General features: G+C 50.0%; 109 protein-coding genes, 2 tRNA genes, 1 other RNA gene and 3 pseudogenes (1 of these 115 running past the window's edge). 63 read left to right on the top strand and 52 right to left on the bottom strand.

The window, feature by feature from the left end; genetic code table 11:
- Together degQ and zapG are read right to left on the bottom strand one after the other, a co-directional pair.
- Positions 1–1,065 carry the 5' portion of a serine endoprotease DegQ gene (gene degQ, locus RYZ59_RS15905; protein WP_137382450.1) on the bottom strand. Its footprint begins 303 nt before the window's first position, so only the first 1,065 of its 1,368 coding nucleotides appear in the window; its start codon is at positions 1,063–1,065; the stop codon falls past the left edge of the window.
- A 168-nt stretch (positions 1,066–1,233) separates the two neighbouring features.
- Positions 1,234–1,632, bottom strand: a complete 399-nt coding sequence (zapG, locus tag RYZ59_RS15900) for a Z-ring associated protein ZapG (protein WP_005121352.1) — start codon at positions 1,630–1,632, stop codon at positions 1,234–1,236.
- A 192-nt stretch (positions 1,633–1,824) separates the two neighbouring features.
- Here zapG and zapE point away from each other — a divergent pair, with 192 nt between their 5' ends.
- The 5 genes from zapE to sspB all read left to right on the top strand — a co-directional run bounded on the left by zapE (position 1,825) and on the right by sspB (position 5,463).
- A complete protein-coding gene (zapE, locus tag RYZ59_RS15895; protein WP_318049267.1) occupies positions 1,825–2,952 on the top strand; it encodes a cell division protein ZapE in 1,128 nt (375 codons plus the stop codon).
- Between the two features lie 217 nt (positions 2,953–3,169).
- A complete protein-coding gene (rplM, locus tag RYZ59_RS15890) occupies positions 3,170–3,598 on the top strand; it encodes a 50S ribosomal protein L13 (RefSeq protein ID WP_003025141.1) in 429 nt (142 codons plus the stop codon).
- 15 nt (positions 3,599–3,613) lie between these two features.
- The gene (gene rpsI / locus RYZ59_RS15885; protein WP_003025138.1) at positions 3,614–4,006 is read left to right on the top strand and encodes a 30S ribosomal protein S9; all 393 of its coding nucleotides are present in this window, start codon (positions 3,614–3,616) and stop codon (positions 4,004–4,006) included.
- 315 nt (positions 4,007–4,321) lie between these two features.
- A complete protein-coding gene (sspA, locus tag RYZ59_RS15880; RefSeq protein WP_048213444.1) occupies positions 4,322–4,960 on the top strand; it encodes a stringent starvation protein SspA in 639 nt (212 codons plus the stop codon).
- Between the two features lie 5 nt (positions 4,961–4,965).
- Positions 4,966–5,463 (top strand): ClpXP protease specificity-enhancing factor, encoded by a 498-nt coding sequence (gene sspB / locus RYZ59_RS15875; RefSeq protein ID WP_048213443.1) that lies wholly within the window; start codon positions 4,966–4,968, stop codon positions 5,461–5,463.
- A 44-nt stretch (positions 5,464–5,507) separates the two neighbouring features.
- Here the strand turns inward: sspB and dcuC (RYZ59_RS15870) are convergent, their stop codons facing one another.
- Positions 5,508–6,875 carry an anaerobic C4-dicarboxylate transporter DcuC gene (gene dcuC, locus RYZ59_RS15870; protein WP_318049268.1) on the bottom strand — a complete coding sequence of 456 codons (1,368 nt, stop codon included), beginning with the start codon at positions 6,873–6,875 and terminating at the stop codon, positions 5,508–5,510.
- Between the two features lie 281 nt (positions 6,876–7,156).
- Here dcuC (RYZ59_RS15870) and RYZ59_RS15865 point away from each other — a divergent pair.
- Positions 7,157–7,231, top strand: a pseudogene (locus RYZ59_RS15865) (hypothetical protein); the annotation flags it as partial.
- A gap of 79 nt (positions 7,232–7,310) precedes the next feature.
- Here the strand turns inward: RYZ59_RS15865 and RYZ59_RS15860 are convergent.
- The 4 genes from RYZ59_RS15860 to gltB form a co-directional block, all read right to left on the bottom strand.
- A complete protein-coding gene (locus RYZ59_RS15860; RefSeq protein WP_318049269.1) occupies positions 7,311–8,591 on the bottom strand; it encodes a cytosine deaminase in 1,281 nt (426 codons plus the stop codon).
- Positions 8,581–9,831, bottom strand: a complete 1,251-nt coding sequence (gene codB, locus RYZ59_RS15855) for a cytosine permease (RefSeq protein WP_318049271.1) — start codon at positions 9,829–9,831, stop codon at positions 8,581–8,583. Before codB ends, RYZ59_RS15860 begins: the two co-directional genes overlap by 11 nt.
- Positions 9,832–10,078: 247 nt before the next feature.
- Positions 10,079–11,497 (bottom strand): glutamate synthase subunit GltD, encoded by a 1,419-nt coding sequence (gltD, locus tag RYZ59_RS15850; RefSeq protein WP_202037625.1) that lies wholly within the window; start codon positions 11,495–11,497, stop codon positions 10,079–10,081.
- Positions 11,498–11,509: 12 nt separating this feature from the next.
- The gene (gltB, locus tag RYZ59_RS15845; protein ID WP_318049273.1) at positions 11,510–15,970 is read right to left on the bottom strand and encodes a glutamate synthase large subunit; all 4,461 of its coding nucleotides are present in this window, start codon (positions 15,968–15,970) and stop codon (positions 11,510–11,512) included.
- A gap of 686 nt (positions 15,971–16,656) precedes the next feature.
- On the opposite strand from gltB, the gene RYZ59_RS15840 reads away from it, so the two are divergent.
- The 4 genes from RYZ59_RS15840 to mtgA all read left to right on the top strand — a co-directional run bounded on the left by RYZ59_RS15840 (position 16,657) and on the right by mtgA (position 21,722).
- Positions 16,657–17,586 carry a TIGR01212 family radical SAM protein gene (locus tag RYZ59_RS15840; RefSeq protein WP_137382440.1) on the top strand — a complete coding sequence of 310 codons (930 nt, stop codon included), beginning with the start codon at positions 16,657–16,659 and terminating at the stop codon, positions 17,584–17,586.
- Between the two features lie 200 nt (positions 17,587–17,786).
- Positions 17,787–20,123 carry an aerobic respiration two-component sensor histidine kinase ArcB gene (gene arcB / locus RYZ59_RS15835; RefSeq protein ID WP_137382439.1) on the top strand — a complete coding sequence of 779 codons (2,337 nt, stop codon included), beginning with the start codon at positions 17,787–17,789 and terminating at the stop codon, positions 20,121–20,123.
- Positions 20,124–20,352: 229 nt separating this feature from the next.
- A complete protein-coding gene (gene elbB, locus RYZ59_RS15830) occupies positions 20,353–21,006 on the top strand; it encodes an isoprenoid biosynthesis glyoxalase ElbB (RefSeq protein ID WP_318049275.1) in 654 nt (217 codons plus the stop codon).
- Positions 21,003–21,722, top strand: a complete 720-nt coding sequence (mtgA, locus tag RYZ59_RS15825) for a monofunctional biosynthetic peptidoglycan transglycosylase (protein ID WP_318049276.1) — start codon at positions 21,003–21,005, stop codon at positions 21,720–21,722. The genes elbB and mtgA overlap by 4 nt, the downstream gene beginning before the upstream one ends.
- Before the next feature lie 66 nt (positions 21,723–21,788).
- On the opposite strand, the gene npr is transcribed toward mtgA, so the two are convergent.
- The 11 genes from npr to RYZ59_RS15770 all read right to left on the bottom strand — a co-directional run bounded on the left by npr (position 21,789) and on the right by RYZ59_RS15770 (position 29,714).
- On the bottom strand, positions 21,789–22,061 hold the full coding sequence (npr, locus tag RYZ59_RS15820; RefSeq protein ID WP_003828770.1) for a PTS phosphocarrier protein NPr: 273 nt from the start codon (positions 22,059–22,061) through the stop codon (positions 21,789–21,791).
- On the bottom strand, positions 22,058–22,912 hold the full coding sequence (gene rapZ / locus RYZ59_RS15815) for an RNase adapter RapZ (RefSeq protein WP_048213428.1): 855 nt from the start codon (positions 22,910–22,912) through the stop codon (positions 22,058–22,060). The genes npr and rapZ overlap by 4 nt, the downstream gene beginning before the upstream one ends.
- 45 nt (positions 22,913–22,957) lie before the next feature.
- Positions 22,958–23,449, bottom strand: a complete 492-nt coding sequence (ptsN, locus tag RYZ59_RS15810; protein ID WP_048213427.1) for a PTS IIA-like nitrogen regulatory protein PtsN — start codon at positions 23,447–23,449, stop codon at positions 22,958–22,960.
- 83 nt (positions 23,450–23,532) lie between these two features.
- The gene (gene hpf / locus RYZ59_RS15805; protein WP_318049280.1) at positions 23,533–23,820 is read right to left on the bottom strand and encodes a ribosome hibernation promoting factor; all 288 of its coding nucleotides are present in this window, start codon (positions 23,818–23,820) and stop codon (positions 23,533–23,535) included.
- 22 nt (positions 23,821–23,842) lie between these two features.
- Entirely contained in the window at positions 23,843–25,276 is a 1,434-nt protein-coding gene (gene rpoN, locus RYZ59_RS15800; RefSeq protein WP_137382436.1) for an RNA polymerase factor sigma-54, read from the bottom strand.
- Positions 25,277–25,322: 46 nt separating this feature from the next.
- Positions 25,323–26,048: an LPS export ABC transporter ATP-binding protein gene (gene lptB, locus RYZ59_RS15795; RefSeq protein ID WP_048213425.1), complete on the bottom strand. Its 726-nt coding sequence runs from the start codon at positions 26,046–26,048 to the stop codon at positions 25,323–25,325.
- Positions 26,049–26,054: 6 nt separating this feature from the next.
- On the bottom strand, positions 26,055–26,609 hold the full coding sequence (lptA, locus tag RYZ59_RS15790) for a lipopolysaccharide ABC transporter substrate-binding protein LptA (protein WP_040234136.1): 555 nt from the start codon (positions 26,607–26,609) through the stop codon (positions 26,055–26,057).
- Positions 26,578–27,153 (bottom strand): LPS export ABC transporter periplasmic protein LptC, encoded by a 576-nt coding sequence (gene lptC, locus RYZ59_RS15785; RefSeq protein WP_202037630.1) that lies wholly within the window; start codon positions 27,151–27,153, stop codon positions 26,578–26,580. The genes lptA and lptC overlap by 32 nt, the downstream gene beginning before the upstream one ends.
- Entirely contained in the window at positions 27,150–27,716 is a 567-nt protein-coding gene (gene kdsC / locus RYZ59_RS15780; protein WP_005121322.1) for a 3-deoxy-manno-octulosonate-8-phosphatase KdsC, read from the bottom strand. The genes lptC and kdsC overlap by 4 nt, the downstream gene beginning before the upstream one ends.
- A gap of 20 nt (positions 27,717–27,736) precedes the next feature.
- Entirely contained in the window at positions 27,737–28,723 is a 987-nt protein-coding gene (gene kdsD, locus RYZ59_RS15775; protein ID WP_043017798.1) for an arabinose-5-phosphate isomerase KdsD, read from the bottom strand.
- Positions 28,724–28,736: 13 nt separating this feature from the next.
- The gene (locus RYZ59_RS15770) at positions 28,737–29,714 is read right to left on the bottom strand and encodes a calcium/sodium antiporter (protein ID WP_318049283.1); all 978 of its coding nucleotides are present in this window, start codon (positions 29,712–29,714) and stop codon (positions 28,737–28,739) included.
- Positions 29,715–29,928: 214 nt separating this feature from the next.
- Between RYZ59_RS15770 and mlaF the strand changes: the two genes are divergently transcribed.
- The 7 genes from mlaF to murA all read left to right on the top strand — a co-directional run bounded on the left by mlaF (position 29,929) and on the right by murA (position 34,777).
- Positions 29,929–30,741, top strand: a complete 813-nt coding sequence (gene mlaF, locus RYZ59_RS15765; protein ID WP_048213420.1) for a phospholipid ABC transporter ATP-binding protein MlaF — start codon at positions 29,929–29,931, stop codon at positions 30,739–30,741.
- A gap of 7 nt (positions 30,742–30,748) precedes the next feature.
- Positions 30,749–31,531, top strand: a complete 783-nt coding sequence (gene mlaE, locus RYZ59_RS15760) for a lipid asymmetry maintenance ABC transporter permease subunit MlaE (RefSeq protein ID WP_048213419.1) — start codon at positions 30,749–30,751, stop codon at positions 31,529–31,531.
- 4 nt (positions 31,532–31,535) lie between these two features.
- Positions 31,536–32,093, top strand: a complete 558-nt coding sequence (mlaD, locus tag RYZ59_RS15755) for an outer membrane lipid asymmetry maintenance protein MlaD (RefSeq protein WP_048213507.1) — start codon at positions 31,536–31,538, stop codon at positions 32,091–32,093.
- An 18-nt stretch (positions 32,094–32,111) separates the two neighbouring features.
- Entirely contained in the window at positions 32,112–32,747 is a 636-nt protein-coding gene (mlaC, locus tag RYZ59_RS15750) for a phospholipid-binding protein MlaC (protein WP_040234134.1), read from the top strand.
- Positions 32,747–33,040 (top strand): lipid asymmetry maintenance protein MlaB, encoded by a 294-nt coding sequence (gene mlaB, locus RYZ59_RS15745; RefSeq protein WP_318049287.1) that lies wholly within the window; start codon positions 32,747–32,749, stop codon positions 33,038–33,040. The genes mlaC and mlaB overlap by 1 nt, the downstream gene beginning before the upstream one ends.
- 169 nt (positions 33,041–33,209) lie before the next feature.
- Positions 33,210–33,464 carry a BolA family iron metabolism protein IbaG gene (gene ibaG, locus RYZ59_RS15740; protein WP_005121314.1) on the top strand — a complete coding sequence of 85 codons (255 nt, stop codon included), beginning with the start codon at positions 33,210–33,212 and terminating at the stop codon, positions 33,462–33,464.
- Positions 33,465–33,517: 53 nt separating this feature from the next.
- Positions 33,518–34,777: a UDP-N-acetylglucosamine 1-carboxyvinyltransferase gene (gene murA / locus RYZ59_RS15735; protein WP_040234132.1), complete on the top strand. Its 1,260-nt coding sequence runs from the start codon at positions 33,518–33,520 to the stop codon at positions 34,775–34,777.
- A gap of 57 nt (positions 34,778–34,834) precedes the next feature.
- On the opposite strand, the gene sfsB is transcribed toward murA, so the two are convergent.
- Together sfsB and ispB are read right to left on the bottom strand one after the other, a co-directional pair.
- On the bottom strand, positions 34,835–35,119 hold the full coding sequence (sfsB, locus tag RYZ59_RS15730; protein WP_271440745.1) for a DNA-binding transcriptional regulator SfsB: 285 nt from the start codon (positions 35,117–35,119) through the stop codon (positions 34,835–34,837).
- A 222-nt stretch (positions 35,120–35,341) separates the two neighbouring features.
- Positions 35,342–36,313: an octaprenyl diphosphate synthase gene (gene ispB, locus RYZ59_RS15725; protein ID WP_048213414.1), complete on the bottom strand. Its 972-nt coding sequence runs from the start codon at positions 36,311–36,313 to the stop codon at positions 35,342–35,344.
- Between the two features lie 258 nt (positions 36,314–36,571).
- Here ispB and rplU point away from each other — a divergent pair, with 258 nt between their 5' ends.
- The 4 genes from rplU (at position 36,572) to cgtA (ending at position 39,441) form a co-directional block, all read left to right on the top strand.
- The gene (rplU, locus tag RYZ59_RS15720) at positions 36,572–36,883 is read left to right on the top strand and encodes a 50S ribosomal protein L21 (protein WP_042325074.1); all 312 of its coding nucleotides are present in this window, start codon (positions 36,572–36,574) and stop codon (positions 36,881–36,883) included.
- Between the two features lie 19 nt (positions 36,884–36,902).
- Complete coding sequence (rpmA, locus tag RYZ59_RS15715; protein ID WP_003025030.1) at positions 36,903–37,160, top strand: 50S ribosomal protein L27; 258 nt, start codon at positions 36,903–36,905, stop codon at positions 37,158–37,160.
- Between the two features lie 127 nt (positions 37,161–37,287).
- A complete protein-coding gene (locus tag RYZ59_RS15710) occupies positions 37,288–38,253 on the top strand; it encodes a DMT family transporter (RefSeq protein WP_318049291.1) in 966 nt (321 codons plus the stop codon).
- Between the two features lie 15 nt (positions 38,254–38,268).
- Positions 38,269–39,441 carry an Obg family GTPase CgtA gene (gene cgtA, locus RYZ59_RS15705; RefSeq protein ID WP_003828732.1) on the top strand — a complete coding sequence of 391 codons (1,173 nt, stop codon included), beginning with the start codon at positions 38,269–38,271 and terminating at the stop codon, positions 39,439–39,441.
- A 130-nt stretch (positions 39,442–39,571) separates the two neighbouring features.
- Here cgtA and dacB read toward each other — a convergent pair whose 3' ends face one another.
- Entirely contained in the window at positions 39,572–41,005 is a 1,434-nt protein-coding gene (gene dacB, locus RYZ59_RS15700; protein WP_318049292.1) for a serine-type D-Ala-D-Ala carboxypeptidase, read from the bottom strand.
- Between the two features lie 248 nt (positions 41,006–41,253).
- Here dacB and greA point away from each other — a divergent pair, with 248 nt between their 5' ends.
- Positions 41,254–41,730 carry a transcription elongation factor GreA gene (gene greA / locus RYZ59_RS15695; protein WP_003025019.1) on the top strand — a complete coding sequence of 159 codons (477 nt, stop codon included), beginning with the start codon at positions 41,254–41,256 and terminating at the stop codon, positions 41,728–41,730.
- A 213-nt stretch (positions 41,731–41,943) separates the two neighbouring features.
- Here the strand turns inward: greA and yhbY are convergent, their stop codons facing one another.
- Positions 41,944–42,237 carry a ribosome assembly RNA-binding protein YhbY gene (gene yhbY, locus RYZ59_RS15690; protein ID WP_003025016.1) on the bottom strand — a complete coding sequence of 98 codons (294 nt, stop codon included), beginning with the start codon at positions 42,235–42,237 and terminating at the stop codon, positions 41,944–41,946.
- Positions 42,238–42,362: 125 nt separating this feature from the next.
- Here yhbY and rlmE point away from each other — a divergent pair, with 125 nt between their 5' ends.
- The 4 genes from rlmE (at position 42,363) to glmM (ending at position 47,301) form a co-directional block, all read left to right on the top strand.
- A complete protein-coding gene (rlmE, locus tag RYZ59_RS15685) occupies positions 42,363–42,992 on the top strand; it encodes a 23S rRNA (uridine(2552)-2'-O)-methyltransferase RlmE (protein WP_137382431.1) in 630 nt (209 codons plus the stop codon).
- Between the two features lie 99 nt (positions 42,993–43,091).
- The gene (gene ftsH / locus RYZ59_RS15680; RefSeq protein WP_318049294.1) at positions 43,092–45,023 is read left to right on the top strand and encodes an ATP-dependent zinc metalloprotease FtsH; all 1,932 of its coding nucleotides are present in this window, start codon (positions 43,092–43,094) and stop codon (positions 45,021–45,023) included.
- A gap of 99 nt (positions 45,024–45,122) precedes the next feature.
- Complete coding sequence (gene folP, locus RYZ59_RS15675; protein ID WP_048213410.1) at positions 45,123–45,971, top strand: dihydropteroate synthase; 849 nt, start codon at positions 45,123–45,125, stop codon at positions 45,969–45,971.
- A complete protein-coding gene (gene glmM, locus RYZ59_RS15670; protein WP_318049295.1) occupies positions 45,964–47,301 on the top strand; it encodes a phosphoglucosamine mutase in 1,338 nt (445 codons plus the stop codon). Before folP ends, glmM begins: the two co-directional genes overlap by 8 nt.
- Before the next feature lie 50 nt (positions 47,302–47,351).
- On the opposite strand, the gene dcuC (RYZ59_RS15665) is transcribed toward glmM, so the two are convergent.
- Both dcuC (RYZ59_RS15665) and iadA read right to left on the bottom strand, forming a co-directional pair.
- Positions 47,352–48,818: a C4-dicarboxylate transporter DcuC gene (gene dcuC / locus RYZ59_RS15665; protein WP_318049297.1), complete on the bottom strand. Its 1,467-nt coding sequence runs from the start codon at positions 48,816–48,818 to the stop codon at positions 47,352–47,354.
- 10 nt (positions 48,819–48,828) lie between these two features.
- Complete coding sequence (iadA, locus tag RYZ59_RS15660) at positions 48,829–49,962, bottom strand: beta-aspartyl-peptidase (protein WP_318049298.1); 1,134 nt, start codon at positions 49,960–49,962, stop codon at positions 48,829–48,831.
- Between the two features lie 148 nt (positions 49,963–50,110).
- Here iadA and RYZ59_RS15655 point away from each other — a divergent pair, with 148 nt between their 5' ends.
- The 5 genes and pseudogenes from RYZ59_RS15655 to RYZ59_RS15630 form a co-directional block, all read left to right on the top strand.
- Positions 50,111–51,004 carry a LysR family transcriptional regulator gene (locus tag RYZ59_RS15655; RefSeq protein WP_318049299.1) on the top strand — a complete coding sequence of 298 codons (894 nt, stop codon included), beginning with the start codon at positions 50,111–50,113 and terminating at the stop codon, positions 51,002–51,004.
- 168 nt (positions 51,005–51,172) lie between these two features.
- Positions 51,173–51,505, top strand: a complete 333-nt coding sequence (secG, locus tag RYZ59_RS15650; RefSeq protein ID WP_003025000.1) for a preprotein translocase subunit SecG — start codon at positions 51,173–51,175, stop codon at positions 51,503–51,505.
- Between the two features lie 9 nt (positions 51,506–51,514).
- Positions 51,515–51,601: transfer RNA gene (locus RYZ59_RS15645), tRNA-Leu, on the top strand.
- A 96-nt stretch (positions 51,602–51,697) separates the two neighbouring features.
- Positions 51,698–52,475, top strand: a pseudogene (locus RYZ59_RS15640) (helix-turn-helix domain-containing protein); the annotation flags it as partial.
- Between the two features lie 390 nt (positions 52,476–52,865).
- Positions 52,866–53,093: pseudogene (locus tag RYZ59_RS15630) on the top strand (transposase); the annotation flags it as partial.
- 123 nt (positions 53,094–53,216) lie between these two features.
- Here RYZ59_RS15630 and RYZ59_RS15625 read toward each other — a convergent pair.
- From RYZ59_RS15625 to argG, 12 genes are all read right to left on the bottom strand, one after another.
- Positions 53,217–55,376: a hypothetical protein gene (locus RYZ59_RS15625; RefSeq protein ID WP_318049301.1), complete on the bottom strand. Its 2,160-nt coding sequence runs from the start codon at positions 55,374–55,376 to the stop codon at positions 53,217–53,219.
- Entirely contained in the window at positions 55,369–56,535 is a 1,167-nt protein-coding gene (locus tag RYZ59_RS15620; protein WP_318049302.1) for a hypothetical protein, read from the bottom strand. The genes RYZ59_RS15625 and RYZ59_RS15620 overlap by 8 nt, the downstream gene beginning before the upstream one ends.
- A gap of 3 nt (positions 56,536–56,538) precedes the next feature.
- Entirely contained in the window at positions 56,539–56,904 is a 366-nt protein-coding gene (locus RYZ59_RS15615; protein ID WP_318049303.1) for an EamA family transporter, read from the bottom strand.
- Positions 56,898–57,725 carry a sugar phosphate isomerase/epimerase family protein gene (locus tag RYZ59_RS15610; protein WP_318049304.1) on the bottom strand — a complete coding sequence of 276 codons (828 nt, stop codon included), beginning with the start codon at positions 57,723–57,725 and terminating at the stop codon, positions 56,898–56,900. Before RYZ59_RS15610 ends, RYZ59_RS15615 begins: the two co-directional genes overlap by 7 nt.
- Entirely contained in the window at positions 57,715–58,482 is a 768-nt protein-coding gene (locus RYZ59_RS15605; RefSeq protein WP_318049305.1) for an NAD-dependent epimerase/dehydratase family protein, read from the bottom strand. Before RYZ59_RS15605 ends, RYZ59_RS15610 begins: the two co-directional genes overlap by 11 nt.
- 82 nt (positions 58,483–58,564) lie before the next feature.
- Entirely contained in the window at positions 58,565–59,353 is a 789-nt protein-coding gene (locus RYZ59_RS15600) for a glycosyltransferase family 2 protein (RefSeq protein ID WP_202037643.1), read from the bottom strand.
- Entirely contained in the window at positions 59,353–60,372 is a 1,020-nt protein-coding gene (locus tag RYZ59_RS15595) for a glycosyltransferase (protein ID WP_318049306.1), read from the bottom strand. The genes RYZ59_RS15600 and RYZ59_RS15595 overlap by 1 nt, the downstream gene beginning before the upstream one ends.
- Entirely contained in the window at positions 60,369–61,499 is a 1,131-nt protein-coding gene (locus tag RYZ59_RS15590) for an FAD-dependent oxidoreductase (RefSeq protein WP_318049307.1), read from the bottom strand. The genes RYZ59_RS15595 and RYZ59_RS15590 overlap by 4 nt, the downstream gene beginning before the upstream one ends.
- Positions 61,483–62,412 carry a glycosyltransferase gene (locus RYZ59_RS15585; RefSeq protein WP_318049308.1) on the bottom strand — a complete coding sequence of 310 codons (930 nt, stop codon included), beginning with the start codon at positions 62,410–62,412 and terminating at the stop codon, positions 61,483–61,485. The genes RYZ59_RS15590 and RYZ59_RS15585 overlap by 17 nt, the downstream gene beginning before the upstream one ends.
- Positions 62,384–63,568, bottom strand: coding sequence for a polysaccharide biosynthesis protein (locus RYZ59_RS15580; protein WP_318049310.1), 1,185 nt, complete (start codon positions 63,566–63,568; stop codon positions 62,384–62,386). Before RYZ59_RS15580 ends, RYZ59_RS15585 begins: the two co-directional genes overlap by 29 nt.
- The gene (locus RYZ59_RS15575; RefSeq protein ID WP_318049311.1) at positions 63,565–65,025 is read right to left on the bottom strand and encodes a hypothetical protein; all 1,461 of its coding nucleotides are present in this window, start codon (positions 65,023–65,025) and stop codon (positions 63,565–63,567) included. Before RYZ59_RS15575 ends, RYZ59_RS15580 begins: the two co-directional genes overlap by 4 nt.
- Before the next feature lie 1,153 nt (positions 65,026–66,178).
- The gene (gene argG, locus RYZ59_RS15570; RefSeq protein ID WP_318049314.1) at positions 66,179–67,522 is read right to left on the bottom strand and encodes an argininosuccinate synthase; all 1,344 of its coding nucleotides are present in this window, start codon (positions 67,520–67,522) and stop codon (positions 66,179–66,181) included.
- A 334-nt stretch (positions 67,523–67,856) separates the two neighbouring features.
- Between argG and RYZ59_RS15565 the strand changes: the two genes are divergently transcribed.
- The 12 genes from RYZ59_RS15565 to mtr all read left to right on the top strand — a co-directional run bounded on the left by RYZ59_RS15565 (position 67,857) and on the right by mtr (position 81,631).
- Positions 67,857–67,933 (top strand) — tRNA-Met (locus RYZ59_RS15565).
- A 207-nt stretch (positions 67,934–68,140) separates the two neighbouring features.
- Complete coding sequence (gene rimP / locus RYZ59_RS15560) at positions 68,141–68,593, top strand: ribosome maturation factor RimP (RefSeq protein WP_003024996.1); 453 nt, start codon at positions 68,141–68,143, stop codon at positions 68,591–68,593.
- A gap of 28 nt (positions 68,594–68,621) precedes the next feature.
- On the top strand, positions 68,622–70,109 hold the full coding sequence (nusA, locus tag RYZ59_RS15555) for a transcription termination factor NusA (RefSeq protein WP_318049316.1): 1,488 nt from the start codon (positions 68,622–68,624) through the stop codon (positions 70,107–70,109).
- A gap of 24 nt (positions 70,110–70,133) precedes the next feature.
- Complete coding sequence (gene infB / locus RYZ59_RS15550; RefSeq protein WP_003828710.1) at positions 70,134–72,824, top strand: translation initiation factor IF-2; 2,691 nt, start codon at positions 70,134–70,136, stop codon at positions 72,822–72,824.
- Positions 72,825–72,991: 167 nt separating this feature from the next.
- Complete coding sequence (gene rbfA, locus RYZ59_RS15545) at positions 72,992–73,396, top strand: 30S ribosome-binding factor RbfA (RefSeq protein ID WP_003024988.1); 405 nt, start codon at positions 72,992–72,994, stop codon at positions 73,394–73,396.
- Entirely contained in the window at positions 73,396–74,340 is a 945-nt protein-coding gene (gene truB, locus RYZ59_RS15540) for a tRNA pseudouridine(55) synthase TruB (protein ID WP_318049317.1), read from the top strand. Before rbfA ends, truB begins: the two co-directional genes overlap by 1 nt.
- 148 nt (positions 74,341–74,488) lie before the next feature.
- Positions 74,489–74,758 (top strand): 30S ribosomal protein S15, encoded by a 270-nt coding sequence (gene rpsO / locus RYZ59_RS15535; RefSeq protein WP_000059465.1) that lies wholly within the window; start codon positions 74,489–74,491, stop codon positions 74,756–74,758.
- 248 nt (positions 74,759–75,006) lie between these two features.
- Positions 75,007–77,139, top strand: a complete 2,133-nt coding sequence (gene pnp / locus RYZ59_RS15530; protein ID WP_137382415.1) for a polyribonucleotide nucleotidyltransferase — start codon at positions 75,007–75,009, stop codon at positions 77,137–77,139.
- Between the two features lie 109 nt (positions 77,140–77,248).
- Positions 77,249–78,133 carry a lipoprotein NlpI gene (gene nlpI, locus RYZ59_RS15525; protein WP_003024982.1) on the top strand — a complete coding sequence of 295 codons (885 nt, stop codon included), beginning with the start codon at positions 77,249–77,251 and terminating at the stop codon, positions 78,131–78,133.
- 106 nt (positions 78,134–78,239) lie between these two features.
- Positions 78,240–78,320 (top strand): protein YrbN, encoded by an 81-nt coding sequence (gene yrbN, locus RYZ59_RS15520; RefSeq protein ID WP_010723222.1) that lies wholly within the window; start codon positions 78,240–78,242, stop codon positions 78,318–78,320.
- Positions 78,313–80,241, top strand: coding sequence for a DEAD/DEAH family ATP-dependent RNA helicase (locus tag RYZ59_RS15515; protein WP_318049318.1), 1,929 nt, complete (start codon positions 78,313–78,315; stop codon positions 80,239–80,241). The genes yrbN and RYZ59_RS15515 overlap by 8 nt, the downstream gene beginning before the upstream one ends.
- A gap of 145 nt (positions 80,242–80,386) precedes the next feature.
- Positions 80,387–81,631 (top strand): tryptophan permease, encoded by a 1,245-nt coding sequence (gene mtr, locus RYZ59_RS15510; RefSeq protein ID WP_003828642.1) that lies wholly within the window; start codon positions 80,387–80,389, stop codon positions 81,629–81,631.
- Between the two features lie 87 nt (positions 81,632–81,718).
- On the opposite strand, the gene RYZ59_RS15505 is transcribed toward mtr, so the two are convergent.
- From RYZ59_RS15505 to RYZ59_RS15495, 3 genes are all read right to left on the bottom strand, one after another.
- Positions 81,719–82,726: a luciferase-like monooxygenase gene (locus RYZ59_RS15505; RefSeq protein ID WP_318049320.1), complete on the bottom strand. Its 1,008-nt coding sequence runs from the start codon at positions 82,724–82,726 to the stop codon at positions 81,719–81,721.
- 179 nt (positions 82,727–82,905) lie between these two features.
- Complete coding sequence (locus tag RYZ59_RS15500) at positions 82,906–83,802, bottom strand: U32 family peptidase (RefSeq protein ID WP_202037651.1); 897 nt, start codon at positions 83,800–83,802, stop codon at positions 82,906–82,908.
- On the bottom strand, positions 83,793–84,788 hold the full coding sequence (locus tag RYZ59_RS15495) for a peptidase U32 family protein (protein ID WP_137382410.1): 996 nt from the start codon (positions 84,786–84,788) through the stop codon (positions 83,793–83,795). The genes RYZ59_RS15500 and RYZ59_RS15495 overlap by 10 nt, the downstream gene beginning before the upstream one ends.
- A gap of 218 nt (positions 84,789–85,006) precedes the next feature.
- Here RYZ59_RS15495 and RYZ59_RS15490 point away from each other — a divergent pair, with 218 nt between their 5' ends.
- Positions 85,007–85,531 (top strand): SCP2 domain-containing protein, encoded by a 525-nt coding sequence (locus tag RYZ59_RS15490; protein ID WP_137382409.1) that lies wholly within the window; start codon positions 85,007–85,009, stop codon positions 85,529–85,531.
- Positions 85,525–86,028: a GNAT family N-acetyltransferase gene (locus tag RYZ59_RS15485; protein ID WP_048213385.1), complete on the top strand. Its 504-nt coding sequence runs from the start codon at positions 85,525–85,527 to the stop codon at positions 86,026–86,028. Before RYZ59_RS15490 ends, RYZ59_RS15485 begins: the two co-directional genes overlap by 7 nt.
- Here the strand turns inward: RYZ59_RS15485 and RYZ59_RS15480 are convergent.
- Positions 86,015–86,314, bottom strand: coding sequence for a GIY-YIG nuclease family protein (locus tag RYZ59_RS15480; protein WP_181510125.1), 300 nt, complete (start codon positions 86,312–86,314; stop codon positions 86,015–86,017). The two genes, RYZ59_RS15485 and RYZ59_RS15480, sit on opposite strands and share 14 nt — an antisense overlap.
- A gap of 52 nt (positions 86,315–86,366) precedes the next feature.
- Here RYZ59_RS15480 and RYZ59_RS15475 point away from each other — a divergent pair, with 52 nt between their 5' ends.
- Positions 86,367–86,795 carry a YhbP family protein gene (locus RYZ59_RS15475; RefSeq protein WP_318049322.1) on the top strand — a complete coding sequence of 143 codons (429 nt, stop codon included), beginning with the start codon at positions 86,367–86,369 and terminating at the stop codon, positions 86,793–86,795.
- 38 nt (positions 86,796–86,833) lie between these two features.
- A complete protein-coding gene (locus tag RYZ59_RS15470) occupies positions 86,834–87,469 on the top strand; it encodes an NAD(P)H-binding protein (RefSeq protein ID WP_318049323.1) in 636 nt (211 codons plus the stop codon).
- A gap of 93 nt (positions 87,470–87,562) precedes the next feature.
- Here RYZ59_RS15470 and dolP read toward each other — a convergent pair whose 3' ends face one another.
- The 4 genes from dolP to RYZ59_RS15450 all read right to left on the bottom strand — a co-directional run bounded on the left by dolP (position 87,563) and on the right by RYZ59_RS15450 (position 91,210).
- Positions 87,563–88,138: a division/outer membrane stress-associated lipid-binding lipoprotein gene (gene dolP, locus RYZ59_RS15465; RefSeq protein ID WP_048213381.1), complete on the bottom strand. Its 576-nt coding sequence runs from the start codon at positions 88,136–88,138 to the stop codon at positions 87,563–87,565.
- A 9-nt stretch (positions 88,139–88,147) separates the two neighbouring features.
- Positions 88,148–88,738: a DnaA initiator-associating protein DiaA gene (diaA, locus tag RYZ59_RS15460; RefSeq protein WP_048213380.1), complete on the bottom strand. Its 591-nt coding sequence runs from the start codon at positions 88,736–88,738 to the stop codon at positions 88,148–88,150.
- A gap of 61 nt (positions 88,739–88,799) precedes the next feature.
- The gene (locus RYZ59_RS15455) at positions 88,800–89,201 is read right to left on the bottom strand and encodes a YraN family protein (RefSeq protein WP_137382404.1); all 402 of its coding nucleotides are present in this window, start codon (positions 89,199–89,201) and stop codon (positions 88,800–88,802) included.
- Positions 89,159–91,210, bottom strand: coding sequence for a penicillin-binding protein activator (locus RYZ59_RS15450; RefSeq protein WP_318049333.1), 2,052 nt, complete (start codon positions 91,208–91,210; stop codon positions 89,159–89,161). The genes RYZ59_RS15455 and RYZ59_RS15450 overlap by 43 nt, the downstream gene beginning before the upstream one ends.
- A gap of 62 nt (positions 91,211–91,272) precedes the next feature.
- Between RYZ59_RS15450 and rsmI the strand changes: the two genes are divergently transcribed.
- A complete protein-coding gene (rsmI, locus tag RYZ59_RS15445) occupies positions 91,273–92,136 on the top strand; it encodes a 16S rRNA (cytidine(1402)-2'-O)-methyltransferase (protein ID WP_202037656.1) in 864 nt (287 codons plus the stop codon).
- A gap of 2 nt (positions 92,137–92,138) precedes the next feature.
- Positions 92,139–93,119 carry a Fic family protein gene (locus RYZ59_RS15440; protein WP_318049336.1) on the top strand — a complete coding sequence of 327 codons (981 nt, stop codon included), beginning with the start codon at positions 92,139–92,141 and terminating at the stop codon, positions 93,117–93,119.
- On the opposite strand, the gene RYZ59_RS15435 is transcribed toward RYZ59_RS15440, so the two are convergent.
- From RYZ59_RS15435 to garD, 8 genes are all read right to left on the bottom strand, one after another.
- Positions 93,116–93,889 carry a DeoR/GlpR family DNA-binding transcription regulator gene (locus RYZ59_RS15435; RefSeq protein ID WP_048213375.1) on the bottom strand — a complete coding sequence of 258 codons (774 nt, stop codon included), beginning with the start codon at positions 93,887–93,889 and terminating at the stop codon, positions 93,116–93,118. The genes RYZ59_RS15440 and RYZ59_RS15435 overlap by 4 nt on opposite strands.
- A gap of 111 nt (positions 93,890–94,000) precedes the next feature.
- Complete coding sequence (gene gatD, locus RYZ59_RS15430; RefSeq protein ID WP_318049341.1) at positions 94,001–95,044, bottom strand: galactitol-1-phosphate 5-dehydrogenase; 1,044 nt, start codon at positions 95,042–95,044, stop codon at positions 94,001–94,003.
- A gap of 44 nt (positions 95,045–95,088) precedes the next feature.
- Entirely contained in the window at positions 95,089–96,462 is a 1,374-nt protein-coding gene (locus RYZ59_RS15425; protein ID WP_271456274.1) for a PTS galactitol transporter subunit IIC, read from the bottom strand.
- Between the two features lie 4 nt (positions 96,463–96,466).
- A complete protein-coding gene (gatB, locus tag RYZ59_RS15420) occupies positions 96,467–96,751 on the bottom strand; it encodes a PTS galactitol transporter subunit IIB (protein ID WP_003828616.1) in 285 nt (94 codons plus the stop codon).
- A gap of 29 nt (positions 96,752–96,780) precedes the next feature.
- Complete coding sequence (gene gatA / locus RYZ59_RS15415; RefSeq protein ID WP_202037660.1) at positions 96,781–97,245, bottom strand: PTS galactitol transporter subunit IIA; 465 nt, start codon at positions 97,243–97,245, stop codon at positions 96,781–96,783.
- 14 nt (positions 97,246–97,259) lie between these two features.
- Positions 97,260–98,531 carry a tagatose-bisphosphate aldolase subunit GatZ gene (gatZ, locus tag RYZ59_RS15410; protein WP_318049344.1) on the bottom strand — a complete coding sequence of 424 codons (1,272 nt, stop codon included), beginning with the start codon at positions 98,529–98,531 and terminating at the stop codon, positions 97,260–97,262.
- 133 nt (positions 98,532–98,664) lie between these two features.
- Positions 98,665–99,519, bottom strand: coding sequence for a tagatose bisphosphate family class II aldolase (locus RYZ59_RS15405; RefSeq protein ID WP_318049346.1), 855 nt, complete (start codon positions 99,517–99,519; stop codon positions 98,665–98,667).
- A 180-nt stretch (positions 99,520–99,699) separates the two neighbouring features.
- Positions 99,700–101,271, bottom strand: a complete 1,572-nt coding sequence (gene garD, locus RYZ59_RS15400; protein WP_202037663.1) for a galactarate dehydratase — start codon at positions 101,269–101,271, stop codon at positions 99,700–99,702.
- A gap of 411 nt (positions 101,272–101,682) precedes the next feature.
- Between garD and garP the strand changes: the two genes are divergently transcribed.
- From garP to hisS, 14 genes are all read left to right on the top strand, one after another.
- Positions 101,683–103,017, top strand: coding sequence for a galactarate/glucarate/glycerate transporter GarP (garP, locus tag RYZ59_RS15395; protein WP_137382394.1), 1,335 nt, complete (start codon positions 101,683–101,685; stop codon positions 103,015–103,017).
- A gap of 15 nt (positions 103,018–103,032) precedes the next feature.
- Positions 103,033–103,803 (top strand): 2-dehydro-3-deoxyglucarate aldolase, encoded by a 771-nt coding sequence (gene garL / locus RYZ59_RS15390; protein WP_202037665.1) that lies wholly within the window; start codon positions 103,033–103,035, stop codon positions 103,801–103,803.
- A gap of 30 nt (positions 103,804–103,833) precedes the next feature.
- A complete protein-coding gene (garR, locus tag RYZ59_RS15385) occupies positions 103,834–104,724 on the top strand; it encodes a 2-hydroxy-3-oxopropionate reductase (protein ID WP_202037666.1) in 891 nt (296 codons plus the stop codon).
- 65 nt (positions 104,725–104,789) lie between these two features.
- On the top strand, positions 104,790–105,935 hold the full coding sequence (gene garK, locus RYZ59_RS15380; RefSeq protein ID WP_318049352.1) for a glycerate 2-kinase: 1,146 nt from the start codon (positions 104,790–104,792) through the stop codon (positions 105,933–105,935).
- A gap of 32 nt (positions 105,936–105,967) precedes the next feature.
- Positions 105,968–106,344, top strand: an RNA gene (rnpB, locus tag RYZ59_RS15375) — RNase P RNA component class A.
- 52 nt (positions 106,345–106,396) lie between these two features.
- Entirely contained in the window at positions 106,397–106,834 is a 438-nt protein-coding gene (locus RYZ59_RS15370; RefSeq protein WP_318049354.1) for a hypothetical protein, read from the top strand.
- A 23-nt stretch (positions 106,835–106,857) separates the two neighbouring features.
- Positions 106,858–107,376 carry a hypothetical protein gene (locus RYZ59_RS15365; RefSeq protein ID WP_318049358.1) on the top strand — a complete coding sequence of 173 codons (519 nt, stop codon included), beginning with the start codon at positions 106,858–106,860 and terminating at the stop codon, positions 107,374–107,376.
- A 10-nt stretch (positions 107,377–107,386) separates the two neighbouring features.
- Entirely contained in the window at positions 107,387–107,668 is a 282-nt protein-coding gene (locus tag RYZ59_RS15360) for a PAAR domain-containing protein (protein WP_318049360.1), read from the top strand.
- Positions 107,669–108,793, top strand: a complete 1,125-nt coding sequence (locus RYZ59_RS15355) for a PAAR domain-containing protein (RefSeq protein ID WP_318049362.1) — start codon at positions 107,669–107,671, stop codon at positions 108,791–108,793.
- A complete protein-coding gene (locus tag RYZ59_RS15350) occupies positions 108,783–109,199 on the top strand; it encodes a hypothetical protein (protein WP_249357543.1) in 417 nt (138 codons plus the stop codon). Before RYZ59_RS15355 ends, RYZ59_RS15350 begins: the two co-directional genes overlap by 11 nt.
- Before the next feature lie 610 nt (positions 109,200–109,809).
- Positions 109,810–111,162, top strand: a complete 1,353-nt coding sequence (hdcC, locus tag RYZ59_RS15345) for a histidine-histamine antiporter (RefSeq protein ID WP_005131726.1) — start codon at positions 109,810–109,812, stop codon at positions 111,160–111,162.
- Between the two features lie 40 nt (positions 111,163–111,202).
- Complete coding sequence (locus tag RYZ59_RS15340) at positions 111,203–112,339, top strand: histidine decarboxylase (protein ID WP_318049364.1); 1,137 nt, start codon at positions 111,203–111,205, stop codon at positions 112,337–112,339.
- A 212-nt stretch (positions 112,340–112,551) separates the two neighbouring features.
- Positions 112,552–113,934 carry an amino acid permease gene (locus tag RYZ59_RS15335; RefSeq protein ID WP_249357544.1) on the top strand — a complete coding sequence of 461 codons (1,383 nt, stop codon included), beginning with the start codon at positions 112,552–112,554 and terminating at the stop codon, positions 113,932–113,934.
- The gene (hisS, locus tag RYZ59_RS15330) at positions 113,931–115,199 is read left to right on the top strand and encodes a histidine--tRNA ligase (RefSeq protein ID WP_137382484.1); all 1,269 of its coding nucleotides are present in this window, start codon (positions 113,931–113,933) and stop codon (positions 115,197–115,199) included. Before RYZ59_RS15335 ends, hisS begins: the two co-directional genes overlap by 4 nt.
- The last annotated feature ends 144 nt before the right edge of the window (positions 115,200–115,343 follow it).

Genomic DNA, 115,343 nt, shown 5'->3' with positions numbered 1-115,343 from the left:
TTCAACTTCCAGTGGTTTACCGTTACGCAGCAGGCCCAGTTTGACCTTGGTCCCAGGTTCAGTTGTCGCAATGCGTGAACGCAGTTCGGCGAAGCTGTTAAGCGGTTTACCGTTGAGGCTGGTAATGACGTCACCTGATTTCACGCCCGCTTTGGCGGAACCAGAGTTAGGCAGAACTTCGCTGACAAACGCGCCACGTTGTACATCCAGTTTGAATGCTTTAGCTATGTCAGCGGTCATTTCAGTGCCTTTAATACCTAACAGACCGCGTTTGATTTCGCCAAACTGCATTAACTGCTGCGCCAGCGTACGTGCCATGTTGCTGGGGATTGCAAAACCAATCCCGATGCTGCCGCCGCCAGGCGCCAGAATGGCGGTATTGATACCAATCAGCTCACCATTCAGGTTGAGCAACGCACCGCCGGAGTTACCGCGGTTAATCGACGCATCTGTCTGAATAAAGTTTTCCAGACCTTCCAGGTTCAGACCACTGCGACCCAATGCGGAGACGATCCCTGAGGTTGCCGTTTGTCCCAACCCGAACGGGTTGCCGACGGCGACAGCAAAATCACCCACGCGCAGTTTGTCGGAATCAGCGATAGCGATTTGTGTCAGGTTGCTGGGATGCTGTATCTGCAGCAGGGCGATATCGCTCTGATCGTCGCTACCGATGAGTTTGGCATCGAATTCGCGCCCATCGTTCAGCTGAACGCTAATTTTCTGTGCCTGATTAATAACGTGGTTGTTGGTCAGAACATAGCCTTTGGCTGCGTCAATGATGACGCCTGAGCCCAGTCCCTCAAATGGCTGCGAGGGCTGGTCGGGCAGCTCATCGCCAAAAAATTTTTTGAACTCTTCCGGGACTTTTTGCCCTTGAACGGCGGTGCCTTCGACTCTCACGCTAACCACGGCAGGTAACACTTTTTCCAGCATGGGGGCGAGGCTGGGGAGCGCTGCCTGACCGGGTACCTGGCCGGGAATCGACGCAATGGCCTGGAATGGCGCCGAGAGAGTTAACCCGACACTTAACGCTAATGCACTCAACAGCTGGGTTTGTTTTTTCATGGATCCTGCTCTCGTACCTTGAGTAAACGGAAGATGATTCAAAACAGTTTGATGTTATTGAATTTTCGGTTTGGTCACAATGAGGCTAACGACTAAATAATAGCTGGGACGGGAAGAGAAGCGGAGGGCGCAATTGCTGCGCCCCATAAATTTCTTAACGATGTGCAGTTAGTCGCGCTTTGCGCCACTACGCAGCAGGCCGGAAGCCCCTTCGGAATAGTCACGCGGCATCTGAACCGGCGCCTGATCGTTACCCGCTTCAGACTCAGCCAGACGGTTACGGAACGGGTTGTTTTCCGCTGACATGCCCGGCAGCAGGCTGCTGGAGCTTTTCGCCATATGCTGGTAAATCTGACGATAATCGTCCGCCATGTTATCCAGCAATTCAGCGCTGCGGGCAAAGTGGCTCACCAGCTCTTCGCGGTACTCTTCCAGCTCAGCTTTATTCTTTTCCAGTTCGTACTGTAATGCCTGCTGTTGGCGTAATTTACGATTACCAAAACGCATGGCTACAGCACCAATAATGATACCGACGACTAACCCAATTAGCGCATATTCCCAGGTCATGAACATCTCCCGTTGTCTTGTGTTTCCGTAGGGTGTTGGCTTTAGGCTCCATGCCTGCGCCTGATTATGCCACTATAACCGCTAATCCCGTAGAAGTGGAATCCCGTGTTTATATCACGTAATGTAGAACGGCCTTTTTTTCGTCAACCGTGAGCGACGGCACATCGATTCTCAAGGAATAACAATAACATCATGCAAAGCTTTTCCCCGACATCGCGTTACCAGCAAGCCCTCAACGACGGCAGTCATCAGCCCGACAATGTACAACAAGAAGCCGTGAATCGACTGGAAACAATTTTCCAGGCACTTACGACGCCAGCACGTCCTGCGCCGCAGGAGAGTGGACTGAGGGCGCGTTTTGGTAAATTGCTGGGCAAGCGTGAGTCGCCGATCAACGCACCGGTGCGTGGCTTGTATATGTGGGGCGGAGTTGGGCGCGGAAAAACCTGGCTGATGGACCTGTTCTACCATAGCCTGCCGGGCGAACGTAAACAGCGTTTGCACTTTCACCGTTTTATGCTGCGTGTGCATGAAGAGCTTACTGCCTTACAGGGGCAGAGCGATCCGCTGGAAATCATCGCAGACCGCTTTAAGGCCGAAACGGACGTGCTGTGCTTTGATGAATTTTTTGTCTCGGATATTACCGACGCCATGCTGCTCGGTGGCTTAATGAAGGCGCTATTTGCTCGCGGCATTACGCTGGTGGCAACGTCCAATATTCCGCCTGATGAACTGTATCGTAACGGTTTGCAACGTGCGCGCTTCCTTCCCGCTATCGACGCCATTAAACAGTATTGTGACATCATGAACGTGGATGCCGGCGTTGACTACCGGTTGCGTACGTTAACCCAGGCACACTTATGGCTGTCCCCGCTGAATGCTGAAACGCAGCGGCAGATGGATAAGCTCTGGCTGGCCTTGGCGGGAGCGAAAGGTGATCATGCGCCGACGCTGGAGATTAACCACCGCCCGATGCAGACGCTGGCCGTTGAGAACCAAACGCTGGCGGTCTCGTTCACTACACTGTGCGTCGATGCCCGCAGCCAGCACGATTACATTGCCTTGTCGCGCCTGTTCCACACGGTGCTGCTGTCTGATGTACCGGTAATGACGACGCTGATGGAAAGTGAAGCACGACGCTTTATCGCGCTGGTTGATGAGTTCTACGAACGCCACGTTAAGCTGGTGGTCAGCGCCGCAGCGCCTTTATATGAAATCTACCAGGGCGAGCGCCTGAAGTTTGAATTCCAGCGTTGTTTGTCGCGTTTGCAGGAAATGCAAAGCGAAGAGTATCTGAAGCGCGAACATTTAGCCGGTTAAACCCGCTGCAAATCACATAAAGGGGTCGATCTTTGACCCTGACTTCTCTATAATCTTGCGACCCCACGTTACGAGAGAGTTTTTTCCCAAAACTTTCTATGTGCCGGCATAGGCTATTCGAAGGGGTAGGTTTGCTGGACAATGTCGTGTGAACCTCAACTGACAAAACGTTTGGGTGTTCACCAACGTGTAACTTATTTATTTGGGTAAGCTTTTAATGAAAACTTTTACAGCTAAACCAGAAACCGTAAAACGCGACTGGTATGTTGTTGACGCGACCGGTAAAACTCTGGGCCGTCTGGCTTCCGAACTGGCTCTGCGCCTGCGCGGTAAGCACAAAGCGGAATACACTCCGCACGTAGATACTGGTGATTACATCATCGTTCTGAACGCTGACAAAGTTGCTGTAACCGGCAACAAGCGTACTGACAAAGTGTACTATCACCACACCGGTCACATCGGTGGTATCAAACAAGCGACCTTTGAAGAGATGATTGCTCGCCGTCCTGAGCGTGTGCTTGAAATCGCGGTTAAAGGCATGCTGCCAAAAGGCCCGCTGGGTCGTGCTATGTTCCGTAAACTGAAAGTTTACGCTGGCAACGAGCACAACCACGCGGCACAGCAACCGCAAGTTCTTGACATCTAATCGGGATTATAGGCAATGGCTGAAAATCAATACTACGGCACTGGTCGCCGCAAAAGTTCCGCAGCTCGCGTTTTCATCAAACCGGGCAGTGGTAAAATCGTAATCAACCAACGTTCTCTGGAACAGTACTTCGGTCGTGAAACTGCCCGCATGGTAGTTCGTCAGCCGCTGGAACTGGTCGACATGGTTGAGAAACTGGATCTGTACATCACTGTTAAAGGTGGTGGTATCTCTGGTCAGGCTGGTGCGATCCGTCACGGTATCACCCGCGCTCTGATGGAGTACGACGAATCCCTGCGTGGCGAACTGCGTAAAGCTGGCTTCGTTACTCGTGATGCTCGTCAGGTTGAACGTAAGAAAGTCGGTCTGCGTAAAGCACGTCGTCGTCCTCAGTTCTCCAAACGTTAATTGCTTTCTGCTTCGGCAGATTACAATTTGCGAAAAAACCCGCCTCGGCGGGTTTTTTTATGATTTTCATCCGCCAAAGATCACGGTAATACGCTGATTGCCACCTCTTTTTCCCCATTTCCAGAATCGACTCACCACAAAGGTCACAAAATCTGGTAAACTATCATCCAATTTTCTGCCCAAATATCCGGTATTGTTCATTTTTTGTTTGTATTTTGAACAGTAATGACTTTCCCGAATCTGGGTGACATCACTTCTGGCTGGTCACAAAGTGGCTGGTAGCAGTAAAAATTCTGAATATACCTGGAGGTTTTCATGGCTGTCGCTGCCAACAAACGTTCGGTAATGACGCTGTTTTCTGGTCCTACTGACATCTATAGCCATCAGGTCCGCATCGTGCTGGCTGAAAAAGGTGTTAGTTTCGAGATTGAGCACGTGGAAAAGGACAATCCACCGCAGGATCTGATCGACCTCAACCCGAATCAGAGCGTCCCGACACTGGTGGATCGTGAGCTGACCCTGTGGGAATCTCGCATCATTATGGAATACCTGGATGAGCGTTTCCCGCATCCGCCGCTGATGCCGGTTTACCCGGTTGCGCGTGGTGAGAGCCGCCTATACATGCAGCGTATTGAAAAAGACTGGTACACGCTGATGAACGTCATCGTGAACGGTTCTGCATCTGAAGCCGATGTTGCACGTAAACGTCTGCGTGAAGAGCTGCTGGCAATTGCCCCAGTCTTTGGTCAAAAACCGTATTTCCTGAGCGATGAGTTCAGCCTGGTAGATTGCTACCTGGCGCCGCTGCTGTGGCGTTTACCGCAGCTGGGTATTGAATTCAACGGTGCAGGTTCGAAAGAACTGAAAGGGTATATGACCCGCGTCTTCGAACGTGACTCTTTCCTGGCTTCTCTGACTGAGCCTGAACGTGAAATGCGTCTGGGCCGGGGTTAACCTGTATGGATTTGCCACAGTTAACGCCACGCCGTCCGTATCTGCTGCGCGCATTCTATGAGTGGTTGCTGGACAACCAGCTCACGCCGCACCTGGTGGTGGATGTGACGCTCCAGGACGTGCAGGTTCCGATGGAATACGCACGTGACGGGCAAATTGTTTTGAATATTGCGCCGCGTGCCGTGGGCAATCTGGAACTGGCGAACGACGAAGTGCGCTTTAATGCGCGCTTTGGCGGCGTGCCGCGCAACGTTTCCGTACCACTGGCGGCGGTACTCGCGATCTATGCCCGTGAAAACGGCGCAGGAACGATGTTTGAACCTGAAGCAGCCTATGACGAAGATGTCGACAGCCTCAATGATGACGATGTCGCGCCTGAGAGCGAAAACGAAACGGTGATGTCGGTGATTGATGGCGATAAACCGGATAATCACGATGACGATCCTGACGACACGCCACCGCCTCCTCGCGGTGGGCGTCCGGCGCTACGCGTAGTGAAATAATCAAACAGGCCCTTGCGGGCCTGTTTTGCATTCTGCGTCAGATATCAATAAAACAGCGCGATAGTGGCAATCATATTGACCACAAATCCTATCGCCATTGGGATGGCTGTCCGTTTTACGACCTCAAAAGGCGACACGCCAGCAATACCGGATGTCACGACAATCACAGCGGTAATCGGTGAAACTGCACGTGCCAGCGTGGTGGCAAAGTGCATCGGCATAATCATCACAACCGCAGGAATATGCAGCCCCGCAGCAATATCCGGGATCAGGCTGGCGAATGACATAAACGGTGCATTCCCGGATCCCATTACAATTGCGCAGGCGGCGATAACCACGGCCATAATGATCATCACACCGATACCGCCAAGCCCGGAGTGTTCTGCGCCTTTAATCACCGCCTCGACGGTGCCAATAGTGGTTAAGCCCTTGGCAAAGATCTCACCGGCCACCACCAGCGTGACGACATTGGCAAACTGTGTTCCCATGCCGTCAAAAAACGCCTGCACATCATCCATAGTCTCACGCAGATTATGTTTATGAAGAAACTCCACAAACATGGTCAGCGTCAAGCTCATTAGCATCACCACAACCAGATTCAACTCTGTCTGCATTAATCCCATATGCGCCAGCAACAGCGAGCCCAACATCAGGAGCAGCGGCATCACCGGTAAAATGGCGTAATAGAGTGGCGGTACATCTTCCAGCGTCTTTTGTTCATTGAAGCCTGTGCTGTCTGGTTGTGTTTTTTGATCAAACCGGCGTTGAACGAAAAAGTGTGCGATGGCGACGGCGATGATGACGCAGGACGCGACAGGGAGTTGGTAGTGGAAGAAATAAGTGGCTATTTTCATCCCCGCAACCTGTGCGGCAAAAATTGAGTTGGTTTCCAGAATGCCCCATTCAATCGACATCGAGGTGGCAATAACCGCTACCGCGGATAAACGGCTCACGCCCAGGCTGACCAGCGTTGGGAAGAGCGTAACCATCAGCAGCATGCCCAATCCGGAAGCACTGGTGATGAACTGTGCCATGATTTGACCAATGACATACGTCGCGGCAAGCACAATATAGGGTGAGCGGATGTGCTTGAGTGGACGGCTCAACAGGCTGACCATTGCCCGGCTGGCTCCCATTCTGTCCATATAGCGGGCATAACCGCCCACTGCCATGATGGACAGCCCAAGACCTGCCGCCCGGTTGGAAAGCATACGTAGAATTTCATTATAAATATCGACCAGCAGATAACCGCTGCTTTTGTCGCTGGCGACCAGTGCGCCGTACCCCAACCAGACGCCGCAGATCATCAGGAAGATCCCGGCTGCTGCCAGTACTACCTGTGGTTTGTAGTTTTTGAGGATCAGGTAACCCATCGTTAATAAAACGATGACAGAGATAATAATGCCGAACATTTTTTCACTCCATGCCAGAGAAGAAGATAAATCCGGTAATAACGCTGTTTTAAATGCGGATGTTATATTTTTTCTGGCATGTGTTTTGGAGTGGATATCGTATTTTTATAATCGAAGGTTGGTTATTTTTCGTTTTAAAATAGTGGCTTATGATTTATTTTAAAGATCATATTCGCAGATTTCATAAAGTTAGTTTTAGCCCTTGGTAATAAAAAACTGTCCGCTCAATCATTCATATTTAAATATATGTATTTTATATATCCTCTGTATGAGCATATCCATTACGCAGCCGCCCGCTGGCGCGTAAAAAACTGTCGGAAATGGTTGAGGGAGAACTTGAACAGATGTGTTGCAGATTAGCAGCCTGACAGAAAATATTTCGCCATACGTTTTTGCCGCAGGCTGTGAGTCTGCGGCCATGTCCGAAAAGAAAATCTAGCGCTTAAACGTTACCGCTTCTGGCTGCGCCAGATGGAGCGTTGTCTGGCTTGGCACCGTCTCGGCAATAACCCGCCCATGGCGGATTGAATAACGTGCAGGTGTCTGGCGACGCACCGCATCAAACCCATTTTCAGCAGGTAAAATCACCAGGTTTGCCGAGTTCCCAATACTCAAACCGTAGTCCTGTAAGTGCAGGGTTTTCGCGCTGTGGGTGGTGATGAGATTTAGCCCATCATTGATTTGTCCGTACCCCATCAACTGACACACGTGTAATCCCATATGCAGAACTTGCAGCATATTCGCGGTTCCCAACGGGTACCACGGATCAAAAACGTCATCATGCCCAAAGCAAACATTGATGTCCGCTTCCAGCATCTCTTTGACGCGGGTGATGCCACGGCGCTTAGGATAGGTGTCAAAACGTCCTTGCAGGTGAATATTCACCAGCGGATTGGCAACGAAGTTAATACCTGACATTTTCAACAGACGGAAAAGGCGGGAAGCATATGCGCCGTTATAGGAATGCATCGCCGTGGTGTGGCTGGCTGTCACGCGCGCTCCCATGCCATAGCGATGCGCCAGCGCCGCGACGGTTTCAACAAAGCGCGATTGCTCATCATCAATCTCGTCACAGTGCACATCGATAAGTCGGTCATACTTCTGCGCCAGGGCGAAAGTTTTGTGCAGCGACTCAACGCCATATTCACGCGTGAATTCAAAGTGAGGAATTGCGCCAATGACGTCGGCACCCAAACGCACAGCTTCTTCTAATAGCGCTTCGCCGTTGGGATAAGAAAGAATACCTTCCTGTGGGAACGCTACAATCTGCAGCTCCACCCACGGTGCCACTTCCTGCTTCACCTCCAGCATGGCTTTCAGCGCCGTCAGCGTAGGATCGGAAACGTCTACGTGAGTTCGGACATACTGGATGCCGTTGGCCATCTGCCACTTAAGGGTCTGCATGGCGCGGGTCTTCACGTCTTCGTGGGTGAGCATCGCCTTGCGTTCGGCCCAGCGCTCAATACCTTCAAACAGCGTACCCGACTGGTTCCAGCTGGGCTCCCCTGCAGTTTGCGTTGTGTCCAGGTGGATGTGTGGTTCAACGAAAGGGGGAATGGCCAGCCCGCCTTCAGCATCAAGCACCTCGCTCTGTGGCGCAGCTGCTGTTTCCTGGGGATCAATACGGCTAAAACGCCCGTTTTCAATCGTGATTTGCCACAATCCTTCACGCCCCTGCAGACGGGTTCGAGTTAGGGTGATGGTGTTATTCTGCATGACTGACCTCCGGGGATTTTGCAAGGCTACGATTGAAAAGGGGATTCAGCAGGATATAGCTGAATACGCCGCCAAGCACGGCGTTGACCGGCACAATACCTGGGATGTAGTGTCCGGCGGCGATTCCCAGCGCGACGGACAGAATAGCTATCCAGTTGACCGGAATAAACTGTGCTGTGTTGAAGTTGGTGTAGCGGCGGTGGTTTAACAGATAATCGGCAATAATCACTCCGCCAATAGGAGGGATCGCCGCCGACAGGAATGTCAGCCAGCCGACAAAGTTATTGTAAAGCCATAATGCGCACAGTGTTCCAATAATGCCGTTGGCCACGGACAATGTGCGGCTGGAAAGGCCGGTAATATTAGCAAACCCCAAACCGGAGGCGTACAGCGCGTTGTCGTTGGTGGTCCAGATATTCAGGCCGAGTACGATAATTGCGGGCAGCAGCAGCCCCTGCGCGATCATCACATCTGAGATATCTGCCTGTCCTACTGCGGCGGCTCCGGCGGCGCCGAAGATAAACATCAACGAGTTGCCAAGGAAAAATGCCACCATGGCAATCAACACTGCGCCTTTGGCATTTCGCCCGAAGCGGACGAAGTCGGCGGTTAAGGTGCCTGCGCTGACAAACGATCCGACGACCAACGCCAGTGCCGTGGAGAAATTCAGCGGTGTCTGCGGCACAATTGCTTTTAAATGATCCAACCCTCCCACATCGCTCACTGCCAGCCAGACAGAGTAGCTGCCAAGAATGACGATAGCGGGAACGGCGATGATGGACAAAATGGTGAGTGCCGAGATACCAAAGAAGATGGTCATGGTCATCAGTAGACCAGAAACTGCAATCAGGATATTGACGTCAATACCCGTCGCTTTACCCACCGGGATGGCGAACATTGCCACACCGACGCCAAACCAGCCCACCTGTGTGCCACCTAGTAGCATTGAGGGAAGCCATGAACCTTTTATGCCAAATGAGTAACGTGCGAGGAGGTGGGTAGAGAGACCTGTTTTTGCGCCAATATAACCGAGAAATGCAGTGTAAATACCGAGGAGGAGATTACCGAAGAGAACTGCCAGGAAAAAATCATTATAGGAAAGACCGGTACCGAGAGTGCCTCCGGTCCACATACTGGCTGAAAAGAATGTTAACCCCAACATCACAAACGTCAGTGGTATCACGCCTTTCCGCGCTGCCAGAGGGACGGGGCCCTGGCTATAATTGTTGTCCTGCGACACAACGCCTCCTTGAATTTTGCCCAAAAAATCCGCCGCATCATAAACACTTCTCAGAATAAAGCAAACGTTTCCGTATGATTTTTACATGGTTATTATTCATGGTGTTTATGTGTTTCGGGTGTTAAGGCTATTTGCCCTGTTTACAAAACGTGTTGTCAGGCTGGCTTATTTGGCAGGTTTGGCGGTATTGCGGCAGGAATTTGGCATCTCATCCACCAGGGCAGATGAGATGCCTGAAGAGGCTGACTTACACTTCCAGGTAATTCATAATTCCGTCAGCCGCTTTACGGCCTTCGGCAATGGCTGTGACAACCAGATCCGAACCACGCACGATGTCGCCACCGGCAAAGATTTTCGGGTTGCTGGTCTGGAAGGCGTTGTCGCTGCGTTCCGGAGCAATAATACGCCCCTGCGAATCCAACTCGACGCTATGTTTTGCCAGCCATTCCATGCTGTGTGGACGGAAACCAAACGCCAGTACGACGGCATCAGCCGGTACTATATGCTCGGAACCGGCGACGATCTCCGCGCGACGGCGACCTTTCGCATCCGGCTCACCCATCTCAGTGCGCGCCATTTTCACGCCACACACTTTGCCGTTAGCATTCACCTCAACACCTAAAGGCTGGACGTTGAACTGGAATTCGACGCCTTCTTCACGCGCGTTTTTCACTTCGCGTTTCGAACCCGGCATATTCTCTTCATCGCGGCGGTAGGCGCAGATAACGTGTGACGCACCCTGACGAACGGAGGTCCGCACGCAGTCCATCGCGGTGTCACCACCGCCCAGCACGACAACGCGTTTACCTTCCATGCTGATGTATGGCTCGTCGCTGCTTTCGCCAAAGCCCATCAACTGTTTGGTATTGGCGATCAGGAACGGCAGGGCATCAAAGACGCCATCAGCATCTTCGTTTTCCAGCCCACCGCGCATCGACTGATAGGTGCCGACGCCAAGGAACACGGCGTCGTAATCCTTCAGTAACGCTTCGAGCTGCACGTCACGGCCCACTTCGACGTTGAGTTTGAACTCGATGCCCATGCCGGTGAAAATTTCACGACGGCGGGTCATCACCTCTTTTTCCAGTTTGAAGGCCGGGATACCGAAGGTCAGCAGACCACCGATTTCCGGATGGCGGTCAAAGACCACGGCCTTCACGCCGTTACGGGTCAGCACATCCGCACATGCCAGGCCTGCCGGACCCGCACCGATAATGGCGACACGCTTGTCCGTCTGACGAACGCCGGTCATATCCGGGCGCCAACCCATTTCGAAGGCTTTATCGTTAATATAGCGCTCGATGTTGCCGATGGTCACTGCGCCGAATTCGTCATTCAGCGTACAGGAACCTTCGCACAACCTGTCCTGCGGACAGACACGGCCGCAAACTTCCGGCAGCGTGTTGGTCTGGTGAGACAGCTCTGCGGCTTCAAAAATACGCCCTTCGTTAGCCAGCTTCAGCCAGTTCGGGATGTAGTTATGTACCGGGCATTTCCACTCGCAGTACGGGTTACCGCAGGACAGGCAGCGGTCTGCCTGTGCCTTAGCCTGACCTTCGGAAAACGGCTCGTAAATTTCGATAAACTCGATCTTACGGATCTTCAGCGGTTTCTTTGGCGGATCAACGCGCTGCAGGTCGATAAATTGGTATACGTTCTGACTCATTGCTGCTACCCCTTACTGCGCCTGCACACGCAGCTCAGCTGCGCTACGACTACGGTGACCCAACAGTGCTTTCACATCACTGGATTTTGGTTTTACCAGCGCGAATTTCGCTGAGAACGCTGGCCAGTTCGCCAGGATCTCTTCGCCGTGCGAAGAACCGGTATGCTGCACGTGTTCGGTAATTAAACCGCGCAGATGCTCTTCGTGGATAGCCAAAGAGTCCACGTTCAATACTTCAACCAGTTCCGGGTTCACGCGTTTGCGGAATTCACCGTCTTCGTCCAGTACGTAGGCAAAGCCGCCTGTCATACCTGCACCGAAGTTAACGCCAGTTTTCCCAAGAATACAGACGATGCCGCCGGTCATATATTCACAGCCGTTGTCGCCAATACCTTCAACCACGGTGATGGCCCCGGAGTTACGTACCGCAAAGCGCTCACCCGCACGGCCCGCGGCAAACAGACGACCACCGGTGGCACCATACAGGCAGGTGTTACCAATGATGCTCGCCTCATGGCTACGGAAAGCAGAGCCAACCGGAGGGCGCACCGCCAGCAGGCCGCCCGCCATGCCTTTACCGACATAGTCGTTGGCATCGCCGGTCAGATACAGTTCTACGCCGCCCGCGTTCCATACGCCGAAGCTCTGGCCTGCGGTACCGCTGAAGTGCGCTTTAATCGGGTCAGACGCCAGCCCCTGATCGCCGTGAGTCTGGGCAATATAACCGGATAACGACGCGCCAACTGAACGGTCGGTGTTGCGGATATCAAACCAGAAGGTTTTACTCTGGCGCTCATCGACAAACGGTTTTGCCTGTTGCAGTAACTGCGCGTTCAGTACACCGTTATCAAACGGCGGGTTGTTCTCGGTGCAGAACAGCGCTTTGCCGGGATGCGGCTCTGCGGTTTCCAGCAAGCGAGACAGTTCCAGCTTCTGCTGTTTGGCGGTAAATCCTTCCAGCTCTTTCAGCAGGTCGGTGCGGCCAATCAGATCCACGAGGCGGGTTACGCCAAGTGACGCCATCAGCTCGCGAACTTCACGGGCAATAAATTCAAAGTAGTTGGTCACTTTGAACGGCAGGCCGTGATAGTGATTTTTACGCAGTTTGTCGTCCTGAGTCGCCACACCGGTTGCGCAGTTGTTCAGGTGGCAAATACGCAGGTATTTACAGCCCAGCGCGACCATTGGGCCGGTGCCGAAGCCAAAACTTTCTGCGCCGAGGATGGCCGCTTTGATGATGTCGACACCGGTTTTCAGACCGCCATCGACCTGCAGACGAATCTTGTGACGCAGGCCATTAGCGACCAGTGCCTGCTGGGTTTCCACCAGACCGAGTTCCCATGGGCAGCCCGCGTATTTCACCGAGGAGAGCGGGCTTGCGCCGGTGCCGCCATCGTAACCCGCGATGGTTATTAGATCCGCATAGGCTTTCGCCACGCCCGTGGCGATGGTGCCGACGCCGGGTTCGGAAACCAGCTTCACGGAAATCATTGCTTTCGGGTTGACCTGTTTGAGGTCGAAAATCAGCTGCGCTAAGTCCTCGATAGAGTAAATATCGTGGTGCGGCGGCGGGGAGATCAGCGTCACGCCTGGTACAGAATAACGAAGCTTCGCTATGTACGGCGTCACTTTGTCACCCGGCAACTGACCCCCTTCACCCGGCTTCGCGCCCTGAGCGACTTTAATCTGGATAACATCGGCGTTGACCAGGTATGCTGGGGTCACACCAAAGCGACCGGATGCGACCTGCTTAATGCGTGACACTTTATTCGTGCCATAGCGCGCCGGATCTTCACCACCTTCGCCGGAGTTGGAGTTACCGCCGATGCTGTTCATGGCTTCGGCCAGCGCTTCGTGTGCTTCGGGGCTTAATGCGCCGATGGACATGGCCGCGGTATCAAAGCGTTTAAACAGTTCGGTTGCGGGTTCTACTTCATCAATGCTTACGGCTTCATCGCCAGGTGCGATCGCCAGCAGATCGCGCAGCGTGGCTGCCGGACGCTCATTCACCAGCCTGGCATATTCCTGATAGTCGCTATATTCGCCACTTTGTACCGCCTGTTGCAGCGTGCGCACCACGTCCGGGTTGTAGGCGTGGTATTCGCCGCCGTGAACGTATTTCAGCAGCCCGCCCTGGCTAATGGGTTTGCGTGCCAGCCAGGCGTGTTTGGAGAGGTTCAGCAGATCCTGCTGGAAGTCGCTAAACCCTGCGCCGCTGATGCGGCTGACCACGCCCTGGAAGCACAGCGCCACGACATCATCATGCAGACCAACGGCTTCGAACAGCTTGGAGCAACGGTAAGAGGCGATGGTCGAAATGCCCATTTTGGACATGATTTTGTACAGACCTTTGTTGATGCCGTTACGGTAGTTCTGCATCACGGTCCGGTAATCTTTGGCGATCGCCTGGGTATCGATCAGACGTCCCAACGTTTCATAGGCGAGATACGGATAAATGGCCGTCGCGCCAAAGCCGAGCAGGACAGCAAAATGGTGCGGGTCGCGGGCACTGGCGGTTTCAACGATGATGTTGGCGTCGCAACGCAGGCTTTGTTCTACCAGACGCGTTTGCACTGCGCCCACGGCCATCGGTGCCGGAACCGGTAAGCGGTTCTTCGCGATATTACGGTCAGAGAGCACCAGCAGCACCGTACCGTTACGCACCATCTGTTCCGCCTTATCGCACAATGCTTTGACGGTCTCTTCGAGCGTGGTTTCGGTCACGTCGAAGGTGATATCGAGGCGGTCAGCGCGATAATGATCCTCTTTCATAGTGGTGAGCTGGGTGAAATCGGAGTACAGCAGAATCGGCGATTTGAAGCTCAGGCGGTGTGCTTGGCCTTCTGCCTCGCAAAAGACGTTCATCTCACGACCGATGCTGGTGGCCAGCGACATCACGTGCGCTTCACGCAGCGGGTCGATCGGCGGGTTGGTGACCTGCGCGAACTGCTGACGGAAGTAGTCATAAATAATGCGCGGCTGGCTGGAGAGCACGGCAAACGGGGTATCATCACCCATTGAACCGACCGCTTCTTGGCCATTTTCGCCGAGCACGCGGATTACGGAGTCCAGCTCTTCCGCGCTGTAGTTAAACTGTTTCTGGTAGCTGGCGAGGGTATCATCGTCCAGTTCGCGGCTGCCGACCTGATCGTCTGGCAGATCTTCAAACGGCACCAGTCGGCGGACGTTCTTCTCCATCCACTCTTTATATGGGTGGCGGCTTTTCAGATCGTCATCAGTTTCGGCGGAATGCAGAATGCGCCCGCTGCGGGTATCAATAACCATCAATTCGCCCGGGCCGACGCGACCTTTCTCGACCACTTCATCCGGCTGATAATCCCAGATCCCAACTTCAGAAGCGCAGGTGATGAGTTTGTCTTTGGTGATGACATAGCGCGCCGGGCGCAGGCCGTTACGGTCAAGGTTACAGGCGGCAAAACGACCGTCTGACATGACAATACCTGCCGGGCCGTCCCATGGTTCCATGTGCATGGAGTTAAAATCGAAGAACGCGCGCAGCTCCGGGTCCATATCCGGGTTGTTCTGCCAGGCAGGCGGTACCAGCAGGCGCATAGCACGGATGATATCCATCCCGCCTGCCAGCAGCAGTTCCAGCATGTTATCCATAGAACTGGAGTCGGAGCCGGTTTCGTTGACGAACGGCGCGGCATCGTGCAGGTCAGGGATCAGCGGTGTCTGGAATTTATAGGTACGCGCACGCGCCCACTGGCGGTTGCCAGTGATGGTGTTGATTTCACCGTTGTGCGCCAGGTAGCGGAACGGCTGTGCCAGCGGCCAGCGCGGCACGGTGTTGGTGGAGAAGCGTTGGTGGAACAGGCAGATGGCCGACTCCAGGCGCAAGTCCGCGAGGTCCAGGTAAAAGCGCGGCAAATCTGCCGGCATACACAGACCTTTATAGATATTAACCAGATTAGACAAGCTACAGACGTAGAAGTCTTTATCGTCCTGGAGGCGTTTTTCGATACGACGGCGTGCGATGAACAGGCGGCGCTCCATATCGCGTGGACGCCAGCCAGCAGGGGCGTTGACAAAAATTTGCTCAATACGAGGCAGGGAGGAAAGGGCGATTTCACCGAGAACACCTTCGTTGGTTGGCACGTCGCGCCAGCCTACGATCGACAGGGTCTCCTGCTGTAATTCTTCTTCAACAATGCGACGAGATGCCGCCGCCAGTTCAGGGTCTTTATTTAAAAAGATCATGCCAACGGCGTAGTTTTTAGCTAAACGCCAGCCGCGCTCTTGCGCAACAATGCGGAAAAAGCGGTCAGGTTTTTGTAACAGCAAACCGCAACCATCGCCGGTTTTGCCATCGGCAAGAATTGCGCCACGGTGCTGCATACGGGCCAGTGCGTGTATGGCGGTACGCACTACCTTGTGGCTAGGTTCGCCTTCTATGTGGGCGATCAGGCCGAAACCACAGTTATCCTTCTCAAGGGATTTATCGTACAACATATTAGTGAACCTCCCCAGGCTCTGCGGGACACCTCTCCGATACCGTTTGCGCACGGGCACACCAAGAGCATGGCGACGGGGTTGGCGTTTCATACGCTCACCTCGCATTCGCCCTCTTTATCCTTTTCGCATAGGTCAAACAAGTTTGAGGACTTGCTTCAGAGGGAATCTCAATTACTGCATAAATATGATGAGCAGACTGCTCATCCAGAAAGCTTCCAGCGGATTTCCAAGTTATCGGGAATCCACACACAGGTCAAATGGCAATCTTATTTATGCAAAAATGTGCTATAGGGCGATTAACTTTATGAAAGTATTGAAAATAAAGGTGTTTTTACATTGATTTAACCTGAGTGTGATTGCTGGTGAAGTGTGATCTGTCTCACTGTCAGAAAGGCCGGTTATCTCCCGTCCTCCCTTTGTTTATCTCAATGTTTGGTATTTTATGCTGGTTTGTAGACTTTCGGCGTCTTAAAGATACTGTTTTTATATGAGAGCCATCAGAAGATAAAAAAAATAGCGAGATATAAGGAAAAATAATGACTTTTTGATTGAATGAAATTTCGATTATTTTGAATGGTTATTCAATAAATAAAGGCTCGCCAGGGCGATTGATCCAGGTCATCGCCGACTGGGGCTAAAAATGGCAGGCTTTGGCCTCTTTTCAAGGCGCGGTCTATCAGATTATGCAGTTACAGAAATTAGTCAATATGTTTGGTGGGGATCTTTCTCGCCGTTATGGGCAAAAGGTTCATAAACTCACGCTGCACGGCGGGTTTAGCTGCCCAAATCGCGATGGCACCATTGGACGTGGCGGATGTACCTTCTGTAATGTCGCCTCCTTTGCTGACGAAGCGCAGCAGCATCATTCTATCGCTGAACAGCTTGAGCATCAGGCGCAGTTAGTGAATCGCGCGAAGCGTTATCTGGCCTATTTTCAGGCTTATACCAGTACCTTTGCGGAAGTACAGGTGCTGCGTTCGATGTACCAACAGGCGGTCAGTCAGGCCAGCATCGTCGGGCTGTGTGTTGGCACGCGCCCTGACTGTGTGCCGGATGCCGTGCTCGATCTGCTATGCGAATATAAGGATCAGGGCTACGAAGTGTGGCTGGAACTGGGTTTGCAAACGGCCCATGACAAGACGTTGCATCGCATTAATCGTGGGCATGATTTTGCCTGCTATCAGCGTACCACCCAACTGGCACGGGAGCGTGGGCTGAAAGTGTGTTCACACCTTATTGTCGGTTTGCCGGGAGAAGGGCAGGAGGAATGCCTGCAAACGATGGAACGCGTGGTCGAGACAGGCGTCGACGGTATTAAGCTGCATCCGCTGCATATCGTGAAGGGCAGTACGATGGCGAAAGCTTGGGAGGCCGGACGGTTGCACGGCATCGAACTGGATGCGTACACGGTCACCGCAGGTGAGATGATTCGCCATACGCCACCCGAGGTGATTTATCACCGTATTTCCGCCAGCGCGCGCCGCCCAACGCTGTTGGCACCGCTATGGTGTGAAAACCGCTGGACCGGGATGGTCGAACTGGATAAGTACCTTAACGAGCACGGCGTGCAAGGCTCGGCGCTGGGTACGCCGTGGATTCAGCCGGGGTGCTAACCTATTGTGGGTCGTAGGCCGGATTAGCGAAGCGACATCCGGCAATCTGCGCCTGCTTGCCTGATGGTGTCTGGCTTATCAGGCCGCGATGAACCACTCCTCGGTCATTTCACCGATAACCTCCGCATTTCTTGCACAATCTTCAACGTCACGCTGAGAATTGAGTATTATTGTGCCAAGTTGTCGTGAAGGAACCCTCTATGAAGCAAATTCGTATGCTGGCGCAATACTATGTCGACCTAATGATGAAGTTAGGTCTGGTGCGTTTTTCGCTGCTGTTGGCGCTGGCTTTGGTTGTGTTGGCAATTGTGGTGCAGATGGCTGTCACCATGGTGCTGCATGGCCAGGTAGAAAGCATTGATGTCATCCGTTCTATCTTTTTTGGCCTGTTAATTACCCCCTGGGCCGTCTACTTCCTGTCGGTGGTGGTTGAACAACTGGAGGAGTCCCGGCAACGTCTGTCACGACTGGTACAGAAGCTGGAAGAGATGCGCGAGCGCGATCTCAAACTTAACGTGCAGTTGAAGGACAATATTGCGCAGCTTAACCAGGAGATTGTCGAACGTGAAAAGGCGGAAGCGGAGCGGCAGGAGACGTTTGAACAACTGAAGGTCGAAATCAAAGAGCGTGAAGAAGCGCAGATCCAGCTTGAACAGCAATCTTCATTTTTACGTTCTTTCCTTGATGCTTCACCGGATCTGGTTTTTTATCGTAATGAAGATAAAGAGTTTTCCGGCTGTAACCGTGCTATGGAGCTGCTGACCGGTAAGAGCGAAAAGCAACTGGTGAATCTAAAACCGGCTGATGTGTATTCGCCAGAAGCGGCGGAAAAAGTTATTGAAACCGACGAGAAGGTCTTCCGCCATAACGTTTCACTGACCTATGAGCAATGGCTCGACTATCCGGACGGGCGCAAAGCCTGCTTTGAGATCCGTAAAGTGCCTTACTACGACCGCGTCGGGAAGCGACACGGTCTGATGGGCTTTGGTCGTGATATTACCGAGCGTAAGCGCTATCAGGACGCTCTTGAGCGCGCCAGCCGTGACAAGACCACCTTTATCTCTACGATCAGCCATGAACTGCGTACGCCGCTTAACGGTATCGTCGGTTTAAGTCGGATCCTGTTGGATACAGATTTAACCGCGGAACAGGAAAAATACCTCAAAACTATCCACGTCTCTGCCGTGACGCTGGGGAACATTTTCAACGATATTATCGATATGGATAAGATGGAGCGGCGCAAAGTCCAGCTCGATAACCAGCCAATCGATTTCACCAGCTTTATGGCGGATCTGGAAAACCTCTCTGGCTTGCAGGCGCAACAAAAAGGATTGCGCTTTGTTCTTGAGCCGACGCTACCGCTGCCACATAAGGTCATCACCGACGGAACGCGTCTGCGTCAAATTCTGTGGAATCTGATCAGCAATGCCGTGAAATTCACCCAGCAAGGGCAGGTGACCGTGCGGGCGCGCTATGACGAGGGAGACATACTGCATTTTGAGGTGGAGGATTCCGGGATCGGTATTCCACAGGATGAGCAGGATAAAATTTTCGCCATGTACTATCAGGTGAAGGACAGCCATGGTGGTAAACCGGCAACGGGAACCGGCATTGGACTGGCCGTATCGAAGCGTCTGGCGAAAAATATGGGCGGTGATATTACGGTTTCCAGCCAGGCTGGAAAAGGCTCTATCTTTACGCTAACCGTGCATGCTCCTGCCGTAGCGGAAGAGATTGAAGATGCTTTTGAAGACGATGAAATGCCGTTACCAGCCCTGAATGTGCTGCTGGTGGAAGACATTGAACTGAACGTTATTGTTGCGCGTTCGGTGCTGGAAAAGCTGGGCAATAGCGTGGATGTCGCGATGACCGGGCAGGCCGCGCTGGACATGTTCAAACCGGGTGAATATGACCTGGTGCTGCTGGATATTCAGCTACCGGATATGACTGGGCTCGATATCTCCCGCGAGCTGACGCAAAAATATGCGCGCGAGGATCTCCCACCGCTGGTGGCTCTCACCGCCAACGTACTGAAAGATAAAAAAGAATATCTGGATGCAGGAATGGACGACGTGCTGAGTAAGCCGCTGTCAGTTCCGGCGTTAACCGCCATGATCAAAAAATACTGGGATACCCGAAACGAAGAGGAGAGCACTGTGACGTCTGAAGAAAGCAGTAAATCGCAAGCGCTGTTAGATATTCCCATGTTGGAACAATACCTCGAACTGGTCGGGCCGAAGTTGATCACCGACGGTCTGGCGGTGTTTGAGAAAATGATGCCGGGATATTTGAGCGTGCTGGAGTCTAATCTGACTGCCCGTGATAAAAAAGGCGTGGTTGAGGAAGGCCATAAAATTAAAGGTGCAGCCGGATCTGTCGGTCTGCGCCACCTGCAACAGTTGGGTCAGCAAATTCAATCACCCGACCTTCCTGCCTGGGAAGATAACGTGGCTGAATGGATTGAAGAGATGAAGCAGGAGTGGCAGCACGACGTGGCGGTATTAAGAGCTTGGGTTGCGAGCGTGGAAAAAAAATGACCCCGGCTTGACCGGGGTGCGCGAATACTGCGCCAACACCAGGGAAATCGTGGCTGCGCCGTAAATTATTATCATTGTTTACAAGGGCGCAGCCCTAATTTTCAGGCCGCACGCAGTTAAGATAGCAAATCTTAAATAATTTGTTACATGAATCAGTTAAATGTGTGAAGCGTGGCATTCTAATCAGAATTATTAATATGCTTCAGTCAGTTGCGAAAGGAGTATCACGATGAAAAAAGTTGGCGTAGTGCTCAGCGGATGTGGCGTGTATGACGGTGCAGAAATCCACGAAGCCGTACTCACGCTGCTGGCTATTGCCCGTAATGGCGCTCAGGCTATCTGCTTTGCGCCAGATAAACAGCAGGCGGATGTGATTAATCATCTGACGGGCGAGCCGATGCCGGAAACGCGCAATGTCCTGATTGAAGCTGCGCGTATTACGCGTGGTGATATTCGCCCCCTGGCCCGGGCGGTTGCAACGGAGCTGGATGCGCTAATTGTGCCTGGTGGGTTTGGCGCAGCAAAAAATCTGAGCAATTTTGCCAGCCAGGGCAGTGAATGTCGGGTTGATAGCGACTTAGCCGCGCTGGCGAAGGCACTGCATCAGGCCGGTAAGCCCCTGGGATTCATGTGTATTGCTCCTGCTATGTTACCTAAGATTTTTGACTTCCCGCTGCGTCTGACCATTGGCACTGACATTGATACAGCGGAAGTGCTGGAAGAGATGGGCGCTGAACATGTGCCTTGCCCGGTCGATGACATTGTGGTTGATGAAGATAATAAAGTTGTTACCACGCCTGCTTACATGCTGGCACAGGATATCGCCCAGGCGGCGAGTGGGATCGACAAACTGGTCTCACGTGTTTTGGTACTGGCTGAATGAGAAAAGGGGCTACCGCCTTTCTGCGACGTCTATTTCTGCGGGTAGTTATTGTCCTCGCCGTGTTTTGGGGTGGAGGGATAGCGCTCTTCAGCGTGATGCCCGTTCCTTTCTCGGCGGTCATGATTGAGCGGCAGCTTGGTGCCTGGATACAGGGTGATTTCGGCTATGTGGCGCATTCTGACTGGGTCAGTATGGATGAAATATCACCATGGATGGGGCTGGCGGTCATTGCCGCTGAGGACCAGAAATTTCCCGACCACTGGGGATTTGATGTCTCTGCGATAGAGAAAGCGCTGGCGCATAACGAACGTAATGAAAACCGTATTCGGGGCGCCTCGACGTTATCGCAACAAACGGCAAAAAACCTCTTTTTGTGGGATGGGCGTAGCTGGGTGCGCAAAGGGCTCGAGGCCGGGTTAACGCTGGGGATAGAAACAGTCTGGAGCAAGAAGCACATCCTGACGGTTTATTTGAATATTGCGGAGTTTGGCGATGGAGTATTCGGTGTAGAGGCTGCATCACAGCGCTATTTCCATAAACCCGCCAGCCGTCTTAGCCCGTCTGAAGCGGCATTGCTGGCGGCGGTTCTGCCCAATCCGTTACGTTTTAAGGCGAGTGCGCCTTCCGGCTATGTGCGCAGTCGTCAGGCGTGGATCATGCGCCAAATGCGCCAGCTGGGCGGTGAGTCGTTTATGCGTGAAAATAAGTTGTATTAGCGTAGTTATTGCCGGATGCGGCGTAAACGCCTTATCCGGCCTACTGGCTACGTTCTGTGTACTCGACTAATCTTCGTCAAACCCTGAATTAAACAGGGCAATTACCGCGGCCAGGGCCTCAACTTCTTGCGGACCCGTGGCTTCAACTTCTATCTGGCGTCCTTTGGCGGAATCCAGCATCAGCAGAGCGATAACGCTGTTTGCCTCGGCTTCCGTTCCTTCATCATTACGCAGCAGAACTTCTGCTTCAAAACCCTGCATTAGCTCAAACAGTTTCATTGCCGGCCGGGCATGCATGCCCAGCTTATTCGTGATTTCAACAGTTTGCTTCACGGTCATGATTTGCGTTTTTCCAGCGTACGATGGCGTGACTGCACGTTTTTACCGCGTGAGCGGAAGTAGTCTGCCAGTTGCTCTGCAATATACACCGAACGGTGTTTCCCGCCGGTACAGCCGATGGCTACGGTAAGGTAGCTGCGGTTGTTAGTCTCCAGCATGGGTAACCATAGCTCAAGATAGCTGCGAGTCTGGTAGATAAAATTGTGTACTTCTGTGTGTCTGTCGAGGAAGGCTGCGACGGGCCTGTCCAGACCGGTCATCGGACGTAGCTTTGGATCCCAGTGCGGGTTAGGCAGGAAGCGGACATCAAAGACGTAATCCGCATCAATAGGGATTCCGTGTTTAAAGCCAAAGGACTCAAATACCATCGTTAATTCACGTTCACGTTTGCCCAGCAGTCGGGTACGTAACATTTCCGCCAGCTCGTGCACAGACATTTCAGAGGTGTCTACGATCAGGTCAGCGCGCGAACGCAACGGCTCCAGTAAATCGCTTTCTTTATCGATAGCGCTTTCCAGAGACAAGTTCTTGCTGGACAGCGGGTGTAAACGGCGCGTATCGCTGTAGCGGCGAATCAGCGTGTTACGGTCGGCATCAAGGAACAGCAGTTGCGGTGAGAAGCCTTCGGGCAGGTTACTCATGGCCTGCTCAAAAATCTCTGGGGACTCGGGCATGTTGCGCACATCAATGCTGACAGCCGCAGATATCTGGCGATCGGCGAGGGTTCGAGCCAGTTCGGGCAACAACACGACGGGAAGGTTATCCACGCAGTAAAAACCCATATCTTCCAGCGCACGCAGGGCGACAGACTTACCTGACCCTGAACGACCGCTGACGATCATCAGTACCATGTACTGTTTCTCCTCACAACGACAGAAAAGGATGCCATTGGGTTGTTATGCTTCATCCTGCCCACCTTCGGTGTCAGTGATGATTTGATACAACTCCTGGTCACTCTGCGCGGCGCGCAGGCGACGACAGATAGTTTTATCTGCCAGACGTTTTGCGACCAGTGACAACGTATGCAAATGCGTCTTGGTTTGGTCCGCCGGGACCAGCAGGGCGAAAAGCAGATCGACTGGCTGATTATCAATGGCATCGAACGCGATTGGCGTTTCAAGTTGAACAAATACACCAACCGCACGCAGGGTGTCTTCTTCCAGCTTTCCATGCGGAATGGCAATACCATTGCCAATACCGGTACTGCCCATTTTTTCACGCGTCAGAATGGCTTCAAATACCACCTGAGGAGGCAAGCTGAGTTGTTTTGCCGCCAGTTCACTGATGATTTCCAGTGCGCGTTTCTTGCTTTGGCAGTGAACGGCCGCGCGCGTACATTCCTGGTTAAGAACATTGCTCAGTTGTAGAGTCGTATCGTTATTTGTCATAATTTCACCTAAGCGCTAACTGTACAAATGGCCCGTTGTGCTGCACAACAGGCCGTCCTGCACCCGCTAACTGCCCGGACAAGTTAGTGCTGTTTCAGTTTATCTTTATGTTTTGTTAACTGGCGAGCCAGTTTATCAATTAAACCGTCAATGGCGGCGTACATATCCTGACCTTCCGCGCTGGCATGAATTTCGCCACCGTTCACATGCAGTGTTGCATCCAAGATGTGTGTGACCTTCTCCACTTTCAACACAATATAGACCTGATTAATCCGGTCGAAATATTGTTCAAGCTTGGCAAACTTTGTGGTGACAAAGTCGCGCAGGGCCTCAGTGATTTCGACGTTATTTCCAGTGATGTTGAGCTGCATAGTGTCTTCCTTATCGGTTGGGTCAAACCAGCTGTTTGCGCTGGTTAGACGGCGGAATGGATAAAGACTCTCGGTACTTCGCAACGGTGCGGCGCGCCACCATGATACCTTGTTCTGACAGCATAGAGGTTAACTTGCTGTCACTCAGCGGTTTCGCAGGGTTCTCGGCCGCAATTAATTTCTTCACCAGTGCGCGGATAGCTGTAGAAGAGGCTTCGCCTCCGCCTTCAGTGTTGACGTGACTGGAGAAGAAATACTTCAATTCAAAAATGCCGCGCGGACTGTGCAGATACTTTTGCGTGGTCACTCGGGAAATGGTCGATTCATGCATCTCGACGGCCTGGGCGATATCTGCCAGCACCATCGGTTTCATATACTCTTCGCCTTGCTCAAAGAAGGCTTGCTGTTGCTCAACGATACAGCGGCTAACGCGCAATAGCGTGTCATTGCGGCTTTCCAGACTTTTAATCAGCCATTTCGCATCCTGCAGGTTGCTACGAATAAACTGGCTGTCAGCATCATTGCGCGCGTTATTGCACAGGGCGGCGTAGTGTTGGTTGATCTGTAAACGCGGAATGCTGTCACTGTTGAGTTCGACTACCCAGCGATCGTTATGCTTACGCACCAGCACATCCGGGATCACGTACTCTGGTTCACCGGTCTGGATAGACTGTCCAGGTCTTGGGTCAAGCGACTGGATAAGATTGACGGCTTCTTTCAGCACATCTTCTTTCAGTCGGGTTACGCGCATCAGGGTGCGGAAGTCGTGGTTGGCGAGCAGATCAAGGTGATCGCTGATGATAAGCCTGGCTTCTTCCAACCACGGTGTGGCTTTGTCAAACTGCGAAAGCTGGATCAGTAAGCAGTCGCGGAGATCTTTTGCCGCCACGCCAACGGGATCAAAACGCTGAACGCGTTTAAGCACGGCTTCGATTTCATCGATACCGACCTCGTCATCGCCCATGCTGTCGAGAATGTCGTCCAGCGTGACGGTGAGATAGCCCGTTTCGTCGACTGCATCCACAATGGATGTGGCAATAGCACGATCGGTATCTGAGAATGGCGTCAGCTCCACCTGCCACATCAGGTAATCTTGCAGCGATTGCGTGGTTTCACCCTGATACACAGGCAGTTCGTCGTCGATGTAATCCCCGCTGGTGCCAGACGGCGTCCCTGCGGTGTAAATCTCATCCCAACTGGCATCCAGCGGTAGCTCTTCCGGCATCTCTTTTTGTTCGAGTGCATCAGCCGTATCGAGGGATTCGCTATCCTGCTTTTCCTGGGTATCAATTTCGTCGTGAAGATCGGTTTGCTCGAGCAGTGGGTTACTTTCCAGCGCTTGCTGAAGTTCTTGCTGAAGTTCCAGCGTGGACAACTGCAACAGACGGATAGCCTGTTGTAGCTGAGGCGTCATCGCCAGTTGTTGGCTAAGCCTGAGTTGCAAACCTTGCTTCATGTTCAGAGTTGTTGTCTCCTGCGGTGACGTGAAGTCTACTACCCTATCAGAGTCTGAAGTCTTCCCCAAGGTATACGCGTTTAACGTGCTCGTCCTGCAGGATTTCTGTCGGCGTACCGTGTGCGATCAGGTGTCCCTGGCTCACAATGTAGGCGCGCTCACAGACAGCCAGTGTTTCGCGCACGTTATGGTCGGTAATCAGCACGCCAAGCCCGCTGTCGCGCAGGTGTTCAATAATACGTTTGATATCAATGACGGAAATCGGGTCAACACCGGCAAAGGGTTCATCCAACAGGATAAATTTTGGATTAGCGGCCAGCGCACGGGCGATCTCCACGCGGCGACGTTCCCCACCGGAGAGTGCCTGTCCAAGGCTGTCACGCAGATGTTCGATATGGAATTCTTCCATCAGCTCATTGGCGCGATCTTCACGCTGCTCGCTGGAAAGATCGTCACGAATTTGCAGTACCGCCATCAGGTTATCAAATACGCTCAGGCGACGAAAAATAGAGGCTTCCTGCGGTAAGTAGCCGATACCGCGACGGGCACGTGCATGCAGGGGTAACAGACTGATATCTTCGTCATCAATGATAATGTTGCCAGCATCGCGCGGCACAATGCCGACTACCATGTAAAAGGTTGTTGTTTTGCCCGCACCGTTAGGACCGAGCAGACCGACGATCTCCCCGGAGTTGACGGTCAGGCTGACATCTTCCACCACACGACGGCCTTTGTAGGCTTTTGCAAGATTCTTTGCAGTTAATGTTGCCATAACGAATCAGTTACCTTTTTTCTCTGCCGGAGCCTTGGTCTTGTTTTTGTCCTGCAATTGCGACGGAACCAGAACGGTGGTGACGCGTTTGCCTTTTTCACTGAAGGCCTGCATTTTCTGTTCTTTTACCAGATAGGTGATCTTATCACCCGTGATGTTGCTATCGAGCTGTTCCAGATAAGCCTTACCGGTAAGGACGACGAAATCTTTTGCCAGCTCATAGTGCATCTGTGAAGCGTGGCCTTTAACCGGTTTACCATTGTCCTGCATCTGGTAAAAGGTTGCCGGATTGCCATAACCGTCAATCACTTCTTTACCGTCTTCACCGCCCGGACGTGTGACGACAACCTTATCGGCATTAATTTTGATCGTGCCCTGAGTCACGATGACATTGCCGGTAAACGTCACCACGTTGCCCTGCATATCCAGAGACTGCTGGTCCGATTCAATGTGGATCGGCTGCTCGGTATCGCCAGTGACGGCGAATGCCGGAATGCTGGCGGCCAGAAGTGAGCTGGCAAGCACAAGATTAAGGCTGAGTTTGTTTGTTTTGGATTTCATATGAGGTTCTAACCTTTTCAATCAGCTCGGCGTTCTTGCTGCGTAAGTTGCCGCGCATCTTCAGTCCGCTGGAGTTAAATGTTGTTCCATACAACGTGACCAGATCATCGGAAGTGACATCTTGCGTCACAAGGTTGATCTGCGCGTTATCGGTAGTAATTCTGCGTAGTTGAGAGTCAGGCACCAGCGCGTTAACCTCAACATGGCCATACAGGTACAGCATCCGATCGTTGGTCAACTTGGCCTTATCGGCCTTGATCGACCAGGTCGGTACTTTGTCCTTATCAAACGTGGTTAACACCGGTTGGGTGAACCACGAAACTGCTTGATCTGAATAATATTCAACGTGTTGTGCGATCAAATGATAGCTCAGCGCGCCCTCAGGGCTGTACACGACGGTGTCGGTATGCTCGCTCTTATAGGTTGGCTCGTTGTTATTAACGACAACCTGGGCTGTGTCGTCTTTGTCTGTCAGGTTAATACCAATCATCACAAGGACAGCCAGCGACAGTAGAATGATAACCCAACGTCTGGTTTTGCTCATATCGATTGCCCTTTGGCCTCATCCAGTTTGCCCTGTGCCAGGAGTAATAAGTCGCAGACTTCGCGCACTGCGCCGCGTCCCCCGTCAATGCGGGTGACGTAATCGGCCCGCGGGATCAGCAACGGATGAGCATCCGCTACCGCTACGCTTAATCCCACTTTTGCCATCACCGGCCAGTCGATCAGATCATCGCCAACATACGCCACATTCTCAGGCGCGATCGCCAGTTTGCTAAGCAGATCGCCAAAGGCAACCAGTTTGTCCGACTGCCCCTGATACAGATGTGTGATCCCTAATGTGGCACAGCGATCTTCTACAAGTTTAGCCTTTCGTCCGGTAATAATGGCAACCTCAATACCGGAAGTGAGCGCGCAGCGGATTCCGTAGCCATCGCGGACGTTAAACGCCTTCAGCTCTTCACCGTTGTTGCCCATATAAATCAGACCATCAGACAGTACGCCATCCACATCCAGGATCAGCAGACGGATGTTTTCTGCCCTGGTGATGACGTCAGTACTGACGGGTCCATAACAGGTCGCAAGCGACGCACCTGCTTTACTCATTTTCTTTATCCTTGAGTTTCTTACACTACACCTGCACGCAGCAGATCATGCATATGTAACACACCCAGTAATTGGTCGCCATCAGCAACCATTACCGAGGTGATATGGCGGGACTGCATTAAGTTCAGGGCATCAACGGCAAGAATCCCTGGACGCACGCGAATGCCTCCAGGGGTCATCACATCGGCAATGCCTAACTGGCGTACATCAACGCCCATATCGAAGACACGACGTAAATCGCCATCGGTGAAAATACCGTCAATCTTCATGGCATCATCGCAAATGACGGTCATGCCGAGATTTTTACGCGTGATCTCAAGTAAGGCGTCACGCAGGCTGGCGCTTTTAGTCACATGCGGGATTTCGTCTCCCGTATGCATAATATCGTTAACGCGCAACAAAAGCTTACGCCCCAGTGCGCCACCTGGATGCGATAACGCAAAATCTTCTGCAGTGAATCCGCGTGCTTTTAGTAACGCAACGGCAAGCGCATCGCCCATGACCAGCGTTGCGGTCGTGCTGCTGGTCGGTGCCAGACCTAATGGGCAGGCTTCTTTGGGCACTTTAACACACAGATGGACATCTGCTGCACGCGCCATACTGCTTTCCGGACGACCCGTCATGCAAATAAGGGGTACATGAAGACGTTTTAATACTGGGATCAGCGCCGCTATCTCATTGGATTCACCAGAGTTAGAGATGGCGATGACCACATCCTGTGGCGAGACCATACCCAGATCGCCATGTGCGGCTTCGCCTGGGTGTACAAAAAATGAGGGGGTACCGGTGCTGGCAAATGTGGCTGCCATTTTCCGCCCGATATGGCCGGATTTCCCCATTCCCATCACCACCACTTTGCCCGGGCAGCTGAATATTTTCTCGCATGCGAGGGTAAAATTTTGGTTGATGTACTGATCAAGCTCCGCCAGGCCTTCACGTTCAATTGCCAGGACTTCCTTGCCTGCTTGCTGAAAGTCAAAACCCGGTTGCAACTCTAAGTGCGACATAATGCGTTTCCAGTTATCCAACGAGAAGTGGCGATAACCAATACAGCATCGCCAGCCATATGATAAAACCGCCGGTCAGCAGCGCCCCCGCACCACGACCAATCTGGCGCGGACGTCGCCAGCAGAGTAGTGCAAAAATTACGCTCACCAGCAGCATGACGCTATAGTCACGGATGAAGGCCATCGGATTGACTTCACCCGGCGTAATCAACGCTGGTAACCCGAGGACGATAACGATATTAAAAATGTTCGCGCCGATAATGTTACCGACGGCAATATCGTTTTCACCTTTACGCAGACCCGCAATCGCCGTTGCCAGCTCCGGCAGGCTGGTACCAATGGCGACCACTGTCAGCCCGATAGTAAGTTCGCTCATGGCGAAATAGTTCGCCAGCACGGTAGCGTTATCCACCACCATACGTGTTGCCATTGGCATGATAATCAGCGCAATGCCCAACCACAAAAATGCGACAGGTAACCCGCCTTCGCGCGGCAGCTCAGCTATCTGCTCACGTGTCAGGCTGTCATTGCCCTGGCGTTCTGCCAGACGGGCGATTTTAACAATGAATAGCAGCCATAGCACGGCCAGAAGCAGAAGAAACAGGCCATCGCTGCGGCTTAACTGACCGTCATACAGTACGGACGCGGCCAAAATGCTGACCAGCAACATTAACGGTAATTCACGACGCAGAACATCAGAATGCACGGTAAAAGGATGAATCAGCGCTGACAGGCCTAAAATAAGCAGAATGTTGGTGATGTTAGAACCTATGGCGGTCCCGACGGCTAAATCGAGCTGCCCATTCATTGATGCCGCAACAGAGACAATAATCTCAGGTAGGGATGTGCCGATGCTAACGACCGTCATTCCAATAATGATGGGGGGGATACCGAAGGTACGGCATAAAATGGATGCAGCAAATACCAGACGGTCGGCACCGTAGACCACCAGAAGTAAACCAATTATTAACAGTGCCGTCGCTAAAAGCATCTAAAGTCCTTTCTTCAGGTATACTCGCCGGTCCACGTGAAGGATCTTCTGGAAGCCGTAACGAATTCTTAATTTTGACTTTATGCGGCTAAAAAGTAAAACAAATGCCAGCTTTCGCTAACCAGGACAGGCAATAATCTGTAAATATGTCGGGTTCAGGGCTAAATTGAGCGCCAACTCTTCGATCAACGAGGCAATAGTAAAGGATGAATCAATGGGTCAGTCTGTGGCGAATCTAGTCGATATGCGCGATGTCAGCTTTTCCCGAGGTGACCGCTGCATCTTTGATAATATTTCCCTGACGGTGCCGCGCGGTAAGGTGACGGCGATCATGGGGCCATCAGGCATAGGCAAAACGACGCTGTTACGTCTGATTGGCGGGCAGATCCCGCCAGATAAGGGTGAAATCCTGTTTGACGGCGAAAACGTCCCAGCCATGTCTCGTTCGCGTTTGTACACCGTGCGTAAGCGCATGAGTATGCTGTTTCAGTCCGGGGCGCTGTTTACCGACATGAACGTGTTTGACAACGTCGCTTATCCACTGCGTGAGCATACGACGCTGCCCAAGGCGTTGCTCAAGAGCACGGTGATGATGAAACTGGAAGCTGTCGGCCTGCGCGGTGCGGCAAAACTCATGCCTTCTGAATTATCCGGTGGGATGGCGCGACGTGCGGCATTAGCACGCGCCATTGCGCTGGAGCCAGATCTCATCATGTTTGATGAACCGTTCGTCGGTCAGGACCCCATCACCATGGGCGTGCTGGTGAAGCTGATTTCAGAGCTGAACAACGCGCTGGGCGTCACCTGTGTGGTGGTCTCTCACGATGTGCCAGAGGTACTGAGTATTGCGGATTACGCCTATATTATGGCGGACAAAAAGATAGTGGCCTACGGTAGTGCTCAGGCATTACAAGAAAATGCCGATCCGCGCGTGCGTCAGTTCCTCGATGGTATTGCCGATGGGCCGGTTCCGTTCCGCTACCCGGCGGGCGATTACCACACCGATTTACTCAAAACAGGGAGTTAAGCCACCCATGTTGTTAAATGCGCTGGCATCACTCGGACATCGAGGGATAAAAACCCTCAGGACGTTCGGGCGAGCCGGATTAATGTTGTTCAATGCGGTAGTCGGCAAGCCGGAGTTTCGCAAACATGCGCCGCTGCTGATCCGCCAGCTCTATAATGTCGGTGTCCTGTCGATGCTGATCATTATTGTTTCTGGCGTGTTCATCGGGATGGTGCTGGGATTGCAGGGATACCTGGTCCTGACAACCTACAGCGCAGAAACCAGTCTCGGTATGCTGGTGGCGCTGTCTTTGCTGCGAGAACTGGGGCCGGTTGTTGCGGCGCTGCTGTTCGCCGGACGAGCCGGATCGGCGTTAACCGCGGAAATCGGCCTGATGCGGGCAACCGAGCAGCTTTCCAGCCTGGAAATGATGGCGGTTGATCCTCTGCGTCGCGTGGTCTCTCCGCGTTTTTGGGCGGGTGTCATTTCATTGCCGCTGCTGACGATTATTTTTGTCGCGGTTGGGATTTGGGGTGGTTCGCTGGTCGGCGTTAGCTGGAAGGGGATTGATGCCGGCTTTTTCTGGTCGGCTATGCAAAATGCCGTCGACTGGCGTCTGGATCTGGTCAACTGTTTGATTAAGAGCGTGGTGTTCGCCATTACGGTCACATGGATTGCATTGTTCAATGGTTATGATGCGATTCCGACCTCCGCCGGAATTAGCCGGGCTACAACACGCACCGTTGTGCACGCATCTCTTGCCGTTCTGGGGCTGGATTTTGTGCTGACCGCACTGATGTTTGGGAATTGAGTTCATGCAAACGAAAAAAAATGAAATTTGGGTTGGGGTATTCCTGCTGGTTGCGCTGCTGGCGGCGCTATTTGTCTGCCTGAAAGCGGCTAATGTGACCTCCATGCGTACTGAACCAACCTACACGGTTTATGCGACCTTTGATAATATCGGCGGTCTGAGAGAGCGCTCTCCCGTGCGGATTGGTGGGGTTGTTGTGGGGCGAGTTTCGGATATCTCGTTAGATCCCAAAACGTACCTGCCACGCGTAACGCTGGACATCGAATCGCGCTTTAACCATATCCCGGACACCAGCTCGCTGAGCATCCGTACCTCTGGTCTGCTGGGTGAGCAGTATCTGGCATTAAACGTGGGGTTTGAAGATCCTGAGCTGGGAACGTCTATCCTCAAAGATGGTAGTACGATTCAGGACACGAAATCCGCGATGGTGCTGGAAGATATGATTGGTCAATTCCTCTACAACAGTAACAGTAAAGGTGATGACAATAAGAATTCTGGCGATGCGCCAGCCGCAACTGAAGGCAATAATGAAGCCACTACGCCTGCGGGCGCAACGAAATAATCTCAGGAGAATCGACGTATGTTTAAACGATTGATGATGGTGGCTATGCTGGTGATTGCCCCACTTAGCGTGGCAACCGCAGCGGACCAGACGAACCCGTATAAACTGATGAATGAGGCGGCGCAGAAAACGTTCGATCGTCTGAAAAACGAACAACCGAAGATCCGTTCTAACCCGGATTATCTGCGTCAGGTGGTTGATCAGGAACTGCTGCCATATGTGCAGGTTAAGTATGCCGGTGCGCTGGTGCTGGGCCGTTACTACAAAGATGCGACACCGGCCCAGCGTGACGCCTATTTTGCCGCATTCCGCGAATATCTGAAGCAGGCTTACGGTCAGGCGCTGGCGATGTACCACGGTCAGACCTATCAGATTGCCCCTGAACAGCCGCTGGGTGATGCGACCATCGTTCCTATCCGCGTAACCATCATCGATCCAAACGGCCGTCCGCCAGTACGTCTGGATTTCCAGTGGCGTAAAAACTCCCAGACCGGTAACTGGCAGGCATATGACATGATTGCCGAAGGCGTAAGTATGATCACCACCAAACAGAATGAGTGGAGCGACCTGCTGCGCACGAAAGGTATCGATGGTCTGACGGCACAGCTGAAATCTATCTCTCAGCAGAAAATCACCCTGGAAGAGAAGAAATAATGACGCAGTCACTCACCTGGACGCGTGAAAGTGACAAGCTGATGCTCGCGGGAGAGCTGGATCAGGACGTGTTAAATCCGTTATGGGATGCACGCGTTGAGGCGATGAAAGGGGTAACCTGCATCGATCTGAGCCAGGTTTCCCGGGTTGATACCGGTGGTCTGGCATTGTTGTTGCATCTGGTTGACCAGGGCAAGCAACAGGGGAATCGCGTTTCGCTTACCGGTGTTAACGATAAGGTTTATACCCTGGCACAGCTTTACAATTTGCCTGACGACGTCCTTCCGCGTTAATTTTTCCAGGCTGGATAAGGCCTTGTGCCGCCATCCGGCAAAACCCCTGCAGGGGATCTGCCGCTAAAGCCTTGTCTGATTTATCAGCGAGGCTTTTTGCTTATTTATGACAGCGCCACTTTGCTCTAAGATGTTGGGCTGTTTTCACTATCTGACAAATGAAGAGCCCATGGAAAATAATGAAATTCAGAGCGTGCTGATGAACGCACTCTCCCTCCAGGAAGTCCACGTTTCTGGTGACGGCAGTCACTTTCAGGTTATTGCCGTGGGTGAGATGTTTGATGGCATGAGCCGGGTCAAGAAGCAGCAATCGGTCTATGGCCCATTGATGGAGTATATTGCGGATAACCGCATTCATGCTGTGTCGATTAAAGCGTTTACCCCAGCGGAATGGGCGCGCGATCGCAAACTTAACGGTTTTTGAGCTACGGGTGATATGCCGGTAGCGAAGATGAATTCTTAACAGAGAACAGAATAATGGATAAATTCCGTGTTCAGGGGCCAACCAAGCTCCAGGGCGAAGTCACTATTTCAGGCGCTAAAAACGCCGCACTGCCGATCCTTTTTGCGGCGCTGCTGGCTGAAGAACCTGTAGAAATTCAAAACGTCCCAAAACTGAAGGACGTAGATACTTCCATGAAACTGCTGAGCCAGTTGGGGGCGAAAGTAGAGCGTAATGGGTCTGTGCACATTGATGCGCGTGACGTTAACGTCTTCTGTGCGCCGTACGATCTGGTGAAAACCATGCGTGCGTCTATCTGGGCATTGGGGCCACTGGTCGCTCGTTTTGGTCAGGGTCAGGTTTCTCTGCCGGGCGGCTGTACTATCGGCGCGCGCCCGGTTGACCTGCATATTACCGGTCTGGAGCAGTTAGGTGCCACCATCAAGCTGGAAGAAGGCTATGTGAAGGCGTCCGTTGAGGGACGTCTGAAAGGCGCACACATTGTCATGGACAAAGTGAGTGTCGGTGCAACGGTAACCATTATGTGCGCGGCAACGCTTGCAGAAGGTACCACCATCATCGAAAACGCCGCTCGTGAACCGGAAATTGTGGATACCGCTAATTTCCTGATTGCGCTGGGTGCGAAGATCACAGGGCAGGGTACCGATCGTATCACTATTGAAGGCGTTGAACGTCTCGGCGGCGGTGTGTATCGCGTTCTGCCTGATCGTATTGAAACCGGGACGTTCCTGGTGGCGGCGGCGATTTCTCGCGGCAAAATTATCTGCCGTAATGCGCAACCAGACACACTGGATGCCGTTCTGGCGAAGCTGCGTGATGCCGGTGCGGATATCGAAGTCGGTGAAGACTGGATTAGCCTCGACATGCACGGCAAACGTCCTAAAGCGGTTAATGTGCGCACTGCGCCACATCCGGCTTTCCCGACCGATATGCAGGCCCAGTTCACGCTGTTGAACCTGGTGGCCGAAGGGACAGGCTTCATTACGGAAACCGTATTTGAGAACCGCTTTATGCACGTGCCTGAACTGAGCCGTATGGGGGCTCACGCGGAAATCGAAAGCAATACTGTGATTTGTCACGGCGTTGAAACACTCTCCGGTGCTCAGGTCATGGCGACCGATCTGCGCGCATCAGCAAGTCTGGTGTTAGCGGGATGTATCGCTGAAGGCACAACGGTCGTTGACCGTATTTATCACATCGATCGCGGCTACGAGCGCATCGAGGATAAATTGCGTGCGCTGGGCGCAAACATTGAGCGCATTAAAGGCGAGTAATCACCAACGCGTGTTGTAACCCCCAGGATCGTTGATCCGGGGGTTGCTGTTTTACCGCTACTCAAGACCCTTTTTTTCTTTCCGTACTCTCATCATCCGCGTTCTGTCGATGAATTCATGCGTCCTGGCGTCATGGTAGCGTGACGGCCAAATTACCCACGGGTCTGTTCCCAGTGCTTTCGCGATAATCAATTCACCTTTCGGCCATGGTCGGGTTAACGCATTTGCCAGCGTTGATGAACTCAAGCCATTCTTACGTGACTCAGCGGCCATTGACGTGCCTTTCTTACGTAGCCCCGCGATGATGTCAGCCGGATGCCAGTCAATGAATTTGCTTTCCATAGTTCCACATCTCCTTTGGTTAACCAGTTACGGTTTCACAATCAGCCTGTGGAGTTACTATACGCCTCGAGAACTAATGTTCTAAAATGTTCTTGTAAGGTGCTTGTATATTCAGAATATACCAAGGTTATACAAGTGATTTGATTGTTTTTGTGACTTTTTGGGAGCTTATAAGAGCATCCCGTGTGCTGCACGGGATGCTGGGAAGCGAGACGAGGGAAATTAACGGTCGCGCTGTACGGCGATATGCGCCAGGCCAATCAGGGCTTCTTTCCACGGAGTATCTGGAAGTACCTGCAGCGCCGCGATGGCTTTATCAGCTTCTTCTTCGGCACGTTGACGGGTCCATTCCAGTGACCCGCAAGCGTTCATCGCTTCCAGAACCGGCTCCAGAAGGTGGCGGCCATTACCTTGCTCAATCGCCTGGCGAATCATTTGCGCCTGCTCAGGAGTGCCGTGGCGCATCGCATGCAGCAGCGGTAGCGTAGGTTTACCTTCGTTAAGGTCATCACCCACGTTTTTACCCAACTGCTCGCCATCTGCGCTGTAATCCAGTAAATCGTCGATAAGCTGGAAAGCGGTACCGAGGTAACGGCCATAATCCTGCAGGCCTTTCTCTTGCTCATCGCTACAACCTGCAAGGATACCTGAGCATTGGGCCGCGGCCTCAAACAGACGAGCCGTCTTGCTGTAGATAACACGCATATAGTTTTCTTCGGTGATATCCGGGTCGTTGACGTTCATTAACTGCAGGACTTCACCTTCAGCAATAACGTTGACCGCTTTAGACATCACTTCCAGCACTTTCAGGGAGCCGAGGCTGGTCATCATCTGAAAGGCGCGGGTATAGATAAAATCGCCGACCAGAACGCTGGCAGCATTGCCAAACGCTGCGTTTGCCGTGGCTTTCCCTCGGCGCATATCGGATTCATCCACTACATCGTCATGAAGCAGGGTTGCGGTGTGGATAAACTCGATTAAGGCAGCGATCGTAACGTGGGCATTTTCCTGATAACCAACAGCGCGTGCCGCGAGTACAGCGATCATTGGGCGAATGCGTTTTCCGCCGCCGCTCACGATGTAGTACCCCAGTTGATTGATCAACTGGACGTCGGAATTGAGCTGTTCAAGGATTGTCGCATTGACACCCGCCATATCTTGCGCGGTTAACTCATTGATTTTTTCTAAATTCATCGCAAAAGCCGGGCTTCTCGCCCCGATTACCTCACTATTTGAGAAGGTAACGTCGGGTTTAGGGTTAGAAATATATGCTGATTGTACTGAAAAAACGCTGCAGATAAACGTTACGGTACACGTTGTGTTTTTTTTCTTCATGTATTGACGGTAGCACTTGTCAAAGGCTCGCGTTTTGCGTAATATTCGCGCCCTATTGTGAATATTTATAGCGCACTCTGAATCATCAAAAAGGTGTGCGCGGAAGCGGAGTTTTTTATGTACGCGGTTTTCCAAAGTGGTGGTAAACAACACCGAGTAAGCGAAGGTCAGACCGTTCGCCTGGAAAAGCTGGACATCGCAACTGGCGAATCTATTGAGTTCGCTGAAGTTCTGATGATCGCAAACGGTGAAGAAGTCAAAATCGGCGTTCCTTTCGTTGATGGCGGCGTTATCAAAGCTGAAGTCGTTGCTCACGGTCGTGGCGAGAAAGTTAAAATTGTTAAGTTTCGTCGTCGTAAACACTACCGTAAGCAGCAGGGCCATCGTCAGTGGTTCACTGATGTGAAAATCACTGGCATCAGCGCTTAAGTTAAGGGGAGCAGATTAAATGGCACATAAAAAGGCTGGCGGCTCGACTCGTAACGGTCGCGATTCAGAAGCTAAACGTCTGGGCGTAAAACGCTTCGGCGGTGAAACAGTTCTGGCTGGTAGCATCATCGTTCGTCAACGTGGTACTAAATTCCACGCTGGCTCCAACGTTGGTTGCGGCAAAGACCACACTCTGTTTGCTAAAGCAGACGGTAAAGTGAAATTTGAAGTGAAAGGCCCGAAAAACCGTAAATTCATCAGCATTGTTGCTGAATAAGTTTTTCGCGTCCCGGTAACGGATAAAAGCCCCGCAACACGTTGCGGGGCTTTTTACATTCGACGACCGGTAAATACGCTCGTCGCGCCGTGATAACCCGGAAACGAGCCCTTGCAGGGAATACGGCATGAAGCAGCAGGCAGGTATTGGTATTCTTTTAGCGCTCACGACAGCTGTCTGTTGGGGGGCTTTACCAATAGCGATGAAGCAAGTGCTGGAGGTGATGGAACCTCCTACCGTCGTGTTCTACCGTTTTTTAATGGCAAGCGTTGGCCTTGGCGCTATTCTTGCGGTTAAAAAAAAGCTCCCTCCATTGCGTATTTTTCGCAAAGCGCGTTGGCTGGTGCTGTTGGCTATTGCCACGGGTGGACTGTTCGGTAACTTCATTCTGTTTAGTTCGTCTTTACAATATTTGAGCCCAACGGCTTCGCAGGTTATCGGTCAACTGTCACCGGTTGGCATGATGATCGCCAGCGTCTTTATCCTGAAGGAGAAGATGCGCGGCACGCAGATTATTGGCGCTATTATGCTTCTGAGCGGCCTGGTGTTGTTTTTTAATACCAGTCTGATCGAAATTTTTACCCGGCTGACCGATTACACCTGGGGCGTTATCTTTGGTGTCGGTGCCGCGACGGTTTGGGTGTGTTATGGGGTCGCGCAAAAGGTGTTATTGCGCCGCCTGGCATCACCGCAGATCCTGTTTTTACTGTACACTTTATGTACGATAGCGTTGTTGCCGCTGGCTAAACCCGGTGTAATAGCGCAACTCAGCGACTGGCAGCTTGTCTGCCTCGTGTTCTGCGGCCTGAATACGCTGGTAGGATACGGTGCCCTTGCGGAAGCAATGGCTCGCTGGCAGGCGGCACAGGTGAGCGCCATAATTACGCTCACACCGCTGTTTACGTTGTTATTTTCAGATTTATTATCACTGGCCTGGCCCGATTTCTTCGCCAGACCGATGCTAAACCTTTTAGGTTATCTCGGTGCGTTTATCGTGGTTGCGGGCGCGATGTATTCCGCCATTGGTCATCGAATTTGGGGCGGTTTACGTAAGCATGAAACGGTGGTTTCGCAACCCCGCTCAGGCGAATGATTTACGGAGAGTAAAATGAAGTTTGTTGATGAAGCATCGATTCTGGTCGTTGCAGGCGATGGCGGTAACGGTTGTGTCAGCTTCCGCCGCGAAAAATACATCCCAAAAGGCGGTCCGGACGGTGGTGACGGTGGTGATGGCGGTGACGTCTGGCTGGAAGCCGACGAAAACCTGAACACGCTGATCGATTACCGTTTTGAAAAATCATTCCGTGCGGAACGTGGTCAGAATGGCGCAAGCCGTGATTGCACCGGCAAGCGTGGTAAAGACGTTACCATCAAAGTGCCAGTAGGGACACGCGTTATCGACCAGGGTACGGGCGAAACGATGGGCGACATGACCAAACACGGTCAGCGTCTGATGGTCGCTAAAGGCGGCTGGCACGGTCTGGGCAACACCCGTTTCAAATCCTCGGTTAACCGTACTCCGCGTCAGAAAACGATGGGTACGCCGGGTGATAAGCGTGACCTGATGCTGGAGCTGATGCTGCTGGCGGACGTGGGTATGCTGGGCATGCCAAACGCTGGTAAATCGACGTTTATCCGCGCGGTATCTGCGGCAAAACCAAAAGTGGCGGATTATCCGTTCACCACGCTGGTACCGAGCCTCGGCGTTGTGCGTATGGACAACGAGAAGAGCTTCGTGGTTGCCGATATCCCGGGCCTGATTGAAGGCGCGGCTGAAGGCGCAGGTCTTGGTATCCGCTTCCTGAAGCACCTGGAACGTTGCCGTGTGCTGCTGCATCTCATTGATATCGATCCGATTGACGGTTCCGATCCAGTAGAAAACGCCCGTATCATTATTGGCGAACTGGAAAAATACAGTCAGGATCTGGCGTCTAAACCGCGCTGGTTAGTGTTCAACAAAATTGATTTGATGGACAAAGCTGAAGCGGAAGAAAAAGCGAAAGCTATCGCTGAAGCGCTGGGCTGGGAAGGTAAATATTACCTGATCTCTGCCGCCAGCCAGCTGGGTGTGAAGGATCTTTGCTGGGATGTGATGACCTTTATCATTGAGAACCCAATCGTTCAGGCTGAAGAAGCGAAACAGCCGGAGAAAGTTGAGTTCATGTGGGATGATTATCACCGTCAGCAGCTCGCTGAAGTCGAAGACGAAGCGGAAGATGACTGGGATGACGATTGGGACGAAGACGACGAAGAAGGCGTTGAGTTTATTTACAAGCGTTAATCTCGTAGCCGGATGGCGCTTACGCTTATCCGGCCTACAAAAGCCAACGGGCCGCATTTGCGGCCCGTTTTGTTATGTTCTTTGTAGGCCGGATAAGACGCGTTAGCGTCGCCATCCGGCAATAATGCACTCAGTTATTCTGATAAATATCCTTGTACAACCGACTCTCGAAGCGTACCAGTGGAATACGGCGGTTGCGCTGGTCTGCAGGCTCTACCGCATAGCCAGACAGATACTGCACGAAGGCCATGCGTTGCCCGCTGGCGGTGGTGATGAACCCTGCGAGGTTGTATACCCCTTGCAGTGAGCCTGTTTTCGCCGATACTTTGCCATCCACTCCAGCCTGATGCAGGCCCGCACGGTATTGCAGGGAGCCATCGTGGCCCGCCAGCGGCAGCATGGTGATAAAGTTCAGCTCATTGTCATGCTGCGCAATGTATTGCAGCACCTGCATCATGGTGGCGGGGGCAATCAGGTTATGGCGAGAGAGACCAGAGCCATCGGCAATAATCGTGTTGCCGATATCGACGCCTGCCTGCTGACGCAGGATCTGACGTACGGCATCTGAACCTGCCCGCCAGGTGCCCGGTACGTTAAATCGCGCATGACCAATCATGCGAAAAACGGTGTCGGCAATCATGTTGTCTGATTTTTTCAGCATAATCTTAAGCAGATCATGCAGCGGTGCTGATTGTTTGCTGGCGACTACGGTACCCGGCTCGTTGACCTGAGTTTGACGCAGCAGCGTGCCGCTGTAGGTAATACCCGCTTGCTTTAGCTCATCTTTAAGAATGGCTCCGGCATAGCTGGCACCGTCCTGGATAGCAAACGCCAGTGGCAGCGGTTCGGCGCGCTGCGGCAGACACCCGGTCAGCGTGAAGCGGTTCAAATCGCCGGGTACTACGTCCAGTTCACAATATTGCGCTTCCGCAGAACCACGTGCGAGGGTGCGAACCTGGCTGAACATGGTCACCGGGTAGTAAGACGCTACGCGAATATACGCCAAATCGTTGGCTTTTTGTGCGCTGTAGAGCGATACAGAGAAGCAATTTCGGTCGACAATCGCCGCCGCAGGCGGAGCGCTAAAACATTGCGTCATGTCGTTCCAGGGCCAGCCGGGCGCCTTATCATGGCTGGCAAAAATGGAGGTGTCGATCAGGACATTTCCGGCAATTTGCGTCACCCCTGATTTTTTCAGAGTTGCTACTATATTGCGAATATCCTGACGTTTTAACGTCGGATCGGCACCAAATCTCGCAACTAAGTCACCTTTCAATATCCCATTTTCTACGTTGCCTTTTGTCTCAAGCGTCGTGGTGAAACGGAAATCAGGTCCGAGTTGAATCAATGCCGCCAGAGCGGTGATCACTTTCTGGGTACTGGCCGGGAGCGCCATCTGCTGGCTATGGTAATCAATCGCGGGCGCAGGCGCGCCAACCTTCTGTACCATAAGGGCGAGGTTGGCCCCGGCAGGAAGCTGGTTGATGTACTCGTCGACATTCGCAGCCTGAACGCTGAACGCTATACTGGCAGTTAATCCAATGGCAAATCTGGGAAATCGCATAATCTCGCGCTAACAACCTGGAATCAGGCCGTCATACTACGGCGCAACGCCCTAAAAAGTAAACGATGACCCATAGGGAACTCCAGGGTAAAATGAACATCAAATAGAGAATTGTAGCTGACCTGGGTCCTCGTGCCCCGGGTCGGTATTTTTTTGCTTCTGACTCTGGCATGGCGTATGCCAGAGTGGGCTTAGCAGCCGGGGTGAGGACAACCACCCCCTACAGGAATGTTCAAGAGGTATAACAAATGCAAGCTATCCCGATGACCTTACGTGGTGCTGAAAAACTGCGCGAAGAACTGGATTTTCTCAAATCTGTGCGTCGCCCTGAAATTATTGCCGCGATCGCGGAAGCGCGTGAACACGGTGACCTGAAAGAGAACGCGGAGTATCACGCGGCTCGTGAACAGCAGGGATTCTGCGAAGGTCGCATTAAAGATATTGAAGCCAAACTGTCTAACGCGCAGGTTATTGACGTCACTAAAATGCCAAATAACGGCCGCGTTGTGTTCGGTGCGACGGTTACCGTTCTGAATCTTGATAACGATGAAGAGCAGACCTGGCGCATTGTGGGCGATGATGAGGCCGATTTTAAACAAAACCTGATTTCGGTGAACTCACCTATTGCTCGCGGCCTGATTGGTAAAGAGCAGGATGACGTGGTGGTTATCAAAACGCCGGGCGGTGAAGTTGAGTATGAAGTGACGAAGGTCGAATACCTGTAAGAATTTCCCAATACACGCATCATACTTCACGCTGCATACGCGTTGGTTGTGCTCGAATTATTTAGTGTATCTGTAAGATGTTGATGTATTGTAAAGAAAGGAAAAAGGCCGCATAGCGGCCTTTTATCAACGAAGAGAGCGTGGCATTTTGCTCTCCTGCTAGCGGAAATTCCCGCGTTTTACACAAACTTCGTGTTCAACTTTGGGATATTCTTAGCGTGGCAGCGAGATTTTACGTTCTTTAGTCGGGCGATACAGTACCAGCGTTTTGCCGATGACCTGTACATTGCAGGCGCCGGTTTCGCGTACGATAGCTTCCACGATCAAGGTTTTAGTATCGCGATCTTCCGAGGCGATTTTCACCTTGATAAGCTCATGGTGCTCTAACGCTTGTTCAATCTCGGCCAGTACCCCTTCGGTCAAACCATTATTGCCAAGCATAACTACAGGCTTGAGCGGATGTGCCAGACCTTTCAGGTGCTGTTTTTGTTTAGTACTCAGATTCATCGTATATTTTTGCTTACGTTGGGATTGAAAACGGGTCATTCTACCGCCATCTCCCATATATCGCCAAATAGCTGTGTAGATATTTACACCATTGGTTACGATGAACTGCCCGATGGGAAAGTGAAATGACAGGTAAAAAGCGTTCTGCCAGCTCGAGTCGTTGGCTTCAGGAACACTTTAGCGATAAATATGTTCAACAGGCACAGAAAAAGGGGTTACGTTCCCGTGCCTGGTTTAAACTTGATGAAATACAGCAAAGTGACAAAATTTTTAAACCGGGGATGACGATTGTTGACCTCGGCGCTGCACCCGGTGGCTGGTCGCAATATGCGGTTACGCAGATCGGAAACAGCGGCCGCATTATCGCTTGCGATCTTTTACCTATGGATCCAATCGTTGGTGTGGACTTCCTTCAGGGCGACTTTCGTGATGAATTAGTCCTGAAAGCGTTACTTGAGCGTGTAGGTGACAGTAAAGTACAAGTTGTCATGTCTGATATGGCGCCAAATATGTGTGGAACACCGGCGGTGGATATTCCCCGGGCCATGTATCTGGTTGAACTGGCACTTGGAATGGCTCGTGATGTATTAGCGCCAGGTGGTAGTTTTGTAGTTAAGGTGTTCCAGGGCGAAGGCTTCGATGAGTATCTAAGAGACATTCGCTCCCTGTTTACGAAGGTCAAAGTTCGTAAGCCGGACTCTTCTCGCGCCCGTTCGCGTGAAGTGTACATTGTAGCGACCGGGCGTAAACCATAACCGGTAGATTTCAAACGAAAGTTTGAAAGACACTGGATATAGAGTATCCTGACGCTGTTTTTAACACAGTTGTAATATGAGGTTAATCCCTTGAGTGACATGGCGAAAAACCTAATACTCTGGCTGGTCATTGCCGTTGTGCTGATGTCAGTATTCCAGAGCTTTGGGCCCAGCGAGTCTAATGGCCGTAAGGTTGATTACTCTACCTTCCTGCAAGAGGTCAATCAGGACCAGGTTCGTGAAGCGCGTATCAACGGACGTGAGATTAACGTTACCAAGAAAGATAGTAACCGTTACACGACCTACATTCCGGTTAACGATCCGAAGCTGCTTGATAACCTGCTGACCAAAAACGTCAAGGTTGTTGGCGAGCCGCCTGAAGAGCCGAGCCTGCTGGCTTCTATCTTCATTTCCTGGTTCCCAATGCTGCTGCTGATTGGTGTCTGGATCTTCTTTATGCGTCAAATGCAGGGCGGTGGTGGCAAAGGTGCCATGTCGTTCGGTAAGAGCAAAGCGCGCATGTTGACTGAAGATCAGATCAAAACCACTTTTGCTGATGTCGCGGGTTGTGACGAAGCGAAAGAAGAGGTCGCTGAACTGGTTGAATACCTGCGCGAGCCGAGCCGTTTCCAGAAACTGGGCGGTAAGATCCCGAAAGGCGTCCTGATGGTCGGTCCTCCGGGTACAGGTAAAACCCTGCTGGCAAAAGCCATCGCGGGTGAAGCGAAGGTTCCATTCTTCACAATTTCCGGTTCTGATTTCGTGGAAATGTTCGTCGGTGTGGGCGCATCTCGTGTGCGTGACATGTTCGAACAAGCCAAGAAAGCGGCACCGTGCATCATCTTCATCGATGAAATCGACGCCGTAGGTCGCCAGCGTGGCGCTGGTCTGGGTGGCGGTCACGATGAACGTGAGCAGACGTTGAACCAGATGCTGGTTGAGATGGACGGCTTCGAAGGTAACGAAGGTATTATCGTTATCGCGGCAACTAACCGTCCGGACGTTCTTGACCCTGCGCTGCTGCGTCCAGGCCGTTTTGACCGTCAGGTTGTTGTTGGTCTGCCGGATGTTCGCGGTCGTGAACAGATTCTGAAAGTGCATATGCGTCGCGTACCGCTGTCTCCGGATATCGATGCGGCAATCATTGCTCGTGGTACGCCTGGTTTCTCCGGTGCGGATCTCGCGAACCTGGTGAACGAAGCGGCACTGTTTGCAGCGCGTGGCAACAAGCGTGTTGTATCGATGGTTGAGTTCGAGAAAGCGAAAGACAAAATCATGATGGGTGCGGAACGTCGCTCCATGGTGATGACGGAAGCGCAGAAAGAATCTACCGCGTATCACGAAGCTGGCCACGCGATTATCGGTCGCCTGGTGCCGGAGCACGATCCGGTGCACAAAGTGACGATTATTCCGCGCGGTCGTGCGCTGGGTGTCACCTTCTTCCTGCCTGAAGGCGACGCAATTAGCGCCAGCCGTCAGAAACTGGAAAGTCAGATCTCCACGCTGTACGGCGGTCGTCTGGCGGAAGAGATCATCTACGGTGCTGAACATGTTTCTACCGGTGCGTCCAACGACATTAAAGTCGCGACGAACCTGGCGCGTAACATGGTCACTCAGTGGGGCTTCTCTGACAAACTGGGGCCGTTGCTGTATGCGGAAGAAGAAGGCGAAGTGTTCCTCGGTCGTTCTGTTGCGAAAGCAAAACATATGTCCGATGAAACCGCGCGCATTATCGATCAGGAAGTGAAATTGCTGATTGAACGCAACTATGACCGTGCTCGCCGTCTGCTGAACGATAACCTGGACATTCTGCACTCGATGAAAGATGCGCTCATGAAATATGAGACCATCGATGCACCGCAGATTGATGATCTGATGGCTCGCCGCGATGTGCGCCCGCCAGCGGGTTGGGAAGAGTCTGCTTCATCTAACAACTCTGGCAACAATGGCACCCCGAGTGCTCCACGTCCGGCTGAAGAGCCGCGTACGCCGACCCCGGGCAACATGTCAGAGCAGTTAGGCGACAAATAAGTTATCGTCATCTGATGACCATGTTTTAATTGAAAACCCTGGGGCTTGCTCCGGGGTTTTTCTTATCTGCTTACTCACGATTTTACCAGGGATAACACTATGAAACTCTTTGCTCAGGGATCTTCGCTGGATCTCAGCCATCCCCACGTCATGGGGATTTTAAACGTCACACCAGACTCTTTTTCTGATGGTGGAGCGCACAACTCCCTGGTTGAGGCGGTAAAACACGCAAATCTGATGATTAACGCAGGGGCGACTATCATTGATGTGGGTGGTGAGTCTACGCGACCGGGCGCGGCGGATGTTAGCGTGGAAGAAGAACTGCAGCGTGTGATCCCGGTTGTTGAGGCAATTGCGCAACGTTTTGAAGTGTGGATTTCGGTCGATACCTCAAAACCAGAGGTCATTCGTGAGTGCGCCAGAGTGGGTGCGCATATCATTAACGATATACGTTCGCTCTCTGAGCCGGGCGCGCTGGAAGCTGCGGCAGAAACTGGGTTGCCGGTTTGCCTGATGCATATGCAGGGACAGCCGAAAACGATGCAGGAGGCGCCGAAGTATGAGGATGTATTTGCCGAGGTAAATCGTTATTTTGTTGAGCAAATAGCACGTTGTGAACGGGCCGGAATCACAAAAGATAAATTGCTACTCGACCCAGGATTCGGATTCGGTAAAAATCTTACCCACAACTACACATTGCTGGCACGTCTGGCGGAATTTCATCATTTTAATCTGCCGCTGCTGGTAGGGATGTCACGAAAATCAATGGTTGGCCAATTGCTCAATGTGGGTCCATCTGAGCGTTTGAGCGGCAGCCTTGCATGCGCGGTCATTGCCGCAATGCAGGGGGCGCAGATTATTCGTGTCCATGACGTCAAAGAAACCGTAGAAGCGATGCGTGTGGTGGAAGCCACATTGTCTGCAAAGGAAAACAAACGCTATGAGTAATCGTAAATATTTTGGCACCGATGGGATTCGTGGTCGTGTAGGCGACGCTCCAATCACCCCTGACTTTGTGCTCAAGCTGGGTTGGGCGGCAGGAAAGGTGCTGGCACGTCATGGTTCACGCAAAATCATTATCGGTAAAGATACGCGTATTTCCGGCTATATGCTGGAATCTGCGCTGGAAGCGGGCCTGGCTGCCGCAGGGTTGTCAGCTTCTTTCACCGGCCCCATGCCAACACCTGCCGTCGCTTATCTGACGCGTGCTTTCCGTGCTGAAGCCGGGATTGTTATCTCCGCTTCGCACAACCCATTTTATGACAACGGGATTAAATTTTTCTCTATCGACGGGACCAAACTGCCGGATGCCGTTGAAGAAGCGATTGAAGCGGAGATGGAAAAAGCAATCACCTGCGTGGATTCGGCCGAGCTGGGTAAAGCCAGTCGTATTGTCGATGCTGCCGGTCGCTATATTGAGTTCTGCAAAGGCACCTTCCCGAATGAACTGAGCCTGAACGAGCTTAAAATTGTGGTGGACTGCGCTAACGGCGCAACGTACCACATTGCGCCAAATGTACTGCGCGAACTGGGTGCTAACGTCATTGCGATTGGCTGTGAACCGAACGGCGTGAACATCAATGAAGAAGTCGGCGCGACCGATGTTCGTGCGCTGCAGGCGCGCGTCATCGCGGAAAAAGCCGATCTGGGTATTGCTCTCGACGGTGACGGCGACCGCGTCATTATGGTTGATCACGAAGGTAATAAAGTCGACGGCGACCAGATCATGTACATCATCGCTCGTGAAGCGCTGCGCCAGGGGCAACTGCGCGGTGGCGCGGTGGGTACTCTGATGAGCAACATGGGGCTGGAGCTGTCGCTGAAACAACTGGGCATTCCGTTTGCCCGTGCGAAAGTGGGCGACCGTTATGTGCTGGAAAAAATGCAGGAAAAAGGCTGGCGTATCGGTGCGGAAAACTCAGGTCATGTGATCCTGCTGGATAAAACCACCACCGGTGACGGTATTGTGGCGGGTCTGCAGGTACTGGCAGCGATGGTACGTAACCATATGAGTTTGCACGATCTGTGCAGCGGCATGAAAATGTTCCCGCAACTGCTGGTTAACGTACGTTACACCGCAGGTGGCGGCGATCCGCTGGAACATGAAAGCGTGAAAGCGGTGATGGCAGAGGTTGAAGCGGCACTGGGTAACCGTGGACGTGTACTGCTGCGTAAGTCGGGCACTGAGCCATTAATCCGTGTGATGGTTGAAGGTGAAGACGAAGCGCAGGTTACGGAGTTTGCGCACCGCATTGCGGATGCAGTGAAAGCCGTTTAACCCTTTCCGTAAAGCGTAAGAGCCGGAGTCTGAGAGACTCCGGCTTTTTTTTACTGTACTGCCAGCGGCTGTTTACGCCGGCGCTGCCAGAAGTAGCCACCGACCATCAATAGCACGAGGACGGTCAGCCACGGGAGAACCGCCAACAAGTGCCCGGATCGGGCGAATGTCAGCGCAATCATCAGCAGCCATCCTCCCAGCATCGGAATTGCGGTGCGTTTAACGATATCCACCGGTGATACACCTGCGATCCCGGCGATGGCGATAATCACGCCGGCAATAGGCGACAACGTCCGTCCAATGCCCGCTGAGATCTGAATCGGCAGCATCATAACCGCCACGTCGCTGCCGATATGGCGGCTGATATCCGGCACCATCGGGGCGAAGGAGAAAAATGCTGCATTCCCGGAGCCCATCAACGCTGAAATCGCAAAGGTGATGAGCGTCATCAGCAAGATTATGGACGCTGCGCTGAGGCCAAATTCTCCTGAGAGCGACAGCAGCGCATCAACCGCGCCAATCGCTTTCAGACCGGCGGAAAAGACTTCACCGGCGATAATCAGCGTGACTACCGTGGCAAACACACTGCCCATACTGTCGAAAACTTTTTGTACGCCAGCCATCACTTCGCGAGCTTTACGATGGCGGCAATATTCGCAAATCAGAGTAATGGCCAGGCTTATCAGTACGGCGGTATCCAGCGTGATCTTGAGTGAGCTGAATACTAAATCACTGCACACCAGCATCAATACCAGCGGTAACATCGGCAGGAATAGCCAGGCAACCGGCGCTTCGGCTTCTTCGGTTGCGGTTAATGTCTGCATTTGCTGCGCGGCATTGTCACCACTCTCCCGGCGATCGAAAAAGCGTTGTACAACGATATGAAGCAGAGCGATGAAAAGAATAACCGGAACGACAACCGGTAACTGATCCTGAACAAAATAGTTAACTACCTCGATACCTGCCGTTTTGGCGGCGAGAACCGAGTTCCCGGAGCCTGGGCCAAATTCAACGGCACAGGTACTGGCGATAACCGCAGCGACGGCGGCGCGGCTGCAGCCAAGACGGGTCAGCAGGGGGTAAAGCGTTGCCATCAATAGCAGACCCAGTCCGGTAGCGCTACTGATAAACAGCGACAGAAATTGGCCCAGCAGCAGGGCCAGCCCGAGCAGTAGATAAGGGGAGTTCAGACGTTGCAAGGGGCGGGAGGTGACGCGCACCAGCACCTGACTTGCGCCAATAGCCGACATATAGGTGGCAAAGCCACCTATCAGCATGATTTGTAGCCCGAGACCGCCGAGACGCACGCTCAGGGTGTCGCGAATAAACTCAAAGGCGTCAAAGGGACCAAATCCGGTGCTTTTTTTTACCAGGCTACTGAGCGTAGCCATCCCGCTAAAATGCGCGATAAGCAGGAGTACGATCCCGGTTAAGAGCAGCACCGACTGAGGGTGATACTTTTTCAGGATCAGACGCCCGGCAAAAATAATGGCGACCAGCGCCAGTAATAATGACATTCTCAACTCCTCACTCAAAGTTGCCGGTGACCAGACACTCACCGTCACGCAGTAACGGCTTTCCGGCGGCAAACAGGTGGGCCAGTGAGAGGTCGTCATTGAGCACGCAAATATCAGCACGTTCTCCTGCACAAAGCACGCCCCCGGAAATACCCAGCGAGCGCGCAACGTTTGCCGTCAGCATCGCGATCGCCTGTGGCACCGGAATCCCGACATCAATCAGGCGAGGAAGCAGGTTAAGATTGCCTGCTACCGGCGCGGCGCTTAGTCCTTCCACGATGCCTTGCGCATTAAAGCGCGGCACGCTGCCATTACCATCAGAGCTAATGGTGATGCGATCGGCCGGAACCTGTGATTCCAGCGCGTGGAGAATTGCTTGCTCCTGGGGCATAAATCGACTGCCGCCAGACGTCACGTCGATATGGCCACCGCGATGTGCGAAAGCGATAGCCTGTTCGAACAATGCTTCTGTCCTCGCGACATGCGTTGGCGAAATGTGATGAATCGGAATCCCGGCATCACACAGTTCCATCAACTGTGACATCCCTTCCGGCAGATTGCCCAGGTGGACATGCAGCAGCCCTTTTTTTCCGGCCAGGAGTGACGATACGCGAATGTCACTGATTATTCTTAATAACTCCTGGAAAGAGGGGTAGGAGCCACGGTGATCGGCGAGTGCGATTTTGACACCGAGGATTGCCGGGATAAATGCCATATCATCGCGAATGGATCGCGTAATTGTCGGGCTGGGTACCGCGTAGGCTCCGGTATGCATATACGCACGCAGGCCCTCCAGATTGAGAGACTGCATTTTGGCGTAAAGATCTTTCGGGGAGCGGGATATCGCATCAGTGCCCAGCACGCCGACGACGGTCGTAATACCGGCCTGAATCAGATCGCGCAGCTTGACGGCGGGTGTCCGGCTGGCAAAGCCGGCTTCACCGCCACCGCCGGTAAGATGGACATGCTGATCGATAATTCCGGGAATTACCCACTTACCGCGGCAATCGATGACCTCTTTGACGCCATCAAAGAGTGCAATATCTTTTTCAACAGCCACAATGCGATCGGCATGTATGAGCAGGGAACAGAGGCCTAAATCCTCTGGGGAAAATACGCGGGCATTGGTCAGTAAAGTAAACATATCGGTCCTGTCAAACGTCGAGGGTGAGAGTCGGCAGGTGAAACGGAATATTGTTGTTATGATGTCCACATTAAAGCCATTACTATAACTGTGACTATTGCCGATTTGTTATCGGTGGATACGGTTATGGCATGATGGGGAATGAGACGTGGATTCGAAGTGGTTAGAAGATTTTCTGGCGTTGAGTCAGTATGGGAATTACTCCCAGGCAGCGATACAGCGGCATATCACCCAGCCCGCGCTAAGCCGACGTATAAAGGCGCTGGAGGAGATGTTGGGGGTCCCGCTGTTTGACCGCACCACGACGCCCGTTACGCTCACCTGTTATGGCGAACGTTTTGAACCTTATGCCCGCCAGGTCCTCAGTACACTCACGGAGGCGCGCCATGATCTGTGTGCGATGATGCCAGCGACGGACAATACGTTGGTGATGGTGAGTCTGCATACGCTGTCAGTCAATATCCTGCCTGATATGATCAGCTATCTGCGCCAAAGTGAACCGCAATTAAACTTCACGGTAAATGCCAGCATCCAGGGGATTGATAATCACTTTAATGCCCTGATAAACCGGCAAATTGATATGCTGGTGACGTACGATTTACCCTCTTCACAACCGGGGCTGGAGATTGCCGGAGGGCTGAAACGTTCTTTATGGCGATATGAGCGTTTTATCCCGGTGATTTCTGCGCAACTCGCGGACAGGCTGGATGATCCGCATACCCCGCTCCCCTGGCTATGCTACAGCGACTATACCTTTGTCAAACGTATTATTGATCCGGCAGAACAACGAGTGCGCCCACGGTTGAAAAAAGTGTTTGAGACTGGGCTAAGCGAAACAATACGAGAAATGGTACTGCGCCATATGGGAATGGCGTGGTTACCTGAATCAATGGTGGCTGAGGAGTTAGTGAATCAGGCGATCATTCACTGTTGGCCAGAAAATTCGGATCTGGTTTGTGAGATCCCAATTGTTGTTTGGGCAAATCTTGACGATCAGCGGTCAGTAATGCAGCGATGCTGGGATAAGTTGCTGCGTTTTTGATTGATGTGGCGATTTTTTCCGCAGTTGATACAATGCTAACAAATTGCCCTTGCGAAGGTTATTCGCTTTGGTTAGTATTCACACCCGCTTCAGTGGGAAACAGTTGAAATTCCCGCTTTATTGGTCGAAGCATTGGTACGCGGCAACTCCGCAAGGAACAGGTTGATTATGCACGAAGCTCTTTTGGTAGTTTTCCTTATTGTAGCAATTGGCCTTGTTGGCTTGATCATGCTGCAGCAAGGTAAAGGCGCTGATATGGGAGCCTCTTTTGGCGCAGGCGCTTCTGGTACACTGTTTGGTTCAAGTGGTTCTGGTAACTTCATGACCCGTATGACAGCTGTGTTAGGAACTCTGTTCTTCATTATCAGTCTGGTGCTGGGTAACATGAACAGCAATAAGACCAATAAAGGAAGTGAGTGGGAAAATCTGAGTGCACCGGCGAAAACCGAGCAAACTCAGCCAGCTGCTCCGGCTCAGCCGACCAGCGATATCCCACGCTAAGTATTCTGTACCGAGGTGGTGGAATTGGTAGACACGCTACCTTGAGGTGGTAGTGCCCTAACGGGCTTGTGGGTTCGAGTCCCATCCTCGGTACCAAATTCCAAAAAAAAGACGCTGCAAGCGTCTTTTTTTTCGTCTGTAACCCGTCCTGAATAGCGTTGACACGTTCCTGACTTAAGTCCGGAGAACGTGATGATGACTGAGTTCAATCGCACCCAACGTGATTATCCTCTATCCTCTATCCTTTAAATTAGCCGTTGTCGGGCAGGTCGAAAAAGGCGAGATGACTTACAAGCAGGCCCAGCAGCGGTATGGCATTCAAGGGCGCTCCACCGTTCTTGTCTGGCTGCGTAAATATGGCCGGCTTGACTGGAGCCCCGCACTTCCTGACCTGGTGAAGAGGAAACTGCCTGTGGCTCAGACGACTGCCCCGCCTACACCCGAGCAAAGAATCAGGGAACTTGAAGAACAGCTTAAGCTGGCAAACCAGAAAGCTGAGTTTTTTGAATCGGTTATCAATGTTCTGAAAAATGATTGCGGGGTGAGTGTTGCAAAAAAACGGCCCGGCAAGTCCTCACGCAAAGTCAGGCCCTCAAAATAGCAGTTACGCGTGCATGTTAGTTCCTGGGGCACAGCAGATAGGCGTGGTACCAGAGTACAACACAAGATATAATAAAAGGCAGGAGCATCATGCTAAGGTTCCGGATTTTGTTGCCCGTACCCGGCACTGCACTACCTGCTGAATGTTCAGGACGGTAAAGCACTGGCTATCGGGCGGGACCGCCTGTTTAACCTGCTGGATGAATATCGGCTCCTGGTACCCGTGAAGCGGGCATATCACAAAACTACTAACAGCCATCATCACTCTTACCTGCATCCAGGCCTGCTAAAGCCTGGCCCTGAACAGGTTACCGCCCCTGAACCAGAGCAGTTCCGGGGCGCTGATATAACTTACCTTCCACTACGCAGCGTACTGAGAAATGGTGGCAGGTTGCACCTGCACAATCGGAACAAGATTTTTATACTGGTCTCAGCGGCCGTACAGTTGTTGAGGCGATTGTGTGCTGATTACCCATTTAGGCACAGATTTTCCTGATGCCGGATAGATGCAAGCAACAACCCAAACCAGATTCAGTACCTGAAAAACGGCGGTAGTTCATAGAGTTAAAAAGTTGCCTTAGAAATGCCCATCCTCTTGCACATTTCTTCCACTTGGATGCTGGTTTTGGCTTGCTTCAGCACAAACGCGATCTGTTTTTCAGCATAGTGGGTCTTTTTCATGACGGAATGATCTTTTTGTTTAATGAAAGAAAGACCGAAGCCTTCAGTTTAGATGGGGACTGTTTACCGGGGAGAGATCATCCGCAAGGCCATCTACATCACACACGCAATCGAATCGTTGAATAGCGTGATCCGGGTGGCGATTAAGAAACACATAATGTTCCCGACGGATGACTAGGTACGAAAGGTTGTTTATCAGGCGATCAAGGATGCGTTGAAAAAATGGAGTATGCCAATCCAGAACTTGCGGCTGGCAATGAGCCATTTTATTATCGAGATTGGTGACCGCCTGAGCGATCACCTTTAATACATCGGCAGTTTCACCGAATTACTGACAAGCCCATCATGCACCGTTCACTTAAAATATCTTAAGTGAACGGCACTATCCAAAATAGTCAATAGTTACTGACCGGAATAATTAGCCCTTATTTCAGTGCTTTCTATCATTACACTCATATCTTGCTGCAGCACCAACAGCAGGATAGTCGTAATATAGGCTGTATATATTTTTGGCATCAACGTTTTCTTGATAAAGCGTGATTTCCTTAATAGTTAGCGATGTCAAATTAAGGAAGTTAGATAAGGTTCGTGGGGTAATCGTTGGATTAAATCCCTCCCTATAAAAAATCGGGAAAGAGAAAGTGTGTTCACTCCATGGTAAACTAACTGGCATATTTGATGGCAGGCCAGTATTCTCAATTTCTATCAGGAATCGTGTCAGTTTTCCAATAAGCGGCAGAGATGATATCGGGTTTTTAATATCATATTTTACTACTGCGGTCATTAATTTTATATCACATGACTGTGTTTTTGATTTGCTGATATTAAGGTCAATGGGCTTATTAACAGAGAAGTCACCCTGCAGTTTTAATTGTTCCGGACCGAAGTCATCCCATTTATTATTATTGTTTAGATGCCACAATGAAAACTCACTCTTATCTACGGCTACATCATAGTTGTTGATCATATTCCTAAAGAATGGCCAATGCCAGTTAAGCAACCAGGGAGTAAATCGCTCAGGCTTCGCAAATGAAATATACTCAGGCTTGGTTTTTACGAAAGAGGAATAGTATTTATCCCTCGCCTCTCGACCAAGTACGTGTATTAGCATTTCTGTCGGTGCAGGGTTGTGGGTTCCATAAAATATATTTAGCAATGAACCTGGGTATATCTCCCAAATTAAACCATTGAGTGATTTTTGTGGCGGCTTGTTTGCAATGGTATTTTCATTTTTTGAGTTTGCTGCAGGAGTATCTATGCGCTTAACAATATTTGTGGCATATTGAATATTCCGAGCGCCACCTTTGTTCCACATGTCCAATGGGCCAAAGCCATCAAAATTCTTATCATTTGCAAGATTTTCTTTTGCCCATTTTACATTAGGATACTCAAATTTAGATAGGTCGATGTTATAAAGGCAACTGTCATAGCTTTGTTTGGATTTTGTACTTAAGCATTCCTTGATAACTGCGCTTTTAAATAAATCTATAGTAATGACGTTACTATCTTTAGCTACCATAGATACATACAGTGGGACGTTGGTTCCTTCTGCAACCACTACACTACCTGGCGCTATATCATTAATTGAAGAAACTACAAAACTAATGCTGCGCTTTTTACCAAGAAAGAATTTCTCATTTATTTTGTCTATATCGACGTTGAGTAGCATTTCTTGTTTATCAAAGTCGTCTTTATTTCGGGTAACAGTTATAATGTTTTTTCTGAAGTCGAAATATGGTGGGAGTTTCTTATCTAGCTTAACAATATATGTCTTGTTAAAACCGTATACAGACTCAATACGTGTTGATGTAGGTCCATTTATTCCATCCCAGGATAACGTATCTCCATCTTCTAAAGTGGTTTTGGACAAACTGAGAGAAGGTACTGGGCGGATGACATACGTATATCCGGTTGGGTCCAGTGTAAATCGTCCACCACGTATCCAGCCCATAGTGTCACTTTCAAACATCATATGCTTGTTCTTTTTCTTTCCCGAAGGGATAAGAATTGACTTGGGAAAAAAGTCGAAAGGAATGTAACCCTGGACGGTTATGTTACCGGAACCATCTATATCTGTAATAGTAGTATAAAAATCAGCATAATCATTTTTCAGAATGGCAGTTTTACCCACGAATACATTTTTTAGAGGCTCTCCTGGTTGAAATAGAATGTTTTTCTCTAAAATCTTGAAAGTGGATTTATTACTGAAACCCAAAATGAAATCCTGATTCCATATGGGGACTAAAGGCACTGTAGATAATGATGACTTATCATTGTTGACATATCTCAACCACGTCGGAAAGGAGATATCATCTGGTAAATAACGTTGCCCAGTCTCTCTGGAAATATAGTAACTGGCTTCGGATACGTATTCGCCATATTGATGCCTCTGATTAAGTGAACCAATTACTCCACGGAGATCCTGGTGCTTTGATAATCTTACTCCCTCGACGTGAGATAGATTATATTGGTTTTTTGGAATGCTTCTCTTTGACAGGCTCATATATCCATACCAATAGGCAAGAGATATAAGAGAGAGAATTATAATAAGGGTGCGAGTGAAAACTTTATTTCTCAGAATATTAATCATTTTTTAGTTTCGCATTTTCAGTGAAAATAAAGAACAGAATAGGGAAGAACGACAATGTCATATATCTAATTTCAAGAGGTGCCTGATGCGCACCAATATAACCTAAATTAGATGCCCATGATAATATCCCGCCCCAAAACATTACCAGACAGGCATAGTAAAATTTTGAGTTTAAATTATATTTGCGGTATACAAATGTAATTATTAACGTGTAAATTATGGCAATCAAAGTGACAATCTGAGTAACTACAGCACTTATATTATCGAGTCTGAATAACTCGGTGAATGAATCAAAAAATGAATTTGGGAACACGCCGAAAACCCAGGTTTGGTCATTCGAGATTGTTATTATTGCTCTGATTGACTCCAGGCTTTGAAAGAGGATAAGAAGGATGGCCACATGCACTAAAATGGATAGAATAAATAAAGATGCAGAATAGACTAAAGCTGCGACACGCTTTTTTTCATGGATGAAAAAATAGATGAATACAGTTAAACAAAATGCCGCAATTGCGTAAAACCCCTGTTCTGCACCAAGCAAAGGGGAAATGGCTGCAACAAAGAGAGTTACTATAACTGTTTTTAATGTTTTCTTTTTATCAGCAATTTCATAATAAGTTATAAGATTATAGAGACATATTGCTAATAGAATATGAGGAGAAAATCTTACTGCCATTGGTGCACCTAAAAATAAAGGTGAAAAATAAGCGCCAATGTAAGGTATAAAATCAAACAACATGGAAATGAACAGCGTAAAGATAAGTGATGTAGAGAAATTACTTATCTTTCGCAATATAAAATAAATAGGTAAGTATAAGAATGCACAATTTACTATAAATGTGCTATTCAGAGCGGACACAATGATACCAAAGCCAAGTATGTGTGAAAATAAGTAATAAAGAGGATATATTAAATATGGGATACCATTTCCATGGAAGTAAGAGAAATCGATGGCTGGGTAAGAACCAATATCTATTGATCTAAGGGGAAATAGCGTTTGAAAAGACCCATCCCAAGGTTCACGGTTAAAATATAATACGGAATTATAATATATTATGCTTACGCATACTAATGAAAGCAATGATATACCAATAGCATACAGATTTAGCCATTTATCGGAAAGGAATAATTTTTTTATAGACGACTGAAGTGATTTCATTTGTTATGCTTTCCCCATAATAACTACGCCAAGTATAATGACCAATGTTCCAATTACTTTCATCGGTGTTAAGGATTCATTAAATATCAGATAACCCATAAGCATGACAAAAACAAAACCTAATGAAATGAAAGGGTAGGCGAAGCTCACATCAACCTTTTTTAATACATAAACCCAGCTTAACAATGCAACAACTTGAAATAAGATACCAGAAACAAGATAAAAATTAAAAACCAGCTCACTAAAAAGTTTGGTCAGATTTATTAAATCAATTTGAGAAGGAATAGATATTTGCGCGGCTCCTTTCTTTAACAAAAGCTGAGATGATGAAGAGAAGAATACGCTGAAAATAATAACAAAGATTAGCATAATATTGGCCCGTAAATTTCTTTTACCAACGAGATACTTGCATCAATATCTACCAATGGCATTTCTGATCTTTTCATCTCTATTGATAACCAACCATGGTATGCTATGTGTTCCAAACCTTTACATGCCAGGTTGTGGGCTTCAATATCTAAACCAATTGGTGCTAAATCTTTCTCACTTATATGAAAGTGTGCGATTTTTTCATTTAATATTGCAATTCTATTATAGACGTCTTCCTTAGATAACCTTAGCCCTGCAAGATCTAAATGAACACCAAATCCTGGATGATCAATTGTACATGCAAGCTCAACAGCTTCTTTTGAGTCTGTAATAAAGTCACATCCATAGTATTCTGGATTCGGCTCGATACAAATCATGGTACCAACATCCTTTGCTTTAATTGCCAAAGGTTGAAAGAACTTCGCTGCAATCTCTATTGCATTAGCAAATGAAATATCATTTCTTAATCTATTTTTAGGCGAACCAAAAACTAATTTTTCAGCACCAAGAAGGCCTGCCATGTGGATAATTTTGCTTAAATGATTCTGGATTGCATTACTTTCAATTTGATTGCCAAAAATATTTCCGGAGGGACCTCCGAACAATAATGCCTGCATCGAGCTGATAACGATTCCGGCATCATTCATTTTTTCTTTATATAAAAGAACTTCATCATCAGAGAAATTCTGAACATTGCTAACAACTTTTGCTGGCGCGACTTCGATAGCACCAATACTATGTTTTTTAAGGATGCCGAGCACAGCATCGTTTTCATCGCTATTCCATGCAATGTTTGAAATGGATAGACCTTTATTTTTCACGACGGTATTCCTCAATGAATTTTTCTAACTCAACAAGGCAGTCTTGCCTATTATAAAGGTAACCATTTTCTCGCCCCCAAAGCGTTGAATACTTTGATTTGATGTCATAGCGAGATGGATGTGAACTCGTTATATTTTTATATGGATAACCAAGTATCATTTTTGCAATGTCGGCCGTTGGGATTGGCTCTACAGATGTGTTGAGAAGGCGAATGTTATTCTCAATCATTCTATCAATATCAGTTTTAAGAAAATTGAGGCAGTAGAATTGGAATGAGCTGCGAGTATCAATTTTTTCAATCTGATTATTATTCAAGAAATCGTAAATAATATTCTTTTTTAAACCCTCGCCGAAGAGGCCTGGAAGACGGAGAGTATAAGCATTGGTAAAATGCTGAGTAACAAAATCTTCGAATTTTAAACGATGTAATCCATAGGGCTGTCCAGTGTCTCGGGATAACTGACTATCTTCATCAAAATCGATTGGATTAGGGTATACATCAACCGTAGAAATTAAAACAACTTCTTCGGCAGTTACGGTTTTTAGAATGTCAATGAGGCCGCTAATATTTTCCCAGTCTTCAACAGGATGCTGATTTGCCCACCATTTTACAGCCGGAACTCCGCAGATAAACAATCTATTATAATGCTTGCCTCGAATGTCATTTATATTCTTTGAATTATATAAATCGTCGAAATCGTATTGCTTAAGCAAATTTCCGCCAACAAAGCCAGTATAACCAATTAGAGCATTCATTGTGATAACCCATAATTATATAAAAATCAAGCTAGATAGTCTCTATCTAGCTTCTTGAAAAGAAAATAGCAGGTAACTTTACCTACTTTTTGTCATACTTTCCTAAGCAAACTTGTAGTAACCTGGCAATAACCTGTAGGTTACCTCTGATAGGACTAATTTTTGTCGGTGTCTTGCCATGTTTAGGATAAGTTCTCATTACAGGTATTTCAATGCATTTAAATCCTAACTTAGCCGCTTGTATCGCAAGGTAATAATGAAGTTCGTAGCCAGTAAAAATATTACGGAATACAGCTACTTTCTCATCTGATAAGAATTTGGCGCTGTAAGCGCGAAAGCCATTTGTGGTATCAGTATATTTGAAACCGGAGAAGAATCTCATTAGGGGAACATGAATTACCTTTAATCCGATGAGTCGTGACATAGGAGTATTTACATGTTTGCCACCGGGAATAAAACGAGATCCTTGGATATGATCCATCCCATTTTCTAATTGGCGAACGAAGTTTGGAATATCATCAACGCTATCTTTGTTATTGCCATCGACAACAATAACGCCTTTATAACCTTCCAGAAGTGCCCATGCGAAACCCATACGCATTTGGCTGCCAAGCTTTCCTGCACCGGTTTTAACCAAAAGGCTTGTCACACCATACTTTTCCAAGTTTTCAGTAGAGGTTGACCCATCAGTGCTGCCACCATCGGCAATTATTATATCTGTACAACTTCTTGCAGCATCCATACGTGCCAGTTGCTTTATTAGTTTATCACCTTCATTAATCACGAAAATTAATGTGCAATAGTCATTCTGTTTAGGTCTTACTCTTGTCTCAGTATATGCAGGTACTTCCCAGGTATAATTTTTTTCCATTACTTGTTACGCCCTGTTTGAACCAGATTGATTACATCAGAAGTTGACTCTGTTAATACGTTTACGCGGTGTGAGTCAATCATTACTGAACTGTTTTTCTCATATACTATATTGTAATCAGTATGTTCGGAACGGTCATCAAGCAATCGACCTAAATATTCCCCAAAGAACGCCAGCATAGTAAAGATAAGCATAAATAAGATTGACATAAATATAATTTGTGTTGTCCATCCCTCAATGACATGATTATTAATTATTCTAACAATTAGGCTGTATAGGCTGAAAATAAATGCTAAAAAACTACCGAATACTCCCAATAAACTCATCCAGCGCAGTGGTTTCGTTGAGTTAAATATCATTATTTTAATCGTGTCACGAATTCCTGAAAGAAGAATTTTTTTCTCATTAACCTGGGCAAGTTCGTAGGTCTCCGTAGTAGATGTGAATCCTGTATTAGAAATTCTCATCATCATTTTGTGATGGAAGCGACCGTTTGCCGTTACTGCATTGACAGCTCTTCTACTTAAACAACGGAGGTTTGTGGCATTTCTTGGCAACTTATAACCAATCCGACTTAAGAAATGATTCATAATAGGTCGAACTATTGCGTACGCAAGAGATGAGTTCTGTTTAGCAACACCAATAACTACATCACTGCCCGCAAGGGATTTTTCGACCACATTTGCAATGACATAAACTGGGTCCGTACTAATATCAAATAATACGACAAAATCACCTATTGCATTTTCTAATCCGGCTGATAGAGATACATCTGCAGATACTTCTGATGAAAGTCTAATATATCGTATAGACTCTAATTCAGTGAGAAGAGAAGTGATGTAGGTTTCAGTGTCATCAAAAGAATGGTTGTCAATAATTACGATTTCAAAATCGACATAGTTTTTTGACAAAAGATCGTTAATAGGTCTAATTTTATTTTTTAGATCTTCTGCTTGATCTTTGCAGGATAGTACAACTGATACAAAAATATCCTTCTTTGTAGCACTAGTTAAATTCATTTGTTCAATCCTAACTCATTAATTACTGTGATAACATCATAAACATTGTCAATTTTCCCACCCATAATGCAATGCAAGCCTTTCATACCGTGATTGGCTTTGAAAAGAATAGGGCGGGAATCATCGGTTTCACTTCTTGGCAGAAGTGTTTTAACTTCCCAAATCGATTCTTTGTATTCGCATTCAGACAAAACAGGTATATACCGACTAGCATCGGATATAGTTTTGCGCCAAAGAGTATTCTTCTGTACTTCATTAAAATATTGATGTGACGGGAAATAACTTTCGTTGCTTTCATTCCATTCATGATGGGGAGTATAGCGTACATGACTAAATGAGTGCAGACCTTTGGAAGGGAAAGGCATGACAGAAAAGAATGGTCCGCACATCACTGTAATCCCCGTTTTCTCAAAAATATCAGGAACTTTTACGATACACATTTCTGTCAATTCCTGCTTGAGAGGAATTAAATCTATTTTTGATTCATGCAAGACGAAATTCGTCATCGAATAAGTACAGTTAAAAACTTGTTTTGTTTTGTAATATTCGATTGATGCGCCATCAGGATCATTGACATTTTGAGTTTTGACCGTCAGGCCTGAGCTATCTTCCTGTATACCTGTAACAACCGTTTCATATTTAATAGTTACGCCGCTATCTGCCAGACGGGACAGCATAATAGAACGTAGTTTTCGGGAGTCAAAGGCATACTCTTTAGTGGTAAAAACCTCTTCAATTAAGTTTTTATTCGTTAGATCTCTGATCCAATGTGGGGCGATATCACAAGGCGCTCCTATCCTTTGGCAAAATAACTGAAACTGGCGTGCTGTTACTTTTCCAAGAATGCGCCCGACCATATAAAATTTTGAGAATTCGTCATCAATACATTCTTTAAAATCATTACAGAAAATTGGGAATGATGCCCTGGATCTTAATGCTGTGAGATGGCTGCGTGGATAATGATAACCATTGTGTACGCGAGCCTGGTTTACATACGAGGCGCGCTCCATTAAAGACGATTCTTTTTCAAACAGAGTGACCTTATGTCCTTGGGAAGCTAAATAGTTAGCGATATAAACACCAAAAAAGCCTCCGCCAATAATGATAGAATCATTTGCTATGTTCATCAATTCTCCTATTTTTTATTATTGAATGGATAAAGTTAAGTAGATTGGCCTTATCCATTATTTTATCCCAGTTATATTCTTTAATGTGCGCCCAATACTCGCCATTTGATAAATAGTCCTCAGGTCTAAAATCAATTAGGCTTTCATTGAAAAATTGGATGTTATCAATTTTTTTATTTTTAGCAAAAGACTCAACCCATTCAATTCGAGTTGAGCATACGTTTAGTCCCATCGCTAAATACTCTAGTACCTTTGTTGATGTCTGATATTTATAAGGGTAAATATTAGGGGTGTAATTTATCCCACACATTGCTTTACAGGCTAATGCTGGTATATCCTTGTAATTTAGCCGACCAGAAAATATTATATTAGGAAAGGATTTAAAATCATTATATAAGTCATTAGGGCATTCACCAATCACAAGTAATGTGTAGTGAAAATATTTTTCACTAAAACACTGTAGTAGTTTTCTTATGTTTCTTTTTGCTGAGAGACTCCCAATGTACACGAAATCATATTCTTTTGTTATATTATTATTTTTCCTAAAGAAGTGTTCGCTAACCCCCATATCTCTATATATAAATGGGACATGGTCGTTAAAGAATGCCTTTTGTTTTATTGTTTCATTTAAAAACACTCTTCCATCTGGAACGATGTTTATTAATCGTTTTATTTTGTCTTTTACAATTCCGTAGGGCGGAGTGGAAAGTGAAGCATATTCATGAATATGCAGTCCTGATACTTTCTTTTTATGTTCCACTCCCATAAAAAACCAATATATATCTGCATTTAATATATCTTCGGGATGTTCTACGATAGATACTTGTAACCCAAGGTTGGAGAAATAATCTTTGTAAATTTCGATCTCAGGTAGATACTCTAAACTATTTTTGATAAAAGCTATTCGAGACATCCTTCCACCTTAAAGATAAAAATATAAAGACTATTATTGCCAGTATGTACATGCTGATAGATGTCAAAGCTACAATGTTATGTAGCTTTATACCTATTACTGAGAGTGTTATATAGAAAATAGGTTTCAATCCATATCTCAATAAATCGATAAAGAAAATTTCCTTTGTAGCAGTAAAAAAAATAGCGCGATTATAACTGGGGGATAGAATTAATATTGCCGCAAGCCAGAAGGATAAACTCTGCAAGTATATAATACTACCACTCCATTTATTGCCAATTAGATAAACAACTGCAGGTAATATAAAATACGATGATATTATATATATAACGCCTAATGTGATGCCGATAATACCATATTTAAATAATACTCTTTTTTCTTTATTTGAGAGGCTATAAAGCACTGCGCGACTCATTGCTGAGTTCATTAGCGTGACAAAGACCGTGGTTATTTTTTCTGCGATTGCATACAGTGCTGAGGAATGATAGCCAAAGAAACTGGAAATAAATATTATTGGTAAATGAGTTCCTATAGATGGAATCATCGATGATGTTGTATGGATAGTCATATATTTAGTATTTTTCCTGACAATACTTATTGACGCGCCTAACCATTTCTCTTTGTTATTATCAAACTTGATTCTACTAATAATCAATACAATCGTTGAGCCAATGATTGTCCCGATAATAAGCCCATACTGAAACTTCATTAGTGCTAATTGTGATAAACCAACTAATATAACTCTATTTAGTTGCATTATATTTAGTTTTCGATGGTTACCGGTTGATGTGTGGTAATCATAGAGAATCTCAAATGAGTTGAAGCAAAAAATAAGGATTGGTATAGAAATATAAATAATTGATAAGTTGAAAAATAGAATACTGATAACCACTAATAGCGATGATACTATCGTTGTACTCAACGATAGTATCTGGCAAGCACGAAAGAGCAACCGCTTTTCATAAATATCGCTGGTGATTAGCAAAAGATTCAGTCGTAATGCACCGACGTAGGATATCAGGCCTGACCATGCCATAATTGTTGCATAAAGGCCGAAGGCTTCTACTGAATAAAATTTCACAAGAGCCAGCATGATGCCTATTCCAAGCACTTGTGATAACAAACTGCCACTAAAAATTGATATGAAAAATTTCATTTTTTGATAATATGCAATTTACTAGTGCATTGAATAGTCGGTAAGTCTGTTAATATTGAATTCTTACTGTAAATGGCATCAATATTATAGTCGTGAATAAAACTATTGATATTATTTTTGTCAATATTAGTCGGAGACAAAAAATACAATGCTGTACCAGTTATGGCGTCTTCGGATACAGATACTTGTTCAAAGCCATTTTCTGTAATAAACAAAATCCTCTCCAAATTATGCTTTTCAACACATTGCCGTATGTTATCTTTATCTATCAGTGTTATATATTCTTGTGAGCTGTCAATTGATATGCTTTTTTTTACCGATCTCCCGATAGTCCAGGCTGAACTAATTATAATTGTATAGATCAAACACAGTGTCGTTATCTTATGTTTACTGTAAATTGCAGGCGTTGTATAAAGTAAGAAAAGCGTTATTAATAAGTATAGGTTAAAGAAATATCTACCATCAGTATATCCTGTGAGTCCTACAATAGGCACTACTGAACTAATAGTAACGATCAGGAAAATTAGTTTAGTACCTATATATCCCTTTAACGTGATAAGCCTATTTCTCTTATGGGAAATATACTTATAAATTAGATGTGCTAATATTATAAATGTAGGTGTTAATCCCCCCCATAGTATAAATGAAGTAAATGTTTTTATTTCTTTTATTATGATATTTGTTATTAAGCTTAAAAAACTATTATTTTCAATTGATGGTACATAATCTAGAGCCCCAAACTGGGGGGGCATCAACACTAATTTAGAACTTTCAGTTATCCATAACGTATTAAAATATCGCTCAGAATACGTTACCCATATTACAATAGATATTAGTGGTGGGACTAAGAATAAAATTTTCCCAATTAATTTTTCCTCTTTAAATAACACCCATAATGTGAAAATTATAAATGAGATGAGAAATTCAAAACGTGTCAGTATGGATACTGAAAAAATTAAGCCAATAGTAAATAATTGCTTGGCGCTAAGATATTGCTGCGAGATGAAAATATAGCTAATTAATAATATTTCTAGCGTCGCCAGCGGTATTGATCTTCCATAAGCCACCTCCTGAAAAAAAGGTGGATATAATAATATAAATGAGATTATTATTAGTCGTTCTTGATTTAAATTTAATTTTTTTAGTATTGCTCCTGAAACAATACAACAGGCTATTAATATTAAAATATTTAATACCAGTGAAGAGTAAATGCCGATATTTAAAATGGTGTCTATGAAGTGTATCAGTAAAGGATAGAAAAAAGGAAAAGAAGGGCTATGTAACGAATTATATTGATACTGTCTGATGAAAGATGGCTCATATCCAGAAAATATTTGTTTTGATAAGTCGTAATATGTCCAGCTATCAACCGTAAACCCTTTAAATAAAATAGCATCCAAAAAAATCTTACCAATAAATATCGCCAAACATAAATAAATGTTTATTTTGAGATTCAAATTTATTACCTCTGGTGTTAAAGGTATTTAATTCAATGTATATCTAATATGGGCTAAAACGAGATAATTCCTATTTGAAAAATTCTCTTTGTATGATGTATAGATTGTAGCAGTAAGAATTTTTGTTAAATTACAAATGAAGTATCAGGAGGTTATTTCTTAGTCTAAATTACAATATATGTGCTAAAAACGAGTTGAGGATGTATGTTCTGCCATCACCGAATGACCAGTATCTGGCATCATTCTGTTGCCTTCATGCTTTTTTTAGGAACGCTACCGCCCTAGCCATGCTTGTACAAGCGATGAAGGCTATAAGATTTTGAACTAAAAGTTAAGTGATGTTTAAACTTAACTTCACAACCGCTATTTTTTTAATATGCAGATAGCTTCAGTATTTTAGACCTGTAATGGTCGAAAATCAGCATTTTCTTGCGGATCTTTTCTGTTGTGACTATTGCCATTCAAAGTGTTGATTACACACATTTTTTCATGTAGATCTGGATGGCTATATTTTCAGTCAGTTAGGTGAAGTACCGCAGGAAAACCAGGCTGTGGGTTGCTTCAGCATAGTACTACAACAAAAATCAACTCGGGAGTTCTTCAGGAATGATGCCTTCAGATATGTTTTGTGAGTCACCATTTCATTACCTGAGTACGGCAAAATATCAAGTTTTTATATCATTCAACAGGTTACAAAACATGAAATTATACGGGTTTATCACCAAAGCATACCTGTTGTCTGGTAAGATTTTGCTTATTAAAGCAAATGATAAATGCTGGAGCATTTTGCCGTTTGGCGGAGATGTTGTCAATACTGCGGCATTTAACCGGTTTGGCTACGTTATTTCACTCTTGATGAGTAAGTTCTTCCTTAGCGCGCAGAGGGGAATGGGGAGATACTATTAATCCTGGCGGTTTTATTAGCGGTTAATACGTGGTAAGTGAGATGTGTATTTTTACAGTTGAGTGAACAATCGGTTAACTAACTTTGAGCAATGTTAATACGCTTTAGCGAAAGGCTGAGGTATAAAACTGCATTAATACAAATCATCAATAGGTTGATTACTTTTATGCATTTACATATAGCTGCTGCGTTCATAAATTTTAAATGACAAAAGCCGCGCAAGCGGCTTTTGTCATTTATGTAAAGGGATTACTTCGCCTTGTTTTCCAGATTCTCAACCTGTGGCAGACCGGTTGCGGAAGAGGCGGTCAACAGGCCAGACTGCGCATAGCCGAACAGCTTCTCACGAGTATCGGTAATATCCAGGTTACGCATGGTCAGCTGACCGATACGATCGTCTGGCGAGAATACGGAATCACCTTTCTCCATGGTCAAACGTTCTGGCTTGTAGGTCAGGTTGTCAGACACGGTGTTAAGGATTGAATAGTCGTTACCGCGACGCAGTTCCAGCGTGACTTCGCCGGTTATCTGGCTGGCTACCCAACGTTGCAGACCATCACGCAGCATCAGCGCCTGTGAGTCGAACCAGCGCCCCTGATACAACAGACGACCGAGCTGGCGACCGTGCGCGTGATACTGCTCGATGGTGTCTTCGTTATGAATCCCGGTCAGCAGACGCTCGTAGGCGATGTGCAGCAGCGCCATCCCCGGGGCTTCATAGATACCGCGGCTTTTTGCTTCAATAATACGGTTTTCAATCTGGTCGCTCATACCCAGGCCATGACGACCGCCGATACGGTTGGCTTCCAGCATCATCTCAACGTCGTCACTGAAGGTCTTACCGTTCAGCGCAACCGGATGGCCTTGTTCAAAGCGTACGGTCACTTCTTCCGCCGGGATCTTCACGCTCTCATCCCAGAACTTAACGCCCATAATCGGGTTGACGATTTTGACGCTGGAGTTCAGGTATTCCAGATCTTTTGCTTCGTGAGTCGCGCCGAGCATATTGGAGTCGGTGGAATACGCTTTCTCAACGGACATCTTGTAGTCGAAACCACAGGCAATCATAAATTCTGACATCTCATGGCGACCACCGAGTTCGTCGATAAAATCGGTATCCAGCCACGGTTTATAAATCTGCAGTTCGGCGTTGGTTAACAGACCATAACGATAGAAACGTTCAATATCGTTGCCTTTATAGGTACTACCGTCACCCCAAATGTTCACGCCATCTTCTTTCATGGCGGCAACCAACATGGTGCCTGTCACTGCACGGCCCAGTGGGGTGGTATTGAAATAGGTCAGTCCGCCAGTGGTGTTATGGAACGCACCACACTGAATGGCAGCGATCCCTTCGGCAACCAACTGCTTGCGGCAATCAACCAGGCGAGCATTCTCAGCACCATACTCCATTGCACGGCGAGGAATGGCGTCATAGTCATCCTCATCCGGCTGGCCCAAATTCGCAGTATATGCATATGGGACAGCCTCTTTTTGTCGCATCCACAGCAGTGCTGCACTGGTGTCCAGGCCGCCGGAAAAAGCGATACCAATACGTTGACCTACCGGGAGATGCTTGAGAATCGTTGTCATAAAATAAAACCCTGCTTGATAGACTGGTGAAGAGGTCGGCTTATTATGCTAATTGCATTTTTATGCAAAATAAATGAGTTTTCATTTAATCATCTTTTCTGGATGACAGGAAGAGTTTAGTGATAATTTCGTTAAATAACGGCGTGGGCGGCATATTTATCTTACTGGGCTAGCGCTGGGCAGCATTCATTGATTTGCATAGTCGTAACAAGGTTGACATAACGCATAGTGAATCAATATACTGTGCGCAGATTTTACGTCCCGTCCTCGGTACCAAATCCCAGCAGTATTTGCATTTTTTACCCAAAACGAGTAAAATTTGCCACGTTTCAGGCGCGGGGTGGAGCAGCCTGGTAGCTCGTCGGGCTCATAACCCGAAGGTCGTCGGTTCAAATCCGGCCCCCGCAACCACTTTCCCTTAGAGTTCTTTTTCAAATATACTGTGAAGACTTAGGCCTTCTTAGCTGGATTTGAAAAAAATTCTTTCGGAAGGTTCTCCGAACCGCAGGTGCGGTTATAGGGTTCAGTTATCTAAAACCCCGATTTATCGGGGTTTTTTGTTATCTGACTACAGAATAACTGGGCTTTAGGCCCTTTTTTTATGTCTTGGGGGTGGCCTTGTCCACATTAGAGCAAAAATTAACAGAGATGATTACAGCGCCAGTTGAAGCCCTGGGCTACGAACTGGTCGGCATCGAATTTATTCGTGGTCGCACATCCACACTGCGCATCTATATTGATAGTGAAGATGGCATCAATGTTGATGATTGTGCTGATGTGAGCCATCAGGTAAGTGCGGTGATGGATGTCGAAGACCCAATCACTGTTGCCTACAACCTGGAAGTCTCCTCTCCGGGTCTCGACCGTCCTCTGTTCACGGCTGAACACTACGTGCGTTTCCTGGGTGAAGAAGTCACGCTGGTTCTTCGTATGGCGGTACAAAACCGTCGTAAATGGCAGGGCGTTATCAAAGCGGTGGACGGTGAGATGATCACGGTCACAGTCGAAGGTAAAGATGAAGTGTTCGCGCTGAGTAATATCCAGAAGGCGAACCTGGTTCCCCACTTTTAACAGTCTGGATTGAGGTGAAAAGCCCGCGATGAACAAAGAAATTTTGGCTGTTGTTGAAGCCGTATCCAACGAGAAAGCGCTGCCACGCGAGAAAATTTTTGAAGCGCTGGAAAGTGCGCTGGCTACAGCAACAAAGAAAAAATATGAGCAAGAGATCGATGTCCGCGTAGAGATCGATCGTAAAAGCGGTGATTTCGATACCTTCCGTCGTTGGGTTATCGTAGAAGAAGTCACTCAGCCAACTAAAGAAATTACGCTGGAAGCAGCGCGCTTTGAAGACGAAAGTCTGAACGTGGGTGAATACGTTGAAGATCAGATTGAATCTGTCACCTTTGACCGTATCACGACTCAGACCGCGAAACAGGTTATCGTACAGAAAGTACGTGAAGCTGAACGTGCGATGGTTGTCGATCAATTCCGTGAACACGAAGGCGAAATCGTCACTGGTGTGGTGAAGAAAGTCAACCGTGATAACATTTCCCTGGATCTGGGCAGCAATGCTGAAGCTGTGATCCTGCGTGAAGACATGCTGCCGCGTGAAAACTTCCGTCCTGGAGACCGTATTCGTGGTGTTCTGTATTCTGTGCGCCCGGAAGCGCGCGGTGCGCAACTGTTCGTAACCCGTTCCAAACCGGAAATGCTGATTGAACTGTTCCGCATTGAAGTGCCAGAAATTGGCGAAGAAGTGATTGAAATTAAAGCGGCGGCTCGCGATCCGGGTTCTCGTGCGAAAATCGCGGTGAAAACCAACGATAAGCGTATCGATCCGGTGGGTGCTTGCGTAGGTATGCGCGGTGCACGCGTTCAGGCGGTTTCTACCGAACTGGGCGGCGAACGTATCGATATCGTCCTGTGGGATGATAACCCGGCACAGTTCGTGATCAACGCAATGGCGCCTGCAGACGTCGCGTCTATCGTGGTGGATGAAGATAAACACACCATGGATATCGCGGTTGAAGCCGGTAACCTGGCTCAGGCGATTGGACGTAATGGTCAGAACGTCCGCCTGGCTTCACAACTGAGCGGTTGGGAACTCAACGTAATGACCGTTGATGACCTGCAGGCGAAGCATCAGGCTGAAGCACATGCAGCCATTGATACCTTCACCAAATATCTCGATATCGATGAAGATTTCGCGACAGTTCTGGTTGAAGAAGGTTTTGCGACGCTGGAAGAACTGGCCTACGTGCCAATGAAAGAGCTGCTGGAAATTGACGGCCTGGATGAACAGACCGTTGAAGCGCTGCGCGAGCGTGCTAAAAACGCACTGACCACTCTGGCACTGGCCCAGGAAGAAAGCCTCGGTGATAACAAACCGGCTGACGATCTGCTGAATCTGGAAGGATTGGATCGTGAGATGGCCTTCAAACTGGCTGCCCGTGGTGTTTGTACGCTGGAAGATCTCGCTGAACAGGGCATTGATGATCTGGCTGATATCGACGGGTTGACCGACGAAAAAGCCGGTGAGCTGATTATGGCTGCCCGTAATATTTGCTGGTTCGGCGACGAAGCGTAATAAACTGTAGCAGGAAGGAACAGTATGACAGATGTAACCGTAAAAACGCTGGCTGCAGAGATACAGACTTCCGTAGATCGCCTGGTACAGCAATTTGCTGATGCCGGCATCCCGAAGTCTGCTGACGACTCTGTGTCCGCACAAGAGAAACAAACCTTACTGGCGCATCTGAACCGTGAGAACGGCTCAGCGCCGGATAAGTTGACATTGCAGCGTAAAACGCGCAGTACTCTCAATATTCCAGGTACCGGTGGAAAAAGCAAATCGGTACAAATCGAAGTCCGCAAGACACGCACCTTTGTGAAACGCGATCCGCAAGAGGCTGAACGCCTTGCCGCGGAAGAGCAGGCGCAGCGTGAAGCGGAAGAGCAAGCCCGTCGTGAGGCAGAAGAAGCTGCCAAACGCGAGGCGCAACAAAAAGCCGAACGTGAGGCCGCAGAACAAGCTAAACGTGAAGCCGCTGATAAAGCGAAACGTGAAGCTGCGGAAAAAGACAAAGTGAGCAATCAACAGACCGACGATATGACTAAAACCGCCCAGGCCGAAAAAGCCCGCCGTGAAAATGAAGCCGCAGAACTGAAGCGTAAAGCGGAAGAAGAAGCACGTCGCAAGCTTGAAGAAGAAGCGCGCCGCGTAGCGGAAGAAGCTCGCCGTATGGCGGAAGAAAACGAGAAAAATGGTGTGAATAACGCTGAACCAGTTGAAGACACCAGCGATTATCACGTCACCACTTCTCAGCATGCTCGCCAGGCTGAAGACGAGAACGATCGTGAAGTTGAAGGCGGTCGTGGTCGTACTCGCAGCACCAAAGCAGCGCGTCCGGCGAAGAAAGGCAACAAACACGCTGAATCTAAAGCCGATCGTGAAGAAGCACGTGCAGCGGTTCGCGGCGGTAAAGGCGGTAAGCAGCGTAAAGGTTCCGCTCTGCAGCAGGGCTTCCAGAAGCCAGCTCAGGCTGTTAACCGTGACGTTGTGATCGGCGAAACCATCACCGTTGGCGATCTGGCGAACAAGATGGCGGTCAAAGGCTCTCAGGTCATCAAAGCGATGATGAAACTGGGCGCCATGGCGACTATCAACCAGGTCATCGACCAGGAAACCGCGCAGCTGGTTGCCGAAGAGATGGGCCACAAAGTTATCCTGCGTCGTGAAAACGAGCTGGAAGAAGCAGTAATGAGCGACCGTGACACCGGCGCTGCGGCTGAACCGCGCGCACCGGTAGTGACCATCATGGGTCACGTTGACCACGGTAAAACGTCTCTGCTGGACTACATTCGTTCAACGAAAGTGGCCTCTGGCGAAGCGGGCGGCATTACTCAGCACATCGGTGCGTACCATGTTGAAACTGACAACGGTATGATCACCTTCCTGGACACCCCGGGTCACGCCGCGTTTACCTCCATGCGTGCTCGTGGTGCTCAGGCAACGGATATCGTTGTTCTGGTTGTTGCAGCAGACGACGGCGTGATGCCGCAGACCATCGAAGCTATCCAGCACGCGAAAGCGGCAGGTGTGCCAGTAGTGGTTGCAGTGAACAAGATTGATAAACCAGAAGCAGACCCAGATCGCGTTAAAAATGAACTGTCCCAGTACGGCATCATGCCGGAAGAGTGGGGCGGCGAAAGCCAGTTCGTTCACGTTTCTGCAAAAGCCGGTACCGGTATCGACGAGCTGCTGGATGCTATCCTGCTGCAGGCCGAAGTACTGGAACTGAAAGCTGTGCGTAAAGGTATGGCGAGCGGTGCGGTTATCGAATCCTTCCTGGATAAAGGTCGTGGCCCGGTTGCTACCGTCCTGGTTCGCGAAGGTACCCTGAACAAGGGCGATATCGTTCTGTGTGGTTTCGAATACGGCCGCGTTCGTGCGATGCGTAACGAACTGGGTCAGGAAGTACTGGAAGCGGGTCCGTCCATTCCGGTGGAAATCCTCGGTCTGTCCGGTGTTCCGGCTGCAGGTGATGAAGTGACCGTCGTTCGTGACGAGAAGAAAGCCCGTGAAGTTGCGCTGTATCGTCAGGGCAAATTCCGTGAAGTTAAACTGGCTCGTCAGCAGAAATCTAAACTCGAGAACATGTTCGCTAACATGACCGAAGGCGAAGTTCACGAAGTGAACATCGTACTGAAGGCTGACGTTCAGGGTTCTGTAGAAGCGATCTCCGACTCTTTACTGAAATTGTCTACCGACGAAGTCAAAGTGAAGATCATCGGTTCTGGCGTAGGTGGTATCACCGAAACCGACGCAACCCTGGCTGCGGCATCCAACGCGATTCTGGTTGGCTTCAACGTCCGTGCTGATGCCTCTGCACGTAAAGTGATTGAATCCGAAAGCCTGGATCTGCGTTACTACTCCGTCATCTATCATCTGATCGACGAAGTGAAAGCAGCGATGAGCGGTATGCTGTCTCCGGAACTGAAACAGCAGATCATTGGTCTGGCTGAAGTTCGTGATGTGTTCAAATCACCGAAATTCGGCGCTATCGCAGGCTGTATGGTTACCGAAGGCACGATTAAGCGTCACAACCCAATCCGCGTACTGCGCGACAACGTGGTTATCTATGAAGGCGAGCTGGAATCCCTGCGCCGCTTCAAAGATGACGTCAACGAAGTCCGTAACGGTATGGAATGTGGTATCGGCGTGAAGAACTACAACGACGTTCGCGTTGGCGATATGATCGAAGTGTTCGAGATCATCGAGATCAAACGTACTATCGCTTAATCTTCGTAATGCCCGGTGGCACTTCGTTTACCGGGCCTACGTTAGGATTGTTAGCCGGGTTGTAGGCCTGATAAGCGTAGCGCCATCAGGCTTTAAAGCGCCACCCGGCAAGAAATTTAAAAAGGGGCTTATGGCCCCTTTTTTGTCTTTATTCTGGAGAATTCATTATGGCGAAAGAATTTGGTCGCCCGCAGCGTGTCGCGCAAGAGATGCAGAAAGAGATCGCACTGATCCTGCAACGCGAAATCAAAGACCCGCGTGTTGGTATGATGACCACCGTATCGGGCGTTGAGATGTCCCGTGACCTGGCCTATGCCAAAGTATTCGTGACGTTCCTGAACGACCAGGACGAAGCGGCCGTGAAAAACGGCATTAAGGCACTGCAGGAGGCTTCTGGCTTCATCCGCTCTCTGTTGGGGAAAGCGATGCGCCTGCGTATCGTGCCTGAGCTGACCTTCTTCTACGACAACTCACTGGTCGAAGGGATGCGCATGTCCAACCTGGTGACCAGCGTGGTGAAGCATGACGATGAACGTCGTGTGAACCCAGCGGACGACAGCAAGGAGGACTGATGAGTCGTCCTCGTCGTCGTGGTCGCGACATTCATGGTGTTTTGCTGCTGGACAAACCTCAGGGCATGTCCAGCAATGACGTACTGCAAAAAGTAAAGCGCATCTACAATGCCAACCGTGCCGGTCATACCGGTGCGTTGGATCCGCTGGCGACAGGCATGCTGCCTATCTGCCTCGGTGAAGCAACGAAATTTTCACAGTACCTGTTGGACTCTGACAAACGTTATCGTGTGATTGCCCGCCTGGGTCAGCGTACGGATACCTCTGATGCTGATGGACAAATCGTGCAGGAACGTCCGGTGACCTTTACGGAGGAACAGCTTGCGAGCGCGCTGGAAACTTTCCGCGGCGATATCGAGCAAATTCCATCGATGTACTCGGCGCTGAAATATCAGGGCAAGAAGCTGTACGAATACGCGCGTCAAGGCATCGAGGTGCCGCGTGAAGCGCGCCCAATTACCGTTTATGAACTGCTGTTTATTCGCCACGAGGGTAACGAACTGGAGCTGGAAGTTCACTGCTCCAAAGGCACCTATATTCGTACTATTATTGACGATCTGGGTGAGAAGCTGGGATGCGGTGCACACGTAACGTATCTGCGCCGTCTGACGGTCAGCAAATATCCGGTGGATCGTATGGTGACGCTGGAACACCTGCGTGAGCTGGTCGAACAGGCAGAACAGCAGAACATTCCGGCGGCTCAGCTGCTTGATCCTTTGCTGATGTCAATGGACAGTCCGGCATCGGACTATCCTGTTGTTAATTTGCCTTTAACATCGTCGGTTTACTTTAAAAATGGTAATCCGGTACGGACGACAGGCGCCCCGCTGGAAGGGCTGGTACGCGTGACGGAAGGCGATGACGGCAAGTTTATTGGCATGGGGGAGATGGACGATGAAGGTCGTGTCGCCCCCCGTCGACTGGTGGTTGAATATCCTGCATAGCGCTCTCTGTCTTGCGATAAAAGGGCGCTGCGAGTAGAATACCGCCGCTTAGCGTCGCGTAAATTGTTTAACAATCTGCGTGGCGTACACTGGGATAGCTGAATTAGAGATCGGCATCCTTTCATTCTTATCACTTTGGAGTTTTAAAATGTCTCTAAGTACTGAAGCTACAGCTAAAATCGTTTCTGAGTTCGGTCGTGATGCAAATGACACCGGTTCTACCGATGTTCAGGTTGCTCTGTTGACTGCACAGATTAACCACCTGCAGGGCCACTTTGCAGAGCACAAAAAAGATCACCACAGCCGTCGTGGTCTGCTGCGCATGGTTTCTCAGCGTCGTAAACTGCTCGACTACCTGAAACGTAAAGATGTTGCACGTTACACCGCGCTGATCGAGCGTCTGGGTCTGCGTCGCTAATTCTTTCGAGTTTCAGAAAGAGGGGGCCTTCATGGCCCCTTTTTTCCGGCAGATGGCAGCAATTCGCTGGAAACTAATGTATTGTTGCTATGAATGATCTTCCGTTGCAGAGGTTCGCGCGGCTAATGAGAGGCTTTACCCAATACGCATGGGTTAGGGTTGTCATTAGTCGCGAGGATGCGCAGAAGATCGGGTATTAACGATGGCGCATAAATGTGCCGTCAAAAAAATAGAGAAAGGATATTATTTTGCTTAATCCGATCGTTCGTAAATTCCAGTACGGTCAGCATACCGTTACGCTGGAAACCGGCATGATGGCGCGTCAGGCGACTGCCGCTGTTATGGTTAGCATGGATGACACTGCGGTATTCGTTACCGTTGTTGGCCAGAAAAAAGCGAAACCAGGCCAGGACTTTTTCCCGCTGACCGTTAACTATCAGGAGCGTACCTACGCTGCTGGTCGTATCCCAGGTAGCTTCTTCCGTCGTGAAGGCCGTCCGAGCGAAGGCGAAACCCTGATCGCGCGTCTGATTGACCGCCCGGTTCGTCCGCTGTTCCCGGAAGGCTTCGTTAACGAAGTTCAGGTTATCGCAACCGTCGTTTCCGTTAACCCACAGGTTAACCCGGACATCGTGGCAATGATTGGTGCATCTGCTGCACTGACTCTGTCAGGTATCCCATTCAACGGCCCGATCGGTGCTGCGCGTGTTGGTTACATCAATGACCAGTACGTACTGAACCCGACTCAGGACGAGCTGAAAGAAAGTAAACTGGATCTGGTTGTTGCCGGTACCGAAGCTGCCGTACTGATGGTTGAATCCGAAGCTGAACTGCTGAGCGAAGACCAGATGCTGGGTGCTGTGGTATTCGGTCACGAACAGCAGCAGGTTGTTATCCAGGCCATCAACGAGCTGGCGAAAGAAGCAGGCAAACCACGTTGGGACTGGCAGCCAGAAGCGGTTAACGAAGCGCTGAACGCGCGCGTTGCTGCACTGGCAGAAGCGCGTCTGAGCGATGCTTACCGTATCACTGACAAACAAGAGCGTTATGCTCAGGTTGACGTGATCAAATCTGAAACCATCGCGCAGCTTACTGCAGAAGATGAAACCCTGGACGCTAACGAGCTGGGTGAAATCCTGCACGCTATCGAGAAAAACGTTGTTCGTAGCCGCGTACTGGCCGGCGAGCCGCGCATCGATGGCCGTGAAAAAGACATGATCCGTGGCCTGGACGTGCGTACTGGCGTTCTGCCGCGTACCCACGGTTCCGCACTGTTCACCCGTGGCGAAACTCAGGCGCTGGTGACTGCGACCCTGGGCACCACCCGTGATGCACAGAACCTCGACGAACTGATGGGCGAGCGTACTGACAACTTCCTGTTCCACTATAACTTCCCTCCGTACTGCGTAGGTGAAACCGGTATGGTCGGTTCTCCGAAACGTCGTGAGATTGGTCACGGTCGTCTGGCGAAGCGTGGCGTATTGGCCGTGATGCCGGAACTGGATAAATTCCCGTACACCGTGCGTGTGGTTTCTGAAATCACCGAATCTAACGGTTCTTCTTCTATGGCTTCCGTATGTGGTGCTTCTCTGGCGCTGATGGACGCAGGCGTGCCAATCAAAGCCGCCGTTGCGGGTATCGCGATGGGTCTGGTGAAAGAAGGCGACAACTTTGTTGTTCTGTCTGACATCCTGGGCGACGAAGACCACCTGGGCGATATGGACTTCAAAGTGGCGGGTTCCCGCGATGGTATCTCTGCGCTGCAGATGGATATCAAAATTGAAGGTATCACCAAAGAGATCATGCAGGTTGCTCTGAACCAGGCTAAAGGTGCGCGTCTGCACATCCTGGGTGTGATGGAACAAGCGATCAACGCACCGCGTGGCGATATTTCTCAGTTCGCTCCGCGTATCCACACCATCAAGATCAGCCCGGACAAGATCAAAGACGTTATCGGTAAAGGCGGTTCTGTTATCCGTGCTCTGACCGAAGAAACCGGCACCACCATTGAAATCGAAGATGATGGTACCGTTAAGATTGCTGCGACCGACGGTGAGAAAGCGAAATATGCTATCCGTCGTATCGAAGAGATCACCGCAGAAATCGAAGTAGGCCGTATCTACAATGGTAAAGTGACCCGTATCGTTGACTTTGGCGCATTCGTTGCCATCGGTGGCGGTAAAGAAGGCCTGGTGCACATATCTCAGATCGCTGATAAGCGCGTAGAGAAAGTGACTGATTACCTGCAGATGGGCCAGGAAGTACCGGTCAAAGTTCTGGAAGTTGATCGCCAGGGCCGTGTACGTCTGAGCATTAAAGAAGCAACTGAGCAGTCTCAGCCTGCAGGCGAACCGGAAGCTCCGGCAAGCCAGGGCGAGTAAGGTTGCCATTGCCCTCCGTGAAAGCGGAGGGCCTTTAACCCGGCAGGATGCCTTGTTAGCAACCGGGGAACCTGGACGTTCATTCAATCGTTGTCTTCGGGAGTGGGAAATGAAGCCTTTTTTGCGCTGGTGTTTCGTTGCGACAGCACTCACGCTGGCTGGATGCAGTAATTCCGCCTGGCGTAAGAGTGAAGTCCTCGCAGTACCACTGCAACCGACTTTGCAGCAGGAAGTGATTCTGGCACGTATGGAACAAATTCTTGCCAGTCGGGCTTTAACCGATGACGAACGCGCACAGCTTTTATATGAGCGCGGAGTGTTGTATGATAGTCTCGGTCTGAGGGCACTGGCGCGAAATGATTTTTCACAAGCGCTGGCTATCCGACCAGATATGCCTGAAGTATTCAATTATTTAGGTATATATTTAACGCAGGCAGGCAATTTTGATGCTGCCTATGAAGCGTTTGATTCTGTACTTGAGCTTGATCCAACTTACAACTACGCGCACTTAAATCGCGGTATCGCATTGTATTACGGCGGTCGCGACAAGTTAGCGCAAGATGATCTGCTGGCGTTTTATCAAGACGATCCCAATGATCCTTTCCGCAGTCTGTGGCTTTATCTTGCCGAGCAGAAGCTCGATGAGAAGCAGGCTAAAGAAGCGTTGAAGCAACGCTTTGAGAAATCGGATAAAGAGCAATGGGGATGGAACATTGTCGAGTTCTACCTGGGCAACATTAGCGAAGCAACGCTGATGGAACGCCTGAAGGCGGACGCAACGGATAACACCTCGCTCGCTGAGCATCTCAGTGAAACCAACTTCTATTTAGGTAAGTACTACCTAAGTCTGGGGGATTTGGACAACGCTACGGCATTGTTCAAACTGGCGGTGGCTAACAACGTTCATAACTTTGTTGAGCACCGATACGCATTGTTGGAATTATCGCTCCTGGGCCAGGACCAAGATGACCTGGCAGAATCGGACCAGCAATAGCTGACGTACACATCAGCCCGTAATCTTTTTTGATTGCCATCACCTTCACGGGTGAGGGCGTTGTTGTTCGTTAATACACCTACTTTGAGCCGGTTCACACTTTTCAATGAAAATTGCAGATCAATTTCATGATGAGTTATGTAGACTGGCCGCCATTAATTTTGAGGCACACGTACTACATGGCTGAATTCGAAACCACTTTTGCAGATCTGGGCCTGAAGGCTCCTATCCTTGAAGCCCTTAACGATCTGGGTTACGAAAAACCATCTCCAATCCAGGCAGAGTGCATTCCGCATCTGCTGGGCGGCCGCGATGTTCTGGGTATGGCCCAGACAGGTAGCGGCAAAACTGCAGCGTTCTCTTTACCGCTGCTCAACAATCTTGATCCTGAGCTGAAGGCACCTCAGATTCTGGTGCTGGCACCGACCCGCGAACTGGCGGTTCAGGTTGCAGAAGCCATGACGGATTTCTCTAAACACATGCGCGGCGTGAACGTGGTTGCCCTGTACGGCGGCCAGCGTTATGACGTGCAATTACGTGCCCTGCGTCAGGGACCACAGATTGTCGTCGGTACGCCGGGCCGTCTGCTGGATCACCTGAAGCGCGGTACTCTGGACCTCTCCAAACTGAGCGGTCTGGTACTGGACGAAGCTGACGAAATGCTGCGTATGGGCTTCATCGAAGACGTTGAAACCATCATGGCACAGATCCCGGAAGGTCATCAGACCGCTCTGTTCTCTGCAACCATGCCGGAAGCGATTCGTCGTATTACCCGCCGCTTTATGAAAGAGCCGCAGGAAGTACGCATTCAGTCCAGCGTCACTACCCGTCCTGACATCAGCCAGAGCTACTGGACTGTGTGGGGCATGCGTAAAAATGAAGCGCTGGTGCGTTTCCTGGAAGCAGAAGACTTTGATGCGGCGATTATCTTCGTTCGTACCAAAAATGCGACCCTGGAAGTAGCAGAAGCGCTGGAGCGTAGCGGTTATAGCAGCGCTGCACTGAACGGCGACATGAACCAGTCCCTGCGTGAGCAGACTCTGGAGCGTCTGAAAGATGGCCGTCTGGATATTCTGATTGCTACCGACGTTGCGGCCCGTGGCCTGGACGTTGAGCGTATCAGCCTGGTTGTTAACTACGACATCCCGATGGATTCCGAGTCTTACGTTCACCGTATCGGCCGTACCGGTCGTGCGGGTCGCGCGGGCCGTGCGCTGCTGTTCGTTGAGAACCGCGAGCGTCGTCTGCTGCGTAACATCGAACGCACCATGAAGCTGACTATTCCGGAAGTAGAACTGCCGAACGCAGACCTGCTGGGCAAACGCCGTCTGGAAAAATTCGCCGCTAAAGTACAGCAGCAGCTGGAAAGCAGCGATCTGGATCAGTACCGTGCTCTGCTGGCGAAAATGCAGCCGGAAGAAGAACTGGATATCGAAACGCTGGCAGCTGCACTGCTGAAAATGGCTCAGGGCGAACGTCCTCTGATCCTGCCGCCAGATGCGCCGATGCGTCCGAAACGCGAATTCCGCGACCGTGATGACCGTGGTCCGCGCGATCGTAACGATCGTGGCCCTCGTGACCGTAATGACCGTGGTGGTGAAGACCGTCCGCGTCGTGAACGTCGTGACGTCGGTGACATGCAGCTGTACCGCATTGAAGTGGGCCGTGATGACGGTGTTGAAGTTCGTCATATCGTTGGTGCGATTGCTAACGAAGGTGATATCAGCAGCCGTTACATCGGTAACATCAAGCTGTTTGCTTCCCACTCCACCATCGAACTGCCGAAAGGTATGCCGGGCGACGTGCTGCAGCACTTTACCCGTACTCGCATCCTGAACAAGCCGATGAACATGCAGCTGGTTGGCGATGCAGTTCCGCACGCCGGTGGTGAGCGTCGTGGCGGTGGCCGTTTCAGCGGTGAGCGTCGTGAAGGCGGTCGCGGTGAAGGTCGTAACTTTAGCGGCGAACGTCGTGAAGGCGGTCGTGGCGATGGTCGTCGTTTCAGCGGCGAACGTCGTGAAGGCAACCGTGGTCCGCGCCGTGACGATTCTTCTGCTCCGCGTCGTGATGACTCAGCTGGTCGTCGTCGTTTCGGCGGTGACGCATAAGCCTCACGGTTTAACAGCGTAAAGTAATATATACAGCCCCGATCGAAATGATTGGGGCTTTTTTTATTTCATTTGTACTCATGTACTGGTACAGTGCAGCACATTGAGATGTAGTCACAATACAAATGACTGGAGAGATGGCTGAATGGCAACACTAACCACCACCCAAACATCACCTTCGCTGCTTGGCGGCGTGGTGATCATCGGCGGCACCATTATTGGCGCGGGGATGTTTTCTCTGCCTGTGGTCATGTCCGGGGCGTGGTTCTTCTGGTCAATGGCGGCACTGATCTTCACCTGGTTCTGCATGCTGCACTCCGGGCTGATGATCCTTGAAGCTAACCTCAATTACCGTATTGGTTCTAGCTTTGACACCATCACGAAAGATCTGCTGGGAAAAGGCTGGAACGTGGTGAACGGCATCTCGATTGCTTTCGTTCTCTATATTCTGACCTACGCGTATATCTCGGCGAGCGGGTCAATCCTGCATCACACCTTCTCGGAGATGTCGTTGAACGTTCCGGCGCGTGCGGCAGGTCTTGGCTTTGCGCTGCTGGTGGCGTTTGTGGTGTGGTTAAGTACCAAAGCGGTTAGCCGCATGACGGCGATTGTGCTGGGCGCGAAGGTGATTACCTTTTTCCTGACCTTCGGCAGTTTACTGGGACACGTTCAGCCCACAACGTTGTTTAACGTGGCGGAAAGCAACGCCTCGTATACGCCGTACCTGCTGATGACGCTGCCGTTCTGTCTGGCCTCATTCGGCTATCATGGCAACGTTCCGAGCCTGATGAAGTACTACGGCAAAGATCCGAAAACCATCGTTAAGTGCCTGGTCTACGGCACGCTGCTGGCGCTGGTGCTGTATACCGTATGGTTGCTGGGGACGATGGGCAACATTCCGCGTCCTGAGTTTATCGGTATTGCGCAGCAGGGCGGTAACATTGATGTGCTGGTACAGGCGCTGAGCGGTGTATTGAACAGCCGCAGTCTGGATCTGCTGCTGGTGGTGTTCTCCAACTTCGCAGTGGCGAGTTCATTCCTCGGTGTTACGCTCGGTCTGTTTGACTATCTGGCGGATCTGTTTGGCTTTGATGACTCGGCAATGGGACGTTTCAAAACGGCATTGCTGACGTTTGTCCCGCCAATTATTGGTGGCCTGCTGTGGCCGAACGGTTTCCTGTACGCCATTGGCTATGCAGGACTCGCGGCAACCATCTGGGCCGCCATTGTTCCGGCGCTGCTGGCCCGTAAATCTCGCGAGCGTTTCGGTAGCCCGAAATTCCGCGTCTGGGGCGGTAAGCCGATGATTGCGCTGATCCTGGTATTCGGTATCGGCAACGCGGTTATCCATATTCTGTCGAGTGTGAATCTGTTACCGGTTTATCAGTAAAACCGTTGCCCGGTGGCGCTATGCTTACCGGGCCTACACCACCGTGTAGGCCGGATAAGGCGTAGCCGCCATCCGGCACAAACCGCACTACCCCAACAATTCCTGCTTCACATCCATCGCCAAATCAAACGAATGTAGACGTGCCTGATGATCAAAAATCTGGCCGTTAACCATAATTTCATCGGCCTGGGTTTCACGCAAAATGGCATCAAGACCGTGACGCACTTTTGCCTTATCACCAACCAGCGACATGCTCAGCGCCTGTTGCACGCCGTACTGTTCGGAAGCAGACCATAGCTGATGCATATTCTCTACCGGCGGCGGTAGCTGCCCGGTTTCGCCACGACGCAGTTTCACGAATGCCTGCTGCATCGAGGTAAAAAGAAATTCGGCATCGCGATTGCTGTCGGCGGCAATGATGTTGATGCACACCATCGCATACGGTTTTGCCAGCCGCGCTGAGGGTTTGAACTGGGTGCGATACAGATGCAGCGCCTGATGCAGCATATCCGGGGCAAAGTGCGAGGCGAAGGCAAACGGCAGACCAAGCTGGGCCGCCAGCTGTGCGCTGTACAGGCTGGAGCCTAATAACCAGACAGGGATCTGCTCGCCGTAGCCGGGAACCGGACGTACATGGGGATTAGGATCGCGGGCGTCAAACCAGTCCACCAGTTCAGAGACGTCGCGTGGGAAGTTATCGATATTACCGCTCATATGGCGGCGCAGTGCGCGCATGGTTGGCTGATCGCTGCCCGGTGCGCGACCAAGCCCGAGATCGATTCGTCCCGGATACAGCGTATTCAGGGTACCAAACTGCTCGGCGATCACCAGCGGCGAATGGTTGGGCAACATCACGCCGCCAGACCCGAGATGCAGCGTGGTGGTATTGGCAGCCAGATAACCAATCAGTACGGAGGTCGCTGCGCTGGCGATGCCGGTCATGTTGTGATGTTCCGCCAGCCAGTAGCGGTGGTAGCCGCACTTTTCAGCCAGTCGTGCGAGATCAAGCGAGTGCGTGAAGGCCTCTTTTGCCGAAGAACCTTCAGGGATTGGCGCCAGATCCAGCACCGAGAACGGAATAGTTTTGTCAGTCATAACGGCTCACTTTGTTACCGGTTAATCTTTTAATACTGCATTAAAGATTAGCGAATGTTGTTAACAAAGTGAGCTTTATAGCGTGCAGGATGAATCTAATATGCCTGATGGCGCTGCGCTTATCGGGCCTACGGGATCGCTATTTGTAGACCGGATAAGGCGCTTTTGCCGCCATCCGGCTAGGCCTGTAGCTCCAGACCTGCCAGTCGCTTCCAGTAGCCGTTACAGTCACTGTGGGCGGCAAGCGGTAATGGAGCACTGCCATTTTCATTGGCACGGAAGGCGTCGAGCATGGCGAATGTTTCAGTGCCTGAAGGGGACAGACGCACAATATCAACCAGCCCCTGCATCGATGTCAGCTCGTTGCCGAGGTTGTAAACATAGCCGCTCATGGTCTGGATCCCGTTGAGAACAAAGACCTGCTGATTCTCCTGCGACAGCACATCGCGCCCGTTCGGGTATTTGATGCAACAGGTTTCACACTCATCTTTTGGACGGTCTTCGGAGCGCGCGGTAAAGCAGCGGGCAGAGTACGCCAGCGGCAGATGCCCGTAGCTCAGCACCTCAACTTCAAACTGATTGCGAATACCCAGCTCATCACACTGGTTGAGCAAGTTTGCCAGCCAGTCGCGGGAAAGCTCTACCGGCATACACCAGCGCACCATGCCTTGTTTGAGCAGCAAACGCAGGGTAACCGCGTTGTAGCAGTTGAGCGCATGTCCGGCGACAAACGGCAGCTTACGCTCGGCGCACATGTTTACCACGCCGAGATCGCTGGCTTCAACAAGGAAGTCGCCGTTTTCGACATAGCGCTTCAGTTCTCCCAGTTCAGAAGAGGCCTGTACCAGCGCCAGTGTTGACAGCACAACCTGTTTACCGCTGCCAGCGAGCGATTTCGCCATATCGAGCCAGTCGCCCACTTTGGTGGCGCGGCGTTTACTGCATACCGCTTCGCCAAGATAGATAACGTCGGCCTGGCTTACGGCAGCCTGCTGATAAAAATCTTCCAGCGTTTCTTTCGGCCAGTACCACAGCACCGGCCCTAAGGAATATTTCATTGCTTTTCTCACTGCCATTTACGGTGATACGCACCAAGCGTGGTCTGCGTGCCTTCGGACATGGAGCCCAGCGTTTCCATCCATTCAGGCTGTGGAACGAAGTTCTGCGGGGAGGCTTTGCAGCGGTCGATCGCCTGACGCCATACTTTTGCTACCTGGCTGACATAGGCCGGGCTGCGTTGACGGCCCTCTATTTTGACCGACGCAATATTGGCGGCCAGCAAGTCGGGCAGCAGCTCCAGCGTGTTCAGACTGGTTGGCTCTTCCAGCGCATGGTAGCGTTCACCATCGACCAGATAGCGGCCTTTACACAGCGTTGGGTAACCTGCGTTTTCGCCGTCCTGATAGCGGTCGATCAGCACTTCGTTTAACCGTGACTCCAGTCCCTGTGGGGTCTGCTGCCAGCGCACAAAGCGAGCAGGGGAGCAGGCACCCACCGTGTTTGGCGATTCACCTGTCAGATAAGAAGATAAGTAACAACGACCTTCTGCCATAATGCACAGACTGCCGAAGGCAAATACTTCTAATGGAACTGGGGTGACGCGGGCTAATTGCTTCACCTGATGAATCGACAGCACGCGTGGCAGTACGACCCGCGCAACGTCAAAGTTGCGATGGTAGAAATTAATTGCCTCTTCGTTAGTCGCAGATGCCTGAACGGAGACATGGCGCTCAATATGGGGATAGCGCTCTGCGGCATACTCAAGCATGGCGAGATCGGCAAGGATCAGGGCATCCGCACCCAGTTGTGCCGCCATATCCACGGCACGTTGCCAGCGTACATACCCATCCGGATGGGCAAAGGTGTTAATCGCAATGTGCAGCTTACGGCGATGTTGATGAACGAAACTCACCGCTTCCTGCAATTTTTTCTCGGTAAAATTAAGGCCGGCGAAATGACGGGCGTTGGTATCATCTTTCAGCCCGATGTAGACAGCATCAGCGCCGTTCTCGATGGCCGCCTTAAGCGCCGGGAGATTTCCGGCAGGGCAGAGCAGCTCCATAATTTATCCTGAAAGTTGCGCCTGAGGACGCAAAAATGTTAACGAAGAGGGATTTTAGTTAACCTTGCTGAGACAATTTTTGATTTGAGGCAGTTAAAGTCGTATTGGTGACACCAATAAAGAGGTAACAATTTCGCATCGAATTGTTGATTTATGCCGCTATGTCGTTTATTTGATATGGCAAAATAGCAGGACTATTGAAACAGGGAGTAAAGCTCGTGTTGGATAAACTGCGTTCACGCTTAGTACATTTAGGTCCTTCTCTGATGAGTGTACCGGTTAAACTGACGCCCTTTGCGCTGAAGCGCCAGGTTCTGGAGCAGGTCCTGAGCTGGCAGTTTAGTCAGGCGCTGGCCGATGGGGAGCTGGAGTTTCTCGACGGCCGCTGGCTGAGCATTCATGTGCGCGATATTGGCCTCAGATGGTATACCTCAGTAGAGAACGGCAAGCTTATCGTCAGTGAGAGCGCAGATGCTGATGTGAGTTTTAGCGCCGATGCCAGCGATCTCCTGATGATCGCGGCGCGTAAGCAGGATCCAGATACGCTTTTCTTCCAGCGTCGCCTGGTGATCGAAGGTGATACAGAGTTAGGGCTGTATGTTAAAAATCTGATGGACGCCATCGAACTGGAGCAGATGCCGAAAGCGTTACGTGTCATGCTGTTGCAGTTGGCGGATTTTGTTGAGGCGGGGATGAAAACGTCGCCAGAAACCAAACAGACCTCGGTAGGTGAAGCATGCTGATTCGAGTTGAAATTCCCATTGATGCCCCAGGTATTGATGCGCTGCTGCGACGTTCATTTGAGAGCGATGCGGAAGCGAAGTTAGTGCACGACCTGCGCGAAGACGGTTTCTTAACGCTGGGTCTGGTTGCTACCGATGATGAAGGTCAGGTAGTGGGCTACGTCGCATTCAGCCCTGTTGATGTGCAGGGTGAAGATCTGCAGTGGGTCGGCATGGCGCCGTTAGCGGTAGATGAAAATTACCGTGGGCAAGGCCTGGCGCGTCAGCTGGTTTATGAAGGGCTGGATTCTCTTAACGAGTTTGGCTACGCCGCGGTGGTCACTCTGGGTGACCCTGCATTGTACAGTCGCTTTGGCTTCGAACTGGCGGCCCATCACGACCTGCGTTGCCGCTGGCCGGGGACGGAAAGTGCATTCCAGGTGCATCGTCTGGCGGAAGATGCGCTGGAGGGCGTCTCTGGCCTGGTGGAATACCACGACCACTTCAATCGCTTTTAAGCTCCGGGGTTTGCAGGCCGCTTAATAGCGCCTCAAACCCTTCGCCTTCGACAAGGCGCTCTTTCTGCCGCTTGGTGAGTTGTTTAACGCGATACTCTATGCGCAGGGCCAGTGAACGGTCGCCGACCTGCGCCGCAAATGCCAACGTGAGTTCCCCCTTTCCGCGTAGCGCCTTCGCGCCTTTCCCACTTTGATGCTGCTTATAGCGGCGCTGCACATCGGTGGTTATTCCGGTGTATAAGGCGTTGTCAGCGGTACGGATCAGGTACAGATACCAGGGTGTCATTGTCACCATCGACGTGATAATTTTCAGGCCTACAGTATAAAAGAGAACAGAAATGGAAACACTGACTGCGGTGACTCGCTGGCTGGCAAAGCAGCACGTCGTGACCTGGTGTGTACACCATGATGGTGAATTGTGGTGCGCCAATGCGTTTTACCTGTTTGATGCGCAGAAGATGGCGTTCTATGTGCTGACCGAAGAGAAAACGCGTCATGCGCAGATGTCCGGACCGCGCGCACCGATTGCCGGTACGGTAAATGGTCAGCCTAAAACCGTCGCTCTGATTCGTGGCGTACAGTTTAAAGGAGAAATTCGTCGCCTCGAAGGACAGGAGAGTGAGGTCGCGCGTAAAGCCTACAACCGTCGTTTCCCCGTCGCCAGGATGCTGCCAGCGCCCGTGTGGGAGATTCGGCTGGATGAAATCAAGTTCACTGACAATACGCTGGGTTTTGGCAAGAAGATGCTCTGGCTGCGTGATCTATAGTTATAAGATCGATTGAGGATGCGGGGGATGGAAAAGCAATGAGCCAGGTGTTAATAACAGGTGCCACCGGGTTGGTGGGCGGAAATTTGCTGCGGATGTTGCTGAATGAACCCCGAATCCACGCTATCACCGCGCCGACACGACGACCACTGGCAGATACGGTCGGGGTATATAATCCTCACGATCCACAGCTAAGCGATGCGCTGGCGCAGGTGACTGACCCGGTCGATATTGTGTTTTGCTGCCTGGGTACCACCCGGCGTGAAGCGGGTAGCAAAGAGGCATTTATCCATGCTGACTATACGCTGGTGGTGGATACGGCCCTGACGGGACGCCGGTTAGGCGCCCAGCATATGCTGGTGGTGAGTTCGATGGGAGCCAATGCACATTCGCCGTTTTTTTATAATCGGGTGAAAGGGGAAATGGAGCAGGCGCTGATCGCGCAGAAATGGCCGCGGTTAACGATTGTCCGGCCTTCGATGTTGCTGGGGGAACGGGAGAAGCAACGCGCAAATGAAATGTTTTTGGCACCGTTGTTTCGGCTGCTGCCTGGAAACTGGAAGTCGATTGAAGCGCGCGATGTTGCGCGGGTAATGCTGGCGGAGGCACTGGCGCCTGGGCATGAAGGGGTTTCGATCCTGACCTCTTCCGAGCTACGCGAAAGGGCGAAATAACATGCCGGATGTTGGCTGAGCTTATCCGACCTACAAACGATTACGTCCTGTAGGCCGGATAAGACGCCTATGCGTCGCTATCCGGCATCTGTATTACTTAATAAAGGTAAAGGCGGTAGTAACGCGTTTCACGCCGCTTACCCGGCTGGCGATATCCGCCGCCGCCTTCGCTTCGCGTTCAGTGACCAGGCCCAGCAGGAATACTTCCCCATTTTCGGTGGTGACTTTCACGTTGGAGGATTTCACCTGATCGCTGGTCAGGAGCTGAGAGCGCACTTTGGTGGTGATCCAGGTATCGTTGGACGCATCGCCCAGGCCGATTGGCTGGCCCTGACGGATCTCATTAAAGACTTCCGTTGTGCCCTCCACACCCATTGCAATTTGTTTTGCTCGTGCAGAGAGTTCGCTATTCGGCGACTGGCCTACCAGCAGAACTTTACCCTGATAGGCGCTCACGTTGATGCGCGCTTCTTTCTTGATCTGGGCATCTTTCGACAACGCCGTATTGACGCGTAATTCCAGGGTCCCATCATCTACCTGGGTGCCGACACTGCGAGGATCCGTTGCTGCCTTCGTCCCGACAGCTGCTGTTCCGACAACGGCGGCAGCGACACAGCCTTGCAACAGCAACGCTGAGAGAACGACGGCGAGCGGCGAAAATGCCTTCATGTGTACTCCTTAATCATCCTGGTGAGGGAAAAGCGTGTTATCAATGAGATCGCAAAGGCAATTGACCGTCAGCATATGCATTTCCTGAATGCGGGCGCTGTGGTGTGACGGGATGCGGATTTCAACGTCCTGTGGCCCCAACAATCCGGCCAGTTCCCCTCCGTCATAACCGGTCAACGCAACGATCGTCATGTCGCGTGTAACGGCTGCTTCAACGGCTTTTACGATATCGCGGCTATTACCACGCGTAGAAATTGCCAATAGAACATCACCTGCATGTCCCAGCGCACGGACTTGTTTTGCATAAACTTCGTCGTGCAGGCGATCGTTGGCAATCGCAGTTAAGACCACATTATCAGTATTTAGTGCAATCGCAGGTAAACTGGGTCGCTCTGTTTCAAAACGGTTGATCATGCTGGCAGCAAAATGCTGTGCGTTGGCAGCGGATGTCCCATTACCACAACAGAGAATTTTGTTGCCATTGAGCAGGGACTGAACCAGCGTCATGGCTGCACGGGAGATCGCATCCGGGAGTGCTTCAGCCGCAGCTATCTGAGTTTGAATGCTTTCTGTAAAGCAGACTTTGATTCTGTCTAACACGCTAATCCTTAAGTACCAGGCACGTCAGGTTAATTTATTTGCCTGATGGGCAGGTTCTGATTCAACTATATGAGCGGTCGTTGAACGCGTTCTTAAACCACTCAACATCATTTCCGGTGAAGGCTAACACATCGAACCGGCAATCCACAGTATCAAAGCTCCCATTGTGGCGCGCAAGCCACAAGCGGGCGGTCTGTAATAATTTGTGTTGTTTGCTCCGGGTCACACTCGCCGCGGCACCGCCAAATTGGGCGGACCGCCGGTAGCGAACCTCGACAAAGACGGTGGTCCTGCCTTCACGCATTATCAGGTCGATTTCGCCGCCACGTTCACGTACGTTGGCGGCGATAAAACGCAGTCCTTTGCTTTCCAGCCAGTGACGCGCAGTCGTTTCCCACGTATCACCGGTCTGTTTACTCGTTAACTGGCGGGGACGACCTGTCCTTGCTGGTATTTGAGCCATGATAACTTCCTGTTAATCACACAATCCTGCGTTGCGGTCAATGCGCCAGTGTTGCCGTTAATTTCGAAGCCCTGCACCTGACGCATTTGCGAGAAATGATTAGCGAGCGACCAGGCATCGACACCCATTGCATACATGCGCGCAAGCGAGTAGTCATTGCGTACTGCACTCAGCGCTTGCTGCATGAGCGGCTCGTTGCCGCCAGCCAGCATGGGAATTTCGCTGTACTGCAGGCCTTCCATCTCCAGACGGAAATCAGGACCAGCGGTACCCTGCGCGCTGCGGGAGCTGGCGTACAGCGTCGCACCGCTCTGGCTGCCGTTACGCATGGCGATCATCGGTTTAATAAACGCAATTTCCTCCGGCGTCGCCAGAATATACACGGCATCAACACGACCGCTGCCGCCGGTGATTTGGGCATCGGTAGGCGCTGCCGGTATCGTCAGACCGCCAATCGTCACGCCAGGTTGCGCAGGCACAGAGGATGCCACCGGGCTACCCGTCAGGGAAATCCCCGAGCCGCCGTTGACACCCATTTTCAGCTCAGCCGTGGAGCCGAACTTCTGCTGCAGCACTACGCCGCCGCCCAGTTTTTGCCACTCCTGCGCAAAAGCATTAGCCACGCGATCGCCTAACGCGCTACGCGGGATTAACAGCAGTGGTGCTTGTTTTCCTTGTTCGCGGATGTGGCGTGCGGCATCGCGCGCTTCATCTTCTGGTGATAGTGCGAAGTAGCAAACATTCGCCAGATTCTGCACCGACTCTGGCTGGTTTAGCGCCAGAACGTTGAGCGGTGTATTGCTTTTCATCAGCTCTTCGACATTGTTCTTCAACAGCGGGCCGACAACAATGCTGGCGCCATCCTGCTGTACCTGAGCCAGGATCTGACTCAGCGGCTGTGATGAGGTGTCGTAAATTTTCAGCTCTGCGGACGGATTCGCCGGCGCGCTGGCAGTCGCTGGCTGTGCAGGCGCTGTTGGCTGCACAGCTGCAGCTTCTGGTTGTGCTGGCGTATCGTTGGTCAGATCGCTGACAGAAGCCTGAGAAGGGCTGGCAACACCGTCAGTCGTTTGCTGCTGTTCCGTGGTCGTCGCGGCAGCGGTATCCACAGCAGGCGCGGCAACAGCAGGGGCTGCTACGGGTTGAGTGCCCATGTTTTTTGCCGCTTCAAAGCCTTGCTGAATAGTCCGGCCAAATACAGCGGCCTGACCGTTCAGAGGCAGCAGCAGCGCAATTTTACTGGTGGAGGCGGGCTTAAAGCTCTGGACGTTGACCAGTTGCGTTGGCAACAGTTTCGCCCCAGGATTTTGCGGGTAACGTTTTTGCCAGTCAGCAATACCCGCTTTCATCATGTCCGGATCGTTACGGTTATCGAACCAGACGCGCTGGAGATCCAGCCAGCCTTGCAGCACGTTTTCATCGGCGTTGATGACCAGTGTCTGCGCTTGCTCTGGCGTCATTGACGACAGGGCCTGCCAGGTGGCATCAATATTTTTCTGCTTATCGTTGGCGGCCAATAGCGGTTCCTGAGCGATCAGTGCGCGTAGCAGCGTGAGCGACGGACGCCCCTGATTGGCGTCAATTTGCGCCTGCCAGTAACGTGCCTGCTGTTTTTGCGAGAAATCGGCTGGTTTTAACTGGCCCAGTAGAGCCTGTGCGCCAGCGATATCTTTCTGCGCAAGTTTGATTTCGACAGCCAGCAGTGACTGTTCAAGACGCTGGGTATCGTTCAGTTGCTGCGGCAACTGGTTGAACAACTCGACCGCCTGCTGGCTCTTGCCTTCTTTCAGCAGTGCACGAATGGCGAGTAATTGCCAGTTGGTCTTGCTATCATCTGAGCTTTGCTGCATTTGCTGCAGATAAAAGCCGGAATCAGCCTGTGCTGTGCCCTGCATATGGGCAGCACTCTGGTCTGGCGCCTGGGTGCCACAGCCTGCGAAAATCAATGCTGCCAGAATGACAGGCAGCGCGCGTGCAGCTTTCAAACGAGAAAATGTTGAGGGTACCATACTGTATCCAGTGATATTTTTTACGCAATGCTCAATATTAAATCGGCAATACGGACGACACAATGAAACAACACGAATCGGCGGATAATTCTCAAGGCCAACTCTTTATTGTACCTACTCCTATCGGAAATTTGGCTGATATTACCCAACGAGCGCTCGAAGTTTTACAAGCCGTTGATTTAATTGCCGCTGAAGATACCCGCCATACAGGATTGTTGTTGCAACACTTCGCGATAAACGCCCGTTTGTTTGCGTTGCATGACCATAATGAGCAGCAAAAAGCCGAAACGCTGGTATTGAAACTGAAAGAAGGGCAAAACATTGCGCTGGTTTCCGATGCCGGAACGCCGCTGATTAACGATCCGGGCTACCATCTGGTGCGCACCTGTCGCGAAGCGGGGATCCGCGTGGTACCTCTGCCAGGCCCTTGTGCGGCGATTGCCGCACTGAGTGCTGCAGGTCTGCCGTCTGACCGTTTTTGCTATGAGGGTTTCCTGCCAGCCAAATCGAAAGGGCGTCGTGATGCGATGAAAGCCATCGAGGCAGAACCACGTACGCTTATTTTTTATGAATCCACTCACCGCTTACTGGACAGTCTGGAAGATATGGTTGCCGTCTGGGGCGAATCCCGCTACGTGGTGTTGGCGCGTGAACTGACCAAAACCTGGGAAACCATTCATGGTGCGCCGGTGGGTGAGTTGCTGGCGTGGGTCAAAGAAGACGAAAATCGCCGTAAAGGTGAAATGGTGCTGATTGTTGAAGGACATAAAGCGCAAGAAGACGATCTTCCTGCCGATGCGCTGCGTACGTTGGCCTTATTGCAGGCAGAACTGCCGCTGAAAAAGGCTGCTGCGCTGGCCGCAGAAATCCACGGCGTGAAAAAGAATGCGCTGTATAAGTATGCGCTGGACCAGCAGGGAGAGTAAAAGTGGGTGGATATCAGCCTCCATTCGTTGTCACCCCATTGATACTCAATCAAGTGATTGAGATTGGTGAGCTTATGGGACATTGGGCGGCGATGGCGGGTAGAACATCCCCTCTTTTACGCAAAGAGAATCGCATTCGTACAATCCAGGCTTCTTTGGCGATTGAACATAATTCGTTGACGACAGAGCAGGTCACCGCTCTGATGGAAGGTAAGCGAATTCTGGCGCCAGCTAAAGATATACAGGAAGTCAGAAATGCCATTCTGGCCTATGAAAAAATGTCGGAGTGGAAAAGTGAACGGTTATCCGATCTCCTTCAGGCCCATCAGGTCCTGATGTTCGGGCTGGTCGATAATCCTGGCCAATTGCGTTCTGGGAATGTCGGTGTCTACAGGGAAAAACAACTTATCCATATGGCCCTTCCTGCCTCACAAGTTCCGCGCTTGGTTAATGACTTGCTGGGTTGGTTAAAAACGACAGAACACCACCCGCTTATTGCTGGGGCTGTTTTCCACTATGAATTTGAATTTATTCATCCTTTTTCTGATGGTAATGGGCGAATGGGGCGGTTGTGGCAAACATTAATTCTGCGGGAGTGGCGCACCGAATTGGCCTGGCTGCCGGTAGAAACGCTGATCTATTACCAGCAGGATCGGTATTATCAGGTATTAGGGCAATGCGATCGGCAAAGTAGTTGTACGCCATTCATAGAATTTATTTTGGGAAATATCATCTCTGCTTTGAAAGAGGGATTAGGGCAAGCACCGACGATGTCGGAAGAAATGTCGCCTGATTTACTGGATATAGAAAAACGTATTCTACAAATCTTGTCGAATCAGCCGGGCAGATCTGCCAAAAGTATCGCTGATGAGTGTGAAATCTCAGCCCGTACCGTAGAGCGCTATCTGAAAGCGTTGCAGCAAAAAGGAAAGTTGCAACGCGTTGGCGCGAAGAAAGGCGGGATGTGGCGGGTAAAAAACTAAACGATCAGTAATTCAACGCCTGTTTTAGCGAGCGCTGATTTGTCCTGCTTGCTGATGCTATCGTCGGTTATCACGCAATTAATCTTCTCCATTGGCAGTACCTGATTAAAGCCGCGGCGATTGAACTTTGTCGCGTCCAGCACAGCGATGACCTTATGTGCGGCAGCTGCCATGACGCTGCTAATGGAGTAGCCTTCGTTAAATGTCGTAATACCATTTGTGGCATCAATCCCATCGGCACCAACGAACATCAGGTCAGCGCTGATCCCTTGTAGAGAACGTTCGGCGATGGTGCCATGCATCGAGTGGGTTTTATGGCGCACGGTTCCACCGCAGACGACCAGCGTAATGTCTTTGTTTTCCGACAACGTGAATGCGGCGGGTAGGCTATTGGTAATAACGGTGATATTACTTTTTCGGTTTAACGCCTCCGCGATAAGCAAGGTAGTGCTTCCGCTATCCAGAATGACGGTCATGCCTTCTTCGACCATTGCGGTCGCGGCCTGGGCGATCCTTTTTTTCGGATCGCTGGCAAGTTGATACCGCTCTTCCAATATCACTTCCTGATTGTCGCCTTCAGCCAGGTGGCTTCCAGGTTTTGCCGCTCCGCCGTGAAAACGGGTGACAAGACCTTTCTCCTCTAATAACCGCAGGTCGGCGCGAATAGTCACTTCAGAAATACCAAAGGTATTCGAAAGGTCCATTACCAGCACGCTGCCTTGCGTATTAATCAGGTCGACAATTTTGTTCCTTCTCTCAAATGAGTTCATATTGATTTACCTGATAATTTAACTATCACTAGTTTAATCGAAGGATTGCGAAAGGTGAACGCTAAATTTCGAAAGGAAATGTGAGCCAGCGCAGGTTGCTGGCTCGTGAGGTCAGGCAAGTTTGAGCAGAATTTTCCCCTGCATCGGTGCGCCATTGAGTGATGCTACCGCTTTGGCAAAACTGTCCGCGTCGCCGCTATGGGCAATTAACGGCTCCAGTTGCAAACGTTTTTCGGTCAGCAAGCGTGCAGCGGTTTCCCACTCCTCTCCTGGCCATGGGCTGGAGTAGTTCATCCAACTGCCGAGAATCGTTAATTCCTTACGCAGTATTTGGCCAAATACACTGGAAGTCAGCGTCAGGTCCTGGTGCAATGTACCCACTAACGCCACCTGTGCGCGAGGGCCTGCAATTTCTACAGACAGGGCTACGGTTTGTGGTGTTCCTGCTGTCTCCAGTACCAACTGATCGAACTGCATGTCGGCCAGTGCAGAATAGATTTCCGTCGCGCTCATCTCCCGGCTATTGAATACGTGAGTGGCTCCCAACTCTTTCGCTAACGTCAATTTTTGTGGGTTGATATCAATTGCCGTGACACTTTTTGCACCGAGTTCGCGGGCACATTGCATCGCCAGCAAACCGATAGTGCCTGCGCCAACGATAATCACGTTTTTACCTTCGCAGCCCTGGGCCAGATGGAAAGCATGCAAACCGACGGTAATCGGTTCGATGAATGCCCCGTCATCAATCGGCATATCTGAAGGCAGGCGGAACAGGTTGGCACGTTTTACGACCACATATTCCGCGTTGCCCCCTTCGCTACGCGAACCGACAAACTGATATTGCTTACATAACGAAAAGTAACCACGCTCACACTGAGGACAGTGGAAGCAGGGGAGTAGCGGCACACAGGCAACGGCGTCGCCAGGTTGCATATCAGTCACACCGGTTCCGTAGGATTCAACATAACCGCTAAATTCATGACCCAGTGTTATTGGGTAATAATGCGCACCATGAGAGAAAATACGCGGGATATCAGAACCGCAAAGCCCTGAACTAACCACCCTGACCAATACATCGTTATCGGCTTGCAGTTGGGGCATGGGACGTTCTTCAACGCGTACGTCTCCCTCAGCGTGAATAACCACTGATTTCATAAGAGTCTCCAGAAATGTGAAGGGGAGCAAATGCTCCCCAGAAATTAAGATGTGGGCTGGCTTTCTGAGATAGCGGCTGCTTTTTCGGCGGCGACGAAACGACGTGCCCGGCGCCAGGTCAATAGCACACCTGCGAAGTAAATGACGGCAATCACGGCAAACGCCACGACGTTTTGCCAGGTAAAGAGCTGAATCAGTAACCAGGTGATCGGCGAGCCCCCCTGGTCCAGAGAGGCGACCATTCCACCTGCTTTCAATGCCCCGGCGTTGGCGGCAAGCTGGGTGTGTAAGCCGATAGTCTGGGTGGCGATCCACAAGGTGATGCCCATGATGATGACACCAGAGATCAGCGTGCGGAACAGGTTCCCCTGATGAACGGCTACCGCCATTGCTACGAAGAACCCAATAGTAGCAAGATCACCGAAGGGCAGAACTTGATTACCTGGAACCAGGACGGCAATCAGAATGGTCAACGGAATAAAGATCAGGCTGGCGGAAACCACCGACGTATGGCCGAGCAGCAATGCGGGATCAAGACCAATTAAGAACTCCTGACCGCCAAATTTCGCCTGCAGACGTTTGCGTGCATGCTTTGCAATAGGTGTTAAGCCATCCATAATCGGTTTAATGACGCGTGGCATGAGCAGCATAACGGCAGCCGTTTTTACCGCCAGTTGCAATACTGCTTTGATGTCATACCCGGCTAACAAGCCGATCACTAAGCCCATAACAAAACCGACGGTGACTGGCTCACCAAAAGGACCGAAGCGTTTCTGTACATCATCTGCACTGAAATGAATGCGATTCAGGCCTGGGATTTTTTCAATGATCGTATCAACCAATACCGCTATTGGCCCCAGATAGGCTGATGAGCCGTGTGGGATGGCAATACCTTCGAGACCGAAAAAGTCGCGCGTGTCTTTCGCAAACCAGTCGCCAAGTTTGTAGACAAATGCGGCGTGAACGACAACGCCCAGGATGCCCAACCAGTATGAGCCCGTCGCCAGATGTAACATTGCGCCAGTGAACGTCATATGCCAGATGTTCCAGATATCGACATTGACGACCCGGGTCATTCGGGTGACCAGCATCAGGATATTGACCCCAATGGCGACAGGGATAGCAATCAAGGCGATCTGTGATGCCCATGTCATCGGTGATGAACCCGGCCAGCCAACATCAATGACATGCAGATTGATTTGAAACTGCTCCGCCATTGCTTTTGCGGCAGGCCCGATAGAATCCAGCATCAGGCCAATAACCAGGCCGATACCGACGAAGCCAATCCCAATATGCAGACCGGATTTAAAACAATCCCCGAGCTTCATCCCCAATAGTTTTGAGAAGATGATGATCACGAGCGGCAGCATGACAGTCGGACCTAAGTCGAGGATATAACGCATTATTTCGCTAAATATGGCGTCACCCCACGAGGATAGTCAGTATTTTTTGCTGCAACGCTTCGATACCCACGCCTGAAACAAAAGGCATGCCGTGGACCACAGGGATATCGCCAAAAGTACGGTCAACACGGGCGGTGGTACAGATAAGATCGGCTCCATCCATATAGGTTTCGATTTCTGTTACCCGGCACTGAACCAGGTCGAGTTGGATATTGTTGGCTTCACACAGTTCTTTAATTTCTTCTGCTGCCATTGTTGAAGTTGCTACCGCACCGCCACACGCCACAATTACTTTACGTTTCATAGGGTATTCCTTTTATTATCAGTTTGTTATCAAGCCTGCGCGCAAGGCTCAGACTCAAGGATTTTTTCCCGAAAGAGCATTGCCAGTTCAGCATCTGGCGCATTCAATAATGCTTCAATGGTGTTCGGGTTTTGCAGCTCACTAAACAGGCGACGTAACAGCTTTAGCTGAGCCGTCGGGTTCTCAACGATTAAGGCAATAATTAAAGAGACCGCTATCTCTTCATCATCATCTGCCTGCTGAAAGTTGACAGGCGTCTCTGGGCGAATCAGATAGATAGCTGGCGATTTCGCATGAACGGCTTCACAGTGCGGGATCGCAACGGCGTGACGTTCCAGCGCAATCCCGGTTGGGAACATGGCTTCACGTTCCATTAAGGCCTGCGGGTAGCTTTCATGCACGACCCCTTTGGCCAGCATCTCTTCCCCAATGTGCGCCAGCGCATGCTGACACGAGCTAAAGTTAATTCCGGTTCGGACAAAGAGTTGGCTCATATATTCTCCAGATTTCAGGCGATAACTGGCGCGCAGCCAAAGCGATAGGCACGCAGAACGTCCTGGATTTTGTCGATAATCAGATTATGGGGTGTAGCTGTGAGCGTTCCTTCTGACAGGCGTTCAAACTGCACGGGCATAAACTGGCTAATTAGCCCCAGCGGTAATGCCACACCGTTCAGGTTGGTAATTAACTTTTCCACGCTTTGACGAATACGCGGATGAGGCCAGTAGTAGCGAATACGGTCAGACAAGCTGAAGTGAATATCGACCATCGCCTGGCTCCAGGTTGGACGATAGTATTTTTTCCAGTAGTCCGGCTCATTCAGCATGACTTCATCAATCACCTCCAGCACCCGGCTCCGTTGTTCCGGAGAGATCAGCTCATTTTCCATTTGCGCCAGCGCAAAAATAGCTTCGCGAAGGGCGAAAGTCAGCGCGGGACCTACTTTCAGAATCGCATAGTGGTCACGTACCAGGTCACGATAGGCCTGACGGGTTTGATAATCGGTGGAGTGCGCCTCGTAGACCATCGGCGTCTCTTTGATCCAGGCGGAAAGCGCTTCTGCGGCTTGTGGTTGATAGTGAATGATCTGTGTGTGATCAAACTCCACGCCTGGCTGGACGACAATGGCGATCACACGGGTTAATGCGTCTTCAAGCCCTAATGCGCGAAAAGCGACCTGGTGTGTTTCCAGGGTACGGGCAGCATCTTCTTCGCGGGTCACATGTACGGTACCAATCGTACTGGCTTCTCCGCCAGGTACAGGAACTTCTGTCCCTATAACGTAAGTTAGTTGGCGTTTCTGTTCTTCAGTGGCTGTTGCTTCTGCGGCCTGGCACAGTACAGCGGCGCGCTCGGCGACAATCATCGGATCCAGCGGCGTGGGATCGTCAGCACAAGACATAGAGGCATCAAGATGGATTTTACTGAATCCAGCAGCGACATAAGCTTTAATTAAATCTACGGATTTCGCCATCGCCTCTGCTGCCGGTTCATTTTGCCAGCAGTTAGGGCCGAGGTGATCGCCCCCGAGAATCAGTCTTTCACGAGGGAAACCGACTTGTTCTGCAATGTTATGCACAAAGTCACGGAAATCGGCAGGCTTCATCCCGGTATAGCCGCCAAACTGATTTACCTGATTTGATGTCGCTTCGATCAGCACTTTACTGTCTGTATTGAGATCAAAACGTAATGCGGATTCAATCACCAGCGGATGGGCTGAACAAACAGAACAAATTCCCAAATGTTCACCCGCTTTATGACGAGAGATTATTTCTTTCACTTCTATCTCCGATATCTTTTGTTTATCTTCATAATATTTTTGGATTGAAGGCAAAGGGTAAAAGCATCTTTCGTGATCCAGCTTTAAAAACAAACCTTTGTCAGCACCCGTGCAATTCAAATTAATGAAGGACTTACAGCTTTCCTTCGCAGCCGCAGTCGGCGATGACTTTACGTACCACCTCTTTCATCGCCGCTTTTGCTGGCACCATGTAGTGCCGTGGATCGTTCGCATCGGTGTGGGCGCTCAAGTAGTTTTTGAGTGCGTCAGCAAAGGCGATTTTGAGTTCGGTAGCGACGTTGACTTTGCAGATCCCGAGGGCGATTGCGCGTTTAATATCCTGAGGGGGCAGGCCGGAAGCGCCATGTAAAACTAAAGGAATATCAACACATTGACGAATCTCTGCTAACCGTTCAAAGTCCAGTTTTGGCTCTGCGGTGTACAAGCCGTGGGCAGTGCCAATGGCGACGGCCAGTGAGTCGATACCTGTTTTTTCTACGAACTCTCGAGCCTGCTCAGGGTGGGTATAAAGTGCATCCTTGCCATCAACGATCAGGTCATCTTCTTGCCCACCCAGGCGTCCCAGTTCTGCTTCAACGCTGGCGTCATAGCGGTGGCAGTAATCCGTCACGCGTTTGACTAACGCGATGTTATCGGCAAACGGTAAATGGGAGCCGTCGATCATGACAGAGCGAATCCCTGAGGAGACTTTTGCTTCAATATCGCTGACGCTTTCATGGTGATCGAGATGAATTGCCAGGGGGAGGTTCCAGCTTCTGGCCAGCTCGCTGGCGATAGCGACTATATTGCCGACACCAGCGTAGCTAAAAGTACCTGGCGTTCCGGCGACGATCAACGGAGAACGTAGCTCGGCAGCCGTTTCCACGACAACCTGTAAGGTTTCGAGATTGTGGATGTTAAACGCAGGGACGGCGTAACCTTCTTGTTGAGCTTTCTTCAGCATCGTTTTGCTTGAAATGATAAACATACTTCCTCCGAAGTCTTTCGATTTCTTTCTTCGAAATAAAATATAGGGTTTCGTAATGTTTTTTTGTGATTTTGATCTGAAAAATGAAAGTTTCGAAAGTAATGGGAGGATTGCGAAAGTTTATGACAAAAAAAAAGAGCATGCCCGTAGACATGCTCCTGAAGAAAAAACAGTGAAAAATCAGGTTACCGGTGCCGGGTTAAATACCGCCAGCTGGTTATGTAATCCCCACTGATCCGAGAAGGTTTTCTTACGCCCGCTGGCCACATCGAGAATGAACTCGAATAGTTTCAACCCTACTTCTTCGATGGTTTCTTCTCCGGTCGCGATGGTACCTGCGTTGATGTCCATCAGGTCAAACCAACGATTAGCCAGTTCGGTACGCGTCGCCATTTTTATCACCGGCACGGCCATCAGACCGTACGGCGTACCGCGACCGGTGGTGAACACCTGCACGGTGATGCCGGAAGCAACCTGCTGCGTACCGCAAACAAAATCACTGGCGGGAGTTGCGGCGTAAATCAGGCCACGCCTGGTTGGACGCTGACCCGGCGACAATACTTCGACAATCGCGCTCTTGCCAGACTTGGCAATGGAGCCCAGCGCTTTTTCCACCACGTTTGCCAGACCGCCTTTCTTGTTGCCCGGAGAGGGGTTAGCGCTGCGGTCAGTTTTCCCCATATCGAGATAGTTGTCGTACCAGGCCATCTCTTCGAGCAGGCGTTTGCCCACCTCTTCGTTAATTGCCCGCGGGGTCAGAAGGTGGATCGCATCGCGGACTTCGGTCACTTCCGAGAACATCACGGTTGCCCCGCAACGTACCAGAAGATCGGATGCATAACCGACTGCCGGGTTGGCCGTTACGCCAGAAAACGCATCGCTACCGCCGCATTGCATGCCGACAACCAGTTCTGATGCCGGACAGGTTTCGCGCTGGCGCTGATTGAGCTTTGCCAGGTGGCGCTCAGCGACCTGCAAAATGTCTTCTACCATGGATTTAAAACCAACGTGTTTTTCATCCTGCAGGCTGACGATACTGGCGCTGTCTACCGGAATACTTTTCACATCGTGCGTCCCTTCCAGCAGGCGCTCAGGCTGGAGTTTTTCGCAGCCAAGGCCGATGACCATGACTTCACCGCCGAAGTTCGGGTTCAGCGCAATATTGTGGATTGTACGAATCGGCACGATGGCGGCTGGTGCATTGATCGCCACGCCGCAGCCGTACAAGTGATTGAGCCCCACCACGCCGTCGACGTTCGGATAGTTGGGCAGCAGATCGCGCTCAATGATTTTCACGACATAATCCACCACGCCCGCCACGCAGTGCACGCTGGTGGAGATGCCGAGCAGATTCTTGGTGCCGACGCTGCCGTCAGCATTGCGGTATCCTTCGAAGGTATACCCCTCCAGCGGCGGCAGCGGTTCCGGAACTTTGGTGGCCAGCGGTAATGTTTCCAGCGGCGGGGCTTTTGGCAGTTCAACCATAGATTCATCGATCCAGCTGCCGCGTGGGATATCGCGAACGGCGAAACCTATCACTTCACCATAGCGGACAATTTCGCCGTGAACAGGAATATCTGTTAGCGCCACTTTATGGCCCTGGGGGATATGCTCTATCAGCGTCAGTCCATCCGGAAAACGTGTCCCGGCTTTCAGACCATTGTCATTGACAATAATCGCCACATTATCTGTGTCGTGTACTTTAATATAAAACGCCGTTGGCGATTCTTGTCTAATTTCGATGTCGGCCATTGTCCAGTATTCTCCAGCCAGGTGGTGATAATAATTGTATGGGTGTTGATATGTTTAATCTAATTAAAAGCAATAAAGACTTGGTATTGTGAAATAAGAATGTCAGGAGATTAAAACTGAGAATGTGACCATGATCACTTAAACTCAGGTACACCATGCTGCCAGCGGTGGCAATACGTAAATGTGTGCATTAGCGCCCATGCTTATGTGCATCCGCCCAGGAGAATATTCTAACGACCTTTCTTTAGTGAGCATTTGCACAATGATTAACCGTGTCGTGCTGATTATACTAAATCACGGTTTCATAGCACCTGATAAATTATTGCGTATTTCTATTGGCGGTAATTAATTATTAAAAATGCCTGCCAAATAATAAAAGACATGTGCCCGAGGTAGCCCGAGGTAAATAGTATGATACTGGATACGGTGGTAGAGAAAAAGAAAGGCACGCACACTCGTTATTTAATATTGCTGGTAATCTTTATTGTTACAGCCGTTAACTATGCGGACCGTGCGACGTTGTCTATTGCCGGTACGGAAGTGGCGAAAGAGCTACAGCTTAGCGCCATATCAATGGGTTACATTTTTTCGGCTTTTGGCTGGGCTTATTTGCTGATGCAAATCCCCGGCGGATGGCTGCTCGACAAGTTCGGTTCGAAGAAAGTCTACACTTACAGCCTGTTTTTCTGGTCGCTGTTTACCTTCCTGCAGGGATTCGTGGATATGTTTCCGCTGGCCTGGGCGGGTATTTCAATGTTCATCATGCGTTTCATGTTGGGCTTCTCTGAAGCGCCGTCTTTCCCGGCTAACGCACGTATTGTGGCCGCCTGGTTCCCCACGAAAGAGCGCGGTACGGCATCGGCAATTTTTAACTCCGCACAGTACTTCTCCCTGGCGTTATTTTCCCCGCTGTTGGGGTGGTTAACTTTTGCCTGGGGCTGGGAACATGTCTTTACCGTGATGGGGGCGATCGGCTTTGTGCTGACCGGGCTGTGGGTGAAATTGATCCATAACCCGACCGAGCATCCGCGTATGTCGCAAGAAGAACTGAAGTTTATCTCTGACAACGGCGCGGTGGTCGATATGGATCACAAGAAGCCGGGCGATGCGGCATCTGGCGGTCCTAAGCTGCATTATATCAAGCAGTTGCTGACTAATCGCATGATGCTGGGGGTGTTCTTCGGACAGTATTTTATCAATACCATCACCTGGTTCTTTCTGACCTGGTTCCCGATCTACCTGGTGCAAGAAAAAGGCATGTCGATCCTGAAGGTTGGTCTGGTGGCTTCTATTCCTGCGCTGTGCGGATTTGCCGGTGGCGTGTTGGGCGGGGTGTTCTCCGATTATCTGATTAAACGCGGCTCCAGTATTACTCTGGCGCGTAAGCTGCCAATTGTGCTCGGGATGCTGCTCGCGTCGACCATCATTCTGTGTAACTACACCGATAATACCACCCTGGTGGTGGCGTTGATGGCGCTGGCGTTTTTCGGAAAAGGCTTCGGCGCGCTGGGCTGGCCGGTGATTTCCGATACCGCACCGAAAGAAATAGTCGGTCTGTGTGGTGGTGTATTTAACGTATTTGGCAACGTCGCTTCCATCGTAACCCCGCTGGTGATTGGTTACCTGGTGAGCGAGCTGCACTCATTTAATGCTGCGCTGATGTTTGTAGGATGCTCGGCGCTGATGGCGATGGTTTGCTACCTGTTTATTGTCGGTGACATTAAACGTATGGAATTGCAGAAATAAACAAAGGTATAGGCGATGAATAACACGATATTCCCGAACAAATTTAAAGCGGCCCTCGCGGCGCATCAGGTGCAGATTGGCTGCTGGTCCGCGCTGGCCAATCCAATCAGTACCGAGGTATTAGGCCTGGCAGGCTTTGACTGGCTGGTGCTGGATGGTGAGCATGCACCGAACGATATCTCGACGTTTATCCCACAACTGATGGCACTGAAAGGTAGCATCAGCGCACCGGTTGTGCGTGTTCCGACTAATGAGCCGGTCATTATCAAGCGTCTGTTGGATATTGGGTTTTATAACTTCCTGATCCCGTTTGTTGAAACCGAAGAAGAGGCGGTAAACGCCGTAGCATCTACCCGTTATCCGCCAGAAGGGATTCGCGGCGTGTCCGTTTCCCACCGCGCCAATATGTTCGGCACGGTGCCGGACTACTTTGCCCAGTCGAATAAGAACATCACCATCATCGTGCAGATCGAAAGCCAGCAGGGTGTTGATAACGTTGATGCCATCGCGGCGACCGACGGCGTAGACGGTATTTTTGTTGGCCCGAGCGATCTGGCTGCGGCATTAGGTCATCTCGGCAATGCTTCCCACCCTGACGTACAGAACGCAATCCAGCACATCTTTGCCCGCGCGAAGGCACACGGCAAACCCAGCGGCATTCTGGCCCCGGTAGAGGCGGATGCCCGTCGTTATCTGGAATGGGGCGCAACGTTTGTTGCTGTGGGTAGCGATCTTGGCGTATTCCGCTCGGCCACACAGAAGCTGGCTGACTCCTTTAAAAAATAACCACCATCGACAGTAGAGAGAGATAGAGATATGACAATGAAAGTTGGTTTTATTGGCCTCGGTATTATGGGTAAACCAATGAGTAAAAACCTCCTCAAGGCAGGTTACTCGCTGGTGGTTGCTGACCGTAACCCACAAGCGATTGCGGAAGTCATCGCCGCAGGCGCAGAAACCGCGACGACGGCGAAAGCCATTGCTGAACAGTGCGACGTGATTATTACCATGCTGCCGAACTCCCCGCATGTGAAAGAGGTCGCGCTGGGTGAAGGTGGCATCATTGAAGGGGCGAAACCGGGCACCGTACTGATCGATATGAGTTCCATCGCACCATTAGCCAGCCGAGAAATCAGCGACGCGCTGAAAGCGAAAGGCGTGGATATGCTGGATGCACCGGTGAGTGGCGGCGAACCGAAAGCCATTGATGGCACGTTGTCGGTGATGGTTGGCGGCGATAAAGCGATTTTCGACAAGTACTACGATCTGCTGAAGGCGATGGCGGGCTCCGTCGTGCATACCGGCGAAATTGGCGCGGGTAACGTCACCAAGCTGGCGAACCAGGTTATTGTGGCGTTGAACATTGCTGCAATGTCTGAAGCACTGACGCTGGCGACCAAAGCGGGCGTGAACCCGGATCTGGTGTATCAGGCTATTCGCGGCGGACTGGCTGGTAGCACCGTGCTGGATGCCAAAGCGCCGATGGTGATGGATCGTAACTTTAAACCCGGTTTTCGTATCGACCTGCATATCAAAGATCTGGCGAATGCGCTGGATACTTCGCACGGCGTGGGCGCACAGCTGCCGCTGACCGCAGCGGTAATGGAGATGATGCAAGCGCTGCGCGCTGACGGGCTGGGAACGGCTGACCACAGTGCGTTGGCATGTTACTACGAAAAACTGGCGAAAGTGGAAGTCACTCGCTAACAAGAAGGGCGCGGATGCGCGCCCTGTATTTCTTGCCTTGCGCGGCACAGTCAGGCTACATAACTATGAAAATCGTAATTGCCCCAGACTCTTATAAAGAAAGCCTGTCTGCCTCCGAGGTAGCTCAGGCAATAGAAAAAGGATTTCGGGAAATTTTCCCCTATGCGCAATATGTTTCTGTTCCGGTTGCCGATGGTGGTGAAGGAACAGTGAAAGCGATGATAGCCGCGACGCAGGGGACTGAACGTTCAGCCCTGGTGACGGGGCCGCTGGGTGAAAAAGTGAATGCCTGCTGGGGCATGTCCGGTGACGGTAAAACCGCGTTTATTGAAATGGCGGCAGCCAGCGGCCTGGCGTTGGTTCCTCCTGAAAAGCGCAATCCATTAGTGACAACGTCTTGTGGTACCGGAGAGTTGATTTTGCAGGCGCTGGATAGCGGTGCGCAGAGCATCATTATTGGCATTGGCGGCAGTGCGACCAACGACGGCGGCGCGGGTATGGTGCAGGCGCTGGGGGCAAAACTTTGTGATGCCAACGGAACTGAAATCGGTTACGGCGGCGGTAGCCTGGTTTGCCTCAATACCATCGATGTTTCAGGGCTGGATCCGCGCTTAAAAACCTGTTCAATCCGCGTTGCCTGTGATGTGACGAATCCTCTGACGGGCGATACTGGCGCATCCCGCATCTTTGGCCCGCAGAAAGGGGCGACTGAGGAACACATTGTCGAGCTAGATCGCAACCTTTCCCACTATGCCGATATTATTAAAAAATCGCTCAGGGTGGATGTGAAAGACGTGCCTGGCGCGGGAGCGGCTGGTGGTATGGGAGCCGCGTTAATGGCTTTTTTAGGCGCGGAGCTACGCAGTGGTATCGAGATTGTGACTCAGGCGCTCAATCTGGAAGAACATATTCATGATTGTACGCTGGTGGTCACCGGTGAGGGACGCATCGACAGCCAGAGTGTGCATGGCAAAGTGCCGATTGGTGTGGCAAATGTGGCGAAGAAGTACCACAAACCCGTAATTGGTATTGCCGGTAGCCTGACACGCGATGTGGACGTGGTTCATCAATATGGCATTGATGCGGTGTTTAGCGTATTAACCCGTATCGGCACGCTGGAGGACGCTTTCCGCGGGGCATCGGATAATATCTACCGCGCTTCAAGGAATATCGCTGCCACGCTGGCAATCGGAATGCGTAGTGCGGGGTGACAAAGGCGCACGAACCCTCTATACTGCGCGCCGAAGCTGACCAGACAGTCGCCGCTTCGTCGTCGTCCTCTTCGGGGGAGACGGGCGGAGGGGAGGAAAGTCCGGGCTCCATAGGGCAGGGTGCCAGGTAACGCCTGGGGGGGAAACCCACGACCAGTGCAACAGAGAGCAAACCGCCGATGGCCCATGCAAGTGGGATCAGGTAAGGGTGAAAGGGTGCGGTAAGAGCGCACCGCGCGGCTGGTAACAGTCCGTGGCACGGTAAACTCCACCCGGAGCAAGGCCAAATAGGGGTTCACAAGGTACGGCCCGTACTGAACCCGGGTAGGCTGCTTGAGCCAGTGAGCGATTGCTGGCCTAGATGAATGACTGTCCACGACAGAACCCGGCTTATCGGTCAGCTTCACTCTTTATAAAACCCCGCTTCGGCGGGGTTTTTGCTTTCTGGGCAGGCTAAATGAATGACTGTCCACGACGCTATGCTCAAAATAACGCGGCTTATTGGTCAGCTTCAACTTCGTCTAAAACACTACATTAGTGTCTCTCTGGCCTTCATCGGTGAAAATGTGACACAGACGAGGCACACCAACGGCAGTTCCATCCCGAATATCCTAAAGCGTGGCAACCGCTACAGCCTTCATTTCCGACTTCCTTCAGGTGGCTTTTTTTGCATCTCTCTGGGCTGTGATTCGGTCAGTGCCGCAACAGTCTTTATACCTTCACCTACGCCACCAGGTCGAAACATTGCCCGTACAGCAAAACCTTTGATACTTCACAAGGTGAATCAAAAATCAGGAAATATTCACCCTGAAAATTATTTAAAACACGGTTTTACTTTAAGTAAAAATCACTTCCTGCGTGTGGTTGTTATTTGTACAATGAATGTTGGGCACGGATAAACTCACAGCAAGTAGAGGGACTTATGCAGCAGTATACCAACGAACTTACTCCAGAGATTTTGGCTTCTTTTGATAAACCCGCTTTCAGTAATGAGCAACTTTCCGGAATGACTGAGGAATCGCAGGAGTTCCTTGCTAAACAGCAAGCTGACTTGAAACAGCATCCAGTTATTGAGATCTACCGCATCGCGGTTGAAGGAAGTCTGACTCGTGACGGCGGCATACTCAAAACCGCAACTGTTACTGCGGAAATAGAGATTAGCAACGGTCAAAAACTGCGAGTAGCTCAAACTCTGGATACTGTTGTTTATCCCGATGGCGCAAAAGCGGCAGTAATCAGTGGCGCAGGAGACGCTGGACATAATGGCACTGGTCAAAGCGTTGCACTTGTTGGCAGTTGCCTCAGTAATGGTGATGAAATAATAAGCACACCACAAGGTAGAGCAATACTGGTACTTCGCCGTGGTATCCCAGCAGCTAAAGGATTTCTTGTTAACCATTTCAAAGTAGAAAAAGTATCTGAAACAGAGCTTACTCATTGAGGGATCAAAGATGGTTACGCAAAGAACGCTTGCAAAGCTGGGGAATAAAACGAGGTACGGGCACATTATTTCCGCCTCATCAACTATTTTTGATGAAGACCACAATCCATTGGTGAGGGCTGGTGATAAAGCATGGTGTGATGTTTGCAAAGGTGCTTTTGAAATCAATGCAACCTATACCGGATTCCTTGAAGCGGGTTTCATCGCGGGTGATGGGGATCTGGTTTTATGCCACTGCAAAGATAACTTTGTGATCGCTATATCTGGTTTTACAGGCGAACGTTATCCGTGAATGATGAGCGCTAAACCAGCAGCCTTTGGTATAGCCCCGGAACAACAAACTCAGCAAGAGCCAGAACAACATGCCCAGACAGCCAAAAAGAAACGCATTGGTGTAGATGCTGGTTTTTGTGTAGTCCCTCGACAATCGACAACCGAATCTTTCGAAAGCATCCTGTTTGCTGGCGGTCAGCCAGAAGGAACCCGAGAACTTTACCGCTCATTGAATGGTGCTGGTAAGGAATACAAAGCGGGATCTATTCTGCTGGTGGTTGACCCTAATAAGCAGGACAGCGAACAGATTGCACATATGCAGGCTGCGAAAGCGCGAGTTGATGCAGCGTTAGCCCCTCTTTCCATTCTGCAAGCCAACTTCCTTTTCAAACACAAAGACACCATTGAGATGTTCGCCGCTGCTGCCAGTACGGCGAGCGATACTTATGGATACTCAGGACAAGCAACCGAAGCCGCGAAAGGGTATTTCGAACAGGTAGAAAAAATCCTTGTCGAGATCGAGAAGACCTACAAAAACCAGTACATCACCAGCGGCACACTGATTGGCGAACAATTCTTCGTTGAACGCCGCCGCTTGTTTGGTCAGCTTGATAGCGTTCTTAAGATGTTCATGAAACATCGCTTCATGTTCAACGAGTACGCAGATCTAAAAAGTGCCCTTGGCCTCTCAAGCCGTTCAATCACACACCGCTGGAACGAAACAGGCGTAAGCGATATTGAAGGTTACGCAACCCATATCGAGAAGCTGGCAAAGTACGTCAAGTGGATGGAAACCGCCGGGAAGATCGGCATTGGTCTGTCTGCCTTTGATACTGCCGCAAAAATCACCGAAGCCTGCACCGTGGGCAGGGACTGTGCGAAAACGTCGTTTACTTCCATTGGGGAGTTTTCCGGGAGCCTGATCGGCGGAGCGATAGCTGGAAAAATTGCGGGTACAGCCGCAGCAAATACCGTCTGTGCGATAGTGCTTGGCGCTGCAACCATAGAAGCCGCAGGTGCCGGAGCATTACTTTGTACGCTTGGCGTAAATGGAGCTATTGCATATGGGAGCGATAAAGCCACATCCGCGTTCGGTGGCTTCGTTGGTGAATCGCTATATGAGGTTACAAGCAATGACCATTGATGACCTACTTAGCGCCAAGGCAACAGTAATTATTGGTGCACTTGCTTTCGGCTTCGGTATAGCCAGTATCATAGCCTCAGTTCTGAACAGGGATAGATTTAAAGAGATCTGCATCCTGTACAAAGAAAGATACGGTAGTTTGCCTGATGCTGTATTGCTGTTCGAGAACGTCAACACGCTTTATGTCAAAGTGGCATACAGCACAAAAGTGAGTTTTATATACATGCCGCTGTTGTGGAATAAAAGCTCAATCCTGACCAAAAACGATGATAAGGACTTTATTCGTGGGCTACCAAAACGGCTTATTGGCCCATTCTACGCGGAGATATACCTAGCGGTTGTCAGTCTGTTGTTTTTTGTCGTTGGTGTGTTACAAATGTTAGCAATTAGGCATGGTTGGGTGTGAAAGGAGCTTCACTCGGTGGACTTTGCACTGTAACACAAACTGCGATACAGTCTGCGACACACGACAACCCCAGTGCTGTAGATGCCTAACGTATGGTTGAACGAAGCCGGCTTATCGGTCAGCTTCACTCTTTATAAAACCCCGCTTCGGCGGGGTTTTTGCTTTGTGAGGCGTAGCCCACAGGAAGGCATCGTTCTATCCGTTGTAACATAAATTATGTTCTCTCTTTTGAATCACACCCTTCTACTTTATCCCTATCAGAAATGCCCGTTTTTGGCGTGATAAATAGGTGTCTTTAAATTACTCATAATTGTTAACATTGAAACAACACCATCAACAAAAAAGTACATTATTAATAAACGATCGTCGTGATTTTTTTCCTGATTATTTTAGTGTCGCCTTTGTTTTATTCAGGTCGAATAAAAGGGGACAGAGTCAATTACCGATAAAATGGTTAAAAAGTGAGCAAAAAAAACCGCTCAAAAAAAATTGATTCATTATTATTTTTGATTGTTGTCACAATAATGGACATTTCTATTCATAACAATGGCCCACGAATTCAGTACGAATTTCCACTTATTGCAAAATTTTAAATTAATAGGAAACCATTATGGGAACAGTAAGCTCAGGCTCTGCTCATAAAATGGGAGTCATTGCCCTAACGTTAGTGACCGCATCAAATATGATGGGGTCTGGCGTATTTATGTTGCCAACTAATCTCGCAGGAATAGGCTCCATCTCAATATGGGGATGGGTATTTACCATCATCGGCGTTATTGCACTTGCATTAGTTTTCGCTAAAACCAGTTTAATTACACCTCGTACCGGCGGTATCGTGGCTTATGCCAGTGATGCCTTTGGCCCATTCATTGGGTTTCAGACAACAATGTGCTATTGGATCAGCGCATGGGTAGGTAACGTTGCACTATTGGTCGCAGGTGTCGGCTATCTCAGTTTCTTTTTCCCAGAGCTTAAAAATCCAACTTACGGTTGTATTGCCGCAATTATTATTCTGTGGGCATTTGTTTTCCTTGCTAGTTTTGGTGCCAAAGTTGCGGGGCGGGCACAATCCTTTACCGCAACCTGCGGGTTAATCGTAATATTAGGCGTAGGATTTATTGGGTGGTTCTGGTTTAACCCATCGCTCTATACTGAAGTTTATAATGGAACGGGTCATAGTGATTCCTCAGCAATTATTTCTGCTGCGTCGATTGCGCTATGGGGCTTCCTTGGTATTGAATCTGCAGTCGTTTCTACCGGTCAGGTCGAAGATCCTGAACGTACGGTTCCTCGGGCTACCGTTATGGGGTTATTAATCGCCTCCGTATGCTATGTCGGTAGCTGCACCGTTATTATGGGGTTAGTACCACATAACGTTCTGGTAGATTCAGCAGCACCTTTTGCTGATGCCGCACGCTATATGTTCGGTAATACGGCAGGGAACATTGCTTCCGCACTGAGCATCATTGCCTGCTTTGGTTCCATTTCGGGTTGGCTGATACTTCAGTCAGAAGGCCCGCGCGCAGGTGCTCAACAAGGACTTTTCCCGAAATTCTTTGAAGAAACCAACAAGCAAGATGTCCCGATGAAAAGCCTCATTTTTACCGGTGTATTAATGAGTATTGTCTTGCTTCTGACGGCCTCTCCGAATCTGGCGAAACAATTCCAGGCTGTAATCTTAATGTCGGTATTTGCTTCACTTCTGCCATATATGTACGCCCTGATTTCGCTTCCAATTATTCTTGTTTCAAAGAAAGCCAATCGTGGAAGATCGTTTATGTTTTACTGCACGTTGGTTGTTATTGGCATGATTTACTGCATCTTTGCTTTGCTTGGTTCTGGCAGCGACTCCATATTCTGGGGCATCTTGATGATGATGGTAACCATTCCATTATTCTCTTTTGTTGCTGCCGGGCGTAGCAAGAAAGGTCAGGATATTCTTTATTTAGATAAACGTATCTAAACGTATCCAACTGTATTAGTTTCATCCATGGGAGTTTAAAATGACATTATCTATTGTCGATCAGAATAAGCTTGATGTTTTTTGGTCATATTGCGTAAAAAATCAGTATTTTAATATAGGTTATCCAGAGTCAGCCGACTTCGATTACACAATACTGGAACGGTTTATGCGTTTCTCTATAAACAATTGTGGTGATTGGGGAGAGTATTGTAATTATTTGCTGAACTCGTTTGATTTTGAAAAAGAGGTAATGGAGTATTTCGCTAAGATTTTTAAAATCCCATTTGAAGAAAGCTGGGGTTACGTTACCAATGGGGGAACGGAAGGTAATATGTTTGGCTGCTATCTGGGGCGTGAACTGTTTCCAGAGGGTACGCTTTATTACTCGAAAGATACTCATTATTCCGTTGCGAAAATTGTTAAGTTGTTGCGCATCAAATCAAGTCTGGTGGAATCACAGCCGAATGGCGAGATGGACTATGATGACTTGATTCGTAAAATTCAACGCGACAACGAAGAACATCCGATTATTTTTGCAAATATCGGCACAACCGTTCGTGGCGCTATTGATAATATTGCTGAGATCCAACAACGGATTGGTCAATTGGGTATCAAACGTGACGATTATTATCTACACGCTGATGCTGCGCTGAGCGGTATGATTTTGCCGTTTGTGAACGATCCGCAACCTTTTAACTTCGCTGATGGTATTGATTCTATTGGCGTTTCCGGCCACAAAATGATTGGCTCGCCTATTCCCTGCGGCATCGTGGTAGCGAAAAGGAAAAACGTTGACCGGATTTCTGTCGAAATTGATTACATCTCTGCACACGATAAAACCATTTCTGGTTCTCGTAACGGCCATACGCCGCTAATGATGTGGGAAGCGATTCGCAGCCACTCCTGGAGCGACTGGCAACGCCGCATTGAACATAGCCTGAATATGGCGCAATACGCAGTCGATCGCTTACAGGCTGCGGGTATTGATGCCTGGCGCAATAAAAACTCTATTACCGTGGTTTTCCCTTGCCCGTCAGAAGCCGTCTGGAAAAAGCACTGTCTGGCCACCTCCGGTGACATCGCTCACCTGATTACCACTGCCCACCACCTTGACTCCAGCAAGATTGATGAGCTGATTGACGATGTCATTGCCGACCTGAACCAACAGGCCGCATGAAGAAAGGGCAGTGATAATCATCACTGCCCTCAGGAGCGCCGCAACCGATGCCGAGACCAATCATTATCGGTTGCGTCTGTCAGGCTCTGTTCTTACAGAGCCTGCAACGAGATTACCGCTTTACCGATGGGTTGTAACGACAAACTTTGGCCCTGAACATGCGCGGGAGAAGTCCCGTTCATCTCACCATGATCTATTAAATGAGGACTGGCATGGATAAATGTTGCGCGAAGACAAACCAAATGGGCCTGCTTGCGCTGACCATGATGACAGCATCAAATATGATGGGTAGCGGTGTGTTTATGCTGCCTGCCACGCTTGCGAGAATAGGTTCAATCTCTGTCTGGGGATGGGGGCTCGCGTTTTTAGCGATTGCTGCCCTGGCACTCATTTTCTGCAAAATGAGTGAGTTATTTCCGCGCAATGGCGGCATCATAGCCAGTATTACTGCCAGCTTTGGCCCCTTTATCGGCCTACAAATGACATTGTTCTATTGGTTGTCAACGTGGATTGGCAACTGTGCGCTGCTGCTAGCCGGCGTGGGATATCTCTCTTTCTTCTTCCCGGTATTACACAACCCACTTTATGGCACGACGGCATGCATTGTGCTGCTTTGGTGCTCTGTTCTTTGGGGATTACGTGGCGCAAAACGGGTTGGCTATATGCAAATGTTCACGGGCAGTTGCATGGTGCTGGTGATCCTCAGCATCGGCGTCATGGGCTGGGGGCATTTTGACGTTGCTCGTTATCAGGCTGCCTGGAATCTGAGTGGCGTCAGTGATCATCAGGCAATCATTAATGCGGCAACCATTTCATTATGGGGTTTTCTGGGGATTGAGTCTGCATCTGTCTCGTTTAGCCAAGTGAAAAATCCACGCCGCACTATACCTCTGGCCACCTTGTTAGGGTTGGGGATCGCTGGGTTATGTTATGCCAGTTCAACCAATGTCATGATGGGGCTGCTCCCCCATGATGTGCTGATGAACTCTTCCTCACCTTTTGCCGACAGTGCAAAAGCAATGTGGGGCAGTACGGCTGGGGCGATTATTTCAGCCATGGTTGTTATCGCTTGCCTCGGTGCGATGCCTGGTTGGCAAATCCTGCAAACGGAAGTCCCCAGGGCTGCGGCGGAAGATAATTTGCTCCCTGCTTTTTTTGCCCGTACTAACCGTCATGGTGTTCCCTGGTGTGGGTTGGTTTTTACTGCAGCGCTGATGACTGCACTCCTGCTATTCACATTGTCGCCAAATCTGCAGAACCAGTTCCAGAGCGTGATTACATTGGCCATCTCTGCCAGCTTACTCCCCTATGCATTTGCTGCAGTCTCACTGCCGGTCATGATGGTTGTTCATCGCCGGGGAGGTGATGCCAGTTTCTGGACTTATTGCTGCCTCAGTCTGGTTGCGTTGAGCTTTATTGCGCTGGCGTTAATGACAGAGAGTGCCTCCACCGTGGTATGGGGAATTATTTTACAGATGATCACCATCCCTCTTTACCTGCTTTATGTTGCCCGGCGCCATCGTCTGAACAAGAGTGTCCCGCAGCACAATTTAACTGAACAATCTTTTTCTTTATTAAGCAAGGAGTTGTCATGAGCAAAATTCAGGCCATACGAGGTATGCGCGATGTGCTGCCTGACGAAACACCAATGTGGCAGTGGTTGGAGCGTAAATTTCATCAAATGGCGTTTCGTTATGGATACCAGGAAATGCGTCTGCCGCTCCTGGAACCCGTTGCGCTCTTTGAACGTGCGGTGGGTGAAGCGACCGATATCGTCTCAAAAGAAATGTACGACTTTACCGATAAAAGCGGTGAGCATATTACCTTGCGCCCGGAAGGGACCAGCGGATGTATGCGGGCGGTCCTGGAAAATAACATGTGTTACAACAAGTCACAGCGTTTGTGGTATCAGGGGCCGATGTTTCGTTACGAGCGTCCGCAAAAAGGGCGGTTACGCCAGTTCACGCAGTTTGGCGTCGAAGCCTTCGGAATGTCCGGTGCCGATGTTGATGCTGAACTGATCTTTATGGTGCGCGATCTATTTGAAGATTTAGGCATATCACAGAACGTCCGGCTGGAAATTAACTCATTAGGGACGCCGGAAGAACGCCAGGCACATCGCAGGGAACTGGTGAGTTGGTTTACTCAACATAGAGACATGTTGGACGAAGACAGCATCAAGCGCCTGGACGTAAACCCACTGCGTATCCTTGATAGTAAAAACCCTGAAATGCAAGAAATGATAGAGAACGCACCTCGCTTACTGGATTTTTTGGAGGATGATTCACAGCGGCATTTCAATACGTTGCGGACTCTGCTCGACAATGCCGATATAACCTATCACATTAACCCACGACTGGTGCGCGGGTTGGATTATTATTCACGCACTGTTTTTGAATGGATTACCGATGACTTAGGTTCTCAGGGGACAGTTTGCGGTGGTGGTCGTTACGATGGTCTGGCTGAGTTATTTAATGGTAAGAAATTGCCCGCCTGTGGGTTTGCCATAGGTATCGAACGATTGTTGCTTCTGCTGCAGACGGTTTATGACGGCCTGAATCCTCAGTGGCAATTCCATCCTGATGTTGTGATTACCAGTGAGCTGGAGGATGGGGGGATACAGGTGCAAGTGCTGGCTTGCGCGCTTCGTCGAGACTTGCCTGGTTTACGTGTCCTCACTGATTGTAGCGGTACCAAACTTAAACGACAGCATCAAAATGCCCTTAAGAGTGGTTGTCGTTTTATTCTGACCATTAATGCTGATCAACAAATTCGTCTTTGGGATTTACAAAATAACCAGCAAAATTTACTAGCGATTCAAGATATTGCATTACGACTTGATGAGCTTAACCAGAAATAAATGAACTGGGCTATCAAAAGGGTATCTTGTTGTCTTTTGGTAGCTCCTGTAAGATTCTTTAGAAATCGGGTGATGCTGCCAACTTACTGATTTAGTGTATGATGGTGTTTTTGAGGTGCTCCAGTGGCTTCTGTTTCTATCAGC

It is taken from the genome of Citrobacter sp. HN-141, assembly GCF_033341895.1.
Taxonomy (GTDB): domain Bacteria; phylum Pseudomonadota; class Gammaproteobacteria; order Enterobacterales; family Enterobacteriaceae; genus Citrobacter.
Note: the sequence above shows the minus strand (reverse complement) of the source record. Positions and strands in the feature narration are given on the sequence as shown.

What these genes read in the sequence shown, in the direction of transcription:
- zapG (WP_005121352.1), bottom strand. Translation starts at nt 1,632, where the DNA reads ATGACCTGGGAATATGCGCTAATTGGGTTAGTCGTCGGTATCATTATT.
- zapE (WP_318049267.1), top strand. Translation starts at nt 1,825, where the DNA reads ATGCAAAGCTTTTCCCCGACATCGCGTTACCAGCAAGCCCTCAACGAC.
- rplM (WP_003025141.1), top strand. Translation starts at nt 3,170, where the DNA reads ATGAAAACTTTTACAGCTAAACCAGAAACCGTAAAACGCGACTGGTAT.
- rpsI (WP_003025138.1), top strand. Translation starts at nt 3,614, where the DNA reads ATGGCTGAAAATCAATACTACGGCACTGGTCGCCGCAAAAGTTCCGCA.
- sspA (WP_048213444.1), top strand. Translation starts at nt 4,322, where the DNA reads ATGGCTGTCGCTGCCAACAAACGTTCGGTAATGACGCTGTTTTCTGGT.
- sspB (WP_048213443.1), top strand. Translation starts at nt 4,966, where the DNA reads ATGGATTTGCCACAGTTAACGCCACGCCGTCCGTATCTGCTGCGCGCA.
- dcuC (WP_318049268.1), bottom strand. Translation starts at nt 6,875, where the DNA reads ATGTTCGGCATTATTATCTCTGTCATCGTTTTATTAACGATGGGTTAC.
- RYZ59_RS15860 (WP_318049269.1), bottom strand. Translation starts at nt 8,591, where the DNA reads ATGCAGAATAACACCATCACCCTAACTCGAACCCGTCTGCAGGGGCGT.
- gltD (WP_202037625.1), bottom strand. Translation starts at nt 11,497, where the DNA reads ATGAGTCAGAACGTATACCAATTTATCGACCTGCAGCGCGTTGATCCG.
- gltB (WP_318049273.1), bottom strand. Translation starts at nt 15,970, where the DNA reads ATGTTGTACGATAAATCCCTTGAGAAGGATAACTGTGGTTTCGGCCTG.
- RYZ59_RS15840 (WP_137382440.1), top strand. Translation starts at nt 16,657, where the DNA reads ATGCAGTTACAGAAATTAGTCAATATGTTTGGTGGGGATCTTTCTCGC.
- arcB (WP_137382439.1), top strand. Translation starts at nt 17,787, where the DNA reads ATGAAGCAAATTCGTATGCTGGCGCAATACTATGTCGACCTAATGATG.
- elbB (WP_318049275.1), top strand. Translation starts at nt 20,353, where the DNA reads ATGAAAAAAGTTGGCGTAGTGCTCAGCGGATGTGGCGTGTATGACGGT.
- mtgA (WP_318049276.1), top strand. Translation starts at nt 21,003, where the DNA reads ATGAGAAAAGGGGCTACCGCCTTTCTGCGACGTCTATTTCTGCGGGTA.
- npr (WP_003828770.1), bottom strand. Translation starts at nt 22,061, where the DNA reads ATGACCGTGAAGCAAACTGTTGAAATCACGAATAAGCTGGGCATGCAT.
- rapZ (WP_048213428.1), bottom strand. Translation starts at nt 22,912, where the DNA reads ATGGTACTGATGATCGTCAGCGGTCGTTCAGGGTCAGGTAAGTCTGTC.
- ptsN (WP_048213427.1), bottom strand. Translation starts at nt 23,449, where the DNA reads ATGACAAATAACGATACGACTCTACAACTGAGCAATGTTCTTAACCAG.
- hpf (WP_318049280.1), bottom strand. Translation starts at nt 23,820, where the DNA reads ATGCAGCTCAACATCACTGGAAATAACGTCGAAATCACTGAGGCCCTG.
- rpoN (WP_137382436.1), bottom strand. Translation starts at nt 25,276, where the DNA reads ATGAAGCAAGGTTTGCAACTCAGGCTTAGCCAACAACTGGCGATGACG.
- lptB (WP_048213425.1), bottom strand. Translation starts at nt 26,048, where the DNA reads ATGGCAACATTAACTGCAAAGAATCTTGCAAAAGCCTACAAAGGCCGT.
- lptA (WP_040234136.1), bottom strand. Translation starts at nt 26,609, where the DNA reads ATGAAATCCAAAACAAACAAACTCAGCCTTAATCTTGTGCTTGCCAGC.
- lptC (WP_202037630.1), bottom strand. Translation starts at nt 27,153, where the DNA reads ATGAGCAAAACCAGACGTTGGGTTATCATTCTACTGTCGCTGGCTGTC.
- kdsC (WP_005121322.1), bottom strand. Translation starts at nt 27,716, where the DNA reads ATGAGTAAAGCAGGTGCGTCGCTTGCGACCTGTTATGGACCCGTCAGT.
- kdsD (WP_043017798.1), bottom strand. Translation starts at nt 28,723, where the DNA reads ATGTCGCACTTAGAGTTGCAACCGGGTTTTGACTTTCAGCAAGCAGGC.
- RYZ59_RS15770 (WP_318049283.1), bottom strand. Translation starts at nt 29,714, where the DNA reads ATGCTTTTAGCGACGGCACTGTTAATAATTGGTTTACTTCTGGTGGTC.
- mlaF (WP_048213420.1), top strand. Translation starts at nt 29,929, where the DNA reads ATGGGTCAGTCTGTGGCGAATCTAGTCGATATGCGCGATGTCAGCTTT.
- mlaE (WP_048213419.1), top strand. Translation starts at nt 30,749, where the DNA reads ATGTTGTTAAATGCGCTGGCATCACTCGGACATCGAGGGATAAAAACC.
- mlaD (WP_048213507.1), top strand. Translation starts at nt 31,536, where the DNA reads ATGCAAACGAAAAAAAATGAAATTTGGGTTGGGGTATTCCTGCTGGTT.
- mlaC (WP_040234134.1), top strand. Translation starts at nt 32,112, where the DNA reads ATGTTTAAACGATTGATGATGGTGGCTATGCTGGTGATTGCCCCACTT.
- mlaB (WP_318049287.1), top strand. Translation starts at nt 32,747, where the DNA reads ATGACGCAGTCACTCACCTGGACGCGTGAAAGTGACAAGCTGATGCTC.
- ibaG (WP_005121314.1), top strand. Translation starts at nt 33,210, where the DNA reads ATGGAAAATAATGAAATTCAGAGCGTGCTGATGAACGCACTCTCCCTC.
- murA (WP_040234132.1), top strand. Translation starts at nt 33,518, where the DNA reads ATGGATAAATTCCGTGTTCAGGGGCCAACCAAGCTCCAGGGCGAAGTC.
- sfsB (WP_271440745.1), bottom strand. Translation starts at nt 35,119, where the DNA reads ATGGAAAGCAAATTCATTGACTGGCATCCGGCTGACATCATCGCGGGG.
- ispB (WP_048213414.1), bottom strand. Translation starts at nt 36,313, where the DNA reads ATGAATTTAGAAAAAATCAATGAGTTAACCGCGCAAGATATGGCGGGT.
- rplU (WP_042325074.1), top strand. Translation starts at nt 36,572, where the DNA reads ATGTACGCGGTTTTCCAAAGTGGTGGTAAACAACACCGAGTAAGCGAA.
- rpmA (WP_003025030.1), top strand. Translation starts at nt 36,903, where the DNA reads ATGGCACATAAAAAGGCTGGCGGCTCGACTCGTAACGGTCGCGATTCA.
- RYZ59_RS15710 (WP_318049291.1), top strand. Translation starts at nt 37,288, where the DNA reads ATGAAGCAGCAGGCAGGTATTGGTATTCTTTTAGCGCTCACGACAGCT.
- cgtA (WP_003828732.1), top strand. Translation starts at nt 38,269, where the DNA reads ATGAAGTTTGTTGATGAAGCATCGATTCTGGTCGTTGCAGGCGATGGC.
- dacB (WP_318049292.1), bottom strand. Translation starts at nt 41,005, where the DNA reads ATGCGATTTCCCAGATTTGCCATTGGATTAACTGCCAGTATAGCGTTC.
- greA (WP_003025019.1), top strand. Translation starts at nt 41,254, where the DNA reads ATGCAAGCTATCCCGATGACCTTACGTGGTGCTGAAAAACTGCGCGAA.
- yhbY (WP_003025016.1), bottom strand. Translation starts at nt 42,237, where the DNA reads ATGAATCTGAGTACTAAACAAAAACAGCACCTGAAAGGTCTGGCACAT.
- rlmE (WP_137382431.1), top strand. Translation starts at nt 42,363, where the DNA reads ATGACAGGTAAAAAGCGTTCTGCCAGCTCGAGTCGTTGGCTTCAGGAA.
- ftsH (WP_318049294.1), top strand. Translation starts at nt 43,092, where the DNA reads ATGGCGAAAAACCTAATACTCTGGCTGGTCATTGCCGTTGTGCTGATG.
- folP (WP_048213410.1), top strand. Translation starts at nt 45,123, where the DNA reads ATGAAACTCTTTGCTCAGGGATCTTCGCTGGATCTCAGCCATCCCCAC.
- glmM (WP_318049295.1), top strand. Translation starts at nt 45,964, where the DNA reads ATGAGTAATCGTAAATATTTTGGCACCGATGGGATTCGTGGTCGTGTA.
- dcuC (WP_318049297.1), bottom strand. Translation starts at nt 48,818, where the DNA reads ATGTCATTATTACTGGCGCTGGTCGCCATTATTTTTGCCGGGCGTCTG.
- iadA (WP_318049298.1), bottom strand. Translation starts at nt 49,962, where the DNA reads ATGTTTACTTTACTGACCAATGCCCGCGTATTTTCCCCAGAGGATTTA.
- secG (WP_003025000.1), top strand. Translation starts at nt 51,173, where the DNA reads ATGCACGAAGCTCTTTTGGTAGTTTTCCTTATTGTAGCAATTGGCCTT.
- RYZ59_RS15625 (WP_318049301.1), bottom strand. Translation starts at nt 55,376, where the DNA reads ATGATTAATATTCTGAGAAATAAAGTTTTCACTCGCACCCTTATTATA.
- RYZ59_RS15620 (WP_318049302.1), bottom strand. Translation starts at nt 56,535, where the DNA reads ATGAAATCACTTCAGTCGTCTATAAAAAAATTATTCCTTTCCGATAAA.
- RYZ59_RS15615 (WP_318049303.1), bottom strand. Translation starts at nt 56,904, where the DNA reads ATGCTAATCTTTGTTATTATTTTCAGCGTATTCTTCTCTTCATCATCT.
- RYZ59_RS15605 (WP_318049305.1), bottom strand. Translation starts at nt 58,482, where the DNA reads ATGAATGCTCTAATTGGTTATACTGGCTTTGTTGGCGGAAATTTGCTT.
- RYZ59_RS15600 (WP_202037643.1), bottom strand. Translation starts at nt 59,353, where the DNA reads ATGGAAAAAAATTATACCTGGGAAGTACCTGCATATACTGAGACAAGA.
- RYZ59_RS15595 (WP_318049306.1), bottom strand. Translation starts at nt 60,372, where the DNA reads ATGAATTTAACTAGTGCTACAAAGAAGGATATTTTTGTATCAGTTGTA.
- RYZ59_RS15590 (WP_318049307.1), bottom strand. Translation starts at nt 61,499, where the DNA reads ATGAACATAGCAAATGATTCTATCATTATTGGCGGAGGCTTTTTTGGT.
- RYZ59_RS15585 (WP_318049308.1), bottom strand. Translation starts at nt 62,412, where the DNA reads ATGTCTCGAATAGCTTTTATCAAAAATAGTTTAGAGTATCTACCTGAG.
- RYZ59_RS15580 (WP_318049310.1), bottom strand. Translation starts at nt 63,568, where the DNA reads ATGAAATTTTTCATATCAATTTTTAGTGGCAGTTTGTTATCACAAGTG.
- argG (WP_318049314.1), bottom strand. Translation starts at nt 67,522, where the DNA reads ATGACAACGATTCTCAAGCATCTCCCGGTAGGTCAACGTATTGGTATC.
- nusA (WP_318049316.1), top strand. Translation starts at nt 68,622, where the DNA reads ATGAACAAAGAAATTTTGGCTGTTGTTGAAGCCGTATCCAACGAGAAA.
- infB (WP_003828710.1), top strand. Translation starts at nt 70,134, where the DNA reads ATGACAGATGTAACCGTAAAAACGCTGGCTGCAGAGATACAGACTTCC.
- rbfA (WP_003024988.1), top strand. Translation starts at nt 72,992, where the DNA reads ATGGCGAAAGAATTTGGTCGCCCGCAGCGTGTCGCGCAAGAGATGCAG.
- truB (WP_318049317.1), top strand. Translation starts at nt 73,396, where the DNA reads ATGAGTCGTCCTCGTCGTCGTGGTCGCGACATTCATGGTGTTTTGCTG.
- rpsO (WP_000059465.1), top strand. Translation starts at nt 74,489, where the DNA reads ATGTCTCTAAGTACTGAAGCTACAGCTAAAATCGTTTCTGAGTTCGGT.
- nlpI (WP_003024982.1), top strand. Translation starts at nt 77,249, where the DNA reads ATGAAGCCTTTTTTGCGCTGGTGTTTCGTTGCGACAGCACTCACGCTG.
- yrbN (WP_010723222.1), top strand. Translation starts at nt 78,240, where the DNA reads ATGAAAATTGCAGATCAATTTCATGATGAGTTATGTAGACTGGCCGCC.
- RYZ59_RS15515 (WP_318049318.1), top strand. Translation starts at nt 78,313, where the DNA reads ATGGCTGAATTCGAAACCACTTTTGCAGATCTGGGCCTGAAGGCTCCT.
- mtr (WP_003828642.1), top strand. Translation starts at nt 80,387, where the DNA reads ATGGCAACACTAACCACCACCCAAACATCACCTTCGCTGCTTGGCGGC.
- RYZ59_RS15505 (WP_318049320.1), bottom strand. Translation starts at nt 82,726, where the DNA reads ATGACTGACAAAACTATTCCGTTCTCGGTGCTGGATCTGGCGCCAATC.
- RYZ59_RS15500 (WP_202037651.1), bottom strand. Translation starts at nt 83,802, where the DNA reads ATGGCAGTGAGAAAAGCAATGAAATATTCCTTAGGGCCGGTGCTGTGG.
- RYZ59_RS15495 (WP_137382410.1), bottom strand. Translation starts at nt 84,788, where the DNA reads ATGGAGCTGCTCTGCCCTGCCGGAAATCTCCCGGCGCTTAAGGCGGCC.
- RYZ59_RS15485 (WP_048213385.1), top strand. Translation starts at nt 85,525, where the DNA reads ATGCTGATTCGAGTTGAAATTCCCATTGATGCCCCAGGTATTGATGCG.
- RYZ59_RS15480 (WP_181510125.1), bottom strand. Translation starts at nt 86,314, where the DNA reads ATGACACCCTGGTATCTGTACCTGATCCGTACCGCTGACAACGCCTTA.
- RYZ59_RS15475 (WP_318049322.1), top strand. Translation starts at nt 86,367, where the DNA reads ATGGAAACACTGACTGCGGTGACTCGCTGGCTGGCAAAGCAGCACGTC.
- RYZ59_RS15470 (WP_318049323.1), top strand. Translation starts at nt 86,834, where the DNA reads ATGAGCCAGGTGTTAATAACAGGTGCCACCGGGTTGGTGGGCGGAAAT.
- dolP (WP_048213381.1), bottom strand. Translation starts at nt 88,138, where the DNA reads ATGAAGGCATTTTCGCCGCTCGCCGTCGTTCTCTCAGCGTTGCTGTTG.
- RYZ59_RS15455 (WP_137382404.1), bottom strand. Translation starts at nt 89,201, where the DNA reads ATGGCTCAAATACCAGCAAGGACAGGTCGTCCCCGCCAGTTAACGAGT.
- RYZ59_RS15450 (WP_318049333.1), bottom strand. Translation starts at nt 91,210, where the DNA reads ATGGTACCCTCAACATTTTCTCGTTTGAAAGCTGCACGCGCGCTGCCT.
- rsmI (WP_202037656.1), top strand. Translation starts at nt 91,273, where the DNA reads ATGAAACAACACGAATCGGCGGATAATTCTCAAGGCCAACTCTTTATT.
- RYZ59_RS15435 (WP_048213375.1), bottom strand. Translation starts at nt 93,889, where the DNA reads ATGAACTCATTTGAGAGAAGGAACAAAATTGTCGACCTGATTAATACG.
- gatD (WP_318049341.1), bottom strand. Translation starts at nt 95,044, where the DNA reads ATGAAATCAGTGGTTATTCACGCTGAGGGAGACGTACGCGTTGAAGAA.
- gatB (WP_003828616.1), bottom strand. Translation starts at nt 96,751, where the DNA reads ATGAAACGTAAAGTAATTGTGGCGTGTGGCGGTGCGGTAGCAACTTCA.
- gatA (WP_202037660.1), bottom strand. Translation starts at nt 97,245, where the DNA reads ATGAGCCAACTCTTTGTCCGAACCGGAATTAACTTTAGCTCGTGTCAG.
- RYZ59_RS15405 (WP_318049346.1), bottom strand. Translation starts at nt 99,519, where the DNA reads ATGTTTATCATTTCAAGCAAAACGATGCTGAAGAAAGCTCAACAAGAA.
- garD (WP_202037663.1), bottom strand. Translation starts at nt 101,271, where the DNA reads ATGGCCGACATCGAAATTAGACAAGAATCGCCAACGGCGTTTTATATT.
- garP (WP_137382394.1), top strand. Translation starts at nt 101,683, where the DNA reads ATGATACTGGATACGGTGGTAGAGAAAAAGAAAGGCACGCACACTCGT.
- garL (WP_202037665.1), top strand. Translation starts at nt 103,033, where the DNA reads ATGAATAACACGATATTCCCGAACAAATTTAAAGCGGCCCTCGCGGCG.
- garR (WP_202037666.1), top strand. Translation starts at nt 103,834, where the DNA reads ATGACAATGAAAGTTGGTTTTATTGGCCTCGGTATTATGGGTAAACCA.
- garK (WP_318049352.1), top strand. Translation starts at nt 104,790, where the DNA reads ATGAAAATCGTAATTGCCCCAGACTCTTATAAAGAAAGCCTGTCTGCC.
- RYZ59_RS15370 (WP_318049354.1), top strand. Translation starts at nt 106,397, where the DNA reads ATGACTGTCCACGACGCTATGCTCAAAATAACGCGGCTTATTGGTCAG.
- RYZ59_RS15365 (WP_318049358.1), top strand. Translation starts at nt 106,858, where the DNA reads ATGCAGCAGTATACCAACGAACTTACTCCAGAGATTTTGGCTTCTTTT.
- RYZ59_RS15360 (WP_318049360.1), top strand. Translation starts at nt 107,387, where the DNA reads ATGGTTACGCAAAGAACGCTTGCAAAGCTGGGGAATAAAACGAGGTAC.
- RYZ59_RS15355 (WP_318049362.1), top strand. Translation starts at nt 107,669, where the DNA reads ATGATGAGCGCTAAACCAGCAGCCTTTGGTATAGCCCCGGAACAACAA.
- RYZ59_RS15350 (WP_249357543.1), top strand. Translation starts at nt 108,783, where the DNA reads ATGACCATTGATGACCTACTTAGCGCCAAGGCAACAGTAATTATTGGT.
- hdcC (WP_005131726.1), top strand. Translation starts at nt 109,810, where the DNA reads ATGGGAACAGTAAGCTCAGGCTCTGCTCATAAAATGGGAGTCATTGCC.
- RYZ59_RS15340 (WP_318049364.1), top strand. Translation starts at nt 111,203, where the DNA reads ATGACATTATCTATTGTCGATCAGAATAAGCTTGATGTTTTTTGGTCA.
- RYZ59_RS15335 (WP_249357544.1), top strand. Translation starts at nt 112,552, where the DNA reads ATGGATAAATGTTGCGCGAAGACAAACCAAATGGGCCTGCTTGCGCTG.
- hisS (WP_137382484.1), top strand. Translation starts at nt 113,931, where the DNA reads ATGAGCAAAATTCAGGCCATACGAGGTATGCGCGATGTGCTGCCTGAC.